Here is a 111,046-nt window from a genome sequence, read left to right as displayed (position 1 = left end):
GACGACCACGGCAAGACGAACGTCGAGGGTGTCTACGCCGTTGGCGACGTGACGCCGGGCCACAACCAGATTCCCGTCGCGCTCGGTGAAGGCGCGAAAGCCGGCATCTCCATCCACTACAGCGCCCGCAAGTTCCCGATGTCGCTCGACGAAATCGAGGCCGCAGGCGGCGAAATCGACCTCTCCGAAGCGCCCGCCATCTCCGAAAAACTTCGTGAAGCAGCCGCGAAACACGACGCGGGCGAAGCGGCCGCAGACGACTGAGGCGCACAAATGGTCACGGTTCACCTCGGTTCGACCTACGCAGACGCGATAGGCGAGGCTTCGCTCACCGTTTTGGTGACAGGAGAGACGACCGTGTTGGACCTGCTCGCTGAAATCGCAGAGACACATCCCGCGATTCAGCCGCTGTGGTTTCGGTCGAACGGGCAGCTTCGTGGACACGTCGAAGTGGCCGTAAACGGAACTGCGATACAGGAGTTACAGGGGCCAGACACGGTGATTCAGTCGGATGCCGAACTCACGGTCAAGCCAGCGCTTGGGTGTTAGCATCCACCAGAAACAGTCATGTGTGCCGCGCCGTGAGAATGAGTGTGAAGCAGATTCAACTCGAGTGTACGGTGTTCGAGGGGGAAAACAGCGTGTACCTCTTCGGCGCAGACGACCCAGACACCCCGGTCACGCTCGTAGACGCGGGCGTCGCGGTCGAAGAAGTACGCGACCAACTTCAGTCGGCACTCGCCTCCGAAGACCTCTCGTTTGCGGACATCGAAACCGTGTTCCTGACCCACTTCCACGGTGACCACAGTGGACTGGCGGGATTCATCCAAGAGCAAAGCGACGCGACGATTTACGCCCACCACGACGACGCAGACCTCATCGAACGCGACGTTTCCGCGTGGGAGTCGCTGTTTGCGACCCAGAAGGCGAAGTTGAACGAGTGGGGGATGCCCACGGACAAACAAGACGAACTCATCCCGTATCTCGAAGGCGTCGAAACGATGTCCGACGGCGCGCCAACCGTCACGCGATTTGAGGCAGGCGACCGCTTCGAAGTCGGCGACCTGACGTTCGAAGCCGTCCATATGCCCGGACACACCGAAGGCCAGTGTGGGTTCGTCGTCGACCGCGGCGAGGGCAACGAACTGCTCTCCGGCGACGCACTCCTCCCGAAATACACGCCGAACGTCGGCGGGGCGGACGTGCGCGTCGAAAAACCCCTCCAAAAATATCTCGACACGCTGACGGGCATCGTGGCTGCAGACTACACCGTTGCGTGGCCCGGCCACCGCCAGCGCATCGACGACCCGGCGGCTCGCGCGAAGTACATCATCGACCACCACCGCGAACGCACGGAGAAAGTGCTTGCCGTGCTCCGCGACCACGGCCCTGCAGACGCGTGGACGGTGAGTGCACACCTGTTCGGTGACCTGCACTCGATTCACATCCTCCACGGCCCGGGCGAGGCGTACGCACACCTCTCACATCTGGAAGCGGACGGCGTGGTTGAAAATACCGACGACGGGTACGAAATAGTCGATTCTGAGCCAGCGTTAGACGAGCTGTTCCCAGCCGTCGAGCTGGCCTAATCGAATTTCCTCACTTGGTCGAGAGCTGACTCTGATTTTCTGCGTCAACGAGGTTGCGCAGGCGGCTTCTGCACGTCGTAGAGAAAGTTCGCTGTGCCTGTGTCCAGGCAGGTTCGGTCGGTTCTGGTGTCGGTTCTGTGGGCGAGGCCCACTTGTCGCCGGGGAAGGTGTATGTCTTCGAGTTCGTGCTCATGTCGAGGGTGGATTACGATTTGTTTGATAGCGTGTCGGTCGGGTGGTGGCTTTCCATGCTGCGCGTACTGCGAGGTGATGAAGTATCATCATCTGTCCTTCTGAACCCAACTATCATAAATGTTCATGTTGGACTCAACGTTTGCCACGAACCATCCGATTCCAGTTTGTTGACACCCTGAATCCCTGTTTATCTCCTCGCGTTTCGTATCTCTACGTGGGGTGGAACTATGGCAACAACAAGTGGCCAAATTACAGAACAGAACAAACGACTCGCCCGTGAGTACTTAGAAGCAGTCGAGAACCATACCGATGGACGAATCGAGAATCTAACCGATCTCGTCGCCGCGGACGTCGTCAATCACACGCCAGTCTCACGAGACGAATTGACACCGGGAGAAGAACGTGGCATAGACCTCTTCAGAAAGCACACCGAAGCGGTGACGAGAGGCTTCTCTGACGTTCACTTCGACATCCACGACATGCTCGCAGAAGACGACCGCGTGTTGGTTCGATTCGACGTCGTTGGCACCCACGACGGAATGTTCATGGGCGTCGAACCCACTGGGAAACCGATTCGGATCTCAACGTTCGGACTCTACCGCTTCGACGACGGCAAACTCGTCGAACGGTGGAGCGAGTCAGACCTCGTAAGCTTCCTCAGCCAAGTCGGCGCGATCGACCTGTAACCGGAGACGCTCAGAGGACACGTCAAATTTTTCGAGGAACACCCTCAGAGTGCGCGGCGCGAGAGAAAATAAAGAAAAAGCGAGTGCTAACTGTTTAGTCGTCCTGAGTCTTGATGTCTGCCGAAAGGCCCTGTGCCATGCGGATCTCCTTCGAGTTGTTGAGCGTCCACGCGGTGCGCTCGGTCACGGCTTCGATGATTTCGCGCGCGGATGGGTAGCCGTTGCCCGACTTTTTGACGCCGCCGAACGGGAGGTGGACTTCTGCGCCGATGCACGGGAGGTTCCCGTAGGCGAGGCCGACCTCTGCGTGGTCGCGGAAGTAGTTGATTTGGCGGTAGTCCTCTGAGATGATTGCGCCAGCGAGACCGTAATCCGTGTCGTTCTGAATCTCGACGGCTTCTTCGATGTCACCGGAGTACTTGAGGAGGGCGACATGTGGGCCGAACACTTCCTCGTGGGTGCAGCGAAGCGGCTCGTAGGGGTCTGCCTCGTAGACGAACGGGCCAACCCAGTGGCCGTCTTCGTGGCCGTCTGGAATCTCGTCTGCGTCGAGTTCCGTGCGGTCTACGAGCACGTTCACGCCCTCTTTGCGGGCGAGTTCCGCGTAGGAGCGCACTTTCTCTTTGTGGCCGTCCTCGATGAGCGGCCCCATGAAGGTGTTTTCGTCGAGTGGGTTCCCGACAGACACCTGCTCTGCGAGTTCGACAAAGCGCTCTTTGAACTCGTCGTAGACTTCCTCGTGGACGACGAGACGCTCTGAGGAGACACAGCGCTGGCCGGTTGTCTTAAACGAGGACATGAGCGCCGAGTGAACGGCGATGTCTAAGTCTGCTTTCTCGGTGATGACGATGTTGTTCTTCCCACCCATCTCTGCGGCGACGAGTTTGCCGGGTTCGCCGCCGACCTTGGAGGCGATTTCGTGGCCGACTTCGGCGGAACCGGTGAAGAGAACGGTGTCGATTGCAGGGTCGTCAACGATGGCTGCGCCAGCATCGCCGAAGCCCTGAATCATGTTGAACACGCCATCGGGGATGCCTGCGTCCTCGAACATCTCTGCGATAATCTGCCCGCACCACGGCGTCTGCTCTGCGGGCTTCCACACGACGGTGTTCCCTTCGACGAGCGCGACGGCCATGTGCCAGAACGGGATGGCAACGGGGAAGTTCCACGGCGTGATGCAGCCGATGACGCCGCGTGGCTTGCGGCGCATGTAGGCGTCTTTGCTCGGGATTTCGGACGGAATCACGTCGCCTTTCGGGTGGCGAGCGTCAGCGGCGGCCCACTCGACCATGTGGTAGGCTTCGACCACGTCGGCGCGCCCCTCAGAGATTTCTTTCCCGCACTCTTTGGTAACGATTTCTGCGAGTTCGTCGGTGCGCTCTCGCAGCTCGTGGTAGATGTCCCAGAGGTACTCTGCGCGGTCGATGTGCGAGAGGTTTCGCCACTCCTCGAAGGAGTCTTCTGCGATGTCTACTGCCGACTCGACGTCGGCTTCGGTGCCGCGGCGGAATTCACCGAGCACCTTTCCTGTCGCCGGGTTTTTGCTGACGAAAGTGTCGTCACCTTCGCCATCAGTCCACTCACCGTTGATGTAATGCTGAAAGACGTTCGTCTCTTGTGCCATGGCTCAATTTAGGGTCGAAACAGCGGTATAACCCGACCCGTCCATGGAAGGGTACAAGTGTGTTCTTCTCGTTTGCCTTGCTAATGAGCCAGACCAGACAGCACGCGGGGACTCGGTTGACCCTCAATCTCTGGCACCCGAACTGCTGGGCGATTGAATCGACCGAGCAGGTGGGTGGTGGGGTGCTTGGCCACGCGGTCTACAGCTCGCCAAAAACGACCGACACCGTCGTAAACGGGCTGTTCACCGCCTTTGGTGACACCCTTGACCAAGTCGAGGAGTTGCTCGAAACTATCCACGACTCGCCACACGCAGGCGACGTACACGAACTCCAAGAACGATTCGGGAAACAGACCTCGGCAAGCGCCCCGGGCAACGTCGCCCGCGAGTTCTTCGTGGAGTACAAACCCCAAGACATGGTGTGCCCGACGCTGTTGAAATACGGCTTCGTCCATAGCGCACCCGTGCGCATTGAAGACGGCCGTGAGTACTGGCAGGTGGTCTTCGCGGGCGAACGAAGCGAAATCGAAGCCCAACTCGATGGCGTCCGCAAAGACGCAGGTGCTGAGGTGTCAGTTTCTCGAATCTCTGCATCGCCACCGGCAGATGCAGAGCGCAAAAAGCGCGTAGACACGCTCACAGCAAGCCAACGTGAGGCGTTCAACCTGGCGCGCGACCGCGGCTACTACCAGTGGCCCCGCGGCGTCTCGACGCGGGAACTAGCCGCGGAACTGGATGTGTCAAAGACGACGTTCTTAGAACACCTCCGCAAAGCCGAAGCGAAACTGCTCGACCCGTGAGTGCACGCACGTAATCAGGATATTTGAACCTCTCGGACAGGTCCATAAGTAGACAACTCCACAAATTTTTAGCTCTCGTAGAACTAATTTTAGATGACAATTAGTTAGTAATTTTTACACCGACCGACCATGGGCGGCGCCATGTATAACATCGGCGAGAGTTAACATGCGAACAGTTCACATGATACCGAATAACGGTCAGGAACCGCTTACTCGCAGAGATATTCTGAAGGCATCGGGCGCTGGTGGCTTGGCACTCATCGCAGCAACGGCTGGGTGTCTCGAATCGGGTGACGATGGTGGCGAAGGCACCGCTGGCGGAGACGGTGGCGGAAACGGCGGAGGTGGAGACGATGGGGACGGTGGCAGTACCGCAGCAAGCAACCGTAGCATCGGGATGGTCGACTCCGTGACCGGGTCGCTCGCACCGTACGGAGAGCGCAACGAACGGGGCCGCAAGCTCGCACTCTCAACCATCAACGAGACAGGCATCGGCGAGGACGGTGCGACACTTGACATCATCTTAGAGGACGATGAGAGTAAGAGTGCGCCGGGTGTAAACGCCGCCCGCAAACTCGTAACGCAGGACGGCGTCCCACTCCTCATCGGGTCTGTTGGCTCTGGCGTCTCCATTGCTATCCACGACTCCGTCGTCTCGGGGACGGACGTGGTTCACATCAGTCAGAACTCAACGAGTCCGAAACTCACGGAGAAGCCAGACCTCCTGCGCATGAGTCCGAGTGGGGCGGCGAAAGGGAAGGCACTCGCCGAACTCGTCGGGCGTGACCACGACACCGTGGCTGTCACTTGGATAAACAACGACTATGGGACAGGCCTCTCCGAAGTGTTCGAAGCCTCCTTCGACGGGACAGTCGCCTACAACTCCCCACACGACCAGGGGCAGGCGTCCTACCGCGGCGTCCTCACCGAGATGGCAGACACCGACGCCACCGCGTGGGTGTTCATCACTTACGCAAACGAGTACACGAACATGGTCAACGAGGCTTACGACCAGGGCTACCACGAGCAAGTTGACTACTACGGGGCAGAGAGTACCATCGCAGACTCCATCCTCGAAAACACGGAACCGGGCAGTCAGGACGGTATGACCGGCATCACCGAGAGTGCGCCATCCGACCAGGAGAGTTACCAGCAGTTCAAGAGCGACTTTGAGGCGGAGTTCGACACTTCACCGACCGTCTGGGCGGCCTACGCCTACGACTCGGTGACCGTTGCCGCCATCGCCATCGAGGCGGCAGACGATTTCTCAGGAGCGTCTATCTCCAAGGTCGTCCGCGACGTCACTCGGCCAGAGGGCACGAAGGTCTACTCGTTCGCCGAGGCGAAGCAGGCACTCGCAGACGGCAACTCCGCTGCGGACATCAACTACGAAGGTGTTAGCGGCCCGGTCGACTTAGACGAGAACGGTGACCCACCTGGCTTCTACCAGATTTACCGGGTCACGGACCACGAGTACGAGTTCGGCGACTTCATCACGGGATAATCCATGCCCGTATTCTTTCAGCGTGGAGGTGTGAGCAATGGCTAACATCGTCCAGATGCTCGCAGACGGCCTCATCTTTAGTTGCATCATCGTCCTCGGGGCGATTGGCCTCTCGCTCATCTACTCCATCGCCGACTTCGCCAACTTCGCTCACGGCGACCTCATGACCGTCGGCGCGTTCGGTGGACTCGTCGGTGCGACTGAGTTCGCAAAACTACTCCCCGGAGACAGCATCGTCTTCTTCGAGTTGCCAATCTCGCTGTACTTTGGCCTTTTGTTCGGGATGGCCGCAGCGGCGGCCGTCACGCTGGTCACCGAACGGCTCATCTACCGGCCGCTCAAGGATGCTGGGTCGATCGAGTTGCTCATCACGAGTATCGGGATTGCCCTCGCCTACCGCGCAATCATCCAATTGAGTTTCGGTGCAGACCAGGAACGATACGAAATCGCCTCGCAGGGACGCATCGACTGGTTCTTCGAGGCGACACAGAGCCTCGGCGGCATCGCGCTCACGCAGCGTGACTTCGTCATCCTCGTGGTCACGATACTGCTTGTGGTGGGACTGCACACGCTTTTACAGTACACGACACTCGGTCGGAAGATGCGTGCGACCGCAGACAACCCGAGTCTCGCCCGGGTGAGCGGCATCCGCACGCGTGAGGTCGTCCTCGCGATGTGGATTATCGGTGGCGCACTCGCCGCCGCAGGCGGCGTGTTCCTCGGCATCGACACGCTCGTCCGCCCACGCATGGGCTTCGACCTGCTTCTGGTCGTGTTCGCCGCGGTCATCCTCGGCGGGATTGGCTCTGTCTACGGCGCGATGCTCGGGGGCCTCGTCATCGGCATGGCCCACGAACTGACCCCAGCGATTCCGTTCGTGCCCGTCGAGTACGCACCAGCCGTCGCGTTCGCGCTGATGATCATCATCCTGCTCGTACGTCCACAGGGCATCATGGGGGAGGCCACATGAGCGACGACACCTCGACTGGCAGTTCCCCGCTCTCACGGTTCGACCAGACCGAGATGGGCGTGGTTGTAGTGGTGGGACTATCGATTCTAGTCTCACTGTTCATCTTCGAACTGAGCTTCATCGTGCCAACATACGCAGTCGCGGGAATGTGGATACTCCTCGCGCTCGGGCTGAACGTCCAGTGGGGCTACGCTGGCCTCATCAATTTCAGCGTCGCCGCGTTCTGGGGCATCGGCATGTACTCCGTCGCGCTCCTCTCGGCTCCAGGGTCGCCACTCGGCTTCGAGTTCAACCCCGGTGTTGCACTCGTCGCCGCTATCGTGGTGAGTGCGCTGACCGCACTCATTATAGGGATTCCAACGCTTCGGCTGCGTGCAGACTACCTTGCAATTGCGAGTATCGGCTTTGCAGAGATTATCCGAGAACTCGTGAGCAACGAGCGCGAACTGACCGCAGGTACGCAGGGGGTAAGTATTCCGGCTCTCCTGCCAGAACTGGCTACGTCTCTCGACGCGGTGTTCGCGCCCGACGCACCGGCGTTCCCGTACCGGGGACTCGTCGACTTCTTGCTGGTTGCGATTACGGTGTTCGTCGTCTACCTGTTCCTCCGGCGGCTTCACATCTCGCCGTGGGGGCGGGTCCTCCGGACGATTCGCTCCGACGAGGATCTAGCGAAGGCACTCGGCAAGAACACCTACTGGCTGAAGATGCAAGCGTTCGTCCTTGGGAGCGTCCTGATGGCCATCGCCGGATTCTTCTACGCCTACCAGTTCCGCTTCGTCCTGCCCGAGACGCTCGAACCCATCAACACGTTCTACGTGTGGGTCGCCGTCATCCTCGGCGGAACTGGGAGCAATCGCGGAGCCATCCTCGGCGGACTCACTCTTGTCGCAGTTCGAGTCTTCCCAAGTTTCTTCATCAACTTCCTCGCGCTCGACGTGAACGTGGGCGCAGTCCGTCTGCTCATCGTGGGCCTGCTCATCATCGGTATCGTCCGGTTCCGTCCGCAGGGTATCCTGCCACCGCGGTCGGAACTCATCTGGCCTGCTGCGCGGGATGGAGGTGAAAAACAATGACCGAGATGATTTACGAAGGCGCGAATCTCGACAAGCAAGACCCCGTCCTCAGAACAAAGGGTCTGAAGAAATCGTTCGGTGGCCTGACGGCGACCAACGACGTGACACTGCAAATCGAACGCGGTTCGATTACGGGGATGATTGGCCCGAACGGTGCTGGAAAGTCCACGCTATTCAACCTAATGTCCGGGTTCTACGACCTAGACGACGGCCGCGTCTGGGTCAACGACCAAGAGGTCACGAATGCAGAGCCACACGAAACGGCTCGTTCGGGGCTCATTCGGACTTTCCAGACGCCACGCAGACTGGAAGGGATGACCGTCCGCGAGGCGATGCTGGTCGGTCCGCGTCCGCAGTCGGGCGAGTCCATCGTCCCGCTGTTCTTGCAACCCGGCAAGGTTCGCGAACAGGAGCGAGCGAACATCGAAGAGGCAGAGCGACTGCTCGAACGCTTCGAAATCGACCACCTCATCGACCAGCCATCGACGGACCTGTCCGGTGGCCAGTTGAAACTCGTCGAGCTCGCTCGCGCCATTATGACGGAACCGGACATCTTGCTCCTCGACGAACCAGTCGCTGGTGTCAACCCGACGCTCGCGAACGATATCAAGCGGTTCATCAAGGAACTGAACGATGAAGGCCAGACCTTCCTCATCATCGAACATGACATGCCGTTCATCATGGATCTCGCAAACCCAATCATCGTCTTAGACCAGGGGCGCGTCCTGATGGAGGGGACGCCGGAGGAAGTCAGACACGACAAACGCGTCATCGACGCGTACCTCGGAGGTGCCGAATGAGCGACCGCGCACTCACCGTCGAATCCGTCGACTCGGGCTACGGTGAAGCCCAGGTTCTCGACGATCTCACACTCCACTTAGAACAGGACGAAATCGTCTGCATCATCGGGCCGAACGGCGCCGGGAAATCGACGGTCCTCAAGACTGTGTTCGGCCTGCTCGAACCGTGGGAGGGTGTGATTCGATTAGACGGTGAGGAGATTACGGGCACCCCTCCCGAGGACCTCGTCCGCGAAGGCGTTGGCTATGTCCCACAGGTAGACAATGTGTTCGGGTCGATGACCATCGACGAGAACCTCCGCATGGGCGGGGTAGCCCGGGACTCGGGGCTCGAAGACGTCATCGCCGACCTCTACGAGCGGTTCCCCATTCTCGACGAGAAGCGGGAGGCGAAAGCCCGCACACTCTCTGGCGGACAGCGTCAGGTGCTCGCGTTTGCTCGGGCACTCGTCATGGAGCCACACGTCCTCCTCATCGACGAGCCGTCCGCCGGCCTCGCGCCGAACATCGTCCAGAACGTGTTCAAGGACGTCCAGAAGGTGAACGACCTCGGCACGGCTATCCTCATGGTCGAACAGAACGCCCGCGAAGGCCTCGCCATCTCTGACCGGGGCTACGTCTTAGACCAGGGGACGGTTGCCTACACTGACGAAGCAGACGCACTACTGGATAATCCAGAAGTGTCGCGCTTGTACCTCGGCGGGTAATTCGGGTACTACCCGCGAATCATTGCCGCAGACCCACCCTTTTCATTCACTAGCGCTCAACGTGAGTATATGAAGAAAGTCTCCATCGACGAGGTCGACATCCTCACTAATCCGATGAACGTCCACAGCGTCCGTCGGCCCGTTTCGAGAGCCCTCGGCACCGAGGACTTCGCCATGAACTACTTCGAACTCGAATCCGGTGAGTCCTTCTCCGGCGGCTTACACACCCACCACGACCAAGAAGAAGTGTTCTACGTCCAAGAGGGAGCCGCGACCTTCGAGACGCTGGTTGACGAGGAGCGAGACACTGTCACCGTCGAAGCCGGGGAAGTCATCCGATTCGCCCCCGGAGAGTTCCAGCAAGGAAGCAACGAGGACGACGAGACGGTCGTCGGCTTCGCCTTCGGCGCACCCGGAAAGGTGCACGACTGGGACGAAATCGAATCGCTTACCTTCTGTCGAGCGTGTGAGGAAGAAACCGCCCACGGCTTGACGTTGACCGACGCCGGTGGCTTCAAATTCGACTGCACCGAGTGCGGGACGACGTTTACGGTAGAGCGGTCTGAGTAACGAAGTTTTCTAATAAATTGAGCCGCAGAAGGGCGCGACGGGATTCGAACCAGAGCCAGACGGTCACTCACTTCGTTCGCGCTGCGACTGGCAGGGTTCAAATCCCGAATGATCCTCAACTGGTTGCTCGCAGTGCTCGCAACACAGTTTACGGGCGTGACGGGATTTGAACCCGCGATCGAGAGGTTAGGAACCTCTCGCCCTATCCACTAGGCCACACGCCCTCAAAATGCACAGACGCAGCGCGTCCGCTGAGAGGTCGAGGGCGGGGGAGAAAAACGGTTACCCTTTTACTTCTCTTTCTCGGCTTCGACGTCGTCTTCCTCGTCGTCTGCGCCGATGTTTGGCTGGGCTTCGTCAGCGGCGGCCTGCGTCTCTGCTTTGTCCGCGTCGGCATCCGTGGTGTCCGCGTTAGCCTCTTCAGCGTCGGTTGGGCCTTCTTTGCCCTTCTTGCGCATCTCTTCGAGTTCGCCTTCGACTTCTTCGCGGCCTTTCTGGAACTCACCCATCGCTTGCCCGGTGGAGCGAGCGAGCTTTGGAATCTTGTTTGCGCCAAACAGGAGGATGGCGATGAACAGAATAACGAGCAGTTCCGGCCCGCCCGGGATTCCCGGGAACAGCGGAGTGATTGTGTCGAGCATCTCTACCCCATCGTTGCCTACTGTTTAATATAGGCTTTTTGCTCATCCGGCAAGACCCTCCCAAAGGTGGGGTAATCGGCAGCCCTCCCGTGATTGACCGTCTGTTGCGTGCCGATTGGCCGAGAGCGCAAACGTCTTTTGACTGTCTCCGTAACGCCCAGACGCAATGGTCAACACTGGCGACGACGCACCAGACTTCAGCGCACCGGTAGCAAACGGCGACATCGAGGAGTTCGACCTCGAAGCCGAACTCGACGATGGCCCACTCGTGCTCGCATTCTTCCCGGGCGCGTTCACGAGCGTCTGTACCAACGAGATGTGCACGTTCCGCGACAACCTCAGCCAGTTCGAGGATGTCGGCGCAGACGTGTTCGGCGTCAGCCGCGACACGCCGTTTACGCTCAACGAGTTCCGCGCCCAGAACGACCTCAACTTCGGCCTCATCTCCGACCTGAACCGCGACATCATCGAGGCGTTCGACGTTGAGATGGACTTCGACGCCCTCGGCGTCTACGGCGTCGCAAAGCGCTCCGTGTTCGTCATCAACGCAGACGGTGAAGTCACCTACTCGTGGGTCACCGACGACCCCGGCGTCGAACCAAACTACGAAGAAGTCGCACAGGCTGCAGCCGAAGCGTAAATCCCACACTCTCCCGAGGTTTTTTTCTCGCTCCGTCGCGTTCAGTAAGCTATGAGTGAACTTCCAGATGGCGAGAGTAACATCCTATCGTACGACCGGGATGCAGTCCACTCGTTCCCCGACGAGAAGCTGCACCGGGTCCTTTCCTTTATCGATAACGACGAGGAGATTCAGGCGTTGCTCAGAGCTCAAAACGTGAACGCAGTCGCGCGAAAGCGATACAACGACCACGGCGCAAAGCACATCGAAATCGTCCGCGACCGCGCGCTCACCCTCTACGACCTGTTAAAGCGCGGTGGCATCTCGTTCAACGGTGCTGGCGACCAAGGCCTCGCTGAAGAAGACGAATCGGTGATTATCGCTTTCGCCGCAACTATCCACGACATCGGGCACATCGTCCACCGCGACGACCACGTCTACTACTCGATTCCACTCGCCTCGGACATTCTCGACCGGATTCTCCCCCAGTTCTACGACAGCATTACCGAGCGGGTGAAAGTGAAGGCAGAGGTTCTGCACGCGATTCTCTGTCACCACACGGTCGAAGACCCGCTGACGGTCGAAGCGGGCGTCATCCGCGTCGCAGACGCCCTCGACATGGAACACGGTCGCTCGCGCATCCCGTACGAGAGTGGTGGACGCGGTATCAACACCGTCTCCAGTCAGGCGATTCGGAAGGTCACGCTCCAAGAAGGCGACGAGACGGCCGTCACCGTCGAAATTGAGATGACCAACGCGGCCGGGGTGTACCAAGTGGACAACCTTCTCAAGGCGAAGCTCCGTGGCTCTGGCTTAGAAGACTACATCCGCATCGTCGCGCTCAACACGCACACCGACGGCGACCAAATCGTCGAACGCATCGAACTCTAAGGCGGCAACCCCAACCCGAGTAGTGCGGGTTAACTGTGCCCAGCCATTTCCTATCAGTAGATGGTTCTCGCGATTGAGACAGACAACTTACGAAAGTCCTACGGCGACGTAGACGCGTTGCAGGGACTCGACCTCGCCGTTGAAGAAGGCGAGTTTTTCGGCCTTCTCGGACCAAATGGCGCGGGGAAAACGACGTTCATCTCCATTCTCACCGGCCTCGTCCGCAAATCCGGCGGCGAAGCCAGCGTGTTCGGCTACGACGTAGAAGCCGACTACCAGCAGGCCCGCGACGCAATCGGCGTCGCCCCTCAGGAGTTTAACGTCGACCGGTTTTTCCCCATCAAGGAAGTCCTGATGCACAAGGCAGGCTACCACGGCATCGGCACGGAAGAAGCCTCCCGACGCGCGGACGCCGCGCTCAAGAAAGTCGGCATCTACGACAAGCGCGACACTCGCTTCGACTGGCTCTCTGGTGGGATGAAGCGCAGACTTCTGCTCGCACGCGCTATCGTCACCGAGCCAGACCTGTTGATTCTCGACGAACCCACCGCGGGCGTGGACGTGCAACTCCGGCGCGACCTCTGGAACATCATCACCGAGATGAACGAGGAGGGCACGACGATTTTGCTCACCACCCACTACATCGAGGAGGCAGAGCGCCTCTGTGACCGCGTCGCCATTATGAACGAGGGCAAGAAAGTGACCGTCGCAAGCCCCGACGACCTCATGGACCAGGGCGTGGACAACATCACCATCACGCTCCGTGACCCGCCGAAAACTGCCCCCGATGTGGCAGTTGAGGGCGTCGAGTCGGTCGAGCTGAAACAGGGACGAGTCGTCGTCCGCGCCCACCGCGCGGGCAGCGTCGCCCCCGACGTCCTCCTCGCGCTCGACGACGCGGGCCACGAGGTCGTGGACTTGGACATCTCGCGCACGTCACTCGAAGAGGTGTTCGTCTCGCTCACAAACGGCCGTGAATCCACCAACGGCGACCGTCCACCGGCGGGCGCAAAACAGGAGGCACCGCGATGAGTCGATTCACTGGGTTTCTGACGCTCGTCCGCCGTGAGATTCTCCGCTATGTCCGTCGCCCACGAAACACGTTCATGCCGCCACTCATCACGAACGTGCTCTACTTCTCGGTGTTCGGCGTCATCCTCGGCGAGCGTATCGGCCCGACCGGCGACTTCTCCTACGTCCTGTTCATCCTGCCGGGCCTCGTCGTGCTTGGCACCATCTCGAATGCGTTCGAGAACGCCTCGTTCTCCATCTTCCACGGCAGGTGGAACGAGTACATCCATGAAACGCTCACCTCACCGATGAGCTACCCGCAGATGGTGTTCGCCTACGTCGCCTCCAGTGCGCTTCGCGGCGTCATTATCGGCATCATCATCTCCGTCGTTGGAGCGTTCTTCACGCCCGTCGGCATCGAGCACCCGCTCTATCTCGTCGCGTTCATGGTCGTCATCCCGTCGCTGTTCGCGAGCCTCGGCGTCGCAGGTGGCCTCTGGGCGCGCGACTTCGACTACCTCACCGTGATGAACCAGTTCATCATCCGCCCGCTCGTGTTCTTCGGCGGCATCTTCTACGCTTTAGACGCCCTCCCGGAGCCGTGGTACACCATTTCGCTCGCAAATCCGATGGTGTACATGGTGAGTGGGGTTCGATACGGCTTCCTTGACTACTACGACGTTGACCCGAACCTTGCGCTCGCGGTGCTCACGGGTGCGACCGTCGCCGTGCTTGCCCTCGATATTGCACTGTTCAAACGCGGGTACGGTCTCGCCGACTGAGGCCAACCCCTATGCTGGTGGTTCGCGTACCAGTTGGTAATGCAAACACGCTGTTATTCCTGCGGCGATGTGTTCGACGCGACGCGCATTCGTTGTGACTGCGGCGAGCCAGTTTGGTTCGACGGAGACGCCACAGACTTCGAGTGGCCGACCGGAACCGTGCACGGCGTCTGGCGCTATGCGTCACTCCTCCCCGTCGCCCCGACCGAGGGGTTGGGATGGGCGGCGGGAAACACGCCACTTCTCAGAACCCCGCGACTCGACGACTATGCAGGCTGTACGCTGTGGGTGAAAGACGAAGCCGAGAATCCGACCGGGACGTTCAAAGACCGCGGGAGTGCCGTTGCCGTGGCGGCGGCCGAAGCACGCGGAGCGACCGCCGTCGGCACCGTTTCCCACGGGAATATGGCGATGAGCACGGCCGCACACGCCGCGGCTGCAGACCGTCCCTGTGTCGTTCTCGTCCCCGACGACATCTCTGCTGCGCGTCTCGCCGCAATCTCTCAGTATGGCCCTGACATCGTCCGCGTCGACGGAGACTACGGACAACTCTACTTTGACAGTCTCGAACTGGGTGCCACGTTCGACATCGAGTTCGTCAACTCGGACGTGCCCCTGCGCGTTGCCGGGCAGAAGACGGTTGCGCTCGAACTCATAGAACAGTTCGACGGCGTACCCGATGCAATCTGTCTCCCCGTGAGCAGCGGCGGGCAGGCAAGCGGCGTCTGGAAGGCCCTCCGGGAACTCAGGGACGCACGACTCATCGACGGCCTGCCGCGCCTCTACTTCGTGCAGGCGGCGAACTGCGACCCAATAGCCGCCGCCTTCCGCGAGGGCTATGAGGTCCGCCCAATCGACCCCGAACCGACCGCAGCCTACTCGATTGCGAATGCGAACCCGCCGAGTGGTAATCGCGTACTCGCCGCCGCAGCCGAGACCGACGGCGCAGTCGTCTCGGTGCCAGAAGACGCCATCCACGAAGCAACGCGGAAACTCGCCACCGAAGCAGGACTGTGCGTCGAACCGTCGTCTGCGGTTGCACTCGCGGGACTCAGACAACTCGCTGCGAGCGGTGACGTGGCCGCCACCGACCGCGTCGCGCTCATCCTCACCGGCACCGGATTCAAGGAACTCGGTGGAGCGTCGACAGACGCGCCGTCCGTCCCGCTTGCGAATCTGGACGAACACCTCGCTGCGATACTCAGTGACGCATGACCACCATCGACCTCACCCACCCGATTGCGGACGGAATGCCCGTGTATCCGGGCGACCCGCCGGTGACGTTTCGCGGCCACGCCATCTACCAAATCGACGGCTATCGCGTCACTGGGCTCTCGTTCGGGAGTCACACCGGAACCCACATCGACGCGCCGAGCCACACCGAAGAACACGGCAACACGCTCGATGACTTTCCCATCTCGACGTTCTCGTTCGAGGCCATGCGCGTCGATTGTCGCCACCTCGGCGCTCGTGACCGCATTCGGCTCGCAGAGGTACCCACAGCGACCGCCGTCGCTGACGTCGACATGCTCGTGTTCCACACGGGCTGGAATACTCACTGGGGGACTGACGCCTATCTCGACCATCCGTATCTCGATGTCGCCCTCGCGGAGTGGTGTGCTGACCACAATCTGCACGTCGGTATCGACGCCTTCAGCCCCGACCCGACGCCAAGCCCGAACGAGGCTGCAGGCGAGCCTACCGACAGCCCGGCCCACCACGCGCTGCTCGGCCACGATTGCCTCATCGTCGAAAATTTGTGCAACCTCGGCCGTGTGCCAGACCGGTTTCACCTCGATGCGTTCCCGCTCCCGCTCGCTGACGCAGACGGGGCACCAGTCCGGGCGGTGGCCCTCTTCGATTGACAGGATTCGACAGACGGCGGCAAGGGAGCACGCCGACCACCGTATTTATATGGGTAAATCATGATGATATAGCCAATGCAGAACACGCTGCTTTCCCCAGACACGGCCGACGTCATCGTCCGAACCTGCCGAACCGCGATGGGCGACAGCCTCCGGTCGGTGACCTACTTCACACGCGACGACTTCGACCAACTCTACCTCCGGGACGATTTAGAACAGGACGCAGACCTCACGGGCTTCATCGGCAACGAGTGGCGGAGTTTCAAGACGACGCGTGAAGCCTACCGCGGCTCTGAACTCGGTGACTACAAGTACACGATTCGCACCTTTGAAAACGGCTTTTTGCTCCGCGTGACGACCGACCGCGAAGGCGTGTTCGCCACGACCGACGGCCTCACGATTCAGGCGTTCGACAACGTCGCAACCGCCATCCGCAAAGTCCTCGGCGAGGCTTAAACGATATAGACCGGCGAGAGGTCTTCTTCTTCGAGATAGTTGCGTAACTTCTTCACCCGCGGGCCAAGCTCTTCTGGCCGGTGTGAGTCGCTGCCGACGGTAAAGCGCACCTCATGTTCGCAGAACACTTCGAGGAAGCGGGGAACCGGGTGGAACTTCCCGTAGTCCGTGAGCACCCGCCCGGCGTTAATCTCGGGCACCGTCCGGGAGCGTTTGAACGCCCGTGCTGCGGCGTGGTAGTGTTCGTCCGTCCCCATCCCACGGAAGGCGGGGTTGCGTTCGAGTAAATCGACGTGCGCCGCGATGTCGAACAGCTCTGATTCTGCGAGGGTGACGAGCTTTTGGAAGTACTCATCGACGAGCGCTTTGCGCGCTGCCTCGGATTTCTTCCCGAAATAGCTCTCGACGTGGACGTTTACGTCTTCCAAGTGGTGGACGCTCCCGATGGTGTAGTCAAACTCAGTTTCGTTGAAAAACGCGCGAATCGCAGCCGCATCGCGCGGGTCATAGTCCATCTCGACTGCGTTGTAAATCTCGACGTCAAAGCGGTCGTTGAGGCTCTCGATTGCACGCAATCGTCGGTCGTACGTCTGGTCTAAGTTGAAGCCAAGCAGGTGCTTTAAATCCTGCATCCGTTCGCGCTCAGAGACGTTACAGTGGTCTGCAAACCCGACCCCCTTCAATCCGGCTTGCTCTGCGACCTGCAACATCTGGAAAAGAAAGCGCCCGTCAGAGTAGTTCGAGTGGACGTGATAATCGTGGAGCATTGCGTACTACAGTGTTTCCAGTCATTCGGGATAACTGTGTGGTGGCCACCATGCTTACAATATCTCAAGTGGGCCTCACAGTATGAGCGACGAGCCTGTCGGTGAGTGGGAGTATCTGACGGTTCGACCGGACCGCGAGCCAACGCGAAAGGAGGCGAGAGACCCCGGAGACATCTTAGACGAACTCGGGGCTGACGGGTGGGAACTTACCGACACCATCGACTACGTCGGCGGTGGCACGAAGTTTCTGGTACTCAAACGTCCGCGCTCTGCGGGGACGGCGGATGAGTGATGGCGACTCTGACATCGGCACCGAAGACACGATGCGCGAGCGCGCAGATGAGAGCGCCCTCAAAATTTGGCTGCTCATGGGCGCAAACCGCTTCGTCGTCATGGGCACGCTCGCCGCAGCCGTGTTCACCTCGTTCATCGTCGTGAGCACGCTCATCGACCCGTCGTTACAAACAGAAGTGAAGCAAACGGACACCATTGAGACGATTTTCTCGACGCTGCTCGGCCTCGTCGTCACCGGCACGACGCTCGTCGTTTCTATCAGCCAACTCGTCCTCTCGCAGGAAAACGGCCCGGTTGGCGACCAACGAGCGCGCATGAGCGACGCGCTCGACTTTCGAACCTACGTGCGCGAACTGCTCGGGACGGTCGCCCCCGCAGATCCCTCCGCGCTCCTCCAGGCGCTCGTAGACGAGAGCGAACGCCGGGCAACCGGCCTCTATCGCGTCATCGAAACCAACGACAACGACGAGCTGCAAGCAGAAATCAACGAGTTCGTCGAAAGCATCCGCGGGAACGCAGAGACGGTGTCACAAAAGCTCGACGACAGCCGCTTTGGCTCGTTCAGCGTGCTGTTTGCCGCCCTCGATTTCAACTACTCGTGGAAAATCTACCAGATCGACCGGCTCACCGACAAGTACGAAGCCGACCTCTCAGACGCAGAACGCGCCGCGTTCTCAGAACTCAGCAACGCTATCGCAATGTTCGGTCCGACGCGCGAACACATCAAGACGCTCTACTTCCAGTGGGCACTCGTTGACCTCTCGCGGTACATCCTCTTCGCCGCCATCCCCGCGCTCATCATCTCCGGGCTGATGCTCACCTTCGTCGGTGCATCGTCATTTCCCGGCAGCACGCTCGGCGTCCCGAACATCACCTGGGTCGTGAGCGCCGCCTTCACGATTGCGGTGATTCCGTTCTTACTGTTTACCTCCTACATCTTCCGCATTGCCACGGTCGCAAAACGGACGCTTGCGATTGGGCCGTTGATTCTCCGAGAATCACAGCGGTAACTCACTGAGAGGGAGAATTTGACAAGATGAGACTGCACACTGCAATGTTGTTCGAATTTCGTCCAGAAATCGACCGCAGGAAGTGCGCCGGCCGGGAATTGAACCCGGATCGTTGGCTTGGAAGGCCAAAGTCATGCCGTTAGACCACCGGCGCGCTCGTTTCACTCGTGCCCCGAGCCTCGCGTCACTTCGTTCCGCGAGACACCGGCGCTCTGTCTGAGCACCGACGAGGCGACCGACTACACGAAAGTCCGCGCAATCGGGTCAGAAGAACCCGAGCACGCGACGATATGATACTCCACACCGTGTCCGACCCGCCCAGGCCAGACGTGGTAATCGTGTGTCGCAAATAGGTGTAAACCGTGCCCCGTTAAGGGTGTTTCTTTTTCTCGGCACGAGTCTTTTGTAGCCCGGCGGTCATTGAGGGGTATGCGCGTACTGGTTCCCATCGACGGGTCTGACTGTAGCTTCGCCGCTCTGGATTACGCAATCGACCTCTACAACATGGGTGGGGTTAGCCTCCACGTCGTTCACATCACCGACTACGAGACCGACGCGAGCGAGGCGCTCCTCGAAAAAGCCACCGAGAAACTCGACGCTGTGGGCATCGACACGGAGCCAGAACTCATCACGAGCCTCGGGCTTGACTCGCCAAAGGCCTCCGTCAAGATTGGCGAGCACATCGTCTCGCTGCTCGAAGACGGCGACTACGACCAGGTCATCATCGGTCGCCACGGCGAGCGCGGACGGCTCGAAGACTTCTTGCTCGGGAGCACCTCAGAGACCATCGTCCAACACACACCCGTCCCGGTGACGGTTATTCCGGCGTGACGACCGCATAGCAGTTCCCGCTCGAAATCTCGTTTTTCACGACGCGCAGGCGACTCGCCGCGAGGTCGACTTCGAACTCCGCTGGCGCGTAGATGTGATAGAAGCGCGGGACGGTTTCCCCGCCGGGAAGCGTCCAATCGACCATCGTGTCGAACCCCTCGTCGCCCTCGTGGTCGAAGCTGTCGTGGGCGGTTGACCACGCGCTTACGAGCGCGCGACTGCCCGGCGTGAGCACGCGAGCCAGTTCGTCGAGGCTTGCCCGCCGCAACTCGCGTTCGGGCAGGTGGTGGAGCGTCGCCACGTAGACGGCGAGGTCGATACTGTCTGCGGTGAACGGGAGTGAAGCGGCGTCACCGGCGACGAACGCAGCTTCGAACTCACGCGCCGTAGCACGCTGCCGGGCTTCGCTGAGGAGGCCTGTGCTCGCGTCGAGGCCAACGGCTCTGTCTGCCTTTCTTGCGAGGAGTTCGGTGTGTCTGCCGTTGCCACAGCCAACGTCGAGTGCCGTCCGTGCGGCGAGCTGGCTGTCGAGGAACGATTCGACCTCTGGCCACGCGTATTCCCGGGTTTTCGAAAAGTGTGCCGCAATGCGGTCGTAGGTGTCCTTGACCGCCTGTCGTGACCGGTCCATACCCGGACAACTTGCTCTGTGGTCTTTGCAGTTCTGTCTCAGACGAGCAGGAACATCCCGTAGGCGATGAGCAACATTATCGTTGCGTGTTTTGCGCCCGCGCGAATCGTCCCTTCGCTCATCTGTCCGCCAACGAGCCCCGAGAAAAAGCCCTGAATAAGTGCCGCGTGGAAGAAAATCGTCGTGTACTGGAGTTTCTCTGCGTCGGTAATTCCCGCAACCTGCCCCGTCAGCCCCGTCGATTCGACGAGTTCGCCCGACGGAATGCTCGGGATGAACACGTTCACCATCACGTAGACGATGATGAGGAAGACGAAAAACGAGATGTAGGTGATGATGAGGTAGACAACCATCTCCTGTTCGCGCTTTTCTCTCAGTTGCTGGAGCGAGCGCGACTCGTCTGCGGCGATTCTGAGCACGGGTGCGATGTCGCCGCTCGCCCGGATTGCGTTCGTGATGAGCGTCACTGCGCGGGCAACGCCCGGGGCGCGAACGCGCTTGTCGAAGCGGTGGAGCGCCGTCTCAACGTCCGAACCAAACCTGATGTCCTTCCAGATACGTTCCATCTCTGCATCGAGCGCCCCAAGGTCGCTGTTCCGGATGTTGTCGATGCCACCCACGACCGACATGCCCGCTTCGTTGAGGCTCGCGAGGCGTTCGAACAACTCTGGAATCGCGGCTTCGATGGTGTCGCGTCGGTGGGCGTGAATCTCCCACACCACCGCGAATGTTGCTGTGACGAACAGGACGCTCTGGACGAGCACGTCGTCGAGCGCCAGAACCGACGCCGTCCCGCGGACGAAGGCGGGCCACGCATGAACCATCACCCAGAGCGCGCCGAGTGGCGCGGTCACGTAGAGCAACACGAACGGTCGAGTGAGCAGCGTCTGAACCGGGCGTTCGAGTACCTGTGCGACGGAGCGAAAGTGTTCGTACAGCGTTAACTGCGCGAGCACGTCTCGCTCTGTATCTGTCGCGTAGCCGCCGTCGGGGAGCGCACGCCCCGCATCCGGTGCGTCGGTGGTGCGAACCCCCGTGACGGCGAGCGGCGAGGACACCGAAGTTCGCTTCTGTGTAAAGCCGCCTGCTGGATTCGTATAGCGGTCGAGAAAGACGATGAACGAGAGCGTCGCCATCGGAACCACGAGATAGACGACGACTTGGAGCGCAACCAACGTCCCGCCGCTCACGAGACCGATGATGAGCAATACCGTGATGAAAAACAGCGGCCCGACGACGAGCAGCGAGACGTAGCCTTCCGCGAACGCCCCGAGCAGTTCGAGGAACGATGCTTGGCGAACCTCCGCTTCTTGCTTGCGGCGGTCGTACTCCTCGCGCAGGAACACAGAGACGCTCTGACCGCTCTGGAGGTTGCTCGAGAGATTTTCGAGGAAGGTCTTCAGTTCTCGACTCGGAGTTCGTCGCGAGACACGTTGAATGGCAGTGAGGATGTCCGCCCCGAGCAAGTCCATGTCCCTGACGGCGACGGCGAACTCTGTTGCCGACTCGCCGTAGACGGCGCTGTTGTCGCGGAGTGCCCGCATGATTTTCGGGAAGGCCATCCCGCCACGCGACAGGGCGTACATGAACGCCACCGTCCGCGCGAGGCTCGCATCAATCCGGCGTTCGCGCCCGTCGGCGTGCGCTTTCGGAACGCCCCAGCGGAGCCGGAAGGTGACGATTGCGGCGACGAGCCCGCTGCTGGTGCTCGTGACGAATAAGAACAGAAACCGGCGCAGTGCGGGAATCTGTGCCCCCGGAAGCCGCCCGAGTGCGGCGAGCGCAGGCAGCTGTCCGACGAGTTGATCGTTCCAAAGCCCGGCCACGATGAGCAGCGAGGTGGCGACGTAGACGCCAACAATCGCCGCACCAACCGCCGCGATGGCACTGTAGAGGAGCGATTTCGCCGCGTACACTCGGTACGGGACGTCGATGTGTGCGCGCTGGAGCGTCCGCCGCCGTGTCAGACGCGCCGGCGCTCGCTCGACGGCGTTTCCGAACGAAGCGAGCGCGAGACGCGTAAACATCCGATTGACGCGGGTGCTGTACGGGGTGGCAGCGAGGAGCACCGCGATAATGGCGACGAAGACCAGCGGAAGCACGGAAAGAGGGACTGGAGCCATTATTCTGCAGAGGGTCTCTGTGCGCGGTGTGCGTCAACCTGCGCCATCACAGCGACCTTATCGGCGTAGTATTCGTTCACCATTGCCGTGAACTGACGGTAGTCGTTCACCCCTTCTTCCCGCAGATATTCGAGGAATCGACGACGGTCGCGCACCTCATTTAGCAGTCGGCTCTGCGACCAGCCACGCTCGTCGCGGATTTCGTCTAACACGGTGCTCGTCCCTTCTGAGACGGTGTCCGTGCTCGCGTCCCAGGTGTAGGCTGTCGCGTAGTCGAGTTCGCCGGTTCGCTGGTTGATGCCCTCTATTTCCGCGATTGTCCGGTTGCGGCGTGAGCGTTCGCCCTCGACGCGAACGAGCGACTGAATACAGAGGATATCGAGCGACTGCACCATCTGGCGCGGGACGTTGATGGGTTCGTTTTCGAGGCGGTTGATGGCCGTCTGGACGCTGTCTGCGTGCATCGTCGAGTAGGTGGTGTGGCCCGTGTTCATCGCCTGAAACAGCGTCATCGCTTCCTCGCCGCGCACCTCACCGACGATGATGTACTCGGGGCGGTGGCGCAGCGCAGAGCGCAGCAGGTCGTACATCGTGATGTCCGCGGCTTCGTCGAGGCGCTCGCGGGTGACCGAAGAAAGCCAGTTGTCGTGATACAGCGTGAGTTCGTGGGTGTCTTCGATGGTCAACACCTTCGCCCGCGGCGGGATGAACATCGACACGGCGTTCATCGATGTGGTCTTCCCGGACGCCGTCCCACCCGCGAAGATGAGCGATTTCCCGCTCTCAATGCCGAGCCAGAGATACGCCATCTGGCGGAGGGTGAACGTCTCGTAGTTGATGAGGTCGATTGGCGTGAGCGGGTCGGTCGCGTAGCGACGAATCGTGAACGCAGAGCCACGCGGCGTCACTTCCTCGCCCATGACGAGTTCTGCACGGCTGCCGTCAGGGAGCGTCGTCCCGACGACGGGTGCGCCAATCGAGATGTGCTTGCCCGAGCGCTGGGCGAGTTGGATGACGAAGTTGTCGAGTTCCGCTTGACTGAAGGTGATGGTCGTCTCGATGTTGTCCTGCTGGTCGTGGTAGATAAACAGCGGGATGTCGTAGCCGTCACACGAGATGTCCTCTACGTGCGGGTCGTGCATGAGCGGGTCGAGCTTGCCGTAGCCGAGAAACGACCGGTTGAGATAGTAAAACAGGCGGTAGAACGTCGCCATCTCGACGGTCACGCCGTACTCCTCTAGGCGCTTTCTGAGTTCGTCTTTCAACACGGCTTCCGGTTCGGTGTCCGTCGAATCTCGGTAGAGCAAGGGGTCACGAATGTCGTCTACGAGGGTTTCGAGCAGTCGTGCTTCGACCGGCGAGAGGTCTGGCTCGACGACGTGATACCGGTGATCGTTTTTCTCGGGGCTGTAGAGAATGGCGACGAAGGCGAAGGGGGCGTTCACCCAGTAGCGGTCGAGTTCCTCCCAGCCGGGAAGGCCGCTGAACGTCACGAGCGGCCCGTCTGCGGTTGGGTCGTAGTTGGTGAGGCTCAGCGTAGAGCCGGTCAACATCTTCGATGCGCGCGAAAGCCACTGTTGAAACTGCGAGAGCACGCTCGCGTCTTCGTCGTGGTGCGCCTGTGTGTCAGTTTCAGATGATAACTCGTTTGCCATGGAATCCCCGCCGTTGCCCCTCGTGGGCGTCCGGTTACTGTCATGACTGACAGGCGGAACCTACATAAATCCGACCCTAACTCAGGCGCGTTCGACCCGGAGAAGCGTGACGCCGAATACGAGCAAGAACAGTGCGCCAAGCGGGATGGCGACGCCAACAAAGGACTGATAGAGCAACACGGTCGCGGCGGTGAGCAAGAGGCCGGTGAGGGACAACAGGCCGCCGAGCACCCGCACGGGGTCTGCGCGCGCATTCGCAACGCGGTCTTCTGCGAGATACAGGGCGATGCTGAACGCGAGTGCGAGGACGAACACGACCGCACCGACCAACCAAATCTGCTGGGCGAGGATGGTCTGGGCGTTTTCGTAGAACGTCTGGAGTTCGAGGACGGTGAACAGGATTTGCTCCTGGTCGCCAAACGAGACGCCGAGGACGTACTGAATGTGGAAGAACAAAAACCGGATGACGACGACGGTTCCGAAATCGAGAGACGCGACAGAAAACGACCACGGCATCAGCGCCGAGAGCCACGTCGCCAAGACGGCGAGTTCGTTTGCATACTCACTATTGACCCATGCCATAACTCACATCGCCACTGTCAGTGAGTAAAAAGTACCGCAAGACGCGCGTCTGACACAACGGTACGTTCATACCCATGCGCCACATTGACACACGCAATGAGGCGCGATTATTTCGGGGTGTCTTTCACAAACCTCGACGACGAGACCTCAGAGCCCCAGCAACCAACGCTTTCGATCTCTTACACCGGCCCTCGAGAGAAGTTCAGCGGCTGGCTCAACCAAGCCGATGGAACACCGCTCGCCGCAGCCGACGTTGACGTTTCGTTCCGACTGAAACGTCCCATCGAGGCAGACGGCAGCAAAGGCGTCCTCGCGGTGACCAATCGAACCAACGGCGAGTTCATCTTAGAAGTGAATCTCGAAACGCGCGATGTCCTCCGGTTTATCCGTGTCGCACGGCGCTATGGGAACCTCGCAGACGACGAAAAACACTACACACTCCATCTGGACGGCCCAACTGGCGCCGTAGCGTTCGAGAAGGCGACCTTCCTCGTCTACAGCCACACGGGTGAGTTGCTCCACCAGCACAGCCTCATCCCGAGCGGCGTCGAACTCTGACGGATCGAACTACGTGGAAATAAATAGCCGCCAGCAAAATCCGAGGTATGGAACTGTTCGGAACAGCGGGTATCCGCGGAAGTGCCCGCGACCGAGTAACGCCGTCGCTGGCGCTCGCCGTTGGGAGAGCCGCCGGTGACGAACACGACGAGTTCGTCGTCGGGTGTGACGGGCGCGAGACTGGCCCTGCGCTCGCCGCCGCCCTCGAAGCCGGACTCGAAAGCGCCGGTGTGAGCGTCTATCGCGCCGGACAACTGCCGACCCCAGCGCTTGCGTTTGCTGCACAGGGTCGCCACGGCGTGATGATTACGGCGAGCCACAACCCACCGCAGGACAACGGGCTCAAGCTCTTTTGTGATGGCGTCGAATACGACCGCGACGCAGAGCGCCGCATCGAACAGCGCGTCGCAGACGGGCAATCACCCATCGACTGGGACGAGTGGGGGGCCGCGAGCACAAGCGAACCGCTCTCCGCCTACCGCAAGGCCGTCTGTGAGTACGCCACGACGATGGGCGCGCCGCTCGACGGTCTCAAAGTCGTCGTCGACTGTGGCAACGGAATGGCCGCGCTCGCCACGCCACAGGTGCTCCGCGAACTTGGCGCACACGTCGTCACGTTGAACGGCAACGTAGACGGCCACTTCCCTGGCCGCGAGAGCAAGCCAACGCCCGAGACGCTCGCAGACCTGCGGGCGTTCCTCGCAGACGGCGATTTCGCCTTCGGCATCGGCCACGACGGCGACGCAGACCGCTCGGTGTTCGTCGATGGAAACGGCGATGTGGTTCACGAAGACACCATCGTCGCCATCTTCGCAGAACACTACGTGCGCACGAGCACGGCCGAAGACCCCGTCGTCGTGACGACGCCGAATGCGTCTGCGCGAATCGACGAGCGCGTCCGTGAAGCCGGTGGGCGCGTCGAACGCGTCCGGCTTGGCGCGCTCCACGAAGGCATCGAAACCGCGCTCGAAACCGGCACAGAGGGGACGAGCGTCGTGTTCGCCGCAGAGCCGTGGAAACACATCCACACGCAGTTCGGCGGCTGGATTGACGGGCCCGCGAGCGCCGCGGTGTTCGCCCGACTCGTCGCTGCCCACGGTCTCAACGCGCTCAGAGAGCCGGTCACCGAGCGGCCGTATCGCAAAGTCAGCACCGAGTGCCCCGACGACCGGAAGGAAGCCGCGATGGCCGAACTCGAAACGGCGCTGCCCGCCGCGTTCCCCGACGCCGCTGTGTCAACTGAGTACGGCGTTCGCCTCGAACGCGAAGACGGGTCGTGGGTGCTCGTTCGCCCAAGCGGAACCGAGCCGTATGTCAGAGTGTATGCAGAAAGTGAGGACGTCGATACCCTTGTTTCCACAGTCATCGAAATTGTAAAAACAGCCGTTGTGGAGCGCTAAACTAGCACATACTGTAAACTAAAACGAACGATTTATACAGTTCTTCGTTTCTTTTGTGAGACATGCCTGTCGACCGCAGACGATTCCTCAAAGCAGCGAGTGCCCTCGGTGTCGCTGGCCTCGCCGGTTGTACCACCAACACAAACTCAACCTCTGACAGCGAATCCACCGACGGCGGCGACGGTGGCGACGGCGGCGAAGACCCAGTCAACGTGGGTATGGTCTACGCCACCGGCGGTCTCGGTGACAAGTCCTTCAACGACATGGCCCACCAGGGCGTCAAACAAGCCGCAGAAGAGTACAACGTCGAGTACGAGAACGCAGAGCCAGAGGAAGCCTCACAGGTTGGCGACCTCCAGAAGCGGTTCGCGCAGTCCGACAGCCCAAACTACGACCTCGTGACGGGCGTCGGCTTCGTCCAGAAAGACGGCATGGTCGCAAACGCACAGGAGTTCCCAGACCAGAGTTTCGTCCTTATCGACGAAACCGCGCAGACCGAAGACGGTGAGATGCTCGGCAACGTCGCAAACTACCGCTTCAAAGAGCACCAAGGCTCGTTCCAGATTGGCTACCTCACGGCACTGCTCACGACCCAAGAGTTCAGTGCAGGCGAGAGTTCCACGAAGCCAGACGAGAAGTCCGTTGGCTTCGTCGGTGGCTTCGAGATTCCGCTCATCGAAAAGTTCCTCGCTGGCTTCAAAGCAGGTGTCGCCCACCACGACGACAGCATCGAAGTCCAGTCCGCCTACGCAGGCGCGTTCAACGACCCCGCAAAGGGCAAGGAAATCGCACTCACGATGTACGAAAACGGCGCGGACATCGTCTATCACGCCGCAGGTGGCACCGGCCTCGGTGTCTTCCAGGCCGCCCGCCAGAAAGGGCGCTTCGCCATGGGTGTCGACGCAGACCAGTCGAAATCCAACGCCGAATACAAGAACGTCATCCTCGCGAGTATGGTCAAGCACGTCGACCTCGCCGTGTACGAGTCGGTCGAAGCCGTCGTCAACGGCAACTTCGAAGGTGGCGTCGAAAACCGTCTCGGTCTCGACGAAGGCGGTGTCGAGGCAGTGTACGGCCAAGAACTCGGCAGCGCCATCCCCGAGGACGTAAAGAGCAAACTCGAAAAGAGCAAACAGCAGATCGTAGACGGCGAGATTACGGTTCCGTCCGAACTGTAATCGGAAACCGTTCAATACTTGCCTGAACCCGCCGAAGCCTCGGGCAAACTAGCGGAACTATTTCAATGAGTGAGACACCAGCCGTACGACTAGCCGGGATTACGAAGCGGTTTCCGGGCGTAGTTGCCAACGACAATGTCGACCTGACCGTCGAGCAAGGAAGCGTCCACGCGCTGCTCGGTGAGAACGGTGCCGGAAAGACGACCCTGATGAACGTCCTCTACGGACTGTACAAACCAAACGAGGGCACCGTCAACATAAACGGCACTCCCCGCGACTTTTCCTCCCCCCGCGACGCCATCAAGACCGGCATCGGGATGATTCACCAGCACTTCATGCTGGTCGACCCGATGACCGTCGCAGACAACGTCGTCCTCGGGAACGAGCCACGAAAGTGGTTCGGCCTGTCGATGGACCGGAAGAAGGCCATCGCAGAAGTCACCGAACTCGCAGACAGATACGGATTCGACGTAAACCCCACCGCGCCACTCGAATCGGTGAGCGTCGGTGAACAACAGCGCGTCGAGATTCTGAAAGCCCTCTACCGTGGCGCAGACATCCTCATCCTAGACGAGCCAACAGCCGTCCTCACCCCCCAAGAGGTCGAGGAGTTGTTCACCGTGTTCGACGAACTGACCGACCAAGGAAAGACCATCATCTTCATCTCGCACAAGTTGGGCGAGGCGATGGAAGCCGCAGACGACATCACCGTTCTCCGCGACGGCAAGAACGTCGGCAGCGTCGATGCGAACACCACGAGCCGTGAAGAACTCGCAGAGCTGATGGTCGGCCGCGAGGTCATGCTCGAAGTCGATAAAACGGCCGCAGACCCCGGCGAGCAGGTGCTCGGCGTCGAGTCGGTGAGCGTGCGCGACGACCGCGGCGTGGCGAAACTCACCGATTTAGCCTTCGAAGTGAAGTCGGGAGAGGTGTTTGGCATTGCAGGCGTCGACGGCAACGGCCAGTCAGAACTCATCAACGCCGTCACCGGGCTGTCGTCGATTGATACGGGCGACATCGTCTATCAGGGCGAGACCATCACCGACCTCCCACGCAGAGAGCGCATCGAGCGCGGGATGTCCTACATCCCCGAAGACCGGCAAGAAAGCGGGGTCGTCATGGACTACGACCTCATCCAGAACGCCGCCCTTGGTAACCAGCACACAGCGCCGTTTGCGAGCGGCGTGCGTATCGACTGGGACTACACCGAGAATCACGCCGCAGAAATCATCGACGAGTACGACGTGCGACCGCCGGACAAGCGCGCGACCGCAGAGTCGCTCTCGGGCGGGAACCAACAGAAGTTCATCGTCGGTCGTGAGTTCAAGCGAAATCCCGACTTCGTCGTCGCCGCCCATCCGACCCGCGGCGTGGACGTGGGGTCGATTGAGTTCATCCACGACCAGCTCATCGACCTCAGAAACGAGGGCACTGCTGTCTTACTCGTCTCCTCGAAACTCGAAGAAGTCACCCAGCTCTCAGACCGGCTTGCGGTGATGCACGACGGCGAATTTATGGCGATAGTAGACCCCGAAGACGTGACCGAAGAAGAACTCGGCTTGCTCATGGCCGGAGAGTACCCCGCCGGATTCGACGGAGGTGATGGCTCGTGAAACAGCAGTTCGAAGCCGCCGTCGCGCGAATGACGACCGCCTCGAACATAGAACGCATCGTCATCAGCATCGCCGCGCTCATCGCGTCGATTTTCGTCGGCGGCATCGTTGTGCTCGCCGCCGGTTTCGTCGCAGAGTGTTCACAACCAGTCCTGTTCTTCCCGGGCGTGGGCTACTCGTGTTACAACCCCGTCTCGGTGTATCTCGAACTGTTCACCGGGCCGTTCTCGAATGCGGGTGTGTTCGGTGAGACGCTCCAGCAGACGACGATTCTCCTGCTCACCGGGCTGTCGGTCGCACTCGCGTTCCGCGCTGGCCTGTTCAACATCGGGACGCAGGGGCAGTTCGTCATGGGTTCGATGGCGACGGCTATCACCGTCCCGCTGCTCGCCCCGTCGCTTCCCGGCGGACTCGCTGGTGGCCTCATCCTGATTCCACTCGGGCTGTTCGTCGGCGCGCTCATCGGCGGCCTCTATGGCGCGATTCCGGGTGCGCTCAAAGCCTACGCAGAGGCAAACGAGGTCATCACGACCATCATGTTGAACTTCATCGCGACGTTCCTCTCGCTGCTCATCGTCTCGACGTGGTTCAAAGACCCGAACAGCACGAACAACACGCAGACGGCGCGGATTCCGGACTACGCGATGCTCGACTCCTCGGTATTCCCGGGTGACTTCTCGCTCGTCGCGCTTGCGATTGCACTCACCCTCGTCGTCGCGATGACGTGGTTCCTCGCACGCACGGCGTTTGGCTACGACCTGCGCATCAGCGGGATACAGGAAGGCGCGGCCGCCTACAGCGGCGTGAGCGCGAAGAAGATGACCGTCATTTCGATGGGCCTGTCGGGTGCGCTCGGCGGCATCGCCGGGGCAGTGTACATCCTGATGGTGACCGGTCGCTGGATGCCAACGGCTCCCGCGTTCGGGTTCGACGGCATCACCGTCTCCATCCTCGCCGGGAACAACCCGGTGGGAGCCATCTTTGCGGCGTTCCTGTTCGGCATGCTCAAAGTCGGGCGCGTTGCAATCGACTTCAACCTTGACGTGCCCTCACAGTTGGTGGGCGTCCTTCGTGGCCTCATCATCCTGTTCGTCGCCATGCCGGAGTTCTTCCGCATGCTCGGCACGCGATTCAACGTCGGCTCGAAGACGGCCGTCGCAACCGACGGCGGTGAAGACCAATGAACCGATACCAACAACTCGACAAACGCGGCAAAGTCGCACTCGGCGCTGGCGTCCTCGCAGTGGTCGCCGTCCTCGCGCTTGCCGTCACCGACCCAGAGACGGCGGGCGACGTGTTTGCCCTCATCGACGGCAACCTCGCGTCTGCCGCGCTCCGCACCGCGGTTCCAATCGCATTCGCCGCCCTTGGCGGCCTGTTCGCAGAGAAGTCGGGCGTCATCAACATCGGCCTCGAAGGTCTGCTCATCGTCTCCGCGTTCGCGGGCGCGGCGAGTATCGCCCTCCTGACGAACGACCCCGGTGCGGCCTCGGAGACCATGGTGTGGGTCGGCTTCGCCATCGGCGTCTTCACGAGCATCCTGCTCTCCCTGCTGTTTGCCGTGGTCACCATCGACTTAGAGGCAGACCAGATTATCGCGGGCCTCGCCGTCTGGCTGATTGCACTCGGCCTCGGCCCGTTCGCCGCCCAAGTCCTGTTCAGCCAGTTCGACTCCCCGAGCGTGAACACCCTGAGTACGGTTGCGATTCCGGGCCTCTCACAGATTCCCGTTGTCGGGCCAATCCTGTTCGACGCGAACCCGACGGTGTACATGCTGCTCATCGCCGTGCCCGCCTCGTGGTACTTCCTCTACCACACGCCGTTCGGGCAGTGGATTCGCGCGAGCGGTGAGAATCCGAAGGCACTCGACACCGCGGGCATTGACGTGCGCCGCGTGCGCTACGGGAGCGTCCTGCTCTCCGGAGCACTCACCGGCATCGGCGGCGCGGCACTCTCGCTCGTGCTCGTCGGGAAGTTCACCGGCGGCGGCGCGACCATCGTCAACGGTCGTGGCTTCATCGCCATTACCGCCTACCTGTTCGGGAACTACAACCCAGTCGGGACGTTCCTTGCTTCGCTGCTGTTCGCCACGCTCGAAGCCCTACAGTTCCGCCTGCAGATTCTCGGTATCGGCATCCCGAAATCCATCATCCAGATGATTCCGTTCGTCCTCGTCATCGTAGTTCTCGCGCTCGTCGGCCGCACGCGCCTGCCAGCCGCGGCTGGTGAGCACTACGACTCGGGCGAAGACTAACGCGAAACCCCTTTTCTCAGATAGACAGCAAGCCACCATCGACCGGGAGCGGATGCGCCGTGATGAACGAGGCGTCGTCGCTACAGAGGAACACGACAGCGCTCGCAATTTCGTTTGGCTCTGCCATCCGCCCGAGCGGTTGCATGGCGACGAACTGGTCGATGAGTTCCGGCGTGTCTTCTGCGGCCCGGCTTACCATTGGCGTGTCAACGACGCCCGGACAGACCGCGTTCACGCGGATGCCCTGTTTGGCGTATTCGACGGCTGCAACCCGCGTGAGGCCGATGATACCGTGTTTGCTCGCCACGTATGGCCCGCCCCCGGCGGCCATCAGCCCGGCGACCGACGAGGTGTTGACGATGGCTCCGCCACCGCGTTCAATCATCACCGGAATCTCGTGTTTCATGCAGCGCCAGACGCCGGTCAGGTTCACGTCGATGACGCGCGCCCAGTCGTCGTCCGGGGTGTCTGCGAGTTGTGACATCTTGCCTTCGATACCGGCGTTGTTGTGGGCGAAATCAAGGCCGCCGTACACATCGAGCGTCGTCTCAACGAGCGCTTTCACGTCCGCGTCGTTGGTCACATCGACCCGGACAAACGTCGCCTCGCCGCCCGCGTCGGTTATCATATCGACCGTCTCTTGCCCGCCGTCTTCAAGAACATCCCCGACGACGACGTTCGCGCCTTCTTCGGCAAACCGCATCGCTGTGGCGCGGCCAATCCCCGAACTCGCTCCCGTCACAATCGCTACCTTCCCCTCGATTCCATTCATTGGATTCTACCCCACCCCCTAGAGGGCACTACGGTACATCAATATTCTTTCAGTTTCACGGTTTCCTGACTGTTCAATCACTTTTCGCACCCGACACGTTTCAGCCCATCACGGTGGCTATTTTTACCGCCTCCTCGTAGTTCCCGCATGGACGCCCTCATCGAAGCCGCCCGCGAGATTCAGTCTGCGGCGCACGTGCCGTACTCCGACTATCGCGTGGGTGCGGCCGTAGAAACTGCGGACGGAACCGTGTTCACCGGCTGTAATCTGGAGAACGCGAACTACTCGAACTCGCTGCATGCAGAGGAAGTCGCCATCGCAGAAGCCGTGAAAAACGGCCACCGCGACTTCGTCCGTATCGCCGTCAGCTCCGGACGACGCGACGGCGTCACGCCCTGTGGCATGTGTCGCCAGACACTCTCTGAGTTCTGTGACCCCAACCTCACCGTGCTCTGTGATGAGGGCGAAGACGTGACCGAGTACACCCTCGGTGAACTGCTCCCGAACACCATCACCGAATCCCACCTCAAATAATGGACGCAGAAGACCCAAACGACGACGTACAGTACCACCTCGGCGTCGGCTCTGACGACGTTGCAAACGCCGTGCTCCTTCCCGGCGACCCAGACCGCGTCGAGAAGATTACCCAGTTCTGGGACGACTTCGAGATTCGCGGCGCACACCGCGAATATCGCACCGCGACGGGCAGCTACGACGGCGCACCAATCAGTGTCACCTCTACGGGTATCGGCAGTCCCTCTGCCGCCATCGCCGTCGAAGAACTCGCGCGCATCGGCGTGGACACGTTCATCCGCGTCGGCTCGTGTGGTGCAATCCAGCCCGAGATGGACGTTGGCGACCTCGTGATTACGACGGGCGGCGTCCGCCAAGAAGGCACGAGTTCCGAATACGTCCGCGAGGACTACCCCGCCGTCGCAGACCAGCAGGTCGTCATGGCCTTGATTGCGGCCGCAGAACGCCTCGACTACGACTACCACACGGGAATTACGATGTCCGCAGACAGCTTCTACGCCGGGCAGGGTCGCGCCGGGTTCGAAGGCTTCGAAGCCCGCGGGGCAGAAGAAATGATAGCGGAACTCAAAGACGCGAACGTGAAGAACATCGAGATGGAGGCCTCTGCCATCATGACCATCGCCAACATCTACGGGCTTCGCGCCGGGGCGGTCTGTACCGTTTACGCGAACCGAGTGACAGGAGAGTTCCGCACCGAAGGCGAAGGCCGTGCAGCGGAGACGGCGTCGCTCGCGGTGAAACTCTTAGCGAAGATGGACGAAGCCGCGAAAGAGGCCGGAGCCGACCAGTGGCATCCGGGCCTTCCGCTGGAATAAGGCGATCGGCTATTTTCAGCTCGGTCACCCGTTTACGGGCCGCCCGGGAATCCCCACGCGAAGTGTTGCAAGTCCCGGCATCGGGTTCTCCGTGTTGAGCAGCGCAAAGTTGGTGATGAACAGCGATTTCTGTTCATTCCCGGACGTTCCGAACGCCACGTCTGAAGGACTATCGAGGCCGTCAGATTCGGTCGCCAGCGTTTTCACCGACTTGTCTGTGTTCACCCGAACAATCGTGTTCTGCGCGATAACCGCGACGTAGAGATTTCCACGGTTGTCGATGGTGATGCCGTCACACCCAAAAATCCGGTCGTCTGCGACGAATAGTTCGGGTGTTCCTGCACTCCCATCCTGGCTAACCGGAATCCGTACGATGTGTCCCTGCTCTGCGACGCCGACGTAAATTGCTCCGTCTTTGCCACGGACGATGCCGTTTGCGCCGATAGGGAAGCCAAAGCCGAACGATCCGGTTCCTTCGAGCAGTTCAGAAGTGACCCAGGGGGTGGTGGCCCCCTCGGTCACGTACCATACTGCGCCGCCAGTCGAATCCGTGACGAGGAATCCGTCTCTGAACGGCATGAGGTCGTTCGGGAAGGTGGTTGGCGGAAGGGGGGCAAAGAGGGATTTGGTTCCATCCCGCTCCACTTTCCAGATACCGTGGGTATCGGCAGAATCGTCGCCCTCACCAACGCCGGTCAACAAGCAGACGAAGGCGGTTCCCTGTGGAGTGACCGTCACGCCAAGCACGCCGAATCCTGCGCCAATATCGAATACCGCAAGCGGTGATGCAGTTGTATTATCGGCGGGAACTTTCCAGAGTTCACCGAGTGAGGACATGCCGATGTACTTGTTTCCCCGTCTATCGACCGCGAGGTTCTCTGGGAGTTGTCCGCTCCCTGGGTCGAAATTCAACAATATCTCGACACCGCCACACTCGCCGGCTTTTGCCGACCCCATCGTGAGAACGAGGCCGCCCATGCCGATTGTTCTGAGAACTGCTCTTCGTGAAATGAGTTCTGTCATAATTTCCACCCCTTTGTTGTGGCTCTAGAGGTGCGTCAGGTGCTCGTCAGGTCCTGTGTGCCTCTAGTCCCTATCCTAGAGGTTGCCAGTCTGTACCATTGTTATGCCAAACACACCACTGTAATCCGCAGTTAATCGAGACAGACAACGGGCGGTGACATTCGGCCGGGGTCGGTCGCAATCACGGTGAACAGTCCTGAAACGAGTTACAAATCCGGCGTCTGCACTCGGTGACTCGAAGATAACAGTAGAAAAACGAGATTCCCGACGTCTACATGTCGCCCCAGGCGGACACGGCGCGACCCACCGAGGTCACGTCAGCAATCCACCGGGTAGCGATAGACTTCTTCAGCACTTTTGCCGCAGGGCCGCCGAACGTGCCGATTGGCACCATCATGACGTTGTGGGCAACGGCGTCGTCGCCGACGGAGACGACTGTTCCCTTGTCCTTGTAGCTCCACGAGGTGAGCGCCTGCCCGTTCATGGCGCGAGCGACGTTCTCGCCGATGACGCCGCCAGCCTGCCACGCAGCCTGTGCCGTTGGCGGGGCGGGGCGCTCTGAGTTGAGCTGGTCGACGATCGCCGAGTCACCGAGGGCGAACACGCGCTCGTCCGAGGTCTGGAACGTCGCGTCTGCGTTCACGCGGTTGTGGTTCTTCTCGACGTTCGCCTCTTCGAGGGCGTCCTGTCCCGTGATGCCGCCGGTCCAGACGAAGACATCGTACTCGAGGGGTTCTCCCTCGTCGAAATAGATGGTGTCCTCTGCGGCTTCGGTGATTGGGTCGTTCGTGAGGATGTTGATGTCGGCTTCGAGGAGGCGCTTGCGGAGGGCACCTTGGATTTCTGGGTCTTGCCCGGGGAAGATTTCCTCCATCGCCTCGACGAGGTAAATCTCGAGTGGGGCGCGGTGCATGTCGCGGAACTCCGCGAGTTCACCCGCCGTCTGGATGCCCGACAGCCCAGCGCCGCCGATGACGATTTTGGCGGGGTCGTTGCGGGAGGCCTCGCGGGCGGCGTCTTTCACTTGGTTGTGGATTTCGAGGGCGTCGTCGAGGCCTTTGAGCGTAAGGGAGTTCTCTTCTAAGCCCGGGATCCCGTAGTAGGCCGTCTTCGAGCCGAGTCCGACGACGAGGTAGTCGTAATCGACGGTCGAGCCATCGTCGAGATCGATTTCGCGGTCGTCGGTATCGACGGACTCGACTGCCGCTTTGATGAAGCGCGTGCTCGGGGATTTGATGTCCGCGATGGGGAGCGAAATCTTGTCCCGGACGCTCGGATCGCGGATGCAACGATGGACTTCGTGGAGGACGAGGTGGTAGTCCTCTTTCGAAATCCAGGTAATATCTGCGTTATCAACCTCGGCTTCTAGGCTCTGAATCGCGGCTGCGCCGGCGTAGCCCGCGCCGAGCACCACGATATTCTCGGTCATGGTGGCAACTCCGAAGTCCTGAGATACAAAGGCTTTGGAATCGTCACGCCGTCCGCGGCCGATTTCACTGAGTATTGCCACCAATTAGCAGCGTGTCGCCACTCGCCGCGAAGAAACTGAAATGAGAGTGGGAAGGTTACTTCTTTGGCTCGCCGACGGGCGCTTTCATGTCGTCGATTGTCAGGATGAGGACGTTGTCCGTGTCGTCTTTGCCGTCGACGACGCCTTCGATGACGAGTTTCGAGAGGGGCGTCGGGCCAACGATGACCTCGTCGCCTTCGTGGAACTCGCGGATGGAGCCGCGAAGCGAAATCTCTGCGCGACAGAGTTCTGGATGGTGGACGCTCGAAAGGTTGATTTGGGTGACGTTCGCGCCGTCTACGGACTCGCCGTTGTGGAACAGCGGCACCTCTGCGGGCTGGTCCATGTCCTGGATTTCGAGGGCCTCGTAGGCGTTTGCGGTTGGCTTATAGCCGCCTTTCGGGCCGGGGACACCTTCGACCAACTGAAGGGCTTTTAGGCTCTGCATCTGGTTGCGAATTGTGCCCGGATTCCGGTCGACTTCCGCCGCGATGTCTTCGCCCTTTACTGCGTCCTCGGTCTGGCGATGGAGGTTAATCAGGGCAGAGAGGATGCGTTTCTGGCTCGGGGTCAGCTCAATTGATGACATAGGCGTCTTTCGTGATAGATTTCCTTAAAGGCGGCGGATAGTATGTGATAAATCGACCGGATACGCCCTAGATTAGTGACAGAAATTGCGGGCAGGCGACGGGACAGATTGACGTCGAAGTCTCGTTTCCGGTACCTCTTTGCACCCACATCTATCTAGCTGTGGTAATGAACGATATGCGTGTGCTCGTGACTGGTGGAGCCGGATTCATCGGCTCGAACCTCGCCAATCACCTCGCCACTGACAACGACGTGATTGCCGTCGATGACTGTTATCTTGGGACGCCAGAAAACCTCGATTCGGCCGTCGAATTCGTGGACGCAAGCGTCCTCGACGACGACCTCCCAACCGACGTGGACGTCGTGTTTCACCTCGCGGCACTCTCCTCGTATCCGATGCACGAAGACGACCCGGTAACCGGCGCTCGCGTCAACGTCGAAGGATTTGTCAACACCGTAAATCAGGCGCGCCTTGACGGGTGTGACACCGTGGTGTACGCTTCGACCTCTTCGATTTACGGCAACCGAACCGAACCCTCGCCCGAGTCGATGCCGGTCTCGGCGCGCACAGGCTATGAAGCCTCGAAACTCGCTCGGGAACGCTACGGTGAGTACTTCTCACACCACTACGACATGCACATGGCTGGTATGCGGTTTTTCTCGGTGTACCAGGGGTACGGCGGCGCAGAAGCACACAAAGGCGAGTACGCAAACCTGATTGCCCAGTTCGCAGACGACCTCGCTCACGGCGACGCGCCGGTCATCTACGGCGACGGCACCCAAACCCGGGATTTCACCCACGTCTCGGACATCGTTCGGGGCCTCGAACTCGCTGCTGACCACGAACTCGACGGCATCTACAACCTTGGGACGGGTGAGAGCTACACCACCAACACGCTCGTCGAGAAATTGAACGAGGTGCTTGGAACGAGTGTTGAACCAGAGTACATCGAGAATCCCATCCCTGAGGACGTGTACGTCCACGACACGATGGCCGACAGCTCGAAAATGAAAACCGAGACTGGTTGGGAGCCAGAGATTTCGTTCGAGGAAGGCTTAGAACTCGTCTGCGCGCAGTACCAGTAATCGGCCCCCTTTTTCAGGCCGTGTCGTGTAGTGGTTCGTATGCAGCAAACAGCACGACTCATCGGGGTTCCCATGGACCTCGGTGCAGACCGACGTGGCGTCGATATGGGTCCTTCTGCGATTCGATACGCAGGCCTCGTAGACCGACTGGCCAGAATCGATGTCGCCTGTGACGATGCGGGTGACATCGCCGTCCCACACGCCCACCTGCGCGACCCGGAGGCCGGTGAGCCAAAACACGGGAAGGCGAAGTATCTCGATGAAACGGCGACGGTGTGTACTCGACTCGCGGACAACGTTGCCTCGGCGCTCGCCGCAGGCGAGTTCCCACTTGTTCTTGGCGGCGACCACTCGATTGCGATTGGAACGATGGCCGGTGCCGCGAGGGATGCGAGCCTCGGTGTCATCTGGTTCGACGCTCACGGCGACTTCAACACCCCTTCGACCTCCCCAAGTGGAAACGTCCACGGGATGCCCCTCGCGGCGGTGCTCGGCCGCGACGAATTTGCTGACGCAGACTGGGCACACGCTCCGAACGTCAGTGAGGAAAACATCGTCATCGTCGGCCTCAGAAGCGTCGATGACGCAGAGAGAGCGGCCATCCGTGAAAGCGATATCACCGCGTTCACGATGTCCGATATCGACGAACGTGGCGTCTCAGCCGTGGTCGAAGATGCCATCGAGATCGCCCGCGATGGCGTCGATGGCGTCCACGTCAGCCTCGATATGGACTGGCTCGACCCAAACGAAGCACCCGGCGTCGGGACGCCGGTTCGCGGCGGGGTAACCTACCGCGAGGCACACGCAGCGCTCGAAATCGTGGCCGCAGAAAACAAGGCAACCGACTTCATGCGCTCGCTCGAAATCGTCGAAGTGAATCCGATTCTCGACGAACACAACGAAACGGCAGAACTCGCCACCGAACTTGCCGCAAGCGTCCTCGGGAAGCGGATTTTGTAGCTTAGCTCCGGTTTACGGTTCTGTCTCGGGGTGTTTCTTCGTCTGCGATTCGCTGGAAGGGGTGTTTGGCCGCCTCGGGGATGTGGTCGGGGAGATACACGACTTTTTCATTGCCAATCTGCACGCGGGTGATTCGCTCTGTCTGTTCCATCTTCATAAGCAGGCGACTCACCGAGGCTTCAGACCAGCCCGTCGCATTGACGACTTGCTGTTGGCGCATCTGGCCGTCGTACTCACCGAGCAGTTCGACGAGCAACTCCGCGGGCGTCATCCCTGTTTCGAGGACGATGTCTGCTTTCGACTTCGACTCACTCGAGATGAGCTGGTCGAGCGGCGAGTCAGGTGAACCATTGGTTGATTCTTGCGTCTCGTCAGATACGTTCGGCTCCTCGTCGGCTGGCTTGCGACCACCAACGGGCGTTTCGATAAACTCCTCTAGGACGTCATTGAGGTCGCCCCAGAGGTCTTTAAACCGGTTTTTGTCCAGTGGCATTGTTAGGGTGGTACGGCTGCCAGCGACCGGCACCGGGTGCCTATTGGAGCCTGAATAAACTGGCGGTACCTTGTCACTCTGGTCGTAACACTACTACAAAAAATAATAGGTTTCACCGAAAGAAATCTTCGACAAACGCACGCAGTCGGGCGGTATTCTTGTGGGGAATATGGCTGCCCTTCTTCGTACGCCGACGCTTCGACACCAGTGCGGTCAGGCGCCGAGGTCGAGCAGCGAGGCGGCCTGCTCCATATCCTTGTCGCCGCGCCCGCTCAGGTTGACGATGATGGTGTCGTGGTCTGGTGCAACCTGCTTTGCGAGGGCGAGCGCGTGACTGCTTTCGAGTGCCGGAATGATTCCCTCCGTCTCGCTCAACGTCCGGAAGGCGTCGATTGCTTCGTCGTCGGTGATGGCGCGATACTCACACCGGCCAACCGCCCGGAACATGGCGTGTTCGGGGCCGACGCCCGGATAGTCGAGTCCGGCAGAGACCGAGTGAACCTCCACGTCGTCTTCGATGACGCGCGTGGCCATCCCGTGGATGACGCCGTCTTTCCCCGAAGCGAGCGGCGCGGCGTGGCGCTTCGAGTCGCCGCCTTCACCGCCGCCCTCGCCGCCGTAGAATTTCACGTCGTCGTCACGGAAGGCGTGAAACAGGCCAATCGCGTTCGACCCGCCGCCGACGCAGGCGACCGCCGCATCCGGCAGGCTCCCCGTCTGGTCGAGAATCTGGGCGCGGGCTTCTTCGCCAATCACCGACTGGAACTCGCGCACCATCCGCGGGAAGGGGTCGGGTCCGACCGCAGAGCCGACGAGGTAGTGCGTGTCTTCCATGTTCCCCGCGAAGTCTTCGAGCGCGGCGTCGACGGCGTCTGCGAGTCCCGACCCGCCGCGGGTGACCTCGTTCACGGTCGCGCCCATGAGTCGCATCCGGAAGACGTTCATCTTCTGGCGCTCGACATCCTTTTTCCCCATGTAAATCTCGGTTTCGAGGCCGAACAGCGCCCCGACCATGGCGGTCGCCGTGCCGTGTTGGCCCGCGCCCGTCTCCGCGATGAGCCGCGTCTTCCCCGCCTTCTTTGCGAGCAACGCCTGCCCGAGCGCGTTGTTGATTTTGTGCGCCCCGCCGTGGAGCAGGTCTTCGCGTTTGAGGTAGATGTCCGCGCCGTACTCTGCAGAGAGATTTTCGGCGTAGTACAACGGTGTCTCCCGACCCGCGTACTTCGTGAGCAAGTCGTAAAACTCGGCTCTGAACTCTGGTGAGTTCGCAATCTCGTCGAATGCCTCTCCCAGTTGTGCGAGCGGTTCTTCGAGCGGCTCTGGAACGTGTCGCCCGCCGAACGTGCCGAATTTGCCGGGATTGTCTCCCGAGTTGTGTTGCATGGTAGCAAGCCAATGTACAACAGTGCACAAAAATGTATGGTCGGCGACAGCGGTTGCCGGGGGCTTACTCGTCGGCTTCCACTTCTTCCGCTTTCTCGTCTGCGTCCGCGTCTTCTTCGTCGTCTTTCGCGCCCTCGCGTGCGTCGAGCGGTGGAATCACGTCCACGCTCGCCACCTTATCACCGTCAGAGAGGCGCATCACGATGACGCCCATCGTGTTGCGGCCAACCTCTGAGATGTCTGCGACGTGGGTGCGCATGATTTGGCCGTCGTCGCTCATCACGACCACGTCGTCGTCGTCGGTCACCGACTTGATGGCGGTCACCTTGCCGTTTCGCTCGTTGGTCTTGATGTCGATGAGCCCCTTGCCGTAGCGCGATTGGGTGCGGTACTTGCTGATTGGCGTGCGCTTGCCGTAGCCGTTTTCGGTCACGGTGAGGAGGTCTGCCGATTCGTCCGCGGCGATGAGGCCAGCGACAGTGTCGTCACCCGAGAGCTTGATGCCGTTGACCCCGCGGGCGGTGCGGCCCATGGCGCGAGCGTCCGTCTCCTCGAAACGGATGGACATGCCGCCTGCCGTCGCAATCAGCAGGTCGGATTTACCGTCCGTAATCTCCACGTCCACGAGCTCGTCGCCGTCTTCTAAGCGGATGGCGCGAATCCCCGTCGAGAGGATGTTGGTGAAGTTGTCCGCACCGGTTCGCTTCACGTAGCCGTGTTTCGTGGCGAAGGTGAGGAACTCCTCTTCTGAGAAGTCGTCGGTGTTGACGACGGCCGTAATCTCCTCGCCCTTGTCGAGTTTGAGCAGGTTCACGGCGGATTTTCCGCGCGCCGTCCGGCCGACTTCCGGAATTTCGTAGGTCTTGAGCTGGTAGACCTGCCCCTGATTCGTAAAGGCGAGGAGGTAGTCGTGGGTGTTCGCCATGAACACCTTCGACACCTGGTCGCCCTCTTTGAGATTCGTCCCGATGATGCCCTTGCCGCCGCGGCCTTGGGCGTCGAAGCGGTCTACGGGCATTCGTTTGACGTAGTCATCCTCGGTGATGACGACGAGCACGTCTTCCTGCGGGATGAGGTCTTCGTGGGTGACCGTGCCGTAGTCCTCGACAATCGAAGTACGGCGGTCGTCGTCGTACTTCTCTTTGATGTCGAGCAGTTCGCCCTTGATGACCGAGAGCAGTTCGTCTTCGTTACCGAGGATGGTTTCGAGTCGCTCGATGGTTTCGAGCACGTCCTCGTACTCCGTCTCGATTTCTTGTGATTCAAGGGACGTGAGGCTCCCGAGTTGCATCCGAACGATGTGTTCAGACTGCTTTTCGGAGAGTTCGAAGTTCGCTTGAAGCCCGGTCTTCGCCGCATCGCGGTCTTCCGAATTACGGATGGTCTCGACGACTTCCTCGACGTTCTCTAAGGCAATCAGCCGCCCCTCTAAGATGTGGGCGCGCTCTTCTGCCTCGTTGAGTTCGAACTCAGAGCGCCGCCGGACGACATCTTTGCGGTGCTCGACGTAGTGTTCGAGCATCTCTTTGAGCGTCAGAACACGCGGCTGGCCGTCGACCAGCGCGAGGTTGATGACGCCGAAGGTGGACTCCAAGTGGTGTTCGAGCAGTTGGTTGCGAACGATGTCCGTGTTCGCGTTGTGCTTGAGTTCGATGACGACGCGAATCCCTTCGCGGTCGGATTCGTCGCGGAGGTCTGAAATCCCGTCTATCGTGCCGTCGTTTACGTTGTCTGCAATCCGCTCAATGAGCCGCGACTTGTTCTCCTGATACGGAATCTCCGTAATGATGATGCGGTCGCGACCTTTCTCGTTCTCTTCGACCTCGAACTCTGCACGGACACGCAGCCGACCGCGGCCGGTGGTGTAGGCGTTGTAGATGCCTTGGCGGCCGACGATGTTTGCGCCGGTCGGGAAGTCCGGCCCTTCGACGTACTCCATCAAGTCCTGGATAGACGATTCGGGGTTGTCGATGAGTTCGACGGTTGCGTCGATGACCTCGCCCAGATTGTGGGGTGGAATGTTCGTCGACATCCCCACAGCAATCCCCGACGAACCGTTGAGCAGGAGGTTCGGAATCGCAGACGGAAGCACGTCCGGTTCCTGCAAGCGGTCGTCGTAGTTGCCCGAGAAGTCAACCGTGTCCTTCTCGATGTCAGAAAGGAGTTCCTCCGCGATGGAACTCATCCGCGCTTCCGTATACCGCATCGCGGCCGGTGGGTCGCCGTCTATCGAGCCGAAGTTCCCCTGCCCGTCGATGAGCGGATAGCGAAGCGAGAAGTCTTGGGCCATCCGGGCGAGCGCGTCGTAGATGGCGCTGTCGCCGTGTGGGTGATAGTTACCCATCGTCTGCCCGACGATACTCGACGCTTTCCGGTGGCTAGACCCACTCGACAGCCCCATCTCGTGCATCGCGTACAGAATCCGGCGGTGGACGGGTTTCAGGCCGTCTTCGACCGAGGGGAGGGCACGACCGACGATGACGCTCATCGCGTAGTCGATGTAGGACTGTTCCATCTCGTCCTCGATGAGGACGGTCGAGTGAATGTCTGCAGGCTCGTCAGAAGGTACGTCAGAACTCATTTAGATATCAACCCATTCGGCGTTCTTCGCGTGGTCTTGGATGAACTTCTTTCGCGGCCCGACGGAGTCGCCCATCAGCACGGAGAACATCCGGTCTGCGGCGGCAGCGTCTTCAATGGTGATGCGTTTTAAGATGCGGTTCTCCGGGTTCATCGTCGTCTGCCAGAGCTGTTCGGGGTTCATCTCACCGAGGCCCTTGAACCGCTGGACGTTCTCGGCTTTCCCGTTGCATTTCTCTTCTACGACCTTCTCGCGTTCTGCTTCAGTCATCACGTCGTACGTCTCGCCCTTATACCGGATGCGATAGAGTGGCGGCTGGGCGGCGTACACATAGCCTGCTTCGAGCAACGGTCGCATGTGTCGGTAGAGGAAGGTGAGCAAGAGCGTCCGAATGTGCGCGCCGTCCACGTCTGCGTCCGTCATCATGACGATTTTGTGGTAGCGTGCGTCCTCGATGTCGAACTCGTCACCGATTCCCGTCCCGATGGCGGTAATCAGCGCGCGAATCTCGTTGTTCTCAAGGATGCGGTCTAAGCGGTGTTTCTCGACGTTGATAATCTTCCCACGGAGGGGGAGGATGGCCTGGAACTCGGGGTTGCGTCCCTGCTTTGCAGAGCCACCGGCGGAGTCACCCTCCACCACGAACAGCTCTGACTTCTTTGGGTCGCGTGTCTGGCAGTCAGCGAGTTTGCCTGGCAGCGACCCTGAGCCGAGTGCGTTCTTGCGGCGGGTGAGTTCCTCTGCCTTTTTGGCGGCCATCCGGGCTTTCGCGGCTTCGACGGCCTTCATGACGATGGCCTGTGCCGTGTCCGGATTCTCCTCGAAGAACGTGGACAGTTGCGTGTGCGTGATGCTTTCGACGATGCCACGAACCTCGCTGTTGCCGAGTTTCGTCTTCGTCTGCCCCTCGAACTGCGGGTCGGGGTGTTTGACGCTGATGACGGCGGTGATACCCTCACGGATGTCACTGCCTTTCAGATTGTTGTCGAGGTCGGAGATGAGGTTGTTTTTCGTCGCGTAGTCGTTGACGACGCGCGTGAGGGCGGTTTTAAAGCCAGTGAGGTGGGTACCGCCCTCGCGGGTGTTGATGTTGTTGGCAAAGGCGTGGATGGACTCCTGGAGTTCCTCCGTGCCTTGGACGGCGATTTCGACGTGGATGCCGTCCTGTTCGTCGGCGTAGTAGATGACGTCGTTGTGGAGGTTGGTTTTCGTCTCGTTTAAGAACTCGACGAACTCGCGGATGCCGCCTTCGAACATGAACGTCTCAGAGCGGCCGTCTTTTCGCTCGTCTGTGAGCGTAATCGTGACCCCGGAGTTGAGGAACGCGAGCTCACGAAGCCGGTTTTCGAGCGTCGAGTAGTTGTACTCGCCCGTCTCGAAAATCTCGGTGTCCGGCCAGAAGTGGATGGTCGTTCCCGTCTCCTCATCAGGGTTCATCTCACGAACTCGTTCGAGGTCAGTGACGGGCTTGCCGCGCTCGTAGCGCTGGTTCCAGACCGCGCCGTCGCGTTTGACCTCGACTTCGAGGACTTGTGAGAGCGCGTTGACAACGCTCACGCCGACGCCGTGGAGGCCACCGGACACCTGGTAGGATTTGTTGTCGAACTTCCCACCCGCGTGGAGCACCGTCATGATGACTTCGAGCGCCGGGCGGTCGTACTCCGCGTGCGTGTCGACCGGAATCCCGCGCCCGTCGTCTGAGACGCTCACCGAGTTGTCTTCGTGGATGGTGACTTCGATGGTGTCACAGTACCCGGCCAACGCTTCGTCGATGGAGTTATCCACGACTTCATAGACCAGGTGGTGTAACCCACGGGCATCTGTCGAACCGATGTACATCGCTGGCCGTTTTTGAACGGCTTCGAGCCCTTCGAGGACTTGAATCTGGCCAGCGCCATACTCGCCTTCATCGGACATTAGAATCTGTTTCTCGCTTGGGTTGCAGGGGTCATAAACCCCTCGCACGCGCGGGCGCGAAAGTAAGTTTCGTCCTCCGATTTCGCACGCAATCTGTCAGGGAATTAATCCCGGTGGAGACGGCCTGAGACGGCGGTGCTCTCTACGGGGAGTCGAACTGAATGAGCGACAGGCCCAAAACGTGTACCAGTTCAGACACGACGTTCACTTTCACTCTACTACCGCGGGCGTTTTAATGCCCCCACGTTAATCTACCACTCAATGACCTCGTTCCAATCGACACTCGGCGAGGGCGAGGGGATCGCAGAAGAGCTGGCTCAAAGCCAGCGCGAGATCTCCATCGCTGAGTTCTTCGAGAAGAACAAGCATATGCTCGGATTCGACAGCGGTGCCCGCGGACTGGTCACTGCTGTAAAGGAGGCTGTCGACAACGCCCTCGACGCCACCGAGGAGGCCGGACTCCTTCCCGACATCTACGTAGAAATCGCCGAGGTGGGAGACTACTATCGTCTCATCATCGAGGACAACGGGCCTGGCATTACGGGCGAGCAAATCCCGAAGGTGTTCGGGAAACTGCTCTACGGGTCGCGCTTCCACAAGCGCGAACAGTCCCGTGGGCAGCAGGGTATCGGTATCTCTGCGGCCGTCCTTTACTCACAGCTCACCTCCGGGAAACCCGCGAAAATCACGAGTCGGACGAAAGGCAGTGCCGAAGCAAAATACTTCGAACTCATCATCGACACCGACACGAACGAACCGGAGATTCAGGCCGAACGCGAAACGACGTGGGACCGCCCACACGGCACGCGCATCGAGTTGGAGATGGAAGCCAACATGCGTGCTCGAGCGAACCTCCACAGCTACATCAAACACACCGCGGTCGTGAACCCCCACGCCCGCATCGAGATGCGCGAACCGGAGGAGACGTTCAAGTTCGAGCGCGCGACCGACCAACTCCCCGCAGAGACCGAAGAGATTCGGCCTCACCCACATGGCGTCGAACTCGGGACGCTGCTCAAGATGCTCGATGGGACGGCGTCGCACTCCGTCTCCGGATTCCTCCAAGAGGAGTTCACTCGCGTCGGGAAGAAAACGGCAGAAAGCATCTTAGAAAACTTCCGCGACCGCCACTTCGGCCGCGAGATGGCGTGGACGCCGCCGGGTGCGACTGAGGAAGTGCAACTTGGCACAGAAGAGAATCCAGAAGTCACGACGCTCGAAGCGGCCATCGCAGAAGCCGTCGTCAACAAGGGCGAGAAACCAACCGAATCCTTCGCAGAGACGGTTGCCTCTCGAATCGCCGGGATGGAGCGCGTCTCTTACACCAACCTCGAACGTGTCGTCGCAGACGTGGCAGACGAAACTGAGGACTCGTTCGACCCGACGTTCGGCAAAACCGTCCGCAAGAACGCGGTTGCGGCGGCATGGGAGGTTCTCACCGCGAACCGTGTTTCGGACATCTACTCGCTCGTGGACGAGGCGACGACCAGCCGCAAGGACGACGCCGTCGTTTACAGCCTTTCAGAGCGTATTGCGAACAAATTCGGCGGTGAGAACGAACGCGACCGTGCGACGCTCAAAACCCTCCGGTCGTTCGTCGATCGCGCCGCAGAACAGACCCAAAAACGCGAAGACACGACCGTCGGAGAGACGGCGCGAAACAACATCGTAGACGCACTCTGGCGCATCATGAAGACGGTCACTGAGGACCTCCCGCCGGTCAAGGAAGTCGCCGGAAACCGCGACACGGCAAGTGAACTGCTCGAAGGGATGCGCGAAGCCGACATCATGGCGCCGCCAACGACGTGTCTCTCACCGATTACAGACGACCTGCTGCTCGCCGGGCTGAAAAAGGAGTTCGACGCGGACTTCTACTCGGCTGCGACCCGCGACGCCGATGTCCACGGCGGCGACCCGTTCATCGTAGAAGCCGGTATCGCCTACGGCGGCGACCTGCCCGCAGAGGGGACCGTCGAACTGCTCCGTTTCGCAAACCGCGTCCCGCTCGTCTACCAACAGGGGGCGTGTACCATCACGGAAGTCACCAAGTCCATTGGCTGGCGCAATTACGGCTTAGACCAACCCGGTGGCAGCGGCCTGCCGAAAGGGCCCGCCGTCATCATGGTGCACGTCGCTTCGACCAACGTGCCGTTTACGAGCGAGTCGAAAGACGCGCTCGCGAACGTCCCGGAGATTCACGACGAAATCGAACTCGCCATCCGCGAGGCGGCCCGCGAACTCAAATCCTACTTGAAAAAGCGCCGGTCACTCCAGAAGCGCCAGCGCAAACAGGACGTTCTCGCATCCATCCTCCCGAAGATGGCGACGAAGCTCTCAGAGGTCACGAAGCGCCCGCCGCTCGTCATCGACGACTCGATGGCGCGCATCATGAACAACGTCCTCGTCGAGCGAAACGTCGAGGACGGTACGGTCGAAGTAGTGGTCGAAAACCATTCGAACGTGAACGCGAGCCTCGAAATCACCGACATCGTCACCGCAGAGCCACAGAGCGTCTCGAAGGGCGCAACTGTCGTCGAGATGGACGGCGAGTGGTTCATCAAGTGGGCCGCCGACGTGAGCGCGGGCGACGACGCCGTGCTCAAGTACAAAGTGGCAGACGAAGACGCATCGTTCGACCTCAGCGTGAGCGGGGTCGAGAATGAACGCCTGACAGTAAACGCATGAGTCCAAGTAAAAACGACGACGTTGCCCGCGAGCAACTCATCGACCTCGCCGCATCGTTCTACGACCAGTTCGCCGGGGGCGACATCCCGAAGATGCAGATTCCGACCCGGACGAAGAGCAACATCGTCTATGACGACGACCTCGGTGTCTGGGTGTACGGCGACCGAAAGAGTACCCGGAGCGCCAACAGCGTCCGCGGAGCGCGCAAACTGCTCAAAGCCGTCTACACCATCGACTTCCTCGCCCAGCAGCTAGACGAAGACCGTTCGTCCACCCTTCGTGAGTTGTACTACCTCTCTGAATCGTGGAACGAGGAGGAAGCGCAGTTCTCCAGTCAGGACGAATCGAACCAGCTCATCGAAGACTTAGAAATCGTCTCGAACGTCACCCGTGAAGACCTGCACATGCGCCCCGAAGAGTCGGGGGCGACGCTCATGGGGCCGCTGTTCCTCCGCGAACAGACCCGCCGTGGCGAACGCGACATCCACTGCCAGAAGGACGTTGGCGAAGGCGGCTACCAGATTCCGAACAACCCCGACACCATCGAGTTTTTAGACCACGACGCGGACTTCATCCTCTGCGTGGAGACCGGTGGTATGCGCGACCGACTGGTCGAAAACGGCTTCGACGAGGAGTACAACGTCATCGTCGTCCATCTGAAGGGCCAACCCGCGCGGGCAACTCGCCGCATCACCAAGCGCCTGCACAACGAACTCGACCTGCCCGTCGTGGTGTTCACAGACGGCGACCCGTGGTCGTACCGCATCTTCGGTTCGGTGGCGTACGGCTCGATTAAGAGCGCTCACCTCTCTAAATATCTGGCCACGCCCGACGCGAAGTTCGTTGGCATCCAACCAGAAGATATCGTGAAATACGACCTGCCGACCGACCCGCTCAGCGACTCAGACCGCAACGCGCTGGAAAGCGAACTCGAAGACCCGCGCTTCCAATCTGAGTACTGGACGGAACAAATCGAACTCCAACTCGATATCGACAAGAAGGCGGAACAGCAGGCACTCGCCTCGCGCGGACTTGACTTCGTGACCGACACCTACCTGCCAGAGCGCCTCTCTGCGATGGACATCATCTAAGGGCGTTTCTTTTTCCCTCTGCACCCACCGTTTTCGCAAAAAGCGGCAACGCCGGGATGACCGTCCTGACCGCGCCGCCGTTGAACGATGAAAAGAGGTCTTGGACATCGGCTATGGTCGTCTCGGTGAACCCGACAGCCCGGAGCGTCGTCGGGTCGAGCTGTGGCCTGAAGGCGACGCCTTCGACGAACGATCCCTTCAGCGCTTCGCTCTCGGTCACCGCCTGTTCGAAGGCGTCGCCTTCGAGAACTGGCTTGAGGTCGTGCCACGCGGTGTCGAGATAGCTGGGCCACTGGCCGAGACACCGGTAGATACTGGGGAGGCTGTCGCCGAGGCCGTGAAACTCGGTGAGGCCGTCGATGGCTGGCTGGGCGTCGTCGGGAACCTGCCCCTGCGGGAGCATCGTCGGTGCGAGACCCCGATTTCGGTCGAGGCCGTGAGGAAACGGCGCACACGCGGCTTCGCTCATGTCCGGGGTCGTGCCCACGTCGCCGTCGTTCAGCCCGCGATCCATCGTCTCGAAGAGGATGGCGAGCCGGGGCGCGACGATGTCGAACGTAGCGACTTGGCCCCGTAACTCCCGAAACGCCGAGGGCGTGAGCCCCACATCTGTGGGTTCGTACCCGGGGAGTTCGTGCCCAGTTTCGAGTTCCGCGAGGATGGTATCCCGGTAGGTGACCGAAAAGTCAGCGAACGTCTTGGTTTCAAAAACGGGCTTTACCTGCCCCCACGCGTACCGTAGAAACTCGGGTTCGTTCGCCATCGTCGTTCGAAAAATCCAGTTGACGAGTGGCGCGCGAAAGGTGTGTTTGATGTCGGCGTACAGGCCGTGTTGCCAACCCGACGCCGCAGCTTCGTACACCTGTTTGGTGGTGTCCATGACACATCTTCACAGGCGACTGAGTTAGGCCTTCTCGCCTCAGCGTTCATCAAGCACGACCGGCACGCCCCGCGACGCCACGTCACCAGCGAACGCTTTGCTGTCGGTTTCGATTGCCTCGAACGTGTTGTAGTGAATCGGGCAGACGAGGTCGGGATAGAGCGCTTCTGCGAGGTCGGCGGCTTCGTGGCGGTCCATCGTGAAACTCCCACCAATCGGTGGCAGGAACAGCGACACGTCGAGGCGCTCGTGCCCCTCCAACACGTCGGTGTCGCCCGGCCAGAACACGTTGATGCCGGAGAGCGTGACGAGGTAGCCAACGCCCATCCCTTCTTTGTGGTACGGCTCGCCGTTTTCGCGGACGTGTGGCCCGTCGGGGTCGTTGTAGGCAGCAAAGGAGCGAATGATAACGTCGTCCACGGCAATGTCGGACTCGTCGTCCACCTTTCGCACTTCGTAAGGAAGGCGGTTCACGTCCATCACGTCGCGCTCGATGAAACGGTGATTGATGTTTTCGAAAATGACGACCGTCGCATCTTCTTTCGCCACGCGATCGATGCCATCCGAGTCATAGTGGTGGGCGTGGGTGACACAGACCACGTCGCCGTCTCGGGCGTTGTAGTCGTCTAAAACACCGTATCGTCCGGGGTCGAAGTAGACGACCGTTCCGTCTTCTGCTTCGAGACGTACAGTTGCATAGCCGAGCCAATCGACGAGCAGGCCGTCGTGTCTGAAGGTCATACCCGAAGGTTCGAAATCGACGGCAAAGAAGGTGGCTTACTGATTTTGGGCAAGCCGTTCGACGCGCTCCAACGAGTCTGCGTCATCGACGGTCTTGTCTTCACGCACTGAGAGGAAACGCGGGAATCTGAGGGCGTACCCAGAGGAGTACGTCGGCGAGGTCTGAATCTCCTCGTAGCCGACTTCGAACACGACTTCAGGGTGGATTTCGACCGTTTGGCCCGACTGCTGTTCGATGTGCGGTTCGAGCAGGGTCGTGAGCTCTGCGAGTTGTTCGTCGGTGATGCCCGTGGCTACCTTGCCGATAGTTTCGTAGCCCGAGTCGGTTCGTGCAGAGAGAAGGAACGTCCCGAGGAACTTCGCCCGGCGGCCCTCGCCCCACTCTGCGCCGGTCACGACGAGGTCGAGCGTCTCCACGTCCGGCTTGCGCTTGAGCCAGTTTTTCCCGCGGCGGCCCGGCGAGTACGTCGAATCCGGATTTTTGAGCATGATGCCTTCGTGACCGTCTTCGAGCGCTTCGGCTTCGATTGCTGCAATCTCGTCTGCGTCGCCCGTGACGTGGAGTTCGGAGACGCCTACGTCGAGCAGGTCGGTGAGTCGGGCGTGGCGTTCAGTGAGCGGCGCTTCTAACAGGTCGTCGCCGGCTGCGTGCAAACAGTCGAAGACGTAGAGCGAGAGTTCGACTTCCTCGCGGGCGCGGGCCACGTCGTGTTTGCGCCGGAATCGCTTGAGGACTTCCTGAAACGGGAGTGGCCGACCGTCATCGTCGGTTGCCACGACTTCGCCGTCGAGGATGGCGGGGGCGGCGACGTGTTCGTGGACGAACTCCACGATTTCCGGCAACGGCTCGGTCACCTCCTCCATGTTCCGCGAGAAGATGGTGACGTCCTCGCCGTCGGAGTGAATCTGAACACGCGCGCCGTCGTACTTGACTTCGACGGCGGCTTCCTCCCATGATTCAAGGGCATCCGTGACGGTTCCGGCCTGTGCGAGCATTGCCTGGACGGGGCGGCCGATTTCGAGGGTTAGCTCCGTGAGTCCGGCTTCACCCTCGTCGCGGGCGGTGACTGCGACGAGACCGTAGTCGTTCGAGACCTGCAAGGCGCGTTCGACCGCTTCGACGTCGACTGAAAACGCTTGGGCGATGGCGTCTCTGACGGCTCCTTCTCCCACGCCGATGCGCATCTCAGAGAGAACGAGCCGGGCGAGATATCGGGCTTCGTCGGGGTCGGTGCGATTGAACAGCCCGAACAGAATGTCGAGTTTGCGGTCTTGACTCCCCGACCCGTCTGCGGCGGCGACGCGGCGTAATTCTTCGTCCACCTCGGCGACGGTGAGTGCGTCCGTGCCACCCGTCCCAAAGGCGGCGAGACCCTGTTGGCCGCCGAAGTCGTAGCTCGCTGCGACCTCGCCAATCTCACCCATCTCGGCGAGGCGATCTTCGACCGAGGCGGCGGAAATGTTCTGTCCGGCTGCCCGGGCGAGTGCCTCGTACAAAAGGCGCGGGCCGATGTCGAGCGTGGTCGAATCGTGGGCGGGGAACACCCGGCCTTGGATGAATCGGGCGATGGTGTCGAGGTCGTCGCCCGCGTCCGCAAAGAGGGTCGTGACGAGCGAGACGATTGCTAAGTCTGCCGGCTCGGCTTCGATGGCGCGAGCGCGGTCGGCGAACGCGGCGAACTCCATTGCCGGGATGTTGTCCTCTGTGAGAATAAACGCCCCGAACGACGGTTGGGGCAATGGTAATAGTCTTGCCATGAGAAGGGCAGGGTATGGCAATCCCGCCGCCGTCAACCGGTGCGCTCGTGGTGTTCGGCCTCATCGCCGTCACGGTGGTGTTGTTCGTCACCGAACGGCTGCCCGCCGACATCACCGCGATTGCGTTGCTCGTGACCATGGTTATTCTCCAGCCGTGGACGCAAATCTCTCCACAGGAGGCGATTTCGGGCTTCTCGAACGCGGCGACCATCACCATCGTCGCCATGTACATTCTCTCTTCGGGCATCGAACAGACCGGTATCGTCACCCACCTCGGCCGTCAAGTGGGCGAGTACACGGCGGGAAGTCGCACCAAACTGCTCGCAGCCACCATCGGCATCACCGGGCCGATTGCGGGCATCATCAACAACACGCCCGTCGTCGCCGTGTTCATCCCGATGGTCACCGACCTCGCAGACCAGAGTCGGATCTCACCGTCGAAACTCTTGATTCCACTTTCCTACGCGGCGATGCTCGGGGGTACGCTCACGCTCATCGGGACGGCGACGAACATCGTCGCTTCAGACCTCTCTGCGGACCTCATCAACCACCCGTTTTCGATGTTCGAGTTCACGCCGCTCGGCATTCTCATCTTGCTGGTCGGCGCCATCTACCTGATGACGATTGGCCAGTATCTTCTCCCAGAGCGCATCCTCGCCGCGGACCTCACCGACGAGTTCGAGTTAGCCGATTATCTCGTGAAGGTCACCGTCAGCCAGAGTTCGCCGCTCGTCGGGGAGACGATAGAAGAGGCGCTTTCAGAGCGCGTCTACGACGTTGACGTCCTCCAGATAACGCGCGGCGACCGGCTGTTTCTCGCAGAGGAAACCGACCAAGAAATCGAGGTGCGCGACATCCTCACCGTGCGCGGCGACGAGAACGCGATAAGCGCCTTCGCCGCCGGTGAGTCGCTGCGCGTGTTACGAAAAGCGCCGGTGACCGAACTCGAACTAGCGCCACCCGCTGGGCCGGGAACGCTCGTCGAGACCATCATCCCGGCCGAATCCTCGCTGATCGGTCAATCCCTCGCGACCGCCCGTCTCAGAGAGCGCTACGCCGCCACGGTGCTCGCCATCCGCCGCGGTGAGGAAATCTTCCACGACCATCTGTCTGGGCCGACACTGCAGGAAGGGGACGGCTTCTTGCTCCATGCAACCGATTCGGCGCTCGAACTGTTAGCAGAGCGCGGCGAACTGCTCATCACGGAAGTCGCTCACACGAGCGCTCTCACCGAACCGGAACCACTCGACCGCAGGGCGGTTGCCCTCGCTCTCTCTATCATCGTCGGCGTCATCGCCGTGGCTGCGTTGAACCTCCTACCCATCGTTATTGCGGCACTCGGCGGCGTCGTGGCGATGGTCGTGACTGGTGTTATCCGTCCCGCAGAAGCCTACGATTCGGTGAACTGGGAGGTCATCTTCCTGCTTGCGGGCATCATCCCGCTCGGTCTCGCCATGCAGGAAACGGGCGGAGCGACGTTCCTCGGGAGCATCATCGTCGAGTACGGTGCGGTGTTCCCGGCGGTTGTCGTTCTTGGACTGTTCTATCTCCTCACTGGCTTACTCGCAGACGTGATTACGCCCGTCGCAAGCGTGGTGTTGACCATGCCAATCGCCGTCGATGCTGCGCTCGGAATCGGAGCCGAACCGTTCGCGTTCGTGCTCGCGGTGACGTTCGCCGCCTCGACGGCGTTCATGACGCCAGTGGGGTATCAGACGAATCTGATGGTATATTCGCCGGGTGGCTACCGATTTATCGACTACATCAGGGTCGGCGCGCCGCTCCAACTGTTACTCACCGTCGTGACGACCCTCGGCATCGTCGCGTTGTGGGGCGTTTGATACCGTTTCGCGAAGCCGCCGTGTGGCCAAGAGACTTTATGTCGTCCCCCTCTCACCCTCCGCTATGGACTTAGACCTCGCTGCGCAGGTCAACGACGTCCTCGAAATCGACGCAGAGGCGTTCCAAACACGGGTGGAGGAAGACGCTTCGGTCATCAAAGAGGAAGTCGCAGCAGGCACGTTCGACAACCCGCAGGCCATCATCGGCTTCGAATACGAATTCTACGCTGTCGCAGACGCCGAGGGTCGCCACGACGACGGCGGTGGCGCGGGCGAACTCATGCGCGTCCCCCGACGCCTGCTCGAATTCATCGGCTTCGAGAAGGAACTCGGGCTGCACAACGCAGAGATGTCCACGAGCCCTCAGCCGCTCAACCAGTACGGCCTCGCCGCCCAGGAGGCAGAGGTTCGCGCGCGCCTCCAGACGGCCCAAGAGTGCGTTGGCTCAGAAGGAATGCGGCTCGTGAGCGACGGCATGTGGACCATCCCGCCCGAGGGTGAGTCGGCGCGCGAGTACCTGACCAACAGCATCCGCGACGGTGACGTCACGATTGCGACCAACATGTCCGACTCGGTGCGCTATCACGCGATGGCGAACCGCAAAGACGGCCTTGACGCCGGGATGCGCCTTGAGGCACCACACGTCTCGCTGCAAGCGGATACGGTGATGCCAGAGAGCCTCATCACGTCGATTCAACCGCACTATCAGGTCGCACAGGCGCGCGACCTCCCACAGCACTTTCGCTATGCGCTTCGGTTCGCCGGGCCGGTGCTCGCCCTTGGCGTGAACGCGCCGTTCTTCCCGGTCGACCTCTACGACGAGGACGCCACCACCGCCGAGATTCTCGACGATGCGTGGATGGAAAATCGCATCAGCGTGTTCGAGACCGCGCTCAATCCGGCCACGGGCGAAGAAGGAAAAGTTCGGTTCCCCCGCGACATCGACAGCGTTGAGGAAGCCATCGACAACATCGTCGAAGATTCGACGCTCGTCCCAATGCCCGTCTCCGCCTCAGACCGCTTCGACGACAAGTTTGCCCACTTCCGGATGAAACACGGCACCTACTGGCGGTGGGTTCGCCCGGTCTTTGGCGGCCCAACGCGGTCTGCGGCGAACGCCCGCATCGAATTCCGGCCCATCCCCGCCCAGCCAACCGTCCGCGACTCCATTGCCTTCCAAGCAATGTTCGCCGGACTGATGGAGAGCCTGCCGCGGCGCGAACACCCTGTCGCAGACTTAGACTGGCAGTTCGCAGAGGAGAACTTCTATGCGGCCGTCCGCGACGGGCTGGACGCAGACATGCGGTGGATTACGAACGACGGCCGCGAGACGACCAACCTAGAGGAGTTGTACGAAGACCTCTTTGCCCACGCAAAAGACGGCCTGAAACTGCGTGGTCTCTCAGACGAAGAAGCCGCGAAATACCTCTGGCCGCTTCGGATGCGCGCACGCCACCGCATGACGCCAGCGAAGTGGAAACACGACGAAGTCACCGACCGCGTTGAAAGCGGCGAGTCGTTCGCAGACGCGCTCTCGGGGATGCAACGGGCCTACATGCGAAAGCAAAAAGACACGCTCATCGAGGGCACGTTTGCGAAGTGGGCAGATATCTGAGCTACCTGAATCAAGGAGAGAGTCCCGGCCTTTAGGCCGGGCGTGAATCCGACACTATATTACACAATCCACGTTCGACGCTTACTCCGGGGTATCCTCCCTGACCTTCTTTTCGCCTTCGAGGAGCAAACCCTTCCACGTCAACCCACGATGTTTTTTCAGTTCCTTCAACCGCTCGTACTGTTCATCATCATCAAACTCGATGCGAATTGCAACCATACAATATCACACAAAACCCACACTTATGTGTGTTCGGGCGCAACCAGTAATTGATGAAGCGAACCAACACGTTCGAGGTGGTTCCACAATCCGACGAGGACGGGGAGTTACTTCGACGCGTGTTGGACGCTTCTGCCGCTCTCTGGAACGAGATCACCTACGAGCGCCGCGAGAACTATGCTGACCCAGACAGCGACGTGTGGGAAATCAGCGAGTATCGCAGTCGCTACGGCGGAACACTCGGCGCTTCAACGGTTCAACAAATCGAACGCAAGAACCGCGAAGCGTGGCGGTCGTTCTTCAGCCTCAAGAAGAAAGGCGAAGCCAACGGCAAACCCGGCTTCTGGGGCAATTCCGAAGACGGACGAGAACTCCGCACGTACATCAGAAACACATCGTACTCTGTTGAGTGGGGAGAATACTCCCGACTCGAAATTCTCGTCGGCAAAGACCTGAAAGACGAGTACGGTCTTGGACACCGCGAACGCCTCCGACTCGAAGTCCGAGGCGACCCCAATTGGAAGGAGTACGACAAGCAGGGTCGGTTGGAGTTGTTCTACGACGAACACGCACAAACGTTCAGGGCCTTTCAGCCAGTCACCGTCGATGATTCTCGGCTGGCACAACCACTGGGTTCGGAAGAAGCCGCTCTGGATATTGGTGCAAACAATCTCGTCGCCTGCACAACCACAACCGGCCAGCAATACCTGTACGAAGGACGCGACCTGTTCGAGCGGTTCCGCGAGACGACGAGAGAAATCGCCCGCCTTCAATCACTGTTGGAAGAAGGTCGGTACAGTAGTCATCGTATCCGACGCCTGTACGACCGGCGTACCAAGCGACGTGACCACGCTCAAGACGCACTCGTCCGTGACCTCATCGAACGTCTCTACGATGAGGGCGTTTCGACGGTGTACGTCGGGGCGTTGACGGATGTGCTTGACACGCACTGGTCGGTGGAGACGAACGCAAAGACGCACAATTTCTGGGCGTTCCGAGCGTTCGTGAACCGACTGGTGTGTACCGCCGAAGAATACAGTATGTCGGTTGAGGTTCGGTCTGAGGCGTGGACGAGTCAAACGTGTCCAAACTGCGGTTCGACAGAGGACACGATTCGCCACAGGGATACGGTGACGTGTCCGTGTGGTTTCGAGGGGCACGCCGACCTGACGGCTTCAGCGACGTTCCTGAAGCGGCAGACAACGGTAACACGGTCGATGGCACGGCCTGTATGCCTCAAGTGGGACGACCATAACTGGTCAGAGTCACCACGCTCAGTTCCCAACGTGGCACATACGAACCCGCAAGTTGCCTCCGTGGGTCGGTAAGCGATACCCCCAGCGCGAGGAAACCCCGGCGTTCACGCCGGGGAGGATGTCATACCACGTCTTCTTCTTCTTCTTCCTCGCCAAACAGTCGGGAGACGACCTGCGAAAACGAGACCAGTGGTTCGCGCCGGCGCGAGGCCGCAATCCAATTCGTTTGCCACTCGCCGTCTTTCAGCATGACGGGAACCTGTTTGCCAAGCAGCTCTTCGACTTCGCTCGGGTGTACCTTGCAGTAGGCGAGAAACCGCTCAAATTTCGAGGTTCCATCGAGTTTGTCGGGCGTTTTGAACCAGAGGCTGGTGTAGGTCTCGTTCTCTGTCGGGACGGCAACCACGACCTGAATTCCTTCGACTGGCGGTCCGGTGAAAATCCACTCTTTCGTCCGCCGGGTGCGTTCGCGCACGTCCACGATGATGCCGTGGTTGATGTAGCGGGCGCTTTCGAGCACGTCGAGTTTCGCTTGCACGCCAACGAGCGACCCGTGGGTGACCGCAGCGCGTGTTTGTAAAAAATGGGTTGTGGCGTACGAAAGGAGGATGATACTGCCCAGTATGACTGCGAGCGGAACGAGCACGACCAGCACGATGAACGTCGTATCGAAATTAACCATTGGCAAGCCTCGGACACCCGACGAGATGCGTGACAGAAATTCGCGTGCAGTGGTGATAATGATTCGCGTGGTCGCTCACGCCCTGTACTCGTGAGAACTACCGCTCAGGGAACCGACGATGTAAGAAAACAGCGCTGATGCGAAAACAGCGACGCTCTATAAGACTTCGTTGAAGTCTTTGTGCCCGTGGATATCGACGCCCTCGTGGGTGATCTCTGCGATGTAGACACCGTTACCGGAGCCGGTGTCGCGTTCGACGGCTGCCTTCACGCCCGCGGCGGCCACGCCGATGGCTTCCTCGTTCGAGAGGCCGGGTTCGTAGAGGCGTTCGAGCGTCCCGTAGGCGACGGTCAGGCCGGAGCCGGTGACCGTGTAGTCGTCTTTCATGACGCCGCCTGCGGGGTCGATGCTGTAGACGTGGTGGCCGTCGTCGTCGACGCCGCCGAGAATTGGCGTCGTTGGGAGGCCACGGCACATGTGACCCGCGAGGGTGGAGAGTGCCTTCATGGACATCTCCTCGCCGCGACGGGACTGGTAGAGGTTGGCTTCCGCGCGTAGGGAGCGAATCAGCATCTGTGCGCCGCCGACGGAGCCAACGAGCGTGAGCGCGCCGGTTGGGTGAATCTGTTCGACCTTCTGGACGTCTTTGTTGGAGACAAAGCGGCCGCCGAGGGAGGCGCGCATGTCGGTCGCAATGATGACGCCATCTTCGGTCGTGAGGCCAATGGTCGTCGTCCCGGTGGAGTTGACCATGTCGTTGTCGATTTTGCTGGCGTCGAACTCAGGAATCGAAGCGAACGAGGACGCATACGGGTTTGCATCCTGGGGGGCAAAGCGGTTTAGGTTCCGAGAGAACTCAGAGCCAATCGTTGGGTCTCGCATTGCGTGTTCCTAGTTGCCGAGTACTGATAAAACCACCTCTTCAGGGTGAAACCACCCGGTGGCTGGGGGTTTAGGCGGTCGCTTTCCGACCCGAATGCTTAAAAAGAGTTGCGTCGGTCGCTTCGTCGTCGTCAGCGCTCGTCCACCGAGTCGATGGCCATCTCAAGCCGGTCGATGATGCGGTGGATTGGCAGCGGGATGCCGAGGCGGCGTGCGCCGAGGGCGAGTGGCAAGAGGAGAATTCCAGCGAAGATACTCAATTGGTACAGGGTCAACAGCGTTGCGCGGTACAGGCGGTTCATTTCGTCTTCAGTTGATGCTGCCGAGGGGGGTGTATATAAGCATTCCCCACGCGTCGGAACTGAAATGCGGGGTGGTATCACCGCACACCGGCGCGCCTGCTGTCGATTCAATCAGACTTGATTTCGATACAACAAAATCCACAGTCGATGGCGAGATTTCTATCAGCACGCAATGAGCAATCCCATTCCTACGCATAAGTTATCGCGATAATTTCGGTAGCGTGCGCGGGTCGCAGAGAAATCACAACGCTTCAAACCCCCCGACGACTGAGTAGGGGTATGAGTGATTATTTGGTCGCAATGGAAGCCGCCTGGTTGGTCAGAGACGTAAGGCAGATCGACGACGCAATCGGCGTCGCGGTCAGCGAAGCAGGGAAGCGACTGAACCAGAAGGACATGGACTACGTCGAAGTCGAAGTCGGCGTCACCGGCTGTCCCGCCTGTGACGAGCCGTTCGACTCCGCGTTCATCGCCGCGAACACGGCGCTCGTTGGCCTCCTTCTCGAGATGAAGGTGTTCAACGCAGACAGCACCGAGCACGCCCAGCGCATCGCAAAGAGCGAAGTCGGTGGCGCACTCCGCGACGTGCCACTCAACGTCATCGAGACGTTCGAACTCGACACCGAAGACGAACAGTAAGCGACGCTCTACGTTTTCAGCAACATCGCCAGACCAACCGAAGGTTTTTCGTATAACCCATAGTAATTTTGCGTATGGAACTGCCGACCCCAGCGGACCTCCGGGAACGACGCACCGGGCTGGGTCTCACCCAAAGCGAACTTGCGAACCGGGCGGGCGTGTCCCAACCGCTCATCGCGCGCATCGAAGGCGGCGACGTAGACCCACGACTCTCGACGCTTCGTCGCATCGTCAACGCGCTGCAAGAAGCAGAAGGCGACATCCTGCGGGCCGAAGACCTGATGCACGAAGACGTCATCAGCATCGCTCCGGACGACAGCGTCAGAAACGCAATCGAGCAGATGCTGAAGGCTGGCTTCTCTCAGCTACCCGTTCTTCACGACGGCTATCCAGTTGGCCTCATCAGCAACTCGGATATCCGCAAAGCCGGCGACACCGAGAACGCAGGCGACCTGCCAGTTTCTGAAGTGATGCGCGAGTCCATCACAACGGTCACCCCCGAGGCGACGCTCGACGAAATCGACAACCATCTCAACCATCACGACGCCGTCATCGTCATCGACTCCGGGCAGATGGTCGGCATCATCACCGAAGCCGACATCGCTGCCCACCTCAGCTAAGCTTCTGCTTCGAGATGGGCGCACAGCGCCTCATTTACGCCCGTTGGCTCTTCTACGTGTACCCAGTGTGAAGCGCGCTCGAAGCGTTTGAGCCGCCCTGCTTCACAGTACTCCAAACTTAGCGTCGCCAACTCCGGACGCAGCGCGGTGTCGTCTGTCCCCCAACAGATGAGCGTCGGCGCGCGAACCGGCGTTTTCGGCGGAAGCGGCCCGGCGAGGGGCATCGCCCGATACCAGTGTATCATCGACCTGAGCGCCCCGTTTCGGCTCCACGCCTCGTGATAGTACTGCATCACACCCTCGTGGAAGATGCCGGGTCGTGAGCTGTCGGTGAGCAACAGTTCGAGCGTTGCCTGCCGGTTTCTCCCGAGCGTCCACTCCGGAAGCAGTGGGATAAAGAAGAAAAAGATGTACCAGCTTCTGAGCAACTGTCGTGGATTCGTCGCCAACGCGGTGGCGAACACCCGAGGGTGTGGTGCGTTGAGGATACAGAGTCGGTCTACCATGGCGGGATAGCGCGTCGCACAATCCCACGCCACGCCGCCGCCCCAGTCGTGGCCAACGAGGTGTGCCGAATCACGGCCTTCAGACCGGATGAGGGCGACAACGTCGCCCGCGAGTTTCGAGATGCGGTAGGCGCGGACGCCCGCCGGTTTGTCGCTCAGGTTGTAGCCGCGCTGGTCGGGGACGAGCACGCGAAAGCCCGCCTCAACGAGCGCCGGAATCTGTTTGCGCCAGCCGAACCAGAAATCCGGAAACCCGTGCAGGAGGACGACGAGTGGGCCGTCTTCCGGGCCGGCAGTGATGACGTGTAGGGTCACGTCGTTCACCTCCCGATACTCGGATGTAAGGGAACTTGAGGAGGGGAGCGAGGCGTCGGGAGACATATCTGAAAAAAGGAGGGGTGCGTGAAGTACTTAGTCGAGCGTCAGGCCGCGAATCGACACGGTACCGTCGCCGGCTTCGACGTGCCCAATGAGTTTTCCGTCGTCGGTGGCGGCGACCAGTTTCTCCGCATCGTCCGGCGAGCAGGCGACGACGAAGCCGGTGCCCATGTTGAACGTCCGGTACATCTCCTCGTCTGCGACCTTGCCTTCACGCTGGATGAACTCGAACACCGGCTGTGGCTCGAAGGCGTCCGTGATTTCGTAGTGGTGGTCGCCCATGCGCGTGAGGTTCGTCCAGCCGCCACCCGTGACGTGGGCTGCGGCGTGGGTGTGGTGCTCTCTGAGTGCTGGGAGGATGTCAGCATAAATCCGCGTCGGCGTGAGCAGTACTTCGCCCACGGACTTCGACTCGTCGCCTGGGAATGGGTCGGTGTAACTGTGATTTCGCGTGGCGGCCGTCCGCGCGAGGGTGAGGCCGTTCGAGTGAACCCCAGAAGACGGGAAGCCTACGAGCGCATCGCCAACCTCGGCTTCACCGGGGAACATCGCGTCTTTCGGTGCGAGTCCGGCGCACGTCCCCGCGAGGTCGAGGCCTTTGATGACGTCTGGCATCACCGCAGTTTCGCCGCCGACGAGCGCGACGCCCGCCTGCTTTGCGCCCTCAGCGAGGCCTTTGCCAACCTGCTCTGCGATCTCGTCGTTCGGTACGTCGATGGCGAGATAATCGACAAATGCGACCGGTTCGATGCCCGCGGCAACGAGGTCGTTCGCGTTCATCGCCATGCAGTCGATGCCGATAGTGGAGTAGTCGTGAAGTTCCTCCGCGACGAGGAGTTTCGTCCCCACGCCGTCGGTCGCAAGCCCGAGATAGCGGTCGCCAATATCGACGACGCCCGCGTAATCGCCTGCTAGGTCGCCAACAGCGCCGATGAGCGCTGCGGTTGCTTGTTCGCTCGCGTCGATGTCCACGCCCGCCTTCGAGTACGTAAGTTCCTCTGCGTCCTCGTCGGTCATGCCTGAGAGCGGGTTGGATGGAACAAAAAGGACTCCGATTCCTCGGCCTCGTTACGTGAGGCCGAATCGGAACAGCGCGAGGAGCGCGAGGGCCGCACTCGGGAGGAACACGAGGAGGAACACGAGTTTGCTCCACCGAAACACGCTCTTGCCGTCGAGCGGGCCAAAGGGAAGCATGTTGAATCCTGCGAGCAGGAGGTTGATGGTCAAGCCGAGTTGCCCAACGTAGCCAAGCGCGCCGCCCACGCCGAACGCGAGCGGCGCGAATACGGCCGCGAGCAGGAGGTTCGTGACCGGCCCGGCGAGGGCAATCAGGCCATTTTCGCGCTTGGTGACGTTGCGTCCGGCGTGATACACGGCTCCCGGCGCGGCAAAGAGGAAGCCTGCGAGTCCGGCCGCGACGGCGAGCATTAGCATGCCGTAGTCGGCGCGAAACTCCGCGACCTGCCCAAAGCGGATGGCCGTCACCTTGTGGGCCAACTCGTGGAGGAGGAAGCCGATGCCGACGGTGAGCATACTCACGCCGATGACGAGCGGCAATTGAGCTGATTGAACGATACTTGGCCCGGCGAGGAAAAACGTAAACGCCACGCCGAGGGCAATCCACGCGACGACGAGGTCTTGGATTTCTTTTGCGCTAAAATTCATGTAAACTGCCTCAAGATGAGGTCTGCGCTGTTTTCTGCGCCCTGTACCATCAGCCGGGCGACGCCGTCTATACCGCCGACGTCAGCGGCCATGTACGGCAGGACGACGAAGGCGAACAGCACGCTCGCAATCATGCTGCCGATGTTGGTCATCGCCACGATGAGGATAAGCCGGAACAGCGGGACGGCTTTCATCCGCGACCACAGTTCGCCCATTGGGCTGTCCTCGTCAGAGAGGATGTCGTTGAGTTTGCCGATGTCCGTGATGTTGACGCTCGTGTAGCGAAGTTCGACGTAGCCCGAAAACCAACCCGGTGCGAGCAACGGATTCACGCTCGTCATCCACGCCACGGCTCCGCCAACGGTCGCACTTGACCAGTGGGCACCGGCGAGTTTGGCGAGCGTGAACGAGAAAATCCCGTTTATCAGGAAGAAGGCGACGAACAGTTCGAGCAGGAAGCCGTTGCGTGCGCCTGCCATCGCGAGCAGGATGAAGAACACGAGAAAGCCGAGCGTGAACAGGTAGCCAAACGCCTTGTACACAGAAAATCGCTTCTTCTGGACGCCGACGAGACTCTGCATCGGCGGGAGCGTTGCCGGGTTTTCGAGGTAGCCAAGAATCCCTGCGCGGTGGCCCGCGCCGACGATTGCGACCACGTCGAAGCCCTGTTCGCGCAGCGCCACGAGGCGGTGGGCGATGAAGGCGTCGCGTTCGTCAATCAGGGCCTCTGCCCCGCCCGGCGAAAAGCGACGGAACTCAGCCATCATCGCGGTGACCACGTCTGCGTTGGTCAGGTCGTCCATGTCGATGTCTTCTGCCTCGTCACCGAATCCGGCGAGGCCGACGGTCAACTGCCAGAGCATCCTGAGCTTCTCGAGGAAGGTCATCCGCGCCCAGAAGCGCTGGATGGTCACTTGGATGTCGCGGTCAACCAGCGCGACATTGATTCCCAACGACTCTGCGGTTTCGACCGCCGCCATCATGTCCGCGCCGGGCTTGATGTCGAAGCGCTCGCCCATCCGGGTCTGAATGTACGAAAGCAGCCAGTAGGCGAGAAACTGAAACACCGTGTTTCCGTGGAGCAGGTCGCTTGCGTCGAGGTTGTCTGGCGTCTCGCCTTTGAGTTGGCGATAGCGCCCCTCGTCGAGTTCGACGGCGACCACGTCCGGGCGTTTGTCGTCGATGACCTGCTCTACTTCGGCAACGCTGTCGGCGGAGACGTGGGCTGTCCCCACGACGCGCACGCTGCCTTCTGCGGGGGACGGCTCCGCGGACTCACTCATCACCTCCGTTACAGGGGCGCGGCTTTTACCGTTGTCGGAGTCACCGACTTAGCCTCCGAGGAACCGCTGGCGAACCTCTTCGTCTGCCAGTAATTCGTCGCCCGGCCCGTCGTAGGCGTTCTCACCGTTTACGAGAACGTAGCCGCGGTCACACCGGCGGAGTGCTTCCTTCGCGTTCTGCTCGACCATCAGAATCGCGGTGCCCGCCTCGTTGATTTCGTCGATTTTGTCGAACATCTCATCGACCAAATCCGGGGCAAGCCCGGCGGATGGTTCGTCGAGCAACAGCAACTCCGGTTCGAGCATCAGCGCACTGCCCATCGCGAGCATCTGGCGCTGGCCGCCGGACATCGTTCCGGCGCGCTGGCGCTTGCGTTCTTCGAGGATGGGGAACCGCTCGAAGACGGCGTCGATGGCCGCCTGCGTCTCGCTGTCGTCGATGTACGCGCCCATCTCCAGATTCTCTTGGACGGTCATCGTCGGGAAGATGTTGTCCGACTGCGGGACGAAACCAATCCCCCGCTGGATAATCTCAGGCGTGTCCACGCCCTGAATCTGTTCGTCGCGAAACGAGACGCTGCCGCCCATGTGCGTCGTCAGGCCGAAGACGGACTTCATCGCGGTCGATTTGCCCGCGCCGTTCGGCCCGACAATTGTCACGTACTCGCCGGCTTCGACCACCATGTCCACGTCGGTGAGAATCTGGAGGTCACCGTAGCCCGCGTCGAGATTCGCGATTTCGAGCATTCAGACCTCCTCCCCGAGGTAGGCCTCGATGACGCGTTCGTCGTGCTTTACCGCCTCCGGTTCGCCCGCCGTGAGCACCTGTCCTTGGTGCATGACGACGACGCGTTCGCAGGTTTCCATGATGATGTCGATGTCGTGTTCGATGAAGAGGAAGCTGTACCCCTCCGCTTCGAGGTCGTGGATACGCGCGAGAATCTTGCGTTCGAGCGTCGGATTCACGCCCGCGAGTGGTTCGTCTAGGAGAACCATGTCCGGTTCGGTGAGCAGGACGCGGGCGAGTTCGAGCAGTTTTCGCTGCCCGCCCGAAAGCGTCCCGGCTTTCGCGTCGAGGACGTGGTCAATTTCCAAGAACTCGGCCATCTCCGCCGCCTTCCGACGGACGCGGCGTTCGTCCTCCGCGAACGAGTCGCCGCGAAGCCACGCCGTGGCGAGGTTCTCACCGCTCTGGGCTTTCGGTGCGAGTTGCAGGTTCTCGCGGACGGTCATCTCCGGCAGTTCGCGCGGAATCTGGAACGTCCGAACCAACCCCTCGTCCGCGATTGCAGACGGTCGCTTGCCAGTGATGTCCGTCCCCGCGAAGGTGACGCTGCCTGCATTCGGCGTGAGAAAGCCCGTGACGCAGTTGAAGAAGGTCGTCTTTCCCGCGCCGTTCGGGCCGATGAGGCCGGTGATGCCGTCGCCGACTTGCATGTCGAGGCCGTCGATGGCGGTAATCCCACCAAAGTGCTTTTCTAAGCCCTGAATGTCGAGGATTGGATTCTGGATATCAGTCATCGCTCACACCTCCCCGGCCAAGGTCGATGTCGTAGTCCTGCTCGCCGAGCATCCCCTCCGGCCGGTAGTAGAGGATGACGATGAGCAGCGCCCCGATGAGGATGAGACGGAGTGCGGCGAGCTGTTGGGCGTACTCGCTCGGGAAGAAGTCATCGAGGAAGCGCGTCCCCGAGTTGATGACCCAGAACACGGCAGTCCCGAGGATAACCCCGCGATTGTTCGCCGTCCCGCCGATGATGACGGCCGTGTAGGCGAAGAACGTCACCGTTGAGGCGAACTGCGTCGGGTCGATGAAGCCGATGTTCGCGGCCCACAGCCCACCGGCCGCTCCGGCGAGCGCAGAGCCGAACATCAGACTCTGAATCTTGTAGCGGAAGGTCGGCTTTCCGAGCGCCTCCGGCACGGTTTCGTCGTCACGAACCGCCCGCAGGACGCGCCCGTACGGGCTGTTCACGGTACGCTGGACCCACCAGTATGCGCCCGCGAGGAGGACGAGCGTAAACAGGAAGAAAAAGCGGTCGTAGTCAAGGCCGCCTGCGCTTCCGGCGTTCGCGTCGTAAAGCCAGAACAGGTTGAGCAGCAGGTCGCTCGTGTTGCCCTCAGTGACGAGTTCGACGAGCGGTTGGCCGAGATACCACAGACTGAACAGGATGGCCGAAACGAGCGCGAGAAGCGAGCCGACGTGGTCGGTTTCGCGGAGCGCCTGTCGTCCGAGCACCACCGCACCCACGAGCAAGAGGAACGCGATGGTGTTGTCCACGTTGAGCGAGAAAATGCCGAGGTTCACGACGAGTCCGAGCATCGTCGTGATGACGAAGATGAGACTCCCCGCGAGTGCGAGCGTAGCTCCCACGCCAAGCGTGGCTTCGCGCGCCGAGAGCGGTCGGACGACCTTCACCGTGCGATAGCCCACGTAGCCGAGTGCGAGCACCGAAGGCAGGCCAAAGATGAGCAGGTTGAGCTGGAAGCTTCCCGTTCCGATTGGGAACACACCAGCGAGCGGGCGTGGAATCTCACGAATTCCGAACGCGCCGTTGAACAGCCAGCGTTCGTTGTGGAACACGGCGTTCAGGATGGTCGCAATGCCGAGAGCGGTAATCGCCAGATAGTCCTCGCGCAGTCGGATGGTCGGAATCCCGACGAGCAGCGAGACGAGTGCCGCGGCGAGCATACCGAGGACGAGCGCGAGTCCCCATCCGAGCAGGTCGCCACCCGGAACACCGGCGAACATGGTGGCGAGGCCGAGCCCGGAGAGTCCTTCGTAGGTCGATGAGATGCCCGCGGGCATTGCGAGGAAGACGGTGACGTACGCGCCAATCATGAAGTAGGCGACGTGCCCGAAGTCAATGAGGCCGGTAAAGCCGAACTTGACGTTCAACCCCAGCGCGAAGAGGCTGTAGATGGTGACGAACGTCATGAGACTGATGAAGAAATCAGCAAGCGCCATCAGACATCACCCCACAGACCCTCAGGTTTCACAAGCAACACTGCGATGAGGATGACGAAGGCGATTGCCGTCCGGTAGGTCGCAAACTCAGCAGGCAGCAAGAACACGCCCACGTCCATCGAGACGCCGATGATGAGACTGGCGAGTACCGCGCCGTACGGCGAGGTGATCCCGCCCATGATGACGGCGGCGAAGATGGGAAGGAGGAGGGAAAAGCCCATATTCGGGTTCAGGTTGCTCGCAAACCAGCCGGTCAGAATCCCCGCGAGCGCGGTGAGCAGCGCCGCGATGACCCACACAACGAGCTGGATGCGGTCGATGTTCACGCCGCGAATCTCCGCGAGCGCCATGTTGTCCGCCGTCGCGCGCATCGCCCGACCCGTCCGGGTTCCCTTGAGCAGGAGGTTCATCGCAAGCATCGTGACGAGCGTCAGCCCGAGGATGACGCCGTACTTGATGCTCACGCCGACGCTCGTAGACCACGCCGCCGCGTCGATGGCGTGGGGTGCGCCTTGCAGCACGGTTGCAAGCACGGCGAGCGTGGCGACACCAGCAGCGACGCCGAGAACTCGCGGCGAGACGAGGTGTACCGTCTCGAAGCCCGTGTCGTCGGTGCGCCAGCGATACACGGCGACGCCTGCGGCGATGGCGACGCCGACGATGACGAGGAGGCTGAGCCAGCCGTAGCCCCATTCGCCGAGGGTGACGAGGTCGCCCGCTTGGCGTTGAACCGTCTGGACGCTGAGGCCGTTGCCAGTCAGGTAGAGTTCGACGTTCGTGTTCGTCACGCGTTCGGTGTTGTAGTTGATATTCCCCGAACCGACAAGGAACAACACGACGTTGCGCAACACGAGCGCGAGGCCGAGCGAGACGATGACCATCGTGATGAGGTCTGCGCCTTTCGACCGGAACCTGCGGAAGATGGCGAGTTCGTACACCGCGCCAGTTCCTCCGGCGACGGTGATGCCGACGATGCCAGCCGCGACGAGCGGCAGGCCCCCGAAGTCGGGGACGAACGGCACCGCACCGGGTTTGTTGAGCGCGAGCGTCAGATACGCGCCGATGGTAATCATGTCGCCGTGGGCGAAGTTCGGGACTTCCGCGATGGAGTAGATGAGCGAGAGGCCAAGTGCGCCCGCTGCAATAATCGTGCCCGTAATTAATCCCTGTAAAATCGCGTCGAGGAGGCCCGCCGATGCCATCAGCGGGTCACCTCCGCGGTCTGTGCGTCCGTGTGGGTGGTGTTCCGAATCATGAGTGCTGAATCTGGGGTGAGAACTGTTTCGTGCCGAGTAAAGTGGCCGCGACGAGCGCGACGAGGTTGAGCGCGGCGAGCAGGACGAATCCACTCGCGTACTCGCCGGTTGCGTCGCGGAGCGCGCCCGTGACCGCGGGCAAAATCAGGGCCGCAACGTTTCCCGCCGCGACGACGACCGCGATAGCCGTCCCCGCAGAGAGCGTCGCTCCGGCGGCGACGTTGAACACTGCGCCGAAGGGAACCGACACGGCGAGCATCGCCACGACTGGCAAGATGAGCAAGAGCGGCGACGGCGAGAGGACGGCGAGTGCGCCAAAACAGACTGCGGCGACAGCGGTTGCACCGCCGATAAACCACGGGTCGCCAAGCGACCATTGCCAGACGATGGTGCCACCGGCGATGCGCCCGGCGGTCGCCGTGAGCAACACGACCACGTTGAGCGGGCCGGTGACGTTCAAATCCGTAGCGAACGCCGTGATGAACGTAGAGAGCGTGATGTATGAACTGATAATCGCAATGTAACAAAGTGACGCGAGGACGACCGACGGGGAGAGGACGGATGACAGGGTTTCGCGGGTCCTCTCCCCTGAGGGGGCCGTCTGTGCGTCGTGACGCTCGCGCCAGAGTGCGACGAGCGCCGGTACGGAAAGCAGCGCGCCCGGGCTGTGCAGCAAGCCAACCTCGATGAGCGTGGGGGCGGCGGCGAAGCCGATTGCGCCGCCGAAGGTAAGCATCCCACCGAACACGCCCTGGTGGCGCGTCGCGGACGTGCCAGCGTAGAGCCGCGCGATGTGCGTCGCACCGACCGAGAGGACGAACCCACCGGCGAGTCCCCAGCACGCCCGAAGGACGAGGAGGGTCTCGTAGCTCGTCGCGAAATCGAGGGCGACGGCGAAGACGGCGTGAAACACCATCGCGCCGAACAGCAGGCGGGTCGTCGCAAACCGGGCGACGAGGTGGCTCGCGGGCACCTGCACGAGGACGAACGAGACGAGCGCCGCGCTCATGAGCAAGCCAACGGCGGTAAACCCCACGTCGTACTTCGCCATGAGCACGTCCGGGACGGCGGCGTACGCGAACGTCACGTACCCAACGGTTCCCATTGCGAGGTGAGGGGCGTACTTGAGCGTCCGTGCAGGTGCGCTGGTCATGTGTCTAGTCCTCGTAATCGTAGTGTTCGCGGGCGAATTCGGCAGACACCTTGCCGAGCCGCACGTCCCGGGCGATTGCCTCGGGGTCGCGGTCTTCGGGGGTGCCGTAGCCACCCGCACCCGGCGTCCGCACGCTCACGGTCTGGCCGGGTTCGAGGTTGTGCGTCGATTTCTGGGGCAGCTTCGTCTCCTCGCCGTCGTCGGTGAGGTAGGCTGCGCCGGTGCCGCCCGACTCGCCGCCCGCAAGTCCGTAAGGGGCGTTGACGTGGCGGTCTGCGAGCAGGCTGAACGTCGCGCGGTGATCGCGCACCTGAATGTCTCTGCGGAGGCCGAGGCCGCCGCGGAACTCACCTGCACCGCCCGAATCTTGGCGCAGTTCGTAGCGCGTCACCCGCAGTGGGTAGGCCGTCTCCAGTACCTCAATTGGCGTGTTCATCGTGTTCGACATGTGGACGTGGACGCCATCCATGCCGTCTTTGCCTGTACGACCGCCGAAGCCGCCGCCTTGGGTCTCGTAGAAGGCGTACGGCGAGCCGTCGCGGGGGTCAGTGCCCCCGAAGGTGATGTTGTTCATCGTGCCCTGACAGGCGGCGACGACGCGCTCTGGGACCTGTCCGCCGAACGCGCCGAGCACCACGTCGGTCACGCGCTGGGAGGTTTCTAAGTTCCCGCCGACGACCGCTGCCGGCAGCTTTGGATTCAAAATCGTTCCTTCCGGCGCGTGGATGTCGATTGGCCGGTAGCAGCCGTGGTTCGGCGGAATGTCGGGGTCGGTCACACAGCGGACGGCGTAGTAGGTCGCAGACGCCGTCACCGCGAACACCGCGTTCACGGGGCCGTCGGTCTGTGGGGCCGTCCCGGTGAAATCGACGTGAACCGAGTCACCATCAACCTGTACTTCTGCGACCACTGGGAGGTTCTCGTTTCCCGCGCCGTCGTCATCAAGCACGTCGTCGAACTGGTAGGTGCCGTCGGGCAGCTCCTCGATTTCCGTGCGCATCCGGCGTTCAGAGTAGTCTTTGATTTCGTCGAGTGCGGTCTCTAAGGTTTCTGTGCCGTACTTTTCGACCAATTCGGTGAATCGGCGTTTGCCCGTCTGGTTCGCTGCCTCCTGTGCTCGGAGGTCGCCGCGGCGTTCGTCCGGTGTGCGGACGTTCGAGAGAATCATCTCCATCACCGGATCGTTCACCTCGCCACCGGCAAACAGCTTCACGGGTGGAATGCGCAGGCCTTCTTGATAAATTTCCGTCGAGTCTGCGGCCACGCTGCCCGCACGCGCCCCACCGATGTCGGCGTGATGCGCGCGGTTCGCGGCGTAGGCGACGATATCACCGTCTACGAACACGGGCGTCACGAGCGTCAGGTCGGGCAGATGCGCCCCACCGCGGAACGGGTCGTTGAGTAAGATGGCGTCGCCTTCAGAGAGCGTTTCCGGCGGGAAGCGGTCGATGGCGGCGGCCACCGAAAACGGCATCGCGCCGAGGTGGACGGGCATGTTTTCGGCTTGGGAGATGAGTTCCCCCGTCGCGTCGAACATCGCACACGAGCAGTCACGGCGTTCTTTGATGTTCGGCGAGTAGCCGGTGCGAATCAGGTTCGCGTTCATCTCCTCTGCGATGGCGATGCAGGCGTTTCTGATGACTTCAAGCGTGACTGAGTCGATGTTCATTGGGACACCTCCACGTGCAGGCTGCCGAAGTCGTCTATCGACACCTGCTGGCCGGGGTGGATGACGACCGTACTCTCGACGCCGCTCACGATGGCTGGTCCCTCGAAGCTCGCGCCGGTTGGGAGGTCTGAGCGGTCGTAGATGAGCGTGTTGTGCGTCTCGCCGCCAAAGGCAACCTCGCGGGAAGATGTGACGGCGTCATCGACCTCGCCGCCCGAATCGGTTGGGCGCAGGTCTGGCGTTTCGACCACACCACGCGCCCGCAGCCGGATGGTGACGAGTTCGACCGGTTCGTCGCGGTAGGCGTGCCCGTAGCGCTGTTCGTGGCGGTCGTGGAATCGCTCCGCGATGGTCGAGAGTTTCGCGTCGTCCAATTCGCCGGCCGGAACCGGTACTGACAACTCGAACGCTTGGCCCGCATAGCGCAGGTCGACCGTCCGCTCGAACTGCATCGCGGCTGCGTCTAAGTCCTCTGCGGCGAGACGCTTCTCGCCTTTTTCGGCGAACTCTGCGAACTGCGCGCCGAGTAACTCTGGCGTAATGTCCTTCCACGGCCGCACGCGCGAGGTGCTGTAGTCGTAGAGGATGTCGCTGATGAGCAACCCGAGTGCGGAGAGGACGCCTGCCGTCCGGGGTACGATGACCTTCGGGATGTCGAGTTCTTCGGCGAGTTTGCAGGCGTGCAGTGGACCTGCGCCGCCGAAGGCGACGAGGCCGAACTCGCGGGGATCGTAGCCGCGTTCGACGCTCACGACGCGGAGCGCCCGCGCCATGTTCGCGTTCGCAACGTCGAGGATGCCTTGGGCGGCCTCCGTGACCGTCATGTCGAGTGGGTCTGCGATTTGGTCGTTGACGATGCGACGCACGTCGTCGAGTTCCACGTCGAGTTCGCCAGAGAGGAACGCGCTCGGGTCGATGCGCCCGAGCAGGAGATTCGCGTCGGTAATCGTCGGTTGGGTGCCACCGCGCCCATAACAGATTGGACCGGGGTCTGCGCCTGCGGATTTCGGGCCGACGCGGAGCGCGCCACCGGCGTCAATCCACGCGATAGAGCCGCCGCCCGCGCCGACGGTATGTATGTCGATGGTCGGCACAGAGACGGGGTACTCCCCGATGTTCGTGTCAGTCGAGACGAGCGGCGTACCGTCTTCGACCAGCGACACGTCACACGAGGTGCCGCCCATGTCCATCGTGATGAGGTTTGATTCGTCGGAGAGGCCACAGACGTAGGTCGCGCCTTGGACGCCGCCTGCAGGCCCCGAGAGGAGCGTGTTGACCGGGCGTTCGCGCGCGATGTCGGCGGTGATGATGCCGCCGTTCGACTGCATGATTTTGAGTTCCGCACCGACGCCTTCGGCTTCGACTTTTTCCTCAAGTTTCCCGATGTACCGGTCCATCACCGGCTTGAGCGAGCCGTTCAGTGCCGTTGTCAGCGTGCGCTCGTACTCGCGGATTTCGGGCAACACGCCGCTCGACAGCGAGTAGGAGGCGTCTAACCCTTCTTCGCGCAGGAGTTCCCGGATGCGTCGCTCGTGGCTGTCGTCCTCGAACGAGTAGAGTAGGCTGATTGCCACGCTATCCACGTCTGCGTCGATGAGTTTTGCGGCGAGGCTTCGAACCTCGGCTTCGTCGAGTTCCGTGAGGACGTTCCCGCGTTCGTCTAAGCGCTCGCGCACTTCGTAGCGGCGGTCGCGTTCGACCACCGGAACCGGTTTTTCGACCTGAAAGTCGTAGATGTCGGGGCGGGCCTGTCTGCCGATTTCGAGCACGTCGCGAAAGCCTTCGGTCGTGATGAGGGCGGTGTCGGCCCACTCGCCTTCCAAGACGGCGTTGGTCGCAACCGTCGTTCCGTGGGCCAGAAAGCCGATTTCTGCGGCGTCGAAGCCGTCGCGCTCGCGTACTTTCCTGAGGCCGTTGATGACGCCCTCGTCGGGCGAGTCGGGCGTCGAAGGCGTCTTGCTCACCGTCACCTCGCCGTCGTGGATGGTGACGATGTCCGTAAACGTCCCACCGATATCGACGCCGATGCGCCGTTCCTCGCTCATGGGGCCTCCGCGTTTGTAGACACTGCTGTGGTGGTCATGTACTGAAATATGGGTTCGTTGGAGTGGTTAGACGAGTTCGTCCGCTGGAATCGTGTCCTTGTTTGTGAACTCGCCATCTTCGACTTGGACGATGACCATGTCGCTGGCCACGTCGCCGTTGTCGTCGTAGTTGACGTTCCCGCTCGGCCCACTGTAGTCGATGGCCGTCCCGGCGTCTAACTTCTCGACACCGCCGCCGAACTCTCCGTAGCTCACGGCCTCGCCGTCGGGGTTCGAGACTTCGCGCATCGCCTTCTTGACTTCGGCTGCGTCGTCCGTACCCGCCTTGTGGACGGCGAGCGCGTAGGAGACGAGCGCGTCGTAGGAGTTCCACGAGTACGGGTCGAACACCTGCGCGTCGGGATAGGCTTCCTTGTAATCAGCGACGAACGATTCCGTCGCGCCACCGCTCGGTGGTTGGGTGCGGACGCCGTACATCCCGTTCATCACGTCTGCACCGACGTTCTCGATAACGTCCTCGGAGAGCAGGCTGGTGTGGAGCACCCAGTTGCCGCCGTAGCCTTCCTCTGCCCACTGGCTGAGCATGGTCGTCCCGCTCTCGGGGTAGCCCGCGAACGCGACGAAGCCGGGGTCGTCTTCGAACGCCTTTGCGAGAATCTGCTGGTACGACGACTGCCCGGATTCGTAGCCGATGGTCGTGGTTGTCGTCCCCGAGAAGGATGATTCGAACGTGTCTGCAAGTGCCTCGCCGAAGTCGTTGTTGATGTAGATGACCGCGGCTTTCTCGACGCCTTGATCTTCGATGATTTTCGCCATCACCTTCGCGACGAAGCGGTCGTTCGTCCGCGTCCGGAAGACGAGGTCGTTGTCATCTAAGGTCGAAATGCTCGGTGAGGACGACGCCGACGTGATGTGGAGCACGTTGTTCGGCACCGTCACCGACTTTGCGATGCTGATGGTGACTCCACTCGACACCGCCCCGATGAGGGCGCTCACGCCGTTCGTATCCACGAGTTTGTTCGCCGCGTTCACGCCCTGCGTCGAGTCGGTGCCCGAGTCCTCGTCGTGCAGTTCAATCTCGCGCCCGAGCGGGCCGCCCGCCGCGTTGATGTCCTCTTGGGCCATCCGAAGCGCGTTCATCATTGGACCACCGAAGTCAGAGAGGTCACCGCTGAACGGGATGACCACGCCGACATCGACTGACGAACTGTCGCCACCGCTGTCGCCCGAATCGCCGTTGTCGGTCTCAGAGCCGCCGTCGGTTCCTTCTTCGGTTCCGCCGCCACCGCCTCCGCCGTCGGAGCCGCCGTCGTCTTGGACGTCTTCTTGACTGATACACCCTGCGAGCCCGGTCGCGCCTGCGAGTCCTGCGAGGCGCAGGAACCGCCGACGCTGGAGTTCTCGTACGAACTTGTCACCCGATGCCATGGTCGGAGTCAGACCACCATCCATATATAGGCTCTTGTTACCCTGTCTCACAGTAGCAACACTGAGTATGAACAGTTGTGGGAAGGTGTGAAAAGTTATGCAGAGACAGTCTGCTACTCCGGAATTTCAGTCATCAGCACCTTTGTGAGACCCTCTTCAGTTTCGATGGTGAACGGCAGGTGAACCGAACTGCGTTCGATGAATCGGGTCATGAACCAGCGAAGCTGTTCTGACGGATAGACGACATGATAGGTGTTCTCCTCGCTGCGCCTGACGGTGAGAAAGCCACAGAGTGAGAGCCATTCGAGCATGTCACCTAAGTTGTCGAACTGCCCTTTGTACTCGTGGGCGTGGTAGTCTGAAACCTTGTCCGCATCCGCGAGAAACTCCGGGTCTGGCTCGCCGTTTTCTCCTTCGACATAGTCGAGAAAACAGTGGAGGAAGTCGATGTCGAGCAGCGCGTGCTCGCCACCCGAGAGCATCTTGTGGTAGTCTTGCAGATTCGCACTCGTCTCTGTCGTTGCGGCTTGGAAGTTCGCGGCGTAGAAGGTGAGCGCACGTCGAACCATCTCACTCTGGCCCACACCGGTGCGGCTCGTCAGGTCTTCGAGCGCCGCCCGTGCGTCGGTATCGAGCGAAACTGTCACCCTGTCATGTGACATACACTCACACTCAGAGGCGCAGTGCGGTAAAGGTCACGACTCGTGTCTGGAATCGTACCAGTTCGCATTCGAGGCGCGGAGACAGCAGACTCATTTCCCTCCCGCGAAAACCCCGACGTATGCCGTCGCTCATGGAGACGTATATCGAGAATCGTGAACTCATCTTGCCGAACCACACCAACACCTACGAAATCGCCCACGGTGGCAACGTGATGAAGTGGATGGACGAAGTCGGCGCGATGTCAGCGATGCGCTTTGCCGGTGAAACCTGTGTCACCGCGCGCATGGACCAGGTGAACTTCCACCGGCCGATCCCCCTCGGTGAAACCGCCCTCATCCGCGCCTACGTCTACAAATCCGGGCGCACGAGCGTTCGGGTTCGCCTGCGTGCCTACCGCGAAGACCCGCTCACCGGCGACACCGAACTCACGACGGAGTCGTTTTTCGTCTACGTCGCCATCGACGACCACCACGTGCCAACCGAAGTGCCGGAACTTACCGTCGCCACCACCGACGGCGAGCGCCTCCTCGAAGAAGCGCTCAGCGCCGAAGCCGAAATGAACGGGACGGCGTAGGGACGCGGTTTTATCCGCTCTTCTCACATACTGCCTTCTATGAGTCTCGACATCGACGCCCCACCGGCCCCCCGCATCGTCACCAACACCGACGTTGCCGACTACGAGGACGCGGAGGTGTTTGGCTCCCAAGACTACCGCAGAGAGGAGTTACAGGAGTTCTTAGTGGACGGCGCGTGGGAGCGCTCGTTCAACGAGTGGGCAGAGCACACGGACGTGACCGAAGCCCAGTTCACTGTCGTCGAAGACCTCTCGCTCATCTCCGAGTTCGATTTCTTCTGGGACGATTTCGCCAATCGAGTTGGCTATCACGCACCCGGCCTCCCCGAGAACTGGAAAGAACAGAACCTCCACCCAGGCCTCACCTCGTGGGGTGACGTCTCTGCCATCAACGCCGGACTCACCGAACTCGGCCAAATCGTGAGCGACGTGTTGAAAGAGGAGTACGTAGACTGGGAAGCCGAGTACGAAGCGCCAGAAGACCTCCCCGACTTCAGCTAGTTTTTCGTCGCGGCAATCAGGAACGTCTCCACGCGTTCGCTCGCGTAGTCGATGGTGAATCCGGCGGCTTCGAGCTGCGCGTTCGCCTCCGCAAGCGAGAATCGCTCTGTGAGTGGCGGCCCTTCGACGTGCTCACCGTTTGCAGACCAGTCTGCGACGACCAGTCTCCCGCCGGGTTTCAACACGCGACGCACCTCCGAAAGCGCTGATTCGTCCGCGAACTCGTGATACGTCATCGTCGAGAGCGCCGCATCGAGCGACTCGTCTGCGAACGGCAAGTCGCCGATTTCCGCCGTGGTCAACGAGACGTTTTCAGGGATGCCTTTCTCGCGATACAGGTCGTGCATCGCCTCCTGTACGTCCACCGCGTGCACCTTCGAGACGTACGGGGCGACGTGGTCGGTGTAGAATCCCGTCCCACTACCGAGGTCTACGACGGTCATCTCGCGTTCGAGTGCGAGGTGGGCGAGGAGTTCGTCAACCGAGAGAAAGCGATAACGAATCGGGTCATCGAGAAAGTCCGCGTGGTCTTTGTTGAAGGTGTGAAAGCCCATAGCCTGCCTACGGGCGGCAGCGCGAAAAGTGTAGCCGAGGTCAGGCGAAGTGTGGGACGACCTCGTCGCCGAGTCGGTCGATACACGCGACCATCTCGTCGGTGCCGATGCCGGGGTAGTACGTCCGGAAGATGAAGTGGACGTCGTCGCCGAGCGCCTCGCGATAGGATTCGAGTTGGTTTACGACCTGCGCAGGCGTGCCGAAGATGGCCTGTTCTTTGAGTTCCTCAACGCGCGCTGCGGATAGTTCGTCGATGGTCTCGCCGGTGGCCCATTCTGCGTACTTTCGCTGGAGATAGAGATAGCCAGACTTCATCGTCTCCCACGCTTCCTCCTTCGATTCTCCGACAAAGCCGTGTTGAATCAGATACGTCGTGAACTCGCCGTCGAGTCCCTCTTTCTCGCGGATGGCGTGGATATCGTCTTGCCGGAGTTTCACGCCCTCGATGGAGAGCGAGGAGGGTGCGATCCACCCATCCGCAAGTCGGGCGGCGCGACGAACGGCGGGTTTGGCCTTTCCGCCGAGCAAAACTGGCGGCGCCTTCTCTGGTTTCGGCGTCACCAGCGTATCTGCGGGCGCATCGTGAAACTGCGGGTCGAAATCGAGCGGGCCGTCCGACCACGCGCCCCGGAGGACGTGAATCGCGTCTTCGAGGCGGGCGGTTCGTTCGTCTTTCGGCACGCCAAAGCGGTCGAACTCGTCGTCTACGTAGCCAACGGCCATCCCGAGCGAGAGGCGGCCGTCTGCGAGCAGGGAGACGGTGGCGGCGTCCTCTGCGAGGCGAACCGAGTCGTAAAGCGGCGCGAGGGCGATACACGTCCCAATCTCGAGTGAATCGGTGGTGGCGGCGATCGCGCCGAGGGCGGGCATCGTCCCTGAAAGGTAGCCGTCGTCGGTAAAATGGTGCTCTGAGACCCACGCACTCGCAAGCCCCGCATCCTCGATGGCGCGCCCGAGCGTGAGCATCTCCTGATAGAGGTCACTCAGTGTGCGGTCATCGTCAGGGCGATGCTGACAGGTGAACAGCCCCGTACCAATCTGCATACGCGACCCACGCAAGCGACCGTTATAGATGTGGCTTCGACGAAAAGACTAATCGACCTGTCGTGCTATGAGTATGCATGTCAGTGAGGGCCGCGATGCCGGAGGATGCGACGGGGATTTTGACAGTTGCGCAGGCGTCGTGGGAGGGTGACTATCCAACGATTCTAAGCCGGGAAACCGCGAGCGAGGGCGTCGTAGACTGGTACAATCCCGACCTCATCCAAAAAGAGATTGCCCGGACGGACACCGTCATGCTCGTCGCAGAGAAAGACGACACCGTCTGGGGGTTCGTCCACGCCCTCTGGAATCACGACGAGGGCGACATTCTCCGACTATATGTCCACCCCGAAGCCAGACGAAGCGGCGTCGGGACGGCCCTTCTCCAAAGTGCGGTCACCGAACTGTTCGACCGCGGCGTCGACCTCGTCCGAGCGATGGTACTCAAAGACAATCGACTCGGCAACGCGTTTTACGAAGGTTACGGCTTCACCCTCGAAAGCGAAGGCGAGACGTACATCGGTGAGAAAGCCTACCCCGAAGCCGTCTACGTCATCCACCGTTAGTAGTCGATGACGGTAATCTCGTCTGCCGGCCACTGACTCAGGATTTCGACGCCATTTTCGCGCACGACGACCATCTCCTCTAAGCGCACGCCCTGATTGTCTGCGGGTTCTTGCGTTTCGACGGCCATCGTCATGCCCTCTTCGAGTTCGATTGGGTGGTCTTCGGAGATGCCCCGCCAGATGAGCGGCACTTCGTAGAGTTGGAGGCCGAGGCCGTGTGCCCAGTGATTGGTTGTCATCTGCCAGTGGTCGGTCGCACCGTAGTAGTCGGCGTGCTCGCCCTCCATGTCGGGGAAGCCTTTGCACACCTCATCAGTCGTCGCACCCGGTTCGATGCGGTCGAGGACGGCGTACAGGTTCGACCGGGCGAGTTCGTAGGCCTCTTTTTGCGCTTTCGTCGGCTCGCCGAGCGAGAAGGTGCGGTAGTAACACGAGCGATAACCGAGATAGCCGATGTTGTAGAAGTCAGCGTACACGAGGTCGCCGGGGCGGAGAATCCGGTCTGTGGTGTTCGCCTGATGTTTCGGCCAGGTGTTCGGCCCCGAGGTTAGGTAGCCCCCGCCGACGAACGCACCGTGTCGCCAGAGTTCGCGGACGGCCTCGCCCCACACCTCAGATTCGCGCATTCCGGGGCGGGCGACCTCCTTAATTTTCTGGAAGCCTGCCTCACAGATGGCCGCAACCTGTCGCAAACACTCGATTTCGTCTTTGGTCTTCGTCTTTCGCGCCGTCTCCATCGCCCGCGAACACTTCTCGGCTTCGACCTGTACGCCGTGGTCCTCGAAGGCGGAAACGAGGCCGCCGTTCGCCACGTCGATGCCCATGGGCTGGTCTGCAACGCCGTACTCCTCCATCGCCTCAACGACGGTTTCAGCCATCGTGTTGAGCAGGAATTTGCGGGCAGACGGACTGCCGGAGGCGCGGGGGACGTTGCCGAGGCCGGGGCAGGCGTAGCGAATGTCATCTAGCCACGGGCAGTTGAACCGCTGGTTGCTCGCGTGGTCTGCGGTGTCCCAGTGGACGACCGAGCCGTCTTCGGTGAGCAGGGTGTAGTGGTCTGCGCCGCTTCCGCCGGTCATGGCGAGGCCGGTCACGTACCGGACGTTCGGGTCGTCGATGAGGAGCATGCTCCCGAGGCCTTCCGCTTTGAGCTGTGCGAGCGCTCGTGCGTGGCGCTCTTCGCGGAGGCGGTGGGTGTCGATGCGTGCTTCCCAATCAACCGCTTGCGTGCCGCGGGTTCCCTCCATGAAATCTCGACGATTTCGCGTCATACGTCACCAACACCGACAACCGTGAAGAACTTTTTCAGCGCTGTGTTCGTGAAAAATCGAATTCGATCAGCTCTGTTTCGCGCGGTCGAGCCAATCGGGTTCTGCGACCGTCGTGGAGCCAACGTCGGTCACCTTCGAAATGAGGTAAATCGTCCCCGAAACATCGTCGTCTTCGACCTCGAAGCGAATCTCGATGAAGCGAGCAATGCCGTTCTCATCGACGAGTAACACGGCTTCTGCGTTCGTAATCGTCTGGTTGCTCGCCGGGTCGATGTCCTCACGGAGGTCTTTGAAGCTCTCTACTCCCTTTGCCTCGTATCGCGTCACGGAGACGCCGTCGAACTGTTCGACACCGACCTGCGTCCAGTCTGCGCCGTCGACCGTGTCGGTGACGATGTCAATCTGCATCGCGTCGTTCACGTCGACCGGCTCTGCCTCCTCTATGTTACTGTACGGCTCGCTTCCTTGGCGGTACTCGGTGTACTCAGAGTCGTTCGACTGGAAGTACGTGCGCTCGTAGGAGGACGACCCTGCGGTGTACACCGTCGACTCAAAGCGGAACTCCTCGAACGCGAGCAGGTTCGTCTGGCTGGCCGTCCCGTCGTTCAGATTCGCCCGCGTCGTCGCGTTGAGGTCGAGCGTCCCGTTGGTCGTATCAACCGAGATGTTCAGCTGATTCGTGAAACTGCCCGCGTTTTTGAGCGCCGCTTCGTGCGCTGCAGCCAGCGTCGTCGCATCGAGTTCGTCACCCGACGCCGTGTACGGTTCCCCGAGCGCGGTCGTCTGTGTCGTCGTGGTGACATCGTTTCCGGCTCCTGCCGTCGTCGTTGTGTTGTCTGTGACGCCCCCAGAACATCCTGCAAGAACTACCACCAGCCCCATGAGGACCGTTGCGAATACTGAACGGTTCATACAGCATCTTCGATGGGTAAGGGCTTAACCGTAGAAGTTCCGCCAAATTGACTGAATTCTCGAGTTCGTTCCTCATAGTTTATTGTGATATCCCGAGTTTATCCGCTGACGCATGTACAAGCACGTCGCGCTTTTGGTCAGAAAGGAGGGCATGACCCACGAGGAGTTCGTTGACTACTGGCAGACGAATCACGTCCCGATTGCTCGCGAAATTGAGGGCGTCGTGAAGTACGCGACGGTGCTCCCGGTCACGCCAGAAGCGGCCGAGTTCGACGGCCTCGCGGAACTCTACTTCGAGGACTTGGATGCGCTGCACGACGCGCTCGGGAGCGAAGGCTCGCGCGACTACAACCCCGCAATGGGCAAGGCGAAAGAAGCCCGTCAAGATGTGGATAGCTTCCTCGACATCCAGCGCCGCCCGCGATTCATCGGCGAAGTCATCGTCCAACGAGATGACGTGGGCGGCGACACCGACGGCCTCTACAAGCACTCTGCATTCCTCGTTCGCAAGGATGGGATGAGCCACGAGGCGTTCGTCGACCACTGGCAGAACAACCACACGCCAATCGCCCGTGAAATCGAAGGCGTCGTCAAGTACGACACCATCCTGCCGACCGACCCCGAGAACGCCGAGTTCGACGGCGTGGCCGAGCTCTACTTCGAGGACTTAGACGCGCTCCACGACGCGCTCGGGAGCGAAGGGTCGCGCGACTACGACCCAGCAAAGGGCAAGGCAAAAGAAGCCCGCGAGGACGTGAACAACTTCCTCTCGATTGGCGACCGACCGCGCTTCATCGGCACAGAAACAGTACAGAAAGACGAGACGGGGCACTGACCATGGACCGCGCAGCACAGGTCAGAGAGGCGTTTCCCGAACTCGCCGACATCCGCGACGACGACCTCCGCGAAAAGGTGGTCGAAGCGTGGGCGCGCGGCCTCGAACGCGGCGGGTGGCGCGACATCGCGGACATCCCGTACGCGTGGAACATCCACGATGTGACCAACGTCGAACACACCCGCGGCGTCGTGAAAATCGCCGTGGCGAGCGCGGAAATCCAGCGCGACTTCCACGGCGCAGACCCCGACTTCGACGTGATTCGCGCCGCCTGCCTGCTCCACGACGTGGGCAAGTGCTACGAGTACGTTACGCACGTGGACGACCATTTGACGGACCCCGACCCGACCTACGTCACCGAGGACATTCCCCATTCGATGTCGGGCTACGCGCTCGCCCACGAGGTCGGCGTTCCGCTCGCCGTCCAGCGCGCCATCCCACACTTCATCGGCGAGATTCCCCGCCGGACGATGGAAGCCGAACTCGTCAAAAGCGCGAACTCGGCGTCCTCGAACGCTATCACGCAGGCAGCGATGGGGATTAGTCTGAAAGAGTGGGTCAAACGGTATTCACAGACCCAAGAGTAGCGAGCGCGATTTTTTGCGGTGAGCCGACGAAATGCAGGTATGCACGCGAAGGTGAATCTGGACGAAATCGACGTGCGAGACGTTGGCGAGGACTCCCCGCGCCTGAAAGCTGTTGGCTACGAACTCAGGCCAAAGAAGATGCGTCCCAACGTCTGGGTGTTCGAACCCGGTCAGCGGCTGAACCGTCACCGACAGAAAACGCAAGAAGAACTCTACCACATCCTCAGCGGCACGTTCGAGATGCGTTACGAAAACTCGACTGAGGAGTTGAAAGCGGGTGACATGGTCCTCGTCTCGCCCGACGAAATCCGCCAACTCGTCTGCGTGACGTCGGGCGAGGCGTTCATCGTCGGCGCGCCGAACGCCAAAGACGACGGCGTGGTGTTGAACGTAGACTAGAGCGGTTCCAGCCCTGCTTCCTCGCGGAGCACTTTCACGTACTCACGAATCCCCGTTTCGAGGTCGTACTCGGGGACGTAGCCGAGGTCTTGCTGGGCTTTGGTCATGTCGAGCACCTGCGTCCACGGCAGTTCGCCTTCGTCAGAGACAGAGAGGTCTGCCTCGGGAATCACCTTCTTCACGACCTCTGCGGCCTCTCGAATCGTGGCGAGTTCGCCCCGAACGTTGTACACGCGCTGGGTCAGGTCTTCGTCGGGTGCGAAGGCGGCAAGTCGGAACGCTTGGGCGATGTCGCGGACGTACTGCCAGTCGATGATTTGGTCGCCGAACTCAACGGCGAAGGACTTGCCAAGAGCGGGGCGTTCTATCATCTGCGCGAGGAAGGCTGAGCCGCCGGTTTCGCGGTAGGGGCCGTAGGCCACCGTCGGGCGAAGCGCGACGTGCGAGACGCCGAACTCTTCGAGATACACTTTCGCCTGATGTTCATTGTACACCTTCGTCGCGCCGTAGAGCGTGTCAGGATACACGAGATCGTCCTCGGTCACCCACTCGCCGTAGTTGCTCGGCGGAGCGAAGGCGGCGGCGCTTGAAGCCCACGCGACGCGCTCTACTTGGTCAGAGAGCGTGCGCGCCGCCTCGAAGACGTTGTTCGTCCCTTGGATGTTCACGTCCATCGCGGCGCGCGGGTTCGCTTCTGCAGCGGTCGTGAGGAGGGCAGCGAGATGGATGATGCGCGTCGCGCCCGACTCTTTGACCGCGCGGACGACGGCGGTTGGGTCGGTCACGTCGCCGCGGATCACCCTCACATCGTCTGCGACGCCGAGTTTGTCGAGGCGGGTTTTGTCGGTTGAGAGGTCGTACGCGACCACGTCGTGGCCCGCGTGGACGAGGTCTTGGGCCACGTATGCGCCGATGAAGCCAGTGCCGCCGGTGACGAGTACCGTTTCTGCCATTGTCACGAACGTTGGTTGGAAATGCGAAAAACGTTGTCGTGGCAGGGACGCTACGCCTATCTATCAGTCTGACGAACTGTAGGCTGTGGTGAGCCACGACTCGACGGTCGAGGAGGTGTTCGGTGCCGTCGATAGTAGCAGAGAGGGATTGGCGAGCGACGAGGCTGCCCGCCGTCTCGCCTCTCACGGCGAAAACGACCTCATCGACACCGAGGGCAGGCGGCCACTTTCGATTCTCACAGCCCAGTTTTCGAGCCCGCTCATCGGCGTGCTCGTCGTCGCGGCCCTCCTCTCTGCGGCGGTTGGAAACACTATCGACGCCCTCCTCATCGGCATCATCGTCGCCGCGAACGGCGCGTTCGGGTTCGCACAGGACTACCGTGCAGAACAGAGCCTGCTCGCCCTGCGAGAACTCGCAACGCCGACCGCTACCGTCCGCAGAGACGGCCGCGAGTACAAAATCCCGGCGACAGAAGTCGTTCCCGGCGACGTGCTCGTTCTCACGCATGGTGATGCAGTGATGGCGGACGCGCGGCTCTCTGCCGCCCAGACGCTCGAATGCGACGAAGCGCCGCTGACCGGCGAGAGCCTCCCCGTCGAGAAGTCAGTCGAGACGCTCCCGAGCGACACGCCGCTCGCAGAACGGACGAACATGGTGTACCGAGGAACGACCGTCACCCGTGGACGCGGTGAAGCCGTCGTCGTGGCGACCGGAATGGACACCGAGATGGGCGAAATTGCTGGGGCGCTCGCTTCTGCCACCGCGCCACTGACGCCGCTCCAACGCGACCTCGCGGCGCTCGGGAAGTCCCTTGGTATCGGCATTCTCCTCGTCTCTGCGCTGCTCGCCCCAATCCTCGTCGTGGTCGCCGGAACCGACGCCGTGCAAGCCGTGCTCGCGGCCGTCTCGCTCGCGGTGGCCGCTATCCCCGAGGGGCTTCCCGCGGTGGTGACGCTCACACTCGCCCTCGGCGTTCGGCGGATGGCCGCAGAACACGCTCTCGTCAGAGCACTCCCGGCGGTCGAAGCGCTCGGGACGGTCGATGTCATCTGCACGGACAAGACGGGAACCGTCACCGAAGGCGAGATGGTCGTGAATCAGGTCTGGGTGCCAGACACCGTCTATTCGCTCGACGACGAGCCACCTGCGGACGACAGACTTCGTCATCTGTTCGAAATCGGCGTCGTCTGCAACGACGCCACCGACGACGTGGGCGACCCAACCGAACAGGCGTTGCTCGGCTCTGCGCGCTGGTACGGCCTCGACCCGGACGCCGTCAGAGCCGCCCACCCACGGATTGCAGAACGCCCGTTTTCTGCTGAAACCCAGCAGATGATGACCGTCCACGACGACGTGGCTTACGTCAAAGGCGCACCGCGTCCGGTGCTCGACCACTGTTCGCACGTCCACACCGAGGCGGGTGTCGTCCCGCTCACAGACGAGATGCGTGGGCGAATCCGCGAGCAGACGGACGCCTTCGCCACGGCGGCGCTCCGCGTCCTCGGCTTCGCCTACAGCACCAGCGACGAGCCGGACGACTCGCTCGTGTTCGTCGGATTACAGGGCTTGCTCGACCCACCCCGACCCGAAGTCGTCGCCGCAATCGCTGACTGTCGCCGCGCCGGTATCGACGTGAAACTCATCACGGGTGACAACCGCGTCACGGCAACCGTCATCGCCGAACAGATTGGCCTTCAGGGAGACTCCCTCGACGGCACGGAACTCGATGCGATGGACGACGACGAACTCACCGCACGCCTGTCTGAAACCACCGTGTTCGCCCGGGCGACGCCCGCCCACAAGGTGCGGATTTTAACCGCGTTACAAGCACAGGGGCACGTCGTGGCGATGACCGGCGATGGCGTGAACGACGCACCCGCCTTAAAGCGCGCAGACGTGGGCGTGGCGATGGGCGTTCGAGGGACGGACGTGGCCGCTCAAAGCAGCGATATCGTGCTTCTCGACGACAACTTCGCCACGATACGCACGGCAATCAGAAACGGCCGGGCCGTGTTCGACAACATCTGGAAGTTCGTCGCCTACCTGCTCTCTGCGAACTTCGCGGAGGTACTGTTGGTGTTCGTCGCCTCGCTCGCGGGGTATCTCATCCTCCCGGCGGTGCAATTGCTCTGGATAAATCTGCTCACCGACGGCCTGCCAGCCCTCGCCCTCGGCGTCGATAGTTCGGGCGAGGATGTGATGGACAGACAGCCCCGAGAGCGGGCGAGTGGCATTCTCGACCGCGAACTGCTCGGCTTCGTCGGCGGGGCTGGCGTGGCGGCCGCCCTCGTCATGCTCGGACTGATGGTGGTCGTCCTCGACGGCGCGCCGACGGTGACGCCCTACGCGCTCACGATGGTGTTCACGGGGTTTGTCCTGCTCGAATTCGTGAAACTGTTCGTCGTGCGCTGGCTCCGTCACACGCCGGTCATCAACTGGTGGCTGTTTCTCGCCGTCGCATGTTCGTTGGTGCTCCAACTTGCTGTCGTCTACACGCCACTTCGCGGCTATTTCGGCACGGTTTCGCTCAGTCTCGGTGACTGGGGGCTCCTCGGAGTTGTTGGCGTGACCGGCGGTTTCCTCTTCATCCTCATCGCACTCGCCGTCCGCCGGGTCGTCGCTCACTCGTGAAGCCCACCGACCGAGGCGTAGAACGACGACTGCAGGGTGTCTGCCATCCGCTCTGACCGGTCGATACGCACGTCGATGACCGTCGGCGTGTCCGCGGCGTTGCCCGTTTGTAACCCGGCGCGGAGTTCGTCGGGTGACTCTGCGCGAATGCCATTCCCGCCGAGCGCGTCGGCCACGGCGACAAAGTCCGTGTTCTGGAACTCCACGCCCGGCATGTCGGCGTCCATCTCGCGGACCATGCCGAGGCTCGTGTCGTTGAGCACGACGTACGTGGGTGCAACACCGTACTCGACGGCCGTCTCGATGGAGGTCATCGTCATCGCAAAGCCGCCGTCTCCGGCCACTGCAATCACGTCTTTGTCGGTCGCAAGCGCCGCGCTCACGGCGGCGGGACCTGCCCAGCCCATCCCACCGACGCCACCGCTCCCGAAGTAGGTTCGCGGCGCAGGTGTCTGAAGGTAGTTCAACAGCCAGAAGCGATTGTTCCCGGAGTCTGCGGTGACAATCGTGTCCTCGTCAACGACGCGCTCAATTTCCTTGACGGCACGCTGTGGTTTGACGGGCGAACTGTTGGCTTCGCATTCCGGTGCGGTGAAGTCCTGTTGTGCCTCAGCGACTCGGTCTTTCGCCCACCCGGAAGTCGCCTCGCCACGGGTAGCGAGCGCGGCAAGCGTCTCCTTTGCGTCGCCGATGAGGCCCACATCCGCGGGGTACACCCACCCGGCGTTTCGCGTGTCTGCGTCCGCGTGGATGATGGTTTGTTCATCGGGGCGAATGAACTCCGGGGCCTGCCAGTTCGAGTCCATAGGATTGAGTCGTGAGCCAACCACGAGCAGCACGTCCGCCTCGCTCACGACTTGGTTCGCGCCTTCGTGGCCGAACGAGCCGATGACGCCGGCGGCACGGGGGTGGGTTTCTGCGATGGTTGATTTCCCGAGATACGAAGTGGCCACGGCGCAATCGAACTGGTCTGCAACCGTGACGAGTTCGTCGTAGGCGTTCGCGGCGTGGATGCCGTTTCCGGCGACGATGACCGGGCGTTCGGCGGCTTCGAGCGCCGTCACCGCTTGGTCGAGGTCTGCGTCCGTTGGCCGGGACTTCCACGTTTTCGTCTGTGCGTTGGCGTCCCAGAGCGGCGGTACCGGATTTTCGGGTACGTCCTTCGAGATTGCGCCACCATCGAGGATGACGGCCGTCGGGCCGGGTCGTCCACTCGTCGCGTGTTTGAACGCGAGGTGGACGCTCCGGAGGGTTTCGACTGGCGTGCGAGGGAACCAGTGTTCTTTCGTTATCGCCCCGAGGATGTCGGGCAGCGAGAGCCCGCCGTAATCGCCGCGTGCCTGTTGGTAAGGCGCGAGCGTCGAATACTCGCCACGCTCTGAGGCTTCGGTGAGGACGACCATCGGTGAGGAGCCGAGTCGGGCTTCCATCTGTCCGATTGCGCCGAGGCTACCAATCCACGGCCCCTGTCCGGCGAGGACGCCCGGCTTGCGGGTGAGCCGACCGTACATCTCGGCCATCACGCTCGCTTCGCGCTCGTCGCGCGGGCGGATGACCTGAATCGGCGTGTCACCGAGGTCGGAGAACAGTTCGATGACGCGGCCACCGGGGTAGCCAAAGACGAACTCAACGTCCAGTTCTACGAGGGTTTCTGAGAGGTGGGTTGCGGTGTTCATGCGAGGTACCGTGTCGATTGGTGAGCAAGCGAGCAGGCCGTGTGACCCATTGCCGTTGGGTCGCTCGCACACCACTTTGTGCTTTCGGTGGGGTCGGTGGACAGACCGGACGCAGGCGAGGGATTCATTATGTCGCGTGGTCTGTTACCACGCATGCCTGAAACGATTGTCCCACCCCGAGAGCGCACCTGTACCCAGTGTGGGCGCGCTGACGTTTGGGACGACACGGTCGGAAGCTGGCGAATCGCAACGATAGACGGCGAAAAGCGCATCGGCAAGCCCCACTGCATCCACGAGTGGGATATAAACGGCACGTACAATCCGTTCGAAGCCTGAGCGACCCGATTTTCTCACCGATGCCTACCGTCTACATCACCGCACCGCCGGAGGCGGCCGACTCCATCGCGCACGCACTGGTCGAAGACCGGCTCGCAGCCTGCGTGAATCTCGTGCCGTGTCGGTCGGTGTACCGTTGGGAGGGCACTGTCCACGAGGACGACGAAGTTGCACTGCTCGCAAAAACCACTGCAGAGCAGTACGATGCGCTCGTCAACCGTGTTGTAGAGCTTCACCCCTACGACGTGCCGTGTATCGAGCGGTTTGACGAAACTTCGATTCTCGATGTATACGCCGAGTGGCGTGACGACGCCATCGATTCGACAAAATAGCCGTGATGTTCGGCCTCAGGGGGATTGTGTCCCCCCTGAGCCCACCCAATCCCTCGAAAATTCAGCGCCACCCATTGGTAGCAAGATGAATTTTCAGTGAAAGTGAAACCAAGTGTGGTGGCCCCGGGCAAAGCCACCCCACCGGTCTACATTGCCGGTTTGTCAGAGGCACCCGGCAACCGATTCTTTGTTGGCTTACCTATTTACTTCACTGCCTGCATAGCTGCTCACCAAGTGAACTCCCCTATATAATTATTTCCCCCATTTATTTGTCCCGTCACTGAATTGCACGCACACTGCGCGTGGGGCTGATTGCCAACGGCGGAAAGCTAAACTCGTATCGTGATACAACAGAACTATGTTCCCTGTCATTTCGTATCTCGACTGGATTGCGGGGCGACCAGAGGCAGCCACATACGACCTCGGGTCGAGCGACCTTCGCACGGACACGCCCTCCTATACGCGCGTGACGCCATCGGTTCTCTCTGGGCTCGAAAACCCTTCCGAGGAGGTTTCCCTCGAATCACAGATTGCCGCCGCCTATGGTGTCTCTCCGAAAAACGTGCTCATCACCGCCGGTGCGACGCATGCGAACTTTCTCGCTGTCGCGGCGACGGTTGGAGACGAAAATACAGCGGAAGAGGATCCAGACCACCGAATCCTCGTCGAAAAACCGGGCTACGAACCGCTCGTCGTGACACCAGAGGCGCTCAACAGCCAAACCGACCGCTTTCTCAGGGTGGAAGAAAACGACTGGCAACTCGATGCTGAACGGGTCAACAGTGCACTCACCGACGAAACAGCGCTCGTCATGGTCACTAATCGCCACAACCCCACGGGCGTCTTGACCTCCCGCAACGACCTCGCAGCCCTCGCAGACGACTGTGCCAAAGTGGGTGCGCGCTTGCTCGTCGATGAAGTGTACGGTGCATTCGTCGAAGCGCCAGTGGGAGACCTCGCCTTTGGCGGCGTCACGGCGGCCGGACTCGACAACATCGTCGTCACGGGGTCGCTCACGAAGTTCCTCGGCCTTGGCGAACTCCGCATTGGCTGGCTCATCGCGGATGCGGCGTTTGTGAACCGGGCGAACCACATCTTGCAGTACGTGCCGTCGATTTCCGGCCCGAGCGTCGCCCTCGCCCGCCGCGCCTTTCACAACGCAGGCCAGCTCAGAGACCGTGCCCAAGCACATCTCACTGAGAATCACACCCAGCTCAGCGCGTTCGTCGAAGACCGCGACGACCTCACAGGAACCATTCGCCCCGGCTGTACGTTTGGCCTGCTGTTTCACGAGGAACTCGATGGCGACGCACTCTCTGAAGCCGCGTGGAATGAAGACATTCTCATCGTCCCCGGTAGGTTCTTTGGGGTTCCGGAAGGGTTCCGAATCGCTGCCTCGCGCTCGCCAGCCGACGTGGAAGCCGCACTCGCGGCGTTCGGTGACTTTCTCGACTCGCTGTAACCGGTTCCCGAACAATCATTTAGCAGGCCGTGGCAGTTCGTGCCATGAGTACCGATACCGTCCGCAGCTTCGAGTCCGCACTCGACGATAAAGCGGACGACGTCGTGCGAACGTCTCCGGACACGTTTTCGACCGATCTCGCCGCCCTCCTCGACCCGCCGATCGTCGGCACCGAGCTCCGCGGGTCGCTCTCCTACGGCGATGCCTCAGTCACCGTGACTCCGACACCCACAGAGATACTTGCGGCGAACACTGGTGTCTCACAGGCTGGACTCGCCGTGGCCGAGTACGGAACCGTCACCCTCCGGACGACGAGTGAGGCAGACGAGTTCATCTCACTCTACCCGTCCCGTCACGTCATCGTCGTTGAGGAGGACGACATCACGCCGGGGATGGCAGACGCGTTCACCCAACTTGGTACTGAGTTCGAGGCGGGCACGCGCACCCAAATTCTCGCCACCGGCCCGAGTGCGACCGCCGACATGGGGTCGCTCGTTCGCGGCGTCCACGGCCCGGAGAGCATTCACGTGCTCATTGTGGAGGAACAATGAGTTCCCGCCGCCAGAAGGCCGCCGCGTTGCGAAAACTCATGGACGAAGAGGGCGACGCCATCAGAACGAACACACGCGGCCTCGCAGAACTCACCGACTACAACGTCTCGCACTTCGACCGCTACGAGGAACTCAGGGAGGAAGCGAGAGCCATAAAAGAAGATGCTATCGAGCACCTTCCCGACCTCATCGAGGAGGTGACAGAGGCCGTCGAAGCCAACGGCGGGCAGGTGTACGTCGCAGCGAACGCAGAAGAGGCGAACCGCTACGTCGAGGACGTGATGGCCGAGAAGGACGCAGAGTCGCTCGTCAAGAGCAAGTCGATGACGACCGAGGAACTCGAACTCAACGCCCACCTCGAAGCCGCCGGGTACGAGGTGTGGGAAACCGACCTCGGAGAATTCGTCATCCAGTTGGCCCACGAAACGCCGAGTCACCTGATTGGCCCGGCACTCCACAAATCGACCGGCGAAATCGCCGCGCTGTTCAACGACCACTTCGACCTCGCCGAGCCGCTCCCGGACGACCCACAGGCGCTCACCAAATTCGCCCGCGACATCGTCGGCGAGAAGATTCTCGACGCCGACGTGGGCATGACCGGCGCGAACTTCATCGTCGCAGAGTCGGGGACGCTCGCCATCGTCACGAACGAGGGTAACGCCCGGAAATCAGCGGTGACCCCGGACACCCACATCGCAGTCGCAGGCATCGAAAAACTCGTGCCGACCCTCGAAGACCTTCAGCCGTTCGTCGAACTCATCGCTCGCACGGGAACGGGACAAGATATCACGTCGTACGTCTCGCTGCTCACCCCGCCGGTCGAGACTCCCACAATCGATTTCGAGGCAGACGAGTTCGGGACAGGCGAGCGCGACTTCCACCTCGTGCTCGTCGACAACGGCCGCCGCGAGATGCGCGCGGACGAAGACCTCCGCGAAACGCTCTACTGCATTCGGTGTGGGGCGTGTGCGAACACTTGTGCGAACTTCCAAGCCGTCGGCGGTCACGGCTTCGGAGGGGAGACGTACACCGGCGGTATCGGTACGGGCTGGGAAGCCGGTATTTCTGGACTCGACACCGCAGCAGAGTTCAACGACCTCTGTACCGGCTGCTCGCAGTGCGTGCCCACCTGCCCGGTGAAAATCGACATTCCGTGGGTGAACACGGTGGTGCGCGACCGCGTGAATCGCGGCAAGCCACAGGACGAACTCGGCTTTCTCGTCGAAGGCTTGACGCCGGACGAAGAACCCGGGAGCCTCGACCTGCAAAAGCGCGTGTTCGGCAACGCGGGTACGTTGTTCAAACTGGGCAGTCGGTTCGCCCCCGTCTCGAACTGGGTGGGGAAGTTCGGCCCAGCCCGAACGCTGCTCGAATCGGTCGCAGGAATCGACGCCCGCCGCGACCTACCCGAGTTCGCGGGCGAGACACTGCGCGAGTGGATGGCAGCCCGCGAACTGGTGACCGACTACGACCGCGACGTGGTGCTCTATCCCGACATCTACACGAACTACGTGAATCCAGCACGCGGGAAAGCCGCCGTTCGCGTGCTCGAAGCGCTCGGCTGTCGGGTGCAGATTCCGGACCTAGCAGAGAGCGGTCGCGCGCCGTTGTCACAGGGGATGGTCGAAACCGCTCGTTCGCAGGCGAAAACCGTCTACGGGCAGGTGGCAGAGCACATCGACGCTGGGCGAGACATCGTGGTCATCGAACCGAGCGACCTCACGATGTTCCGTGACGACTACGAGAAGTTCCTCGAACCCCCCTCCTTCGAGCGCATTTCTGAGGCAAGCTACGAGGTGTTCGAATACGTCTACGGCCTGCTCGAAAACGGTGCGGATGCGTCCGCCCTCACTGCTGGTTCGGGAACCGACCTCTCCTATCATAGCCACTGTCAGCAACGCTCGCACGGGTTGGCGGTCTATACGGAAGCCGTCCTCGCTGACCTCGGCTACGACGTCCAAACCTCGTCTGCGGACTGCTGTGGGATGGCGGGGAGTTTCGGCTACAAGGCCGAGTACTACGAGGTGAGCATTGACGTTGGCGAGCAGTTGGTAGGCGAGTTCGAGGGCGCAGACCACGTCGTGGCGAGCGGCACGTCGTGTCAAGAACAGCTCGCGGCGTTCAGAACCGAGTCGCCGCCACACCCCATCGAACTGATACAGCCCTGACACCCGCGGCGGCGTTGCGTCAGACGCTCAGCCAAGAGTTAAGGCCCCTTGGACAGACCTCGAATGTATGGACGCAATGCCGCAAGAAATTACGAGCCTTGTCGGCCGCGAAGTCTACTCCAACAACGGGGTGTTCGTGGGTGAGGTCGAGGACATTCGACTCGACCTCGATCAGGAGGTTGTGACGGGGCTCGCGCTGAGTCAGCTCAACACCGACCTGTTCCGAAACCGGCTCGACGGACACCGGGGAGTCATCATTCCGTACCGCTGGGTGCGCGCTGTAGGCGACGTGGTGCTCATCAACGACGTTGTCGAACGCCTGCGCCAGCCAGAAGAAGACGAAGAAGTCGCGGCTTAATTTCCGTTTCCGCTTTCGCTACTGCTGCTTCCTTCGACACCCATCGCCTGAAAGAGCTTTCTGCGGACGGCTTCCTCGACGAGTTGGAGGAGCGTATCGCGGTTGCTTTCGGTCGTTTCGATACCCGTGAAGATGCCGAGTGGAATCGAGACGTTGGCGTCAGTCGAGTGACCCGTTGCCTCACCGAGTTCGCCAAAGGCGTCTTGGAGGACGTTTCTGATGTTCAGGCGGATGTCCTTCGAACGGGCGGCGAGGTAGATGGTGTCGTCGTCCAAGGCGAACACCGCAGTCGTCGTGATGCCCTCTAAGTTGAGGAGGTGTTGGGCGGCTTGGGTCAGGGCATCGCGGTCGCGGATGAATCCCGCATTCGAGACGAGGTGGCTGCCTTTCACGTCTCGGTTGCGGATGGCTTCTGCGAGCACGTCGAGCGTTTCGGGGCTCATGCTCGGAGATTCGACCTGTTCGAGCGTGTCGTGGTCTGCGAACGGATAGAGATACGCCGCGGCGGTCAGGTCTGCGGGCGTCGTATCGCGTTTGAAATCGAGCGTCTCTGCACGAATGCCGTAGAGCAGTGCAGTGGCGACTTCCTTGCCGAGCGTTAAATCGAACTCTTGGACGTATTTAGTGAGAATCGTCGAGGTCGAAGAGACGTTCGGGCGCACGTCCATGAACGTGGCGTCGTAGTCCGGGTCGGGTTCGAAATGGTCGATGAAGATGTCCGCCTCGACCGCCACCGCATTCTCCGCGGCTTTCGCGTGGTCTACGAGCGCGATAGTGTCGTAGTCATCGAAGTCGACGCCGTCGCGGGACACGAGGTCGATGCCGAGGAGGTTGACGAAGGCGCGATTCTCTTGGTGGCCAATCTCGCCGTCGTAGAGGATGTCGGATTCGACGCCGCGGGCGCTCGCAATCGCCTGGAGGGCAACCGCGCTCGCGATGGAGTCGGGGCCGGGGTTGTCGTGAGTGATAATCGCCATCTTCGACTCCGTGTCGTCGATGACCTCTGCGAGCTGTTCGGCTTTGTATTCGAGTTCGCCGCTTTCGAGTGCGCGCAGCGCGGAATCCGCAATGACAGAAGACGGGTTGATGACCACGTCCGCACCGGCTTTGGTGAGTTCGTCGGCCGAAACGGGGTCCGAGGCGCGGACGACGATGAACTGCTCACCGCCGCGCTCGCGGATGTTCTCGACTGCCTCGCGGTTTGCGGCCACATCTGAAGAGAGAATCAAGATAACGTCCGTCTCGTCTAAGTCTGCGATGACATCTTCTTCACGGATGTCTGCGGTTTTCGCGTTCAAATCCTGGTCACGCAGGGCCTCGACGCGTCCGGGGTCTTGGTCTAAGATGAGAACATCCTTTCCCTCATCAACCAACTCCTCTGCGACGGCGTGTCCGACGCTCCCGCAGCCAAGGATCGCGTAGGACGACATCGAAGCCATCGTGATGCCTGTACTCATCGTAATCGGACTATCCCGCGGACGATACTTATATTGCCCACCTTCTGTCCCTCATTTGGCTTGCTTCTTCCCACCGTTCGTCACGTATCGTGACTTCCACACCAACGCAAATCTCTCTGTCGGCGATGAATTCGAAATCGGTGTCATGCGACGACGTGACGGCCGCTTGCCGAAACACAACCTATATTAATCAACCGCCGTTAGGTGAATTTGCGTGGGCCGGTAGCTCAGTTAGGCAGAGCGTCTGACTCTTAATCAGACGGTCGCGTGTTCAAATCGCGCCCGGCCCGCTTCACTTCGTGAGGAATTGTATCCAATAGACGGGAGTCCGTCAGTTAAATACTGAACTGGGATTAGGCGATTGAGTTCGTCACGTACCGAATCGATTGGGCCACAGTCCTGCGATAATCTGTAGTCAACTCCGACTAGCATAAGCGTATGTCACTGTTCAAAAAAGGGGTAGTTAATGTAGCTCAAACAGAAAATCTATGTGGAGTTGTCGAGATACACAATCATGCCTTCCAAACAACATTACATTCGATTGATGGGTATATCCGTCATGCTCATTGGTCTCCTCCTTGGAGGGTGGGGTTTGTATGAAGATTATTCAGCCCCTCCGTGTTCCGACCTCCCACAGGGCGAAACAGCTGGGGGAGCATGTGAGGAACCCGGCCTTATGGAATTGTTTGGTGGTATCGCACTCACATTCATAGGGATTGTTGTGTTTGGTATCGCTCAAATAGTGATTTCTCGACGAAGCGCTCAAGCGATGTAATACGATACTGACTCCTCTTCCGTTCTCACAATCTGTCTGTTTACCAGCGGGAAGCCCCGCAACGAGAACGGTTGTGACATTGGGCGAAAATACTCGTTCAGGGGAGCGTTAGTAGGCATGAAAATTTTTGGTGATTTTGGAACGCCAGATAGGCTTACTCAAAACCAATTGAGTAAGAAATTGAATTATCTGTATCGTGGCTCATCTACCATCCCTCCTGTCGAGACTGACCTCAAATTCCCATGAAAAGTAATCATCCCTACCTGTGGAATACCTCTCACCCCATGTTCCTTCAAACCGATACACTCCCGACGAGAGACATCTTTCGTTCTTCGGCTCATTCAGCAGCACGTATGTCTGCGTTTGTTCCTCGTGCGGATTTGCCTGCCAGATAACCCCTCTGTCCGGAATACCGTATTCACCTGCAAGTTTCCAGCACCCGTCGAGAGGCTGTGGTGGCATAATCGAGTCATAGTAGCGAGTATCGGAAATCGCGTGCAGTTGAGCGCCTATTTCGGACGTTCCGGTGAGTGGACCAAAGGGAACATCCGGCCCCAGCAGAAACTCACGAGACCTTTCGGAGGTATTCTGGAACGTAATCTGAATGCGGGCTGGTGTTTGGACGGAAAACTGGTCAACGACCTCGACTGTGATGCTCACCTCTTGAGTGGCTGGAACTTGATTCCCGGTGGCAGCAACCGTGGAGAAGGTCATCGATACAATTAGTATGCCTGTCATGATAATTCCTCACTCAGAAATGGGTCGCAGTTTGTCGGATAGTTAGAATCGTATTTATCCAGGCTACAGTGATTTCGCGCCCGGCCCGTTTTGCATCACGCTCACAATTCTTGAGCGTGTGCTACATTCGATGCCGGGTCGAGCCCATCTCATTCGAAAAACCACGTGCGGTGTGCAGACCAACTATTTTGCAGGAGAGACGAATCGCTCAGTGCCTTTTTTCACCATGTACGGAAGGCGTTGAGAGAGATACAGCCCGAGTTTCGTTTGCCAATCAGCGGTGATTACTCGGTCAGTCGATTCGATTTGTGCAGCCAGTTTCCGGCCCACATCAGCGGGATCACTTAACAGTGATTTTGGGTATCCGAGTTCCGCTGCCGACTCAGTGTTCGAAAGCGGTGGGTGCATCAGCGTACACGAGACGTTTTCATGTTGCAGTTCCAGTCGCAGAGACCGGACGAGCGCCTCGATTGCACCCTTTGTTGATGCATATCCAGTCAGTCCCGGATGGCCAACGAGTCCTGCTCCAGAACTCACGTTGTGGATGATGCCCTCATTTTGCGCTCTCATATGTGGTAAGACGGCGTGAATCATCCGGAGGTAGCCGAAGTAGTTCACCTCAAACTCGCGTTTCGTGTCGGCAAGCGTCTGAGCTTCGAAGGGCGCGAAATTGAATACTCCGGCGTTGTTCACGAGAATATCGATGCGGCCCCAGTCGTCAATAATTCCCTCAATTGCTGTTGTAACCGCGTCGTCTTCGGTCACATCGCACGCAATGAATCGGACTCGCTCGGGGTGAATTTTTTGAAGCGCGGAGATGTGTTCTCCGTTGATATCGAGCCCAGCAACGCGGTAGCCGCGTTCGAGGAGCGACGTGAGCATGTGGTAGCCAATGCCCTCATTCGCCCCAGTGATAACGACGATTCGATTTTTCGCAGCCAAAGACATTACACAGATGATACGTCAGATACAGCTATTAGCTCGTTGGCAGATTGCCCGCGTTGTCCAGACACACCTCTGTTCCCAAGCGGTTACTCAGCGCAGAGTATTGGCGCGGATAACAACCAACGGACATCTCTTCGCTGGAGGTACACAGAAACGTCAGTACTCCCACCAGTTCGGGTCGTCTATCTGCCCGTCTTGGAAGGGCCGAGCCAACTCCTCGTTCGATTCAGCGCCGAGCGCGTACCCAAGATAATAGCCGACAATCCAGCCGGTGTCGCCCGAGTTGTATCCGGTCACGGTGATGGTGGCGTTCGAGTAGTATTCGAGCGCTGGGTCGTCGTCTGTGTCGTAGCCGAAGACGCTGATGTCGGTGTAGCGCTCTGCTCGGTCGTCGCCCAGGTTGATGACGATGTCCGCCTCCTCGCGGGTGTCCACGACGACCAACTCAAGGTGGTCGGGTTCGGTTCCCTCCGCTCCGTTGTTGTAGTAGTCAAACGCTTGCTCGACTTTCGTCTCGTAGGCGTAGTCGATACCGTCGTCCACGTTCGAATAGTTGACGTAGACGGTGATTGTGGACTCCTCGAACGGGATCCGGCGTTCGGTCGCGTTCGGAATCGAGAGGGAGGTGGCGTTCGTGTACGCCGTCATGAACGCCGGTGGCGTCTCGTGGCCCAAGCCGAGCGTGTGACCGACTTCGTGCTTGATTGTTTTCACGGTCGTCTCGTTGACGAAGCCAGCGGCGATGTAGACGACCGTTGGCGAGGGCAGATCGTTGTCGGGCGAGTATCGAGGTGCACACCCGAGGAGGTCTTCAGAGGATATCGAGCCACACTGCCCAATCGACGGCGACATTCTGAGTATCAGGTCAGCCTCGCTCGCATTTTCGACTAGTTCGAACTCGATTTCTGCATCCGCGTACTGCTGGCTGTTTTCCTCCCAGTAGTCGAGCGCCTCCTCGACCAATGGGGTGTAGTCGCGTGAATCTCCCTCTGGCTTCTCGATGGCCACTGTTACCGGATTCTTGTCCCACGGGTTGACCGGCGGCACTTCGGTGGTGGTTGCTTGAACCGTCGTCTGCGTCGTGGCCGGTGTGGAAGTCGGGGCTGTCCCTGTGGTCGAATCCGCCACCGTCTGCGTCTCAGTCGTCACTGCGTCCGTGGTCGCCGTCGTTTCCGTCGCGTTATCGACAGGGATGGCACTACAGCCAGCGATGAGCAATACCACGACAACGAACACAGCCTTCACAATAATGTACTAGATTTGTCAACAATATAAAGGCTGGGTGGCGGTGGAACTCGAATCGGTGGTTCGTTCGGGACACCGTACCGGCGGGTTCACTACTTCGTGGTCGATTCCACGCGTATCTCGACTCTCGCAAGCAGGTAGGGTGGAAGCCCACAGATTGGGACGACAATGAGTCCGACAAACGCGACTATCATGAATCGCGTGAGCATCGATGTCGGGTTGAGTTCTCTCCATGTCACTCCCGCGATGAGCGCGCCTATGAGAAGACTTCCGACTGCGACTGCGCCGACCGATTGCTCTTGTAATCTAGAGCTAGACCGTCCATACACGTAGCCAAGGCCAGCGGGGAAACAGAGCAATGTGAAACAGAGCACGCTGAGGCTAGTGAACGCAGAAAGTGAGAGTTCGCCAACGGCAAGGAATTGTGCGAGGGCAGTCAAGGTTCGTAATAGAAGATAGGCGACGGGGAGTGTCGCCACAGACCACCGCAAGAGCTCGTCAAAGCTACTCGTCCGAAGCGCGACGATGCCAACGGACAGATACGTCACCCCAAGTAAACCTGCGAGGGTTGCCTTTGCCGCAACCTGCCAATCTCGCCCTTCAGAAAAGAACACTGCCAGCCCCAAGAGGCTCACTCCGAGAATGCACAATCCGACTCGGAGATTCATTTTCATCTCTGATATCGTTTTTATTTTGGGGCTATTTAGTTCTCCATCACACAGTGGGCCATGCTCTCCGCTAATTGGACATCGCATTTATTGTACGCAACGAACATTTTACACGGGACATGACGACCATGCGGCGGTGTCCAGATTGTGGGGTCACGATGGAAGAGATGGAGATGCAGACCGGTGACGGCTTCAAACTCTATCTCGTGACGAACGAACCGAAGCCGGGTTTTCTAGGCGGCCTTGGCGTGAAAGAGAAGGTCAAAACTGTTGTCACAGTCTGCCCGGAGTGTGGCCTCATTCGCCACTACGCGGATCGGTAGCTCCGTCGCTCCTCGAATTTCGAGGCATAAAGGTTCCATCACAGCGCGCACGTCGGCGCGGGTTCGGTTCATCTGATGTCTTCGTTTTCCGACTGTTCACGACCCGCGTATCATCGCAACGTTGCCGACGCCACGCGTAACCACCTGTTCTGTAATCGTGCCGAACGGGATTCGAGCGCCGTCGTTTCGTTGGGACAAGCCAACACAGATGGTGTCGAACCGGTCGAGTGCGTCGACAATTGCGGCATCGACGTCGTCGCTGACGATGACTTCGACAGTGTACTCCTCGGGTTCGAGGCCCGCTCGCTCCGCGATTTCGGCGACGAGTGCCTCACCGCGCTGTATCGCGTCTGCTTCGCTTTCTCGGGGTCGTTGGACGTTCAACAGGGTTGGGGTAGTTCCCTCGACAGTAGCAAATTCCACGGCGCGTCTGGCGACGACCGGGGCGTTCGGGCCGGGTGCGACGAGCGCCACTGGCGAGCCAATCGTGTCGGTTCTGAGGGTGACGAGCGACGTCGGGCAGTGAGCATTTTTCACGATTGTATCGAGCGTGTGGCCAAACAGCGTATCGCCGTCTCTAAGCGTCCCGTCCCAACCGAGGAGAAGGTGGTCTGCGTTTTCCGCGTCGAGCACGTCGAGAACTGCCATGTCGATTGTTGGGGCGACCATCGCTCGGGTACGGAGGTGGACGCCTTCGGTCGCGGCGATTTCGTGGGCAGCTTCGAGCAGTTCGTGCTGGTGGTCGAAGCGGTCGGATTCGACGTTTTGATACGGCGAGGGGTGTTCGACTTGAACCACGTTTACCGCGACGAGTTCGGGCGTCCCTCGTTCGTCGTTGGCTTGCGCGCTGGCTGCAGCGAGCCTGAGAAGCCCCCGCTGTGTGGCTGGATTGGCGACCGGAACCACGACGCGATACACCTTGGTTGGAGCTCTCCGGAACGCCTCGCGGATGAGTCCCTCGCCCACGACACGGCTTCTGGCGTAGACGAAGTACCAGACGATGCCGAGCGCGACGATGCTTGACCCGATGAAGATGATGACGGGAGCCATCTGTGAGATGACGACGAACGAGAGGAAGACGCCGAGGACGGGGACGACCGGATAGAGCGGGAACGGAAGCCTGAACGAGGGGTCGTACTCGTCAGGGTCGGCCCGACGAAAGACGATTAGCGCGAGGTGAACGAGCGAGTAGGAGACAAGAAAGCTGAAACTCGCCGCTTCCGCGAGAAGCGCGATGATGGCGTCAACTCTGAGGCCGATTAGGATGAGGAGTGCTGTGAGCCCACCGGTTGCGAGAATCGCACGGTGGGGCGTCCGGAAGCGCGCGTGGCTCACGTTCATCCAGTTGGTCACGAGTCCATCTCGGCCCATGGCGTAGACGACGCGCGAGGCGGCGAGAATCGACGAGTTCGAACTCGAAATCGCGGCGATAATCGCGGCGAACACGATGGCAATCGCCCCAATCGAACCCATGTACACCGCGGCCACGTCGGAGACCGGAATGGGCGACTCCCCGAGCGATTCGAACGGGAGGACGCCCGTGCTGACGAGCATGACGAGGACGTAGAGGAACGTCACGAGCACCACCGAGAGTATCATCGACAGCGGAATCGTCCGACTTGGATTCTTGATTTCACCTGCGACGGTGGCGATGATTTCGAAGCCGAGAAACGAGATGAACACGATGCCCGTCGTGGCCAGAATCCCGCTTGGCCCGGTTGGTGCAAATGGCTCCAGATTTTCCGGGACGATGAAGAACACCCCGAGGGAGACGAACACGATGATGATTGCCGTCTCTGCTACAATCATCACGTTCTGGAAGGAACTCGACTCTTCTGTCCCGTAGTAGTTGACCCCGATGAGCAACACTAAGCCAATGAGTCCGAGGAGGATGATGAAAACTCGACCATCGAGGAAGGGAATGGGTGCGACCAGATACTGGCCGAAGCCCACCATGTAGAAGGCGCTCGCGAACATCAGCCCGGTCCACATTCCCCACCCGACGATTGCGCCGAACAGGCCACCAAGCGCGCGGTTGACGTAGTGATAGCTTCCGCCTGCAATCGGCATCCCCGTGGCGAGTTCCGAGAGCGAGAGCGCCGCGAGCAACGCCACAAAGCCAGCGATGGCGTACGACACCGAACTCGCAGGCCCGGCGAGTTCCGCCGCGATGCCGGGGAGGATGAAAATCCCTGCCCCAATCATCGTCCCGCCGCCGAGCGTCATCGCTTCGAGGAAGCCGAGGGTGCGCTCTAACTCACCGCCACCAGAACTCATGGCCGACCCACACGCAATTCACACAACACGCTAGCGGTCATTACTCCACATCCCGGACGATGAGTGCGGGAATCTCGATTTCGTCGATAATCCGCGAGAGCACGTCTCCGATGATGCGTTCTCGCAGCGAGGGTTCTGTCTCGCCGAGAATGACGATGTCGTACTCGTCACAGAGGGCGATGATTTCGTCCTGTGGACTGCCGCCCGCTCCGAGTCGCCAATCGATTTTCCCTTCGTCGATGCCGTAGTCAGTCAGTCGCTCGACCGCCCCACGAAGGAGGAATTCCCCGTGGCTCTGGTTCGTGTCTTCGGTGACCGAGTGAAACAGGGTGATCGTCGCATCGCATGCTCGTGCGAGGTCAGCAACGACCGAGACGATGCGGTCAAGGTTCACATCACCACGGAGTGGGACGAGAATGCGATTGATGACGGCTGTGTCACCACCTGCTAATACTGCGTCAGAGTCGTATTGGTGGGCGATCCGGTCGATAGTGGCTGCTCGGTCGTGCGTGAAAACGAGCACGTCGGTCAGGTCGCGGCCGTGAGCGAGCGTTTGCAGTTTGGTTACCGCCTCGGCTTCGTACTCGTCTTTGATGAGCGCGGGTTCTGCTTGGTCTGGAACGGGAAAGTAGCCAAGCAGTACAACCTCGATTGGTTTGAGGAGGTCGAGAATCTGAAGCGGCGGTAGTTCTGACTCCGAAACATCGACCGGGACAAGAATTGTTAGTTCGTCAATCGGAGCCATATTGTGATACTCTATCACACGCAATGAGTATCAATTCATCGTATAGGTTTTGCGCGGCGAGCAGACAGAAAAGATACGCGCGACCTACGCTGACTGCTGCGTATCGAGATAGTCGTTCACGAGCACCGGCCCGTATTCATGTCCGCTGATTACGAATACTTCGAATTAATTTTCTCTGCCCGCGGTCGCCCTTTCAATTAGAAATCGCTCAACTTCGCCTCTGTCGCGCCTTTTGCGTCGCGCCCAAACTCCTCCAGTGCGACGAACTCCAGCCCGTTGTCTCGGAGCGCCCGCTTTACGCGCTCTGAGGCAGACGGTGCGACGAGCATCCCGCGCACGGCGTCGTTCGTCTCTTCGTAGAGCGAGACGTAGCGCTGGAGTTGGTCGAAGTGGTTGAGCGTCGCTTGGATTCGCTTAACTTCGATGACGACCGGGACGCCGTCATCGTCGACGGCGTAGAAGTCGATGTAGCCGTACTTCGACTCGCGTTCGTGTTCGACGATGCGGATGTCTGCGCCGAGCGTGTCCGGGTTCGATTTGATGAACTCGTGCATCTCGGCTTCCGTCCCTGAATCCTCGTAGGTCGCGCCGTCTACCGCGTCGAACCGCGTGAGGCCGTAGGTTTCCTCGATTCGGACTTCGACGCGCTCGCTCGGATTCGTCCGGCGGGCGAGAAGGACGGCGTCGCCGTCGCTGAGACGAGCCGAGACACTGCCGCCGCCGGGCATCCAATTGACTGGTTTGTGGCCCGTCGGTTGGTGGACGAGGAACGTGCCGTCGGGCTTGGCGACGAGAATGCGGTCGCCCGTGGCGAGGTAGCCGCTTGTTCGACCCTCGTAGGTGACTTCACAACGCGCTTCGACGGTGAGCATCGAGCCGTCGCGGGCGGCTGCCTTCGCGGCTTCCACGACCGCGGCTGGTTCGGGAGATTCGAGTTGCGAGAGAGGCATGCGTTCTCTGAGTGAACTCACGGCCCAAAAATAAGGCTGAAGATTTCGGGTGGTCGCTCACCCACTGGCTCGCGTCGCGCTGCCAATCTCGATTTCGACCAGTCGGTACTCGTAACTCGACTCGCCGCCATCCGTTTCTGCGGTCGTGTATTTCTCGTTCAGCTTCCGCCGAATCTCGCCCACCTTCTCCCGGTCGGTGACGATGCGGGCCGTGCCAAGGATGCAGATCGCCCAGTAGTTCTCGCGCGTGTTCTCGATGGACACGGCGACGCGTGGATTCTCCTTCATGTTTCGGAGCTTTCGCCCGCCAGTCATCAGGTACAGCTTCGAATCGGCGTAGACGTACCAGACGGGGGCGACGTGCGGGCGGTCGTTGTGGGAGGTTGCAAGGTGGGCACTCGCCCGCCCGGACGAGAGGAGGGTTTCGATGGCAGGGGACACAACCATGGCTCTCATAGGCTGTGCGCGTGCATAAGCCAGTTCTCGGGGAGTAGGTCGGTGCAAGGAAAGTTTTTCAGCCTCTGTGGAGTCGTTCGTACCATGCCCGGGGCCATCGTTCTCGAAGGGAAGCGCGTCTCGCTTGCGACCGTCGAAGAGGAAGACATAGACTTTCTGCGCGACAACGTCAACCACCCTGCTGTGCGGGTACCCGTTGGCCAGCAACTCCCGACGAACGGTTACCAAGAGCGCGAGTACTTCGAGGAGATGAGCACGGACAAAAACAGCCTCCAACTGCTCATCGTCAGCAACGACCGCCGCGTCGGTGTCGTCGAATTAGACCCCATCGACCGCGAGACGGGACAGGTCGAGGTTGCCTACTGGCTCGTCCCCGACTATCAGGGCGAAGGCTACGCGAAAGCCGCGCTTGAACTCACCATCGAGTACTGCTTCGACCAGCTCAGGATGCACCGGGTTCAGGCCGCCGTATTCTCCTTCAACGAGGCGTCGATGGGTCTACTGAAACGGCTCGGCTTCACTGAAGAAGGCGTCCACCGCGAGGACGTGTTCATCAATGGTGCGTACCACGACACGCACTACTTTGGCTTGCTCGAAGCCGAGTGGCGCGATGTGGCTACACAGTAGTCGAAAAACCGCGAAAAAACGCTCCCTGCTGGCTTATTGCTGTGGGCTGTAGTTCGGCGCTTCGTCCGTAATCATCACGTCGTGTGGGTGGCCTTCGGTCTGGCCTGCCGAGGAGATGCGGACGAACTCAGCGCGTTTTTTGAACGCAGGAATGGTGGCTGCGCCGACGTAGCCCATCCCGCTTTTCATCCCGCCGGCGAGCTGGTGGAGTTCGCTCGCGAGACTGCCCTTGTACGGCGTTGCGGCCTCGACGCCCTCTGGGACGTAGTCGTCTTCGTCCTCCGGTTCGTCTTTGAGGTAGCGGTCGCCGCCGCCCGAGCGCATCGCACCGACGCTGCCCATGCCGCGGTACTGCTTGTATTTCTTGCCGTTCATCGTGATGACGCGGCCTGGGGCCTCGTCGGTTCCGGCGAAGTACGAACCGAGCATCACGGCGTCTGCGCCCGCGGCAAGTGCCTTGATGGCGTCGCCGGAGTAACGAATCCCGCCGTCTGCGATAACGGGCACGTCGTGTTTCGAGGCCACGTCTGCGACCTGTGCGATGGCCGTAATCTGTGGCATCCCGGCACCCGTGACGACGCGGGTCGTACAGATGCTGCCGGGGCCGATGCCGACCTTGATGCCGTCTGCGAAGTCCACGATTTCGGCGGCTGCTTCGCGCGTGCCGACGTTCCCCACGACGACGTCCGCGGAGACCGTCTCCTGAATCTCGCGGGCGCTGTCGATGACGTTCATGTTGTGCGCGTGGGCGCAGTCGATGAAGAGCACGTCCGCACCGGCTTCGTCCGCGGCTTGCGCGCGGTCGAGTTCGAACGGGCCAACTGCGACCCCACACACGAGACTGCCCGTCTCGTCGCGGGCGGCGTTGTCGTACTCGCGGCGGTGGAGGATACCTTGCATCGTCACGAGGCCGATGAGCTTGTTCTCATCGTCCACGATTGGGACGCGCTCGATTTTGTGCTCGTACATGAGTTCGAGCGCCTCGCGTGCGGTGACGGCTTCCGTCGCGGTGATGACCTCGTCGGTCATCGCTTCGCGGACTTCGTCACCTTCACCGACTTCGAGGTACGGGCGCACGTCCGTCGCGCTGATGATGCCGAGCACCTTGTCGTCGTCGTCGACGACGGGTGCGCCACTGATGCCGCGCTGTTCCATGAGTTGGTCGACAGAGCGGATGGTCATGTCCGGGCTCGCGGTGACGACTTCGCGGATGATGAGGTCGTCTGCGGCTTTGACACGGTTGATCTCTTCGACCATTGTCTCGACGTCCATGTTTCGGTGAAGGACGCCGATGCCGCCTTGTCGAGCCATCGCGGTTGCGAGCTCGCTCTCGGTGACAGTGTCCATCGCCGCAGAGAGCACGGGCACGTTGATAGTGACGTTTTTCGAGACGTGCGTCTTCACGTCCGCGTCGTCGGGTTCGACACGGCTCTCTTTGGGTCTGAGCAGTACGTCGTCGAATGTGAGCGCCTCTGGGACGCGCAACTTCTGGGAGAATGGGTCGTCTTCGGGAACGTCGTTCGCCATATAAACCGTCGGAAAGGGTTCCTCAAAAACGTTGCGAGATATCCCCTCTATGTTGAGACGTGACACGACAGTCCATAAGAACCAAAATCGCCCTCACTTCGCGGGTAAACGACCAACATAACCCAATATAGTTTACGGCTATGTGTAGACAATTGTCCACCAAATCTGTACACAAGTGTGGCTTCCCGGGCCTTGAGAACGATTCACGTTCGATATTCGAGAGCCATGGAACCGTCTCTCACACAACGTTTATGTCTATAACTATTGTTGTGAGCGTATGGACGCTGCCAGTCCCATCGCACGGAGTACGGTCAGTCAGAACATCCGTTCCGACAAGCTGACACTCTTTAACGCGATGAAATCCATTTTTACACTGGCAGGATTCCCGTCGGTAGGACTCTGGCGAAAACGCGACCACGCTGAACGCCAGTATCGTCTCCACTATCGCCGTTTGGCCGAAGGTGACGGCCACCAGTAGTCCGAAATGAGTAGCTCCCAACACCCAATCGCACTTCGCTTAGAGCAGCAGGTAGGCGGCGCGGCAAAGCTTCTCGTCACGGTCATGGCGTTGCCACTTATCGATGGCATCTTTCCTGCGCTCGTTCTCGCTGGCGCACTCGACAGCATCACTGGCATCCTCGAAGTCGGACTTCTCGTCTTCGGTGGCTCTGCAACCGTCGCGGTCATCCTCGCTGAAATGGACGGAAGCCCGCGCGAACAGGCACAGACGATTCTGATCGTCGGGCTGCCACTCATCGCACTCGCCGCCGCAGAGGCGGCGTTCGCACCGACTATCGAAAGCGTGCTGAACCTCGCCACGTTCGAGCGCTTCGCCGCGCTCGTCATCCTCGCCATCGCGGCCAAAACCGCGAGCGCGACGATTGGCGAGTACCTGCCCCGGCCCGGCGTCATCATCGGCCTCGGCCTGCTCGCAAGCCTCGACGTATCCGGCTTCGAACTCGCCCTCACGCTCAACCCAGACCTCATCGTCCGGTCTGCAGCAGCGGCGGGCGTCGGCGTCGGCTTTGCCCTCTCAATTGCCCTGCTCGGCCCGTGGCTGCGTGGCGTGGTCGACATCGACCGCTTCCGCTTCGGCAGTGCGGTCGCCCTCGGGATGTTGCCCCTCTCCATCCTGCACGTCCCGGGTGTTCCGAGCGACGCACCAATCGCACTCGCCGTCCTCGGCATCGCGACCATTCTCGCGTTCGACCCGGACAACGCGACGATTCCAAAGCGGACGAAGACGGTGGCAGAGGAGCCAGAGCCAATGCCCGAACCAACGCCAGAACCGACGGCAACCCGCCAACAGTCAGTGGCCGCACAGGCGGTCACCGACGGTGGCGACGACGAAGAAGACGATTCGGGCGCCTACGGCTACCCCGGCGAACCCGACAGTCGTGCCCCGTGGCTCTAACCGAGAGCGCTAACACTTAGGGGACGGCGTTCCTGTGTCTTTTCATGGCTGATAATCGCGTCGTAGAGGGCCGGATGGTCACGCCCAAGCGACTCGCCGCGCTCATCGAAGGCGCTGATGTGATGGATGCAGAACCGATTCGAGACGCAGACCGCGAATGCCCCGAGTGTGGGGGAAACGTCCTCGAAGTCGGTTACATGCCCTCGGTAATGGAGTTCGTCACCGGGTGGAAGTGCCAAGACTGCGAGTGGAGCGCAGACGACCGCGACGACTGACTACTCTTTGATAAACACGAGTTCTTCGCTCGCAGGCGGTGCGAGATAACCCGCGAGCAGTCCGAGGAGAGCAATCACCACACCGCCAAGGAGACTCCACCCAACGACGAGCCACAGCCCACCGTCGCGGAGCATGAGGTCGGGAAACGGGATGGTCGTCGCCATGACGAATCCGACGCTCCAATACGCCCCTTCTGCGAGGCCGAGCGTCGATTTGATGCAGAAAAAGGAGACGGCGAACGCCGCCCCACCACCGAGGCCGCTCAACAACCCATGGCGCGCTCGGTCGAAGCCGTGTTCGTCAGCGAGCCGCCCTGCGATGACCCCGCCGAGGACGCCGGTGAGCGCGACGAGCGCGAGACTCTGGACGAGTTTCCCTCGTAGTGGCCACGCGGCGTAGAGCACCCCCAGATAGCCCGCCTGTGCGAGAACGCCGAGACCGATGGCCCGCCAATCGAGCATTAGGCGCTAGTTAGGGGTGCGTTCAGAAGAGTTGGCTGGTTCACACCCACGACGGCTCTCTCGCCTGCAATCGAGAGACTGAGCGAAATTCTCGGTGAGTGAGAACCGTAGGGGTTCCATTTATCTTTTACGAGCATACTAGTAACCAATGATGAGTATTGAACGAGACCTAACGTTCTCCTGCCCCGAGTGCGGAGAATCATTGGTTGTGAACGCATCGATGCGCGATGCGCTCATCGACAACGGGTGCGTCATCTGCGGTTCCGCGGTATCTTCTAGCGCTTTCTCAACGGTCTGAACCTGCCAAACCTCCCGACTCGTTCGATCTGGGCGGCGTTTCACCACGCGAACAATGGGCAACTGCGGGGGGACGCCACCAACAATAACTATACAGTCTTTCGGGAAAGATACACGAGTAGGCACTATGGTTCTTGACCAGCAGACCAAGATGAGCGAGTCAGAAACCGATGCTCTTCTGAGCGCTCACGAAACAGCCGTTCTCTCTCTCGCAGACGATGATACCCCCTATGCAATCCCGATTTCCTACGGCTACGACGCCACTAACCGGCGGTTCTACATGCGACTCGTCTCGACTCCAGAGAGCGAAAAACGCCGATTCCTCTCTTCTGCACCGATGGTTCGACTCGTCGTCCACGACCAAGAAGACACGGTGTACCGAAGTGCGGTCGCCGTTGGCACACTCCACGAAATTTCGCCCGACGAGGTGACCGTCGAACACATCGTCCAGTACGGCAACGCAAAACGCCCGCTGTTCGAAATCTGGGGACAGGCCAAGGACAATTTGGACATTAAACTGTACGAACTCGACCCAGACGACATCGGCGGCCGCCGGGTCGAAATCGACCAAACAGCCAACGCATAGTCAATGTTGTCGGGAATCCGCGCCACGGTTGCGTTCACCGCCGCCGAAACGTGCCCGATTGCCGACCTCTCAACCGAGGTCGACTACCCGATTTACTCTCGGTCAACCTCGGTCTCGCCGCTCGAATCGACCCACAGCGTCACCGAGTTTTTGTTGCAAGGCGAACCACCCACCCTCGACGCTGCCATCGACCCCATCTTTGCGTACGGACCAACCCGACTCTATCGATACACCCACGACAAGGGGGTCACCTGCCCGTGTGAGTGTCTTGGTCTGTTTGGCTGCCCAATCGAACGCTACTTCGCCCACGAAGGAACGTTCACCATCGTCTTTCACGCGACGGATTTTCACCAGTTACAGGAGGTCATCGCCGAACTCCGCGACCGATTCCCCGACATCGACATCAAACGGCTCGTTCGATCACCGACCGAAGGAACCGCGAAAGACAACGTCTTCGTCGATAGGAGTCGGCTGACCGCGAGACAACTCGAAGTCCTCCAAACGGCCTACGACATGGGCTATTTTTCCCAGCCACGAGAGGCAAACGCGACCGAGGTTGCGTCGACACTCGACATCAGCCAGTCGACGTTCGCCCAGCACCTCGCCGCCGCCCAATCGAAAGTGTTCGACCAGCTCCTCGAACACGACGGGTAGCCGGGCTGCATCGGGAATCAGTGGCTCCAGAATCACTCGCCATCGTCCCGAGTATATAAACCACCCGTGTTATCCGGGCAGTCCATTGGTTCCCGTAGCGCGCCTCCTACAGAGTAGAGAATCACTATGTCCACTGCACTCGCTTTCGCCCCCGGTCGCTCGAACGAATCTACCACCGTCGCCCAAGAGAACGTCGAACCACTGCTCAAGGCGCTCGACGACACGGCGTGCCGAGCGGTTCTCATGGCAACGAAGGATTCGGCGCTCTCGGCCCACGAGATTGCAGCGGCCTGTGACCTCCCCGTGTCGACGACCTACCGGAAGGTCAACCAGCTCACCGATGTTGGCCTCCTCGAAGAGCGAACCCGGCTGTCGCTCTCTGGAAACCACACGAGTGAGTACGTGCGTGCGGTCGAGAACATCGTCGTCTCTGTATCGAGCGAACACGGCCTCGAACTCACAGTTTCTCCGTGTGAGGCCGCAAGCGCGCACACCTCGTTCTAAGTCCTACGGGCCACCCCATCGACTGAGCGAATGGCTGTGTGAAGCTGGACAAACCCAACGCACGCGGCGTGTTTTTCCGTTCCCGAATCGAAACCACTTTAGGTAGCATTGTCCAACGAAGAGATGCGCGGGGTCGTGGCCAAGCCCGGCATGGCGACTGACTCCAGAGGTAACACGCACGGTGACGACACTCCAGAACTGATATACAGAGCACCTGACTGATCATTGGGTGCGTTGACGACCCTCTGGAGTACCGAGGCGTACCGGAGATATCAGTCGATCGGGGGTTCAAATCCCTCCGACCCCATTTCTATTCCGCGCTCAAACTCCTGAGCGCGGACTGTAATCAACGAGGAGGATTTGAACCACGGAGCGAACGCAGTGAGCGACTGAGGTTCACAATCCCTCCGACCCCACTTAATTTATTCCCGGACACAAATCGAAAGACGGCGGAGCTTTTGTTATACTCTTTGTCGAAACTCGACGTTTGATTTCAACCATTTATTGGTTGGGCGGAGCCGTCATCGGTTGGTTACAACTATTAGAGGATGGTGAATGTAATAGAATTTATCGGCTCTGTTGAAAGCCTCAATCGATGATATGTTCTCGGGGCCGTGCTGAATAGAGGGCGCGAGTCTCGCAATACGGGCTAGTCGAAATCGTCGTCTAGAATGTCGGTGCTGAACACCGGAGACTCACCTGAGCGGAAGGGCTATGTTGTCTTTGTTATAATATTCTAACAAGATGCCATCTATCTCTCGCCGGAAGGCCCTCCAAGCTGGTGCTGCCGTTCTCGCTACCGGTATTGCAGGATGTTCCTCTGTCGTTGGGCAGTCGGGTGCG

The 111,046-nt window shown here is 60.6% G+C and carries 114 protein-coding genes and 4 tRNA genes (2 of these 118 running past the window's edge); 63 read left to right on the top strand and 55 right to left on the bottom strand.

The features are described 5' to 3' along the window. The 3 genes in view from V5N13_RS02300 to V5N13_RS02290 are tightly spaced (at most 44 nt apart) and all read left to right on the top strand, a layout consistent with a single transcriptional unit that may run on beyond the window. Positions 1-264 carry the end of an NAD(P)/FAD-dependent oxidoreductase gene (locus V5N13_RS02300; RefSeq protein ID WP_336359458.1) on the top strand. It extends 777 nt beyond the left edge of the window, so only the last 264 of its 1,041 coding nucleotides appear in the window; its start codon lies off the left edge, out of view; it ends in the stop codon at positions 262-264. Between the two features lie 9 nt (positions 265-273). Beyond that, a complete protein-coding gene (locus tag V5N13_RS02295; protein ID WP_332899219.1) occupies positions 274-549 on the top strand; it encodes a MoaD/ThiS family protein in 276 nt (91 codons plus the stop codon). 44 nt (positions 550-593) lie between these two features. Beyond that, a complete protein-coding gene (locus V5N13_RS02290) occupies positions 594-1,589 on the top strand; it encodes an MBL fold metallo-hydrolase (RefSeq protein ID WP_336359457.1) in 996 nt (331 codons plus the stop codon). A gap of 10 nt (positions 1,590-1,599) precedes the next feature. Here V5N13_RS02290 and V5N13_RS02285 read toward each other — a convergent pair whose 3' ends face one another. Beyond that, positions 1,600-1,782 (bottom strand): hypothetical protein, encoded by a 183-nt coding sequence (locus tag V5N13_RS02285; RefSeq protein WP_332899217.1) that lies wholly within the window; start codon positions 1,780-1,782, stop codon positions 1,600-1,602. 229 nt (positions 1,783-2,011) lie between these two features. Between V5N13_RS02285 and V5N13_RS02280 the strand changes: the two genes are divergently transcribed. Continuing rightward, on the top strand, positions 2,012-2,470 hold the full coding sequence (locus V5N13_RS02280; RefSeq protein WP_336359456.1) for an ester cyclase: 459 nt from the start codon (positions 2,012-2,014) through the stop codon (positions 2,468-2,470). A 94-nt stretch (positions 2,471-2,564) separates the two neighbouring features. Here V5N13_RS02280 and V5N13_RS02275 read toward each other — a convergent pair whose 3' ends face one another. Next, a complete protein-coding gene (locus tag V5N13_RS02275; RefSeq protein ID WP_336359455.1) occupies positions 2,565-4,094 on the bottom strand; it encodes an aldehyde dehydrogenase family protein in 1,530 nt (509 codons plus the stop codon). Between the two features lie 83 nt (positions 4,095-4,177). Between V5N13_RS02275 and V5N13_RS02270 the strand changes: the two genes are divergently transcribed. From V5N13_RS02270 to V5N13_RS02240, 7 genes are all read left to right on the top strand, one after another. Then, positions 4,178-4,894 (top strand): helix-turn-helix domain-containing protein, encoded by a 717-nt coding sequence (locus V5N13_RS02270; protein WP_336359454.1) that lies wholly within the window; start codon positions 4,178-4,180, stop codon positions 4,892-4,894. A 181-nt stretch (positions 4,895-5,075) separates the two neighbouring features. Beyond that, a complete protein-coding gene (locus tag V5N13_RS02265) occupies positions 5,076-6,398 on the top strand; it encodes an ABC transporter substrate-binding protein (RefSeq protein WP_336359453.1) in 1,323 nt (440 codons plus the stop codon). Positions 6,399-6,435: 37 nt separating this feature from the next. Then, positions 6,436-7,368 carry a branched-chain amino acid ABC transporter permease gene (locus V5N13_RS02260; RefSeq protein ID WP_336359452.1) on the top strand — a complete coding sequence of 311 codons (933 nt, stop codon included), beginning with the start codon at positions 6,436-6,438 and terminating at the stop codon, positions 7,366-7,368. 53 nt (positions 7,369-7,421) lie between these two features. Next, positions 7,422-8,444 (top strand): branched-chain amino acid ABC transporter permease, encoded by a 1,023-nt coding sequence (locus V5N13_RS02255; protein ID WP_442905088.1) that lies wholly within the window; start codon positions 7,422-7,424, stop codon positions 8,442-8,444. After that, entirely contained in the window at positions 8,441-9,244 is an 804-nt protein-coding gene (locus tag V5N13_RS02250) for an ABC transporter ATP-binding protein (RefSeq protein WP_336359450.1), read from the top strand. Before V5N13_RS02255 ends, V5N13_RS02250 begins: the two co-directional genes overlap by 4 nt. After that, positions 9,241-9,951 (top strand): ABC transporter ATP-binding protein, encoded by a 711-nt coding sequence (locus V5N13_RS02245; RefSeq protein ID WP_336359449.1) that lies wholly within the window; start codon positions 9,241-9,243, stop codon positions 9,949-9,951. Before V5N13_RS02250 ends, V5N13_RS02245 begins: the two co-directional genes overlap by 4 nt. Before the next feature lie 69 nt (positions 9,952-10,020). Then, positions 10,021-10,521 carry a cupin domain-containing protein gene (locus V5N13_RS02240; protein ID WP_336359448.1) on the top strand — a complete coding sequence of 167 codons (501 nt, stop codon included), beginning with the start codon at positions 10,021-10,023 and terminating at the stop codon, positions 10,519-10,521. A 151-nt stretch (positions 10,522-10,672) separates the two neighbouring features. Here the strand turns inward: V5N13_RS02240 and V5N13_RS02235 are convergent. Both V5N13_RS02235 and V5N13_RS02230 read right to left on the bottom strand, forming a co-directional pair. Continuing rightward, a tRNA-Arg gene (locus tag V5N13_RS02235) sits at positions 10,673-10,745 on the bottom strand. Between the two features lie 66 nt (positions 10,746-10,811). After that, on the bottom strand, positions 10,812-11,162 hold the full coding sequence (locus tag V5N13_RS02230) for a twin-arginine translocase TatA/TatE family subunit (RefSeq protein ID WP_336359447.1): 351 nt from the start codon (positions 11,160-11,162) through the stop codon (positions 10,812-10,814). Positions 11,163-11,328: 166 nt separating this feature from the next. On the opposite strand from V5N13_RS02230, the gene V5N13_RS02225 reads away from it, so the two are divergent. The 7 genes from V5N13_RS02225 (at position 11,329) to V5N13_RS02195 (ending at position 16,786) form a co-directional block, all read left to right on the top strand. Next, the gene (locus V5N13_RS02225; protein WP_336359446.1) at positions 11,329-11,802 is read left to right on the top strand and encodes a redoxin domain-containing protein; all 474 of its coding nucleotides are present in this window, start codon (positions 11,329-11,331) and stop codon (positions 11,800-11,802) included. Positions 11,803-11,853: 51 nt separating this feature from the next. Continuing rightward, entirely contained in the window at positions 11,854-12,672 is an 819-nt protein-coding gene (locus V5N13_RS02220; protein WP_336359445.1) for an HD domain-containing protein, read from the top strand. Positions 12,673-12,732: 60 nt separating this feature from the next. Continuing rightward, positions 12,733-13,704, top strand: coding sequence for an ABC transporter ATP-binding protein (locus tag V5N13_RS02215; protein WP_336359444.1), 972 nt, complete (start codon positions 12,733-12,735; stop codon positions 13,702-13,704). Beyond that, entirely contained in the window at positions 13,701-14,465 is a 765-nt protein-coding gene (locus V5N13_RS02210) for an ABC transporter permease (RefSeq protein WP_336359443.1), read from the top strand. The genes V5N13_RS02215 and V5N13_RS02210 overlap by 4 nt, the downstream gene beginning before the upstream one ends. Positions 14,466-14,504: 39 nt before the next feature. Continuing rightward, the gene (thrC, locus tag V5N13_RS02205) at positions 14,505-15,680 is read left to right on the top strand and encodes a threonine synthase (RefSeq protein ID WP_336359442.1); all 1,176 of its coding nucleotides are present in this window, start codon (positions 14,505-14,507) and stop codon (positions 15,678-15,680) included. After that, the gene (locus V5N13_RS02200; protein ID WP_336359441.1) at positions 15,677-16,330 is read left to right on the top strand and encodes a cyclase family protein; all 654 of its coding nucleotides are present in this window, start codon (positions 15,677-15,679) and stop codon (positions 16,328-16,330) included. Before thrC ends, V5N13_RS02200 begins: the two co-directional genes overlap by 4 nt. Positions 16,331-16,405: 75 nt before the next feature. Beyond that, positions 16,406-16,786, top strand: a complete 381-nt coding sequence (locus V5N13_RS02195; protein ID WP_332899205.1) for a DUF7522 family protein — start codon at positions 16,406-16,408, stop codon at positions 16,784-16,786. Here the strand turns inward: V5N13_RS02195 and V5N13_RS02190 are convergent. After that, on the bottom strand, positions 16,783-17,553 hold the full coding sequence (locus V5N13_RS02190; protein ID WP_332899204.1) for a PHP domain-containing protein: 771 nt from the start codon (positions 17,551-17,553) through the stop codon (positions 16,783-16,785). The two genes, V5N13_RS02195 and V5N13_RS02190, sit on opposite strands and share 4 nt — an antisense overlap. Positions 17,554-17,635: 82 nt before the next feature. On the opposite strand from V5N13_RS02190, the gene V5N13_RS02185 reads away from it, so the two are divergent. Both V5N13_RS02185 and V5N13_RS02180 read left to right on the top strand, forming a co-directional pair. Next, the gene (locus tag V5N13_RS02185) at positions 17,636-17,845 is read left to right on the top strand and encodes a hypothetical protein (RefSeq protein ID WP_332899203.1); all 210 of its coding nucleotides are present in this window, start codon (positions 17,636-17,638) and stop codon (positions 17,843-17,845) included. After that, a complete protein-coding gene (locus V5N13_RS02180) occupies positions 17,838-18,857 on the top strand; it encodes a hypothetical protein (RefSeq protein ID WP_336359440.1) in 1,020 nt (339 codons plus the stop codon). Before V5N13_RS02185 ends, V5N13_RS02180 begins: the two co-directional genes overlap by 8 nt. Positions 18,858-18,940: 83 nt before the next feature. Here the strand turns inward: V5N13_RS02180 and V5N13_RS02175 are convergent. After that, a tRNA-Gly gene (locus tag V5N13_RS02175) sits at positions 18,941-19,011 on the bottom strand. Positions 19,012-19,286: 275 nt separating this feature from the next. Between V5N13_RS02175 and V5N13_RS02170 the strand changes: the two genes are divergently transcribed. Further along, positions 19,287-19,688, top strand: a complete 402-nt coding sequence (locus V5N13_RS02170; RefSeq protein ID WP_336359439.1) for a universal stress protein — start codon at positions 19,287-19,289, stop codon at positions 19,686-19,688. Here V5N13_RS02170 and V5N13_RS02165 read toward each other — a convergent pair. From V5N13_RS02165 to V5N13_RS02150, 4 genes are all read right to left on the bottom strand, one after another. Beyond that, positions 19,675-20,319, bottom strand: a complete 645-nt coding sequence (locus V5N13_RS02165) for a class I SAM-dependent methyltransferase (RefSeq protein ID WP_336359438.1) — start codon at positions 20,317-20,319, stop codon at positions 19,675-19,677. The two genes, V5N13_RS02170 and V5N13_RS02165, sit on opposite strands and share 14 nt — an antisense overlap. 38 nt (positions 20,320-20,357) lie before the next feature. Next, a complete protein-coding gene (locus tag V5N13_RS02160; protein WP_336359437.1) occupies positions 20,358-22,442 on the bottom strand; it encodes a type II secretion system F family protein in 2,085 nt (694 codons plus the stop codon). Further along, positions 22,442-24,097 carry a type II/IV secretion system ATPase subunit gene (locus tag V5N13_RS02155; protein ID WP_336359436.1) on the bottom strand — a complete coding sequence of 552 codons (1,656 nt, stop codon included), beginning with the start codon at positions 24,095-24,097 and terminating at the stop codon, positions 22,442-22,444. The genes V5N13_RS02160 and V5N13_RS02155 overlap by 1 nt, the downstream gene beginning before the upstream one ends. An 81-nt stretch (positions 24,098-24,178) precedes the next feature. Continuing rightward, positions 24,179-24,679 carry a DUF7549 family protein gene (locus tag V5N13_RS02150; RefSeq protein WP_336359435.1) on the bottom strand — a complete coding sequence of 167 codons (501 nt, stop codon included), beginning with the start codon at positions 24,677-24,679 and terminating at the stop codon, positions 24,179-24,181. A 96-nt stretch (positions 24,680-24,775) separates the two neighbouring features. Between V5N13_RS02150 and V5N13_RS02145 the strand changes: the two genes are divergently transcribed. The 6 genes from V5N13_RS02145 to V5N13_RS02120 all read left to right on the top strand — a co-directional run bounded on the left by V5N13_RS02145 (position 24,776) and on the right by V5N13_RS02120 (position 31,682). Next, the gene (locus V5N13_RS02145) at positions 24,776-25,237 is read left to right on the top strand and encodes a DUF5793 family protein (protein WP_336359434.1); all 462 of its coding nucleotides are present in this window, start codon (positions 24,776-24,778) and stop codon (positions 25,235-25,237) included. A 47-nt stretch (positions 25,238-25,284) separates the two neighbouring features. Further along, positions 25,285-26,637: a phosphomannomutase gene (locus V5N13_RS02140; protein WP_336359433.1), complete on the top strand. Its 1,353-nt coding sequence runs from the start codon at positions 25,285-25,287 to the stop codon at positions 26,635-26,637. A gap of 62 nt (positions 26,638-26,699) precedes the next feature. Further along, positions 26,700-27,815: a BMP family lipoprotein gene (locus tag V5N13_RS02135; protein ID WP_336359432.1), complete on the top strand. Its 1,116-nt coding sequence runs from the start codon at positions 26,700-26,702 to the stop codon at positions 27,813-27,815. 65 nt (positions 27,816-27,880) lie between these two features. Beyond that, the gene (locus V5N13_RS02130) at positions 27,881-29,428 is read left to right on the top strand and encodes an ABC transporter ATP-binding protein (RefSeq protein ID WP_336359431.1); all 1,548 of its coding nucleotides are present in this window, start codon (positions 27,881-27,883) and stop codon (positions 29,426-29,428) included. A 29-nt stretch (positions 29,429-29,457) separates the two neighbouring features. Further along, on the top strand, positions 29,458-30,612 hold the full coding sequence (locus V5N13_RS02125; protein WP_442905087.1) for an ABC transporter permease: 1,155 nt from the start codon (positions 29,458-29,460) through the stop codon (positions 30,610-30,612). Continuing rightward, a complete protein-coding gene (locus V5N13_RS02120) occupies positions 30,609-31,682 on the top strand; it encodes an ABC transporter permease (RefSeq protein WP_336359429.1) in 1,074 nt (357 codons plus the stop codon). The genes V5N13_RS02125 and V5N13_RS02120 overlap by 4 nt, the downstream gene beginning before the upstream one ends. A 16-nt stretch (positions 31,683-31,698) precedes the next feature. Here V5N13_RS02120 and V5N13_RS02115 read toward each other — a convergent pair whose 3' ends face one another. Continuing rightward, positions 31,699-32,454: an SDR family oxidoreductase gene (locus V5N13_RS02115; protein WP_336359428.1), complete on the bottom strand. Its 756-nt coding sequence runs from the start codon at positions 32,452-32,454 to the stop codon at positions 31,699-31,701. A 147-nt stretch (positions 32,455-32,601) separates the two neighbouring features. Here V5N13_RS02115 and cdd point away from each other — a divergent pair, with 147 nt between their 5' ends. Both cdd and V5N13_RS02105 read left to right on the top strand, forming a co-directional pair. After that, positions 32,602-32,988, top strand: coding sequence for a cytidine deaminase (gene cdd, locus V5N13_RS02110; RefSeq protein WP_336359427.1), 387 nt, complete (start codon positions 32,602-32,604; stop codon positions 32,986-32,988). Further along, on the top strand, positions 32,988-33,803 hold the full coding sequence (locus tag V5N13_RS02105) for a nucleoside phosphorylase (RefSeq protein WP_336359426.1): 816 nt from the start codon (positions 32,988-32,990) through the stop codon (positions 33,801-33,803). The genes cdd and V5N13_RS02105 overlap by 1 nt, the downstream gene beginning before the upstream one ends. Positions 33,804-33,827: 24 nt before the next feature. Here V5N13_RS02105 and V5N13_RS02100 read toward each other — a convergent pair whose 3' ends face one another. The 3 genes from V5N13_RS02100 to V5N13_RS02090 form a co-directional block, all read right to left on the bottom strand. Continuing rightward, positions 33,828-34,826 (bottom strand): SMP-30/gluconolactonase/LRE family protein, encoded by a 999-nt coding sequence (locus V5N13_RS02100; protein ID WP_336359425.1) that lies wholly within the window; start codon positions 34,824-34,826, stop codon positions 33,828-33,830. A 271-nt stretch (positions 34,827-35,097) separates the two neighbouring features. Next, complete coding sequence (locus V5N13_RS02095) at positions 35,098-36,255, bottom strand: NAD(P)/FAD-dependent oxidoreductase (RefSeq protein WP_336359424.1); 1,158 nt, start codon at positions 36,253-36,255, stop codon at positions 35,098-35,100. A 136-nt stretch (positions 36,256-36,391) separates the two neighbouring features. Next, a complete protein-coding gene (locus V5N13_RS02090; RefSeq protein WP_332899185.1) occupies positions 36,392-36,925 on the bottom strand; it encodes an Rrf2 family transcriptional regulator in 534 nt (177 codons plus the stop codon). A 167-nt stretch (positions 36,926-37,092) separates the two neighbouring features. On the opposite strand from V5N13_RS02090, the gene V5N13_RS02085 reads away from it, so the two are divergent. Both V5N13_RS02085 and rocF read left to right on the top strand, forming a co-directional pair. Further along, on the top strand, positions 37,093-38,010 hold the full coding sequence (locus V5N13_RS02085) for an NAD-dependent epimerase/dehydratase family protein (protein ID WP_336359423.1): 918 nt from the start codon (positions 37,093-37,095) through the stop codon (positions 38,008-38,010). Between the two features lie 39 nt (positions 38,011-38,049). After that, positions 38,050-38,970 (top strand): arginase, encoded by a 921-nt coding sequence (gene rocF / locus V5N13_RS02080; RefSeq protein WP_336359422.1) that lies wholly within the window; start codon positions 38,050-38,052, stop codon positions 38,968-38,970. A gap of 1 nt (position 38,971) precedes the next feature. On the opposite strand, the gene V5N13_RS02075 is transcribed toward rocF, so the two are convergent. The 4 genes from V5N13_RS02075 to gyrB form a co-directional block, all read right to left on the bottom strand. After that, a complete protein-coding gene (locus V5N13_RS02075; protein ID WP_336359421.1) occupies positions 38,972-39,463 on the bottom strand; it encodes a helix-turn-helix transcriptional regulator in 492 nt (163 codons plus the stop codon). Positions 39,464-39,676: 213 nt separating this feature from the next. Then, entirely contained in the window at positions 39,677-40,846 is a 1,170-nt protein-coding gene (gene trpB / locus V5N13_RS02070; protein WP_336359420.1) for a tryptophan synthase subunit beta, read from the bottom strand. 64 nt (positions 40,847-40,910) lie between these two features. Further along, positions 40,911-43,427 (bottom strand): DNA gyrase subunit A, encoded by a 2,517-nt coding sequence (gene gyrA, locus V5N13_RS02065; protein ID WP_336359419.1) that lies wholly within the window; start codon positions 43,425-43,427, stop codon positions 40,911-40,913. Then, positions 43,428-45,344 (bottom strand): DNA topoisomerase (ATP-hydrolyzing) subunit B, encoded by a 1,917-nt coding sequence (gyrB, locus tag V5N13_RS02060; RefSeq protein ID WP_336359418.1) that lies wholly within the window; start codon positions 45,342-45,344, stop codon positions 43,428-43,430. It lies immediately after the preceding gene. Between the two features lie 261 nt (positions 45,345-45,605). Between gyrB and V5N13_RS02055 the strand changes: the two genes are divergently transcribed. Together V5N13_RS02055 and V5N13_RS02050 are read left to right on the top strand one after the other, a co-directional pair. Beyond that, the gene (locus V5N13_RS02055; protein ID WP_336359417.1) at positions 45,606-48,029 is read left to right on the top strand and encodes a DNA topoisomerase VI subunit B; all 2,424 of its coding nucleotides are present in this window, start codon (positions 45,606-45,608) and stop codon (positions 48,027-48,029) included. Continuing rightward, positions 48,026-49,120, top strand: a complete 1,095-nt coding sequence (locus tag V5N13_RS02050; RefSeq protein WP_332899177.1) for a DNA topoisomerase IV subunit A — start codon at positions 48,026-48,028, stop codon at positions 49,118-49,120. Before V5N13_RS02055 ends, V5N13_RS02050 begins: the two co-directional genes overlap by 4 nt. On the opposite strand, the gene V5N13_RS02045 is transcribed toward V5N13_RS02050, so the two are convergent. From V5N13_RS02045 to ligA, 3 genes are read right to left on the bottom strand one after another with little or no spacing between them, the layout of a single operon-like run. Next, positions 49,113-50,000 carry a halocarboxylic acid dehydrogenase DehI family protein gene (locus tag V5N13_RS02045; RefSeq protein ID WP_336359416.1) on the bottom strand — a complete coding sequence of 296 codons (888 nt, stop codon included), beginning with the start codon at positions 49,998-50,000 and terminating at the stop codon, positions 49,113-49,115. The genes V5N13_RS02050 and V5N13_RS02045 overlap by 8 nt on opposite strands. A 39-nt stretch (positions 50,001-50,039) precedes the next feature. Further along, positions 50,040-50,741 carry an MBL fold metallo-hydrolase gene (locus tag V5N13_RS02040; protein WP_336359415.1) on the bottom strand — a complete coding sequence of 234 codons (702 nt, stop codon included), beginning with the start codon at positions 50,739-50,741 and terminating at the stop codon, positions 50,040-50,042. A gap of 36 nt (positions 50,742-50,777) precedes the next feature. Beyond that, the gene (gene ligA / locus V5N13_RS02035; RefSeq protein ID WP_336361407.1) at positions 50,778-52,427 is read right to left on the bottom strand and encodes an ATP-dependent DNA ligase LigA; all 1,650 of its coding nucleotides are present in this window, start codon (positions 52,425-52,427) and stop codon (positions 50,778-50,780) included. An 86-nt stretch (positions 52,428-52,513) separates the two neighbouring features. Here ligA and V5N13_RS02030 point away from each other — a divergent pair, with 86 nt between their 5' ends. Further along, entirely contained in the window at positions 52,514-54,340 is a 1,827-nt protein-coding gene (locus tag V5N13_RS02030) for an SLC13 family permease (RefSeq protein ID WP_336359414.1), read from the top strand. Positions 54,341-54,404: 64 nt separating this feature from the next. Beyond that, positions 54,405-55,955, top strand: a complete 1,551-nt coding sequence (locus V5N13_RS02025; protein ID WP_336359413.1) for a hypothetical protein — start codon at positions 54,405-54,407, stop codon at positions 55,953-55,955. A gap of 81 nt (positions 55,956-56,036) precedes the next feature. Here the strand turns inward: V5N13_RS02025 and V5N13_RS02020 are convergent, their stop codons facing one another. Further along, positions 56,037-56,174 (bottom strand): hypothetical protein, encoded by a 138-nt coding sequence (locus tag V5N13_RS02020; RefSeq protein ID WP_009762047.1) that lies wholly within the window; start codon positions 56,172-56,174, stop codon positions 56,037-56,039. Between the two features lie 53 nt (positions 56,175-56,227). On the opposite strand from V5N13_RS02020, the gene V5N13_RS02015 reads away from it, so the two are divergent. Then, the gene (locus V5N13_RS02015; protein ID WP_336359412.1) at positions 56,228-57,502 is read left to right on the top strand and encodes an RNA-guided endonuclease InsQ/TnpB family protein; all 1,275 of its coding nucleotides are present in this window, start codon (positions 56,228-56,230) and stop codon (positions 57,500-57,502) included. A 49-nt stretch (positions 57,503-57,551) separates the two neighbouring features. Here the strand turns inward: V5N13_RS02015 and V5N13_RS02010 are convergent, their stop codons facing one another. From V5N13_RS02010 to V5N13_RS02000, 3 genes are all read right to left on the bottom strand, one after another. Then, entirely contained in the window at positions 57,552-58,112 is a 561-nt protein-coding gene (locus V5N13_RS02010; RefSeq protein WP_336359411.1) for a hypothetical protein, read from the bottom strand. 156 nt (positions 58,113-58,268) lie between these two features. Continuing rightward, positions 58,269-58,994, bottom strand: coding sequence for a proteasome subunit beta (locus tag V5N13_RS02005; protein WP_336359410.1), 726 nt, complete (start codon positions 58,992-58,994; stop codon positions 58,269-58,271). Positions 58,995-59,125: 131 nt separating this feature from the next. Continuing rightward, complete coding sequence (locus V5N13_RS02000; RefSeq protein ID WP_336359409.1) at positions 59,126-59,296, bottom strand: hypothetical protein; 171 nt, start codon at positions 59,294-59,296, stop codon at positions 59,126-59,128. Between the two features lie 279 nt (positions 59,297-59,575). Here V5N13_RS02000 and V5N13_RS01995 point away from each other — a divergent pair, with 279 nt between their 5' ends. Beyond that, positions 59,576-59,935 carry a DUF555 domain-containing protein gene (locus tag V5N13_RS01995; protein WP_336359408.1) on the top strand — a complete coding sequence of 120 codons (360 nt, stop codon included), beginning with the start codon at positions 59,576-59,578 and terminating at the stop codon, positions 59,933-59,935. Positions 59,936-60,009: 74 nt separating this feature from the next. Then, on the top strand, positions 60,010-60,555 hold the full coding sequence (locus V5N13_RS01990) for a CBS domain-containing protein (RefSeq protein WP_332899169.1): 546 nt from the start codon (positions 60,010-60,012) through the stop codon (positions 60,553-60,555). On the opposite strand, the gene V5N13_RS01985 is transcribed toward V5N13_RS01990, so the two are convergent. The 13 genes from V5N13_RS01985 to V5N13_RS01925 form a co-directional block, all read right to left on the bottom strand. Beyond that, positions 60,552-61,442 carry an alpha/beta fold hydrolase gene (locus V5N13_RS01985; protein ID WP_336359407.1) on the bottom strand — a complete coding sequence of 297 codons (891 nt, stop codon included), beginning with the start codon at positions 61,440-61,442 and terminating at the stop codon, positions 60,552-60,554. The genes V5N13_RS01990 and V5N13_RS01985 overlap by 4 nt on opposite strands. A gap of 30 nt (positions 61,443-61,472) precedes the next feature. Continuing rightward, positions 61,473-62,456 carry a phosphoribosylformylglycinamidine cyclo-ligase gene (gene purM, locus V5N13_RS01980; RefSeq protein ID WP_336359406.1) on the bottom strand — a complete coding sequence of 328 codons (984 nt, stop codon included), beginning with the start codon at positions 62,454-62,456 and terminating at the stop codon, positions 61,473-61,475. Positions 62,457-62,507: 51 nt separating this feature from the next. Then, on the bottom strand, positions 62,508-63,104 hold the full coding sequence (locus tag V5N13_RS01975; RefSeq protein WP_336359405.1) for a metalloprotease: 597 nt from the start codon (positions 63,102-63,104) through the stop codon (positions 62,508-62,510). Further along, positions 63,101-64,387: a TraB/GumN family protein gene (locus V5N13_RS01970; RefSeq protein WP_336359404.1), complete on the bottom strand. Its 1,287-nt coding sequence runs from the start codon at positions 64,385-64,387 to the stop codon at positions 63,101-63,103. Before V5N13_RS01970 ends, V5N13_RS01975 begins: the two co-directional genes overlap by 4 nt. A gap of 48 nt (positions 64,388-64,435) precedes the next feature. Continuing rightward, the gene (locus tag V5N13_RS01965; RefSeq protein ID WP_336359403.1) at positions 64,436-65,134 is read right to left on the bottom strand and encodes an ABC transporter ATP-binding protein; all 699 of its coding nucleotides are present in this window, start codon (positions 65,132-65,134) and stop codon (positions 64,436-64,438) included. Continuing rightward, positions 65,135-65,908, bottom strand: coding sequence for an ABC transporter ATP-binding protein (locus V5N13_RS01960; protein ID WP_336359402.1), 774 nt, complete (start codon positions 65,906-65,908; stop codon positions 65,135-65,137). Beyond that, positions 65,901-67,355: a branched-chain amino acid ABC transporter permease gene (locus tag V5N13_RS01955; protein WP_336359401.1), complete on the bottom strand. Its 1,455-nt coding sequence runs from the start codon at positions 67,353-67,355 to the stop codon at positions 65,901-65,903. The genes V5N13_RS01960 and V5N13_RS01955 overlap by 8 nt, the downstream gene beginning before the upstream one ends. Further along, on the bottom strand, positions 67,355-68,557 hold the full coding sequence (locus tag V5N13_RS01950; RefSeq protein ID WP_336359400.1) for a branched-chain amino acid ABC transporter permease: 1,203 nt from the start codon (positions 68,555-68,557) through the stop codon (positions 67,355-67,357). The genes V5N13_RS01955 and V5N13_RS01950 overlap by 1 nt, the downstream gene beginning before the upstream one ends. Positions 68,558-68,606: 49 nt before the next feature. Continuing rightward, positions 68,607-69,764, bottom strand: a complete 1,158-nt coding sequence (locus V5N13_RS01945) for an MFS transporter (protein ID WP_332899160.1) — start codon at positions 69,762-69,764, stop codon at positions 68,607-68,609. A gap of 4 nt (positions 69,765-69,768) precedes the next feature. Further along, positions 69,769-71,433, bottom strand: coding sequence for a hydantoinase B/oxoprolinase family protein (locus V5N13_RS01940; RefSeq protein WP_336359399.1), 1,665 nt, complete (start codon positions 71,431-71,433; stop codon positions 69,769-69,771). Then, entirely contained in the window at positions 71,430-73,478 is a 2,049-nt protein-coding gene (locus V5N13_RS01935; protein ID WP_336359398.1) for a hydantoinase/oxoprolinase family protein, read from the bottom strand. The genes V5N13_RS01940 and V5N13_RS01935 overlap by 4 nt, the downstream gene beginning before the upstream one ends. 66 nt (positions 73,479-73,544) lie before the next feature. Further along, positions 73,545-74,906 carry an ABC transporter substrate-binding protein gene (locus tag V5N13_RS01930; protein WP_332899157.1) on the bottom strand — a complete coding sequence of 454 codons (1,362 nt, stop codon included), beginning with the start codon at positions 74,904-74,906 and terminating at the stop codon, positions 73,545-73,547. 113 nt (positions 74,907-75,019) lie between these two features. Then, positions 75,020-75,568, bottom strand: coding sequence for a ribbon-helix-helix protein, CopG family (locus V5N13_RS01925; RefSeq protein ID WP_332899156.1), 549 nt, complete (start codon positions 75,566-75,568; stop codon positions 75,020-75,022). A 119-nt stretch (positions 75,569-75,687) separates the two neighbouring features. Between V5N13_RS01925 and V5N13_RS01920 the strand changes: the two genes are divergently transcribed. Together V5N13_RS01920 and V5N13_RS01915 are read left to right on the top strand one after the other, a co-directional pair. Then, positions 75,688-76,143, top strand: coding sequence for an acyl-CoA thioesterase (locus tag V5N13_RS01920; RefSeq protein ID WP_332899155.1), 456 nt, complete (start codon positions 75,688-75,690; stop codon positions 76,141-76,143). Between the two features lie 39 nt (positions 76,144-76,182). Next, positions 76,183-76,644, top strand: a complete 462-nt coding sequence (locus tag V5N13_RS01915; protein ID WP_336359397.1) for a hypothetical protein — start codon at positions 76,183-76,185, stop codon at positions 76,642-76,644. On the opposite strand, the gene V5N13_RS01910 is transcribed toward V5N13_RS01915, so the two are convergent. Beyond that, the gene (locus tag V5N13_RS01910) at positions 76,641-77,198 is read right to left on the bottom strand and encodes a class I SAM-dependent methyltransferase (protein ID WP_336359396.1); all 558 of its coding nucleotides are present in this window, start codon (positions 77,196-77,198) and stop codon (positions 76,641-76,643) included. The two genes, V5N13_RS01915 and V5N13_RS01910, sit on opposite strands and share 4 nt — an antisense overlap. Positions 77,199-77,238: 40 nt before the next feature. After that, complete coding sequence (locus tag V5N13_RS01905; RefSeq protein ID WP_336359395.1) at positions 77,239-78,243, bottom strand: LLM class flavin-dependent oxidoreductase; 1,005 nt, start codon at positions 78,241-78,243, stop codon at positions 77,239-77,241. A 77-nt stretch (positions 78,244-78,320) separates the two neighbouring features. Between V5N13_RS01905 and V5N13_RS01900 the strand changes: the two genes are divergently transcribed. Next, entirely contained in the window at positions 78,321-78,806 is a 486-nt protein-coding gene (locus tag V5N13_RS01900; RefSeq protein WP_336359394.1) for a GNAT family N-acetyltransferase, read from the top strand. On the opposite strand, the gene V5N13_RS01895 is transcribed toward V5N13_RS01900, so the two are convergent. Both V5N13_RS01895 and V5N13_RS01890 read right to left on the bottom strand, forming a co-directional pair. Further along, a complete protein-coding gene (locus tag V5N13_RS01895) occupies positions 78,803-80,077 on the bottom strand; it encodes a M24 family metallopeptidase (protein ID WP_336359393.1) in 1,275 nt (424 codons plus the stop codon). The genes V5N13_RS01900 and V5N13_RS01895 overlap by 4 nt on opposite strands. A gap of 66 nt (positions 80,078-80,143) precedes the next feature. Continuing rightward, the gene (locus V5N13_RS01890; RefSeq protein ID WP_336359392.1) at positions 80,144-80,989 is read right to left on the bottom strand and encodes a DUF7537 family lipoprotein; all 846 of its coding nucleotides are present in this window, start codon (positions 80,987-80,989) and stop codon (positions 80,144-80,146) included. Positions 80,990-81,101: 112 nt separating this feature from the next. On the opposite strand from V5N13_RS01890, the gene V5N13_RS01885 reads away from it, so the two are divergent. Genes V5N13_RS01885 through V5N13_RS01875 form a run of 3 tightly spaced genes read left to right on the top strand, consistent with a single transcriptional unit; the run spans position 81,102 to position 82,810 of the window. Beyond that, positions 81,102-81,824: an EthD domain-containing protein gene (locus V5N13_RS01885; RefSeq protein WP_336359391.1), complete on the top strand. Its 723-nt coding sequence runs from the start codon at positions 81,102-81,104 to the stop codon at positions 81,822-81,824. Between the two features lie 2 nt (positions 81,825-81,826). Then, the gene (locus V5N13_RS01880) at positions 81,827-82,411 is read left to right on the top strand and encodes an HD domain-containing protein (RefSeq protein ID WP_336359390.1); all 585 of its coding nucleotides are present in this window, start codon (positions 81,827-81,829) and stop codon (positions 82,409-82,411) included. A 39-nt stretch (positions 82,412-82,450) separates the two neighbouring features. Beyond that, on the top strand, positions 82,451-82,810 hold the full coding sequence (locus V5N13_RS01875) for a cupin domain-containing protein (protein ID WP_336359389.1): 360 nt from the start codon (positions 82,451-82,453) through the stop codon (positions 82,808-82,810). Here the strand turns inward: V5N13_RS01875 and V5N13_RS01870 are convergent. Beyond that, positions 82,807-83,763, bottom strand: a complete 957-nt coding sequence (locus V5N13_RS01870; RefSeq protein ID WP_336359388.1) for an NAD-dependent epimerase/dehydratase family protein — start codon at positions 83,761-83,763, stop codon at positions 82,807-82,809. The two genes, V5N13_RS01875 and V5N13_RS01870, sit on opposite strands and share 4 nt — an antisense overlap. An 85-nt stretch (positions 83,764-83,848) precedes the next feature. Between V5N13_RS01870 and V5N13_RS01865 the strand changes: the two genes are divergently transcribed. Beyond that, the gene (locus V5N13_RS01865; protein WP_336359387.1) at positions 83,849-86,395 is read left to right on the top strand and encodes a cation-translocating P-type ATPase; all 2,547 of its coding nucleotides are present in this window, start codon (positions 83,849-83,851) and stop codon (positions 86,393-86,395) included. Here the strand turns inward: V5N13_RS01865 and V5N13_RS01860 are convergent. After that, a complete protein-coding gene (locus V5N13_RS01860; protein ID WP_336359386.1) occupies positions 86,386-88,071 on the bottom strand; it encodes a thiamine pyrophosphate-binding protein in 1,686 nt (561 codons plus the stop codon). The genes V5N13_RS01865 and V5N13_RS01860 overlap by 10 nt on opposite strands. Before the next feature lie 153 nt (positions 88,072-88,224). Between V5N13_RS01860 and V5N13_RS01855 the strand changes: the two genes are divergently transcribed. The 6 genes from V5N13_RS01855 to V5N13_RS01830 all read left to right on the top strand — a co-directional run bounded on the left by V5N13_RS01855 (position 88,225) and on the right by V5N13_RS01830 (position 93,278). Continuing rightward, the gene (locus tag V5N13_RS01855; RefSeq protein WP_332899142.1) at positions 88,225-88,407 is read left to right on the top strand and encodes an HEWD family protein; all 183 of its coding nucleotides are present in this window, start codon (positions 88,225-88,227) and stop codon (positions 88,405-88,407) included. A 20-nt stretch (positions 88,408-88,427) separates the two neighbouring features. Next, positions 88,428-88,739 carry a divalent-cation tolerance protein CutA gene (cutA, locus tag V5N13_RS01850; protein ID WP_336359385.1) on the top strand — a complete coding sequence of 104 codons (312 nt, stop codon included), beginning with the start codon at positions 88,428-88,430 and terminating at the stop codon, positions 88,737-88,739. 358 nt (positions 88,740-89,097) lie between these two features. Next, positions 89,098-90,201: a pyridoxal phosphate-dependent aminotransferase gene (locus tag V5N13_RS01845; RefSeq protein WP_336359384.1), complete on the top strand. Its 1,104-nt coding sequence runs from the start codon at positions 89,098-89,100 to the stop codon at positions 90,199-90,201. A 44-nt stretch (positions 90,202-90,245) separates the two neighbouring features. Then, a complete protein-coding gene (locus V5N13_RS01840) occupies positions 90,246-90,752 on the top strand; it encodes an LUD domain-containing protein (protein WP_336359383.1) in 507 nt (168 codons plus the stop codon). Further along, a complete protein-coding gene (locus tag V5N13_RS01835) occupies positions 90,749-92,920 on the top strand; it encodes an LUD domain-containing protein (protein WP_336359382.1) in 2,172 nt (723 codons plus the stop codon). Before V5N13_RS01840 ends, V5N13_RS01835 begins: the two co-directional genes overlap by 4 nt. 67 nt (positions 92,921-92,987) lie before the next feature. After that, positions 92,988-93,278, top strand: a complete 291-nt coding sequence (locus V5N13_RS01830) for a PRC-barrel domain-containing protein (protein WP_332899137.1) — start codon at positions 92,988-92,990, stop codon at positions 93,276-93,278. Here the strand turns inward: V5N13_RS01830 and V5N13_RS01825 are convergent. Then, positions 93,275-94,735, bottom strand: coding sequence for a DHH family phosphoesterase (locus tag V5N13_RS01825; protein ID WP_336359381.1), 1,461 nt, complete (start codon positions 94,733-94,735; stop codon positions 93,275-93,277). The genes V5N13_RS01830 and V5N13_RS01825 overlap by 4 nt on opposite strands. Before the next feature lie 216 nt (positions 94,736-94,951). Here V5N13_RS01825 and V5N13_RS01820 point away from each other — a divergent pair. Further along, positions 94,952-95,025 (top strand) — tRNA-Lys (locus tag V5N13_RS01820). Positions 95,026-95,711: 686 nt separating this feature from the next. Here V5N13_RS01820 and V5N13_RS01815 read toward each other — a convergent pair. The 4 genes from V5N13_RS01815 to V5N13_RS01800 form a co-directional block, all read right to left on the bottom strand. Further along, on the bottom strand, positions 95,712-96,224 hold the full coding sequence (locus V5N13_RS01815; protein ID WP_336359380.1) for a hypothetical protein: 513 nt from the start codon (positions 96,222-96,224) through the stop codon (positions 95,712-95,714). 207 nt (positions 96,225-96,431) lie between these two features. Next, a complete protein-coding gene (locus V5N13_RS01810) occupies positions 96,432-97,196 on the bottom strand; it encodes an SDR family NAD(P)-dependent oxidoreductase (RefSeq protein ID WP_336359379.1) in 765 nt (254 codons plus the stop codon). A 153-nt stretch (positions 97,197-97,349) separates the two neighbouring features. Further along, complete coding sequence (locus tag V5N13_RS01805; RefSeq protein WP_336359378.1) at positions 97,350-98,438, bottom strand: hypothetical protein; 1,089 nt, start codon at positions 98,436-98,438, stop codon at positions 97,350-97,352. A gap of 92 nt (positions 98,439-98,530) precedes the next feature. After that, positions 98,531-99,106 (bottom strand): hypothetical protein, encoded by a 576-nt coding sequence (locus V5N13_RS01800; RefSeq protein WP_336359377.1) that lies wholly within the window; start codon positions 99,104-99,106, stop codon positions 98,531-98,533. A gap of 119 nt (positions 99,107-99,225) precedes the next feature. On the opposite strand from V5N13_RS01800, the gene V5N13_RS01795 reads away from it, so the two are divergent. Further along, a complete protein-coding gene (locus V5N13_RS01795; protein ID WP_332899132.1) occupies positions 99,226-99,429 on the top strand; it encodes a hypothetical protein in 204 nt (67 codons plus the stop codon). Positions 99,430-99,525: 96 nt separating this feature from the next. On the opposite strand, the gene V5N13_RS01790 is transcribed toward V5N13_RS01795, so the two are convergent. The 4 genes from V5N13_RS01790 to V5N13_RS01775 all read right to left on the bottom strand — a co-directional run bounded on the left by V5N13_RS01790 (position 99,526) and on the right by V5N13_RS01775 (position 103,848). Next, positions 99,526-101,706, bottom strand: coding sequence for an amino acid permease (locus V5N13_RS01790; protein WP_336359376.1), 2,181 nt, complete (start codon positions 101,704-101,706; stop codon positions 99,526-99,528). Between the two features lie 40 nt (positions 101,707-101,746). Further along, positions 101,747-102,451: a universal stress protein gene (locus V5N13_RS01785; protein ID WP_332899130.1), complete on the bottom strand. Its 705-nt coding sequence runs from the start codon at positions 102,449-102,451 to the stop codon at positions 101,747-101,749. Between the two features lie 197 nt (positions 102,452-102,648). Then, complete coding sequence (nucS, locus tag V5N13_RS01780) at positions 102,649-103,401, bottom strand: endonuclease NucS (RefSeq protein WP_336359375.1); 753 nt, start codon at positions 103,399-103,401, stop codon at positions 102,649-102,651. Between the two features lie 57 nt (positions 103,402-103,458). Then, positions 103,459-103,848: a pyridoxamine 5'-phosphate oxidase family protein gene (locus tag V5N13_RS01775; RefSeq protein ID WP_336359374.1), complete on the bottom strand. Its 390-nt coding sequence runs from the start codon at positions 103,846-103,848 to the stop codon at positions 103,459-103,461. Positions 103,849-103,941: 93 nt separating this feature from the next. Here V5N13_RS01775 and V5N13_RS01770 point away from each other — a divergent pair, with 93 nt between their 5' ends. Next, positions 103,942-104,484 carry a GNAT family N-acetyltransferase gene (locus tag V5N13_RS01770; RefSeq protein ID WP_332899127.1) on the top strand — a complete coding sequence of 181 codons (543 nt, stop codon included), beginning with the start codon at positions 103,942-103,944 and terminating at the stop codon, positions 104,482-104,484. 33 nt (positions 104,485-104,517) lie between these two features. On the opposite strand, the gene guaB is transcribed toward V5N13_RS01770, so the two are convergent. After that, a complete protein-coding gene (gene guaB / locus V5N13_RS01765; protein ID WP_336359373.1) occupies positions 104,518-106,011 on the bottom strand; it encodes an IMP dehydrogenase in 1,494 nt (497 codons plus the stop codon). 277 nt (positions 106,012-106,288) lie between these two features. On the opposite strand from guaB, the gene V5N13_RS01760 reads away from it, so the two are divergent. The 3 genes from V5N13_RS01760 to V5N13_RS01750 are packed head-to-tail and all read left to right on the top strand — an operon-like array spanning position 106,289 to position 107,700. Beyond that, positions 106,289-106,489: a hypothetical protein gene (locus V5N13_RS01760; RefSeq protein WP_332899125.1), complete on the top strand. Its 201-nt coding sequence runs from the start codon at positions 106,289-106,291 to the stop codon at positions 106,487-106,489. A 6-nt stretch (positions 106,490-106,495) separates the two neighbouring features. Further along, on the top strand, positions 106,496-107,425 hold the full coding sequence (locus V5N13_RS01755; RefSeq protein WP_332899124.1) for a DUF5794 domain-containing protein: 930 nt from the start codon (positions 106,496-106,498) through the stop codon (positions 107,423-107,425). 44 nt (positions 107,426-107,469) lie between these two features. Next, the gene (locus V5N13_RS01750; protein ID WP_332899123.1) at positions 107,470-107,700 is read left to right on the top strand and encodes a DUF5795 family protein; all 231 of its coding nucleotides are present in this window, start codon (positions 107,470-107,472) and stop codon (positions 107,698-107,700) included. Here V5N13_RS01750 and V5N13_RS01745 read toward each other — a convergent pair whose 3' ends face one another. Then, positions 107,701-108,162 carry a hypothetical protein gene (locus V5N13_RS01745; protein ID WP_332899122.1) on the bottom strand — a complete coding sequence of 154 codons (462 nt, stop codon included), beginning with the start codon at positions 108,160-108,162 and terminating at the stop codon, positions 107,701-107,703. Between the two features lie 151 nt (positions 108,163-108,313). On the opposite strand from V5N13_RS01745, the gene V5N13_RS17145 reads away from it, so the two are divergent. From V5N13_RS17145 to V5N13_RS01720, 6 genes are all read left to right on the top strand, one after another. Next, a complete protein-coding gene (locus V5N13_RS17145) occupies positions 108,314-108,460 on the top strand; it encodes a DUF7560 family zinc ribbon protein (protein ID WP_442904975.1) in 147 nt (48 codons plus the stop codon). A gap of 126 nt (positions 108,461-108,586) precedes the next feature. Beyond that, entirely contained in the window at positions 108,587-109,045 is a 459-nt protein-coding gene (locus V5N13_RS01740; protein ID WP_336359372.1) for a pyridoxamine 5'-phosphate oxidase family protein, read from the top strand. Between the two features lie 3 nt (positions 109,046-109,048). Continuing rightward, positions 109,049-109,699 (top strand): helix-turn-helix domain-containing protein, encoded by a 651-nt coding sequence (locus V5N13_RS01735; RefSeq protein WP_336359371.1) that lies wholly within the window; start codon positions 109,049-109,051, stop codon positions 109,697-109,699. Between the two features lie 126 nt (positions 109,700-109,825). Next, positions 109,826-110,203: a helix-turn-helix domain-containing protein gene (locus V5N13_RS01730; protein WP_336359370.1), complete on the top strand. Its 378-nt coding sequence runs from the start codon at positions 109,826-109,828 to the stop codon at positions 110,201-110,203. Between the two features lie 129 nt (positions 110,204-110,332). Beyond that, positions 110,333-110,510 (top strand) — tRNA-Trp (locus V5N13_RS01725). A gap of 437 nt (positions 110,511-110,947) precedes the next feature. Further along, positions 110,948-111,046 carry the start of a hypothetical protein gene (locus V5N13_RS01720; RefSeq protein WP_336359369.1) on the top strand. The gene runs 348 nt beyond the window's last position, so 99 of the gene's 447 nt are visible here — the first part of the coding sequence; its start codon is at positions 110,948-110,950; its stop codon lies off the right edge, out of view.

Source organism: Haladaptatus sp. ZSTT2 (assembly GCF_037081775.1).
Classification (GTDB): Archaea; Halobacteriota; Halobacteria; order Halobacteriales; family Halococcaceae; genus QDMS2.
The sequence above is the reverse complement of the archived record's forward strand: the minus strand, read 5'-3'. Positions and strand labels throughout refer to the sequence as shown.

Coding starts and splice junctions, on each gene's coding strand:
- V5N13_RS02295 (WP_332899219.1), top strand. CDS start 274: ATGGTCACGGTTCACCTCGGTTCGACCTACGCAGACGCGATAGGCGAG.
- V5N13_RS02285 (WP_332899217.1), bottom strand. CDS start 1,782: ATGAGCACGAACTCGAAGACATACACCTTCCCCGGCGACAAGTGGGCC.
- V5N13_RS02280 (WP_336359456.1), top strand. CDS start 2,012: ATGGCAACAACAAGTGGCCAAATTACAGAACAGAACAAACGACTCGCC.
- V5N13_RS02275 (WP_336359455.1), bottom strand. CDS start 4,094: ATGGCACAAGAGACGAACGTCTTTCAGCATTACATCAACGGTGAGTGG.
- V5N13_RS02270 (WP_336359454.1), top strand. CDS start 4,178: ATGAGCCAGACCAGACAGCACGCGGGGACTCGGTTGACCCTCAATCTC.
- V5N13_RS02265 (WP_336359453.1), top strand. CDS start 5,076: ATGATACCGAATAACGGTCAGGAACCGCTTACTCGCAGAGATATTCTG.
- V5N13_RS02260 (WP_336359452.1), top strand. CDS start 6,436: ATGGCTAACATCGTCCAGATGCTCGCAGACGGCCTCATCTTTAGTTGC.
- V5N13_RS02255 (WP_442905088.1), top strand. CDS start 7,422: ATGGGCGTGGTTGTAGTGGTGGGACTATCGATTCTAGTCTCACTGTTC.
- V5N13_RS02250 (WP_336359450.1), top strand. CDS start 8,441: ATGACCGAGATGATTTACGAAGGCGCGAATCTCGACAAGCAAGACCCC.
- V5N13_RS02245 (WP_336359449.1), top strand. CDS start 9,241: ATGAGCGACCGCGCACTCACCGTCGAATCCGTCGACTCGGGCTACGGT.
- V5N13_RS02240 (WP_336359448.1), top strand. CDS start 10,021: ATGAAGAAAGTCTCCATCGACGAGGTCGACATCCTCACTAATCCGATG.
- V5N13_RS02230 (WP_336359447.1), bottom strand. CDS start 11,162: ATGCTCGACACAATCACTCCGCTGTTCCCGGGAATCCCGGGCGGGCCG.
- V5N13_RS02225 (WP_336359446.1), top strand. CDS start 11,329: ATGGTCAACACTGGCGACGACGCACCAGACTTCAGCGCACCGGTAGCA.
- V5N13_RS02220 (WP_336359445.1), top strand. CDS start 11,854: ATGAGTGAACTTCCAGATGGCGAGAGTAACATCCTATCGTACGACCGG.
- V5N13_RS02215 (WP_336359444.1), top strand. CDS start 12,733: ATGGTTCTCGCGATTGAGACAGACAACTTACGAAAGTCCTACGGCGAC.
- V5N13_RS02210 (WP_336359443.1), top strand. CDS start 13,701: ATGAGTCGATTCACTGGGTTTCTGACGCTCGTCCGCCGTGAGATTCTC.
- thrC (WP_336359442.1), top strand. CDS start 14,505: ATGCAAACACGCTGTTATTCCTGCGGCGATGTGTTCGACGCGACGCGC.
- V5N13_RS02200 (WP_336359441.1), top strand. CDS start 15,677: ATGACCACCATCGACCTCACCCACCCGATTGCGGACGGAATGCCCGTG.
- V5N13_RS02195 (WP_332899205.1), top strand. CDS start 16,406: ATGCAGAACACGCTGCTTTCCCCAGACACGGCCGACGTCATCGTCCGA.
- V5N13_RS02190 (WP_332899204.1), bottom strand. CDS start 17,553: ATGCTCCACGATTATCACGTCCACTCGAACTACTCTGACGGGCGCTTT.
- V5N13_RS02185 (WP_332899203.1), top strand. CDS start 17,636: ATGAGCGACGAGCCTGTCGGTGAGTGGGAGTATCTGACGGTTCGACCG.
- V5N13_RS02180 (WP_336359440.1), top strand. CDS start 17,838: ATGAGTGATGGCGACTCTGACATCGGCACCGAAGACACGATGCGCGAG.
- V5N13_RS02170 (WP_336359439.1), top strand. CDS start 19,287: ATGCGCGTACTGGTTCCCATCGACGGGTCTGACTGTAGCTTCGCCGCT.
- V5N13_RS02165 (WP_336359438.1), bottom strand. CDS start 20,319: ATGGACCGGTCACGACAGGCGGTCAAGGACACCTACGACCGCATTGCG.
- V5N13_RS02160 (WP_336359437.1), bottom strand. CDS start 22,442: ATGGCTCCAGTCCCTCTTTCCGTGCTTCCGCTGGTCTTCGTCGCCATT.
- V5N13_RS02155 (WP_336359436.1), bottom strand. CDS start 24,097: ATGGCAAACGAGTTATCATCTGAAACTGACACACAGGCGCACCACGAC.
- V5N13_RS02150 (WP_336359435.1), bottom strand. CDS start 24,679: ATGGCATGGGTCAATAGTGAGTATGCAAACGAACTCGCCGTCTTGGCG.
- V5N13_RS02145 (WP_336359434.1), top strand. CDS start 24,776: ATGAGGCGCGATTATTTCGGGGTGTCTTTCACAAACCTCGACGACGAG.
- V5N13_RS02140 (WP_336359433.1), top strand. CDS start 25,285: ATGGAACTGTTCGGAACAGCGGGTATCCGCGGAAGTGCCCGCGACCGA.
- V5N13_RS02135 (WP_336359432.1), top strand. CDS start 26,700: ATGCCTGTCGACCGCAGACGATTCCTCAAAGCAGCGAGTGCCCTCGGT.
- V5N13_RS02130 (WP_336359431.1), top strand. CDS start 27,881: ATGAGTGAGACACCAGCCGTACGACTAGCCGGGATTACGAAGCGGTTT.
- V5N13_RS02125 (WP_442905087.1), top strand. CDS start 29,458: ATGACGACCGCCTCGAACATAGAACGCATCGTCATCAGCATCGCCGCG.
- V5N13_RS02120 (WP_336359429.1), top strand. CDS start 30,609: ATGAACCGATACCAACAACTCGACAAACGCGGCAAAGTCGCACTCGGC.
- V5N13_RS02115 (WP_336359428.1), bottom strand. CDS start 32,454: ATGAATGGAATCGAGGGGAAGGTAGCGATTGTGACGGGAGCGAGTTCG.
- cdd (WP_336359427.1), top strand. CDS start 32,602: ATGGACGCCCTCATCGAAGCCGCCCGCGAGATTCAGTCTGCGGCGCAC.
- V5N13_RS02105 (WP_336359426.1), top strand. CDS start 32,988: ATGGACGCAGAAGACCCAAACGACGACGTACAGTACCACCTCGGCGTC.
- V5N13_RS02100 (WP_336359425.1), bottom strand. CDS start 34,826: ATGACAGAACTCATTTCACGAAGAGCAGTTCTCAGAACAATCGGCATG.
- V5N13_RS02095 (WP_336359424.1), bottom strand. CDS start 36,255: ATGACCGAGAATATCGTGGTGCTCGGCGCGGGCTACGCCGGCGCAGCC.
- V5N13_RS02090 (WP_332899185.1), bottom strand. CDS start 36,925: ATGTCATCAATTGAGCTGACCCCGAGCCAGAAACGCATCCTCTCTGCC.
- V5N13_RS02085 (WP_336359423.1), top strand. CDS start 37,093: ATGAACGATATGCGTGTGCTCGTGACTGGTGGAGCCGGATTCATCGGC.
- rocF (WP_336359422.1), top strand. CDS start 38,050: ATGCAGCAAACAGCACGACTCATCGGGGTTCCCATGGACCTCGGTGCA.
- V5N13_RS02075 (WP_336359421.1), bottom strand. CDS start 39,463: ATGCCACTGGACAAAAACCGGTTTAAAGACCTCTGGGGCGACCTCAAT.
- trpB (WP_336359420.1), bottom strand. CDS start 40,846: ATGCAACACAACTCGGGAGACAATCCCGGCAAATTCGGCACGTTCGGC.
- gyrA (WP_336359419.1), bottom strand. CDS start 43,427: ATGAGTTCTGACGTACCTTCTGACGAGCCTGCAGACATTCACTCGACC.
- gyrB (WP_336359418.1), bottom strand. CDS start 45,344: ATGTCCGATGAAGGCGAGTATGGCGCTGGCCAGATTCAAGTCCTCGAA.
- V5N13_RS02055 (WP_336359417.1), top strand. CDS start 45,606: ATGACCTCGTTCCAATCGACACTCGGCGAGGGCGAGGGGATCGCAGAA.
- V5N13_RS02050 (WP_332899177.1), top strand. CDS start 48,026: ATGAGTCCAAGTAAAAACGACGACGTTGCCCGCGAGCAACTCATCGAC.
- V5N13_RS02045 (WP_336359416.1), bottom strand. CDS start 50,000: ATGGACACCACCAAACAGGTGTACGAAGCTGCGGCGTCGGGTTGGCAA.
- V5N13_RS02040 (WP_336359415.1), bottom strand. CDS start 50,741: ATGACCTTCAGACACGACGGCCTGCTCGTCGATTGGCTCGGCTATGCA.
- ligA (WP_336361407.1), bottom strand. CDS start 52,427: ATGGAGTTCGCCGCGTTCGCCGACCGCGCTCGCGCCATCGAAGCCGAG.
- V5N13_RS02030 (WP_336359414.1), top strand. CDS start 52,514: ATGGCAATCCCGCCGCCGTCAACCGGTGCGCTCGTGGTGTTCGGCCTC.
- V5N13_RS02025 (WP_336359413.1), top strand. CDS start 54,405: ATGGACTTAGACCTCGCTGCGCAGGTCAACGACGTCCTCGAAATCGAC.
- V5N13_RS02020 (WP_009762047.1), bottom strand. CDS start 56,174: ATGGTTGCAATTCGCATCGAGTTTGATGATGATGAACAGTACGAGCGG.
- V5N13_RS02015 (WP_336359412.1), top strand. CDS start 56,228: ATGAAGCGAACCAACACGTTCGAGGTGGTTCCACAATCCGACGAGGAC.
- V5N13_RS02010 (WP_336359411.1), bottom strand. CDS start 58,112: ATGGTTAATTTCGATACGACGTTCATCGTGCTGGTCGTGCTCGTTCCG.
- V5N13_RS02005 (WP_336359410.1), bottom strand. CDS start 58,994: ATGCGAGACCCAACGATTGGCTCTGAGTTCTCTCGGAACCTAAACCGC.
- V5N13_RS02000 (WP_336359409.1), bottom strand. CDS start 59,296: ATGAACCGCCTGTACCGCGCAACGCTGTTGACCCTGTACCAATTGAGT.
- V5N13_RS01995 (WP_336359408.1), top strand. CDS start 59,576: ATGAGTGATTATTTGGTCGCAATGGAAGCCGCCTGGTTGGTCAGAGAC.
- V5N13_RS01990 (WP_332899169.1), top strand. CDS start 60,010: ATGGAACTGCCGACCCCAGCGGACCTCCGGGAACGACGCACCGGGCTG.
- V5N13_RS01985 (WP_336359407.1), bottom strand. CDS start 61,442: ATGTCTCCCGACGCCTCGCTCCCCTCCTCAAGTTCCCTTACATCCGAG.
- purM (WP_336359406.1), bottom strand. CDS start 62,456: ATGACCGACGAGGACGCAGAGGAACTTACGTACTCGAAGGCGGGCGTG.
- V5N13_RS01975 (WP_336359405.1), bottom strand. CDS start 63,104: ATGAATTTTAGCGCAAAAGAAATCCAAGACCTCGTCGTCGCGTGGATT.
- V5N13_RS01970 (WP_336359404.1), bottom strand. CDS start 64,387: ATGAGTGAGTCCGCGGAGCCGTCCCCCGCAGAAGGCAGCGTGCGCGTC.
- V5N13_RS01965 (WP_336359403.1), bottom strand. CDS start 65,134: ATGCTCGAAATCGCGAATCTCGACGCGGGCTACGGTGACCTCCAGATT.
- V5N13_RS01960 (WP_336359402.1), bottom strand. CDS start 65,908: ATGACTGATATCCAGAATCCAATCCTCGACATTCAGGGCTTAGAAAAG.
- V5N13_RS01955 (WP_336359401.1), bottom strand. CDS start 67,355: ATGGCGCTTGCTGATTTCTTCATCAGTCTCATGACGTTCGTCACCATC.
- V5N13_RS01950 (WP_336359400.1), bottom strand. CDS start 68,557: ATGGCATCGGCGGGCCTCCTCGACGCGATTTTACAGGGATTAATTACG.
- V5N13_RS01945 (WP_332899160.1), bottom strand. CDS start 69,764: ATGACCAGCGCACCTGCACGGACGCTCAAGTACGCCCCTCACCTCGCA.
- V5N13_RS01940 (WP_336359399.1), bottom strand. CDS start 71,433: ATGAACATCGACTCAGTCACGCTTGAAGTCATCAGAAACGCCTGCATC.
- V5N13_RS01935 (WP_336359398.1), bottom strand. CDS start 73,478: ATGAGCGAGGAACGGCGCATCGGCGTCGATATCGGTGGGACGTTTACG.
- V5N13_RS01930 (WP_332899157.1), bottom strand. CDS start 74,906: ATGGCATCGGGTGACAAGTTCGTACGAGAACTCCAGCGTCGGCGGTTC.
- V5N13_RS01925 (WP_332899156.1), bottom strand. CDS start 75,568: ATGTCACATGACAGGGTGACAGTTTCGCTCGATACCGACGCACGGGCG.
- V5N13_RS01920 (WP_332899155.1), top strand. CDS start 75,688: ATGCCGTCGCTCATGGAGACGTATATCGAGAATCGTGAACTCATCTTG.
- V5N13_RS01915 (WP_336359397.1), top strand. CDS start 76,183: ATGAGTCTCGACATCGACGCCCCACCGGCCCCCCGCATCGTCACCAAC.
- V5N13_RS01910 (WP_336359396.1), bottom strand. CDS start 77,198: ATGGGCTTTCACACCTTCAACAAAGACCACGCGGACTTTCTCGATGAC.
- V5N13_RS01905 (WP_336359395.1), bottom strand. CDS start 78,243: ATGCAGATTGGTACGGGGCTGTTCACCTGTCAGCATCGCCCTGACGAT.
- V5N13_RS01900 (WP_336359394.1), top strand. CDS start 78,321: ATGTCAGTGAGGGCCGCGATGCCGGAGGATGCGACGGGGATTTTGACA.
- V5N13_RS01895 (WP_336359393.1), bottom strand. CDS start 80,077: ATGACGCGAAATCGTCGAGATTTCATGGAGGGAACCCGCGGCACGCAA.
- V5N13_RS01890 (WP_336359392.1), bottom strand. CDS start 80,989: ATGAACCGTTCAGTATTCGCAACGGTCCTCATGGGGCTGGTGGTAGTT.
- V5N13_RS01885 (WP_336359391.1), top strand. CDS start 81,102: ATGTACAAGCACGTCGCGCTTTTGGTCAGAAAGGAGGGCATGACCCAC.
- V5N13_RS01880 (WP_336359390.1), top strand. CDS start 81,827: ATGGACCGCGCAGCACAGGTCAGAGAGGCGTTTCCCGAACTCGCCGAC.
- V5N13_RS01875 (WP_336359389.1), top strand. CDS start 82,451: ATGCACGCGAAGGTGAATCTGGACGAAATCGACGTGCGAGACGTTGGC.
- V5N13_RS01870 (WP_336359388.1), bottom strand. CDS start 83,763: ATGGCAGAAACGGTACTCGTCACCGGCGGCACTGGCTTCATCGGCGCA.
- V5N13_RS01860 (WP_336359386.1), bottom strand. CDS start 88,071: ATGAACACCGCAACCCACCTCTCAGAAACCCTCGTAGAACTGGACGTT.
- V5N13_RS01855 (WP_332899142.1), top strand. CDS start 88,225: ATGCCTGAAACGATTGTCCCACCCCGAGAGCGCACCTGTACCCAGTGT.
- cutA (WP_336359385.1), top strand. CDS start 88,428: ATGCCTACCGTCTACATCACCGCACCGCCGGAGGCGGCCGACTCCATC.
- V5N13_RS01845 (WP_336359384.1), top strand. CDS start 89,098: ATGTTCCCTGTCATTTCGTATCTCGACTGGATTGCGGGGCGACCAGAG.
- V5N13_RS01840 (WP_336359383.1), top strand. CDS start 90,246: ATGAGTACCGATACCGTCCGCAGCTTCGAGTCCGCACTCGACGATAAA.
- V5N13_RS01835 (WP_336359382.1), top strand. CDS start 90,749: ATGAGTTCCCGCCGCCAGAAGGCCGCCGCGTTGCGAAAACTCATGGAC.
- V5N13_RS01830 (WP_332899137.1), top strand. CDS start 92,988: ATGGACGCAATGCCGCAAGAAATTACGAGCCTTGTCGGCCGCGAAGTC.
- V5N13_RS01825 (WP_336359381.1), bottom strand. CDS start 94,735: ATGAGTACAGGCATCACGATGGCTTCGATGTCGTCCTACGCGATCCTT.
- V5N13_RS01815 (WP_336359380.1), bottom strand. CDS start 96,224: ATGACCTTCTCCACGGTTGCTGCCACCGGGAATCAAGTTCCAGCCACT.
- V5N13_RS01810 (WP_336359379.1), bottom strand. CDS start 97,196: ATGTCTTTGGCTGCGAAAAATCGAATCGTCGTTATCACTGGGGCGAAT.
- V5N13_RS01800 (WP_336359377.1), bottom strand. CDS start 99,106: ATGAATCTCCGAGTCGGATTGTGCATTCTCGGAGTGAGCCTCTTGGGG.
- V5N13_RS01795 (WP_332899132.1), top strand. CDS start 99,226: ATGACGACCATGCGGCGGTGTCCAGATTGTGGGGTCACGATGGAAGAG.
- V5N13_RS01790 (WP_336359376.1), bottom strand. CDS start 101,706: ATGAGTTCTGGTGGCGGTGAGTTAGAGCGCACCCTCGGCTTCCTCGAA.
- V5N13_RS01785 (WP_332899130.1), bottom strand. CDS start 102,451: ATGGCTCCGATTGACGAACTAACAATTCTTGTCCCGGTCGATGTTTCG.
- nucS (WP_336359375.1), bottom strand. CDS start 103,401: ATGCCTCTCTCGCAACTCGAATCTCCCGAACCAGCCGCGGTCGTGGAA.
- V5N13_RS01775 (WP_336359374.1), bottom strand. CDS start 103,848: ATGGTTGTGTCCCCTGCCATCGAAACCCTCCTCTCGTCCGGGCGGGCG.
- V5N13_RS01770 (WP_332899127.1), top strand. CDS start 103,942: ATGCCCGGGGCCATCGTTCTCGAAGGGAAGCGCGTCTCGCTTGCGACC.
- guaB (WP_336359373.1), bottom strand. CDS start 106,011: ATGGCGAACGACGTTCCCGAAGACGACCCATTCTCCCAGAAGTTGCGC.
- V5N13_RS01760 (WP_332899125.1), top strand. CDS start 106,289: ATGGACGCTGCCAGTCCCATCGCACGGAGTACGGTCAGTCAGAACATC.
- V5N13_RS01755 (WP_332899124.1), top strand. CDS start 106,496: ATGAGTAGCTCCCAACACCCAATCGCACTTCGCTTAGAGCAGCAGGTA.
- V5N13_RS01750 (WP_332899123.1), top strand. CDS start 107,470: ATGGCTGATAATCGCGTCGTAGAGGGCCGGATGGTCACGCCCAAGCGA.
- V5N13_RS01745 (WP_332899122.1), bottom strand. CDS start 108,162: ATGCTCGATTGGCGGGCCATCGGTCTCGGCGTTCTCGCACAGGCGGGC.
- V5N13_RS17145 (WP_442904975.1), top strand. CDS start 108,314: ATGAGTATTGAACGAGACCTAACGTTCTCCTGCCCCGAGTGCGGAGAA.
- V5N13_RS01740 (WP_336359372.1), top strand. CDS start 108,587: ATGGTTCTTGACCAGCAGACCAAGATGAGCGAGTCAGAAACCGATGCT.
- V5N13_RS01735 (WP_336359371.1), top strand. CDS start 109,049: ATGTTGTCGGGAATCCGCGCCACGGTTGCGTTCACCGCCGCCGAAACG.
- V5N13_RS01730 (WP_336359370.1), top strand. CDS start 109,826: ATGTCCACTGCACTCGCTTTCGCCCCCGGTCGCTCGAACGAATCTACC.